Origin of the sequence: Mitsuokella apri, from assembly GCF_047974105.1 — a bacterium.
Classification (GTDB): Bacteria; Bacillota; Negativicutes; order Selenomonadales; family Selenomonadaceae; genus Mitsuokella.
The window spans coordinates 1-115,343 of sequence record NZ_JBHYRS010000007.1 but is presented as its reverse complement, the minus strand read 5'-3'; the positions used below and the strand labels follow the sequence as shown (position 1 = coordinate 115,343).

Below are 115,343 nucleotides of genomic sequence, written 5' to 3'. Positions count from 1 at the left end.
ACCTGCTGCACATTTATCCCGACATTTATCTAATGGACCTGGAACGCAACCGCATCGACATCATCGAAGCGACGGTTGGCCATTATAAAGCCGGTGAACACCTGCACGGCATTATGAAATCCTTTTTGGCCTATGCCTCCTATCACATCCATCCGTCCGACCGCCAGAGATTTCTGCACTTCATTCGCGATATTGGGCAGCAGATGCCAACCAGCCGGTTTCAGCCGCATACGGAGTCGGGGCTGTTCCGCGTCAAGCAGGCCAATAGCAGTTACCGCTGGCAAACCTTTGAAGTGGTGTTTTTCCAACAAAAAAATCATCCCTGCCGGCTCATCTGTCTGCACGACTTCATTTTTGAGAATCAACCGGAAAAAGAACAGCTGCTGCGCACGATCATGGCTTCTTACGGCTATACCAGTCTGCCGGAAAATACCGGCGAAAACAACATCAGCGATGAACAGCTCTGGCATTCCCTCATGCATTTTTCCCATCGGAAATTATTTTGGAAGGACATGCAGGGACGTTTTGTCGGCGCCAGTCCTGCTTTTCTGCGCTTTTACGGGCTCGAAAGCATCAACGACCTCATCGGCAAGACCGATGATGATATCGGCTGGCATATTTCCAATGCCCAAATGGACCGGCACGAGGAAACCGTATTGAAGCAGGGCCTTCCCATCCATGATGGGCACGGTCACTGTATCACACACGGACGCCAGCATACCATTTCCTTTTCCAAGTATCCGATTTACAGCGGTCTCAACATCGTCGGCCTGCTCGGCGAATTCCGCGACCTTGAAGAACAGGAAAAACAGCAGGCCCTGCAGCGCAGGCTTTACCTCGTCGATGAAGAGACAAATTTCTACAATTACCGCGGCATGATCCTTGCGAGCGTTGAATTCGCCGACAATCTGCGCCTGCACGGCGAAGATTATGTCGGCGCCATGCTCATCATCCCGGAATTCGACAGGATTGCCAAGACATACGGTCCGCACATTCAAAAACGCCTGCTTCTCTATCTCCGCGATACCATACGCCGCGAAATGAAAAAAAATCTCGTTGCAGCACATACGGGCAGCGGTATCTTTGTCCTGTTCCAAAAACATATGAGCATTGGCGAAATGCGCGAACGTTTAAAAGAAATCGAAAAGACCATGCATACAACGACGGAAATCGACGGTTACGCCTGCACGCTGTCATGTCATTATGCCTTAGAACAGGGCACTGAGGCGCGCACATCGGATGAGTTTCTGAAGATCCTCTCCGAACGCTGTCTCGGCAATCTGCCGGCCTTCGGCATCACGGGGCATCATGGGGATTCCATCTCCTTTGAGCTGGAAAAATTCGACCATCTCAACCGTCTAATCTATATCACGGATCCTCTTACCTATGAACTCGTCTATGTCAATCCTTATCTGCTCAGCCGTTTCCACCTGCCGGAAAGTTTCCAGTATGCCGGCAAGAAATGTTATGAACTCATTGCCGGCAGTCAAGAGCCCTGTCAGAACTGTCCGAGGAAACGTTTGACACATGACCGTTTTTCCTTCCGCAAACTGCATCTTCCCTGGACGGGCTCTGACTATTGGTGCTGGAACACCCTGATCACCTGGAATGGCGATGACTATATCTTTTCCGACAGCATTGATGTCAAGCATCTGACAAATGCCTTTTCGTCACCAGAGAATATCAATGTACTGGATGCGTCCATCCATGATATTGTCACACTTTCCATTCAGGAAGAAGATCCAGCAAGAGGCATCATGAAGATGCTTGACAAGATTGGCCGGTCGCTTGCAGCAGGTCATGTGCTCCTCATGGAGGAGGAACCCGATGGCTTCCATCTGAGCTGTTCCTACGAATGGCACAGCAAAGATGCAGCGCTTCTCCAGACTTCACTGCGCCATTTGCCAATTCTCGATGTCAAACCATTATACGATGCCTTCGCTCAGGACTCCATCCTGCTCGTCGAAGATATCTCTCATTATGAACAAAAACATCCCGATCTTCTTTTCCATGTCAGCGGTCTCAAGCGCTTTGCTGCCGGTCATGTCGTCATCGGCGACCACTCCGTCGGGTATATCGCTATCCTCAACCCGGAAAAAGAAAAATTCCCAGTCGTGGCACCTTTCCTCAAAGCTGCAATGCATGTCTGCTCCATATTGCTGCGCAACCGCAACAATATTTCGTATCTGCAGGAACTCAGCACCGTTGACCAGCTGACGGGCATTGGCAACCGCCGTGCGCTGAACGATTACCTGAAAAACAAGATTCAAAACGGCGTTTCCTATGCCATCATCTTCACCGATATCAACGGCCTCAAAAAGACAAACGATACCTACGGGCATGAACGCGGCGATCTGCTCATCCAGACCGTTTCCTTCGTCCTGACGGAAATCATGGGCCGTGACAAAGTATTCCGTCTCGGCGGCGATGAATTTCTGTCCATCACGCCCTGTGAAAATGCCATCGGTGCCGGCAATCTCCTGCAGCGCATTGAGGTAAACCTCAAGGGCCACAGGGCCAGCGCCGCCCTCGGCTATGTCATCGAGACAGCGCCTTTCGGCAACATCGATGACCTCATCCGCAAAGCCGATGCCAACATGTACCACGATAAACAGGCCAAACACCTGACACGGGAAGACCTCATGTGATACCGTGTACAAAAATCAGCCTTTCCCCCAAAAAGGAAAGGCTGATTTTTTAATCGTTATGCTGTTATTTTATTATTTTTTCAAGACAACGACTTCATACGGACGAAGATTTGCCCTGCATTCCGGGTAATTGCCCAAAAGTTTCTGCCAGCCATTTTTCTCATACGTCAGCGGCGATTCCTGCAAATCTGCTTCCTGCGGGCGGAAATTGCAGAAGACCAGCAGCCGCTCTTCGCCAAGCTGCCGCTCATAGGCGAGCACATCGTCGTTTTCACGCTCAAGGAAATGAATGGTGCCTTCGGCAATCAGCGGCATTTCTTTGCGCAGACGGATGAGCTCTTTATAGAAGGAAAGAATCGAGTTTCCATCTGCACTCTCCTGCTCAGCATTGATGGTTTCATGATTCTTGTTGAGACCCAGCCACGGCGTACCTGTCGTAAAACCGGCCTTTTCGCCGGCTGTCCACTGCATCGGTGTACGGCTGTTGTCGCGCGAGCACGCTGTGATGATTTTCATCGTTTCTTCTTCCGATTTGCCGTTCTTCCTCAGGATATCATGGTAGTTGATGCTTTCGACATCGCGGTATGCACGGATGTCAGTAAAATCCGCATTCGTCATGCCGATTTCCTCCCCCTGATAAATGTACGGCGTGCCGCGCATAAGATGAATGGCCGCTGCAAGCATTTTCGCAGACTCGCGCCAGTATTTCCCTGTATCGCCGAAGCGCGAGACAATGCGGGGCTGGTCGTGGTTGCACCAGAAAACGGCATTCCAGCCATTGCCCTCTTCCATGCCCTCCTGCCACTTGGCAAAGATTTCTTTCAAGGCATGCATATCAGGAGCCATCAAAGACCATTTATCCCCGTTCTTATAGTCGACCTTGAGATGATGGAAACTGAACGTCATGGAAAGTTCGTGTTCCTTCGGATTCGAATAACGGATGCAGTTGTCAATCGTCGTCGAGCTCATCTCACCGACCGTGATCATGCCGTCAATACCGCTGTCATGCACAATTTCCTTGAGGAATTCATGTACACGCGGACCATCCGTATAAAAACGGCGGCCATCGCCCTCAAAATCATCGCGGTATTCGCCTTTGGAAATCAGATTGACTACATCGAAGCGAAAGCCCTTGATGCCTTTTTCCTTCCAGAAGCGCAGGATGTCCTTGAGTTCCGCGCGGACTTCCGGATTTTCCCAGTTCAGGTCAGCCTGTGTGACATCAAAGAGATGCAGATACCATTTCTTGAGTTTTGGCACATACTCCCAGGCGGGGCCGCCAAATTTGGACTGCCAGTTCGTCGGCGGCGTCTCCGGCGCGCCGTCACGGAAGATATAATAGTTCATATATTTTTCGTCACCGGACAAGGCCTTCTGGAACCAGTCGTGTGCCGTCGAGGTATGGTTAAACACCATATCAAACATCAGGCCGATTCCTCTCTTGTCCGCTTCCGCAATGAGCGTATCGAGATCCGCCATCGTGCCAAAACGCGGGTCTACGGTGCGGTAATCCGCCACATCATAGCCGTTGTCACGCTGCGGTGAAGGAAAAATCGGCGTGAGCCAGAGATAATCGACACCGAGGTCTGCAAGATAATCGAGGCGTGCCGTAATTCCCTTTAAATCCCCCCAGCCATCGCCATTTGTGTCCTGAAACGACTTCGGATAAATCTGATAGACGACTTTATCGTGAAAGCTTGTCATAGCGCTGCCTCTTTCTTACAAAATAACATTTCTTATACTTCAGTTATAACATGCTTGTTTAAACAAGTCAACTGTGAAAATCAGCAATTCTTCCTTGTCCTGTCGAAATTTGCAGAAATACGTTCCACCTCGTTATAATAAGTATGTGAAAACTGATGATAGAATTGAAAACTGATGATGGAATAAGGAAGGATTTTTCATGCCGAAAGCAAAATTTGCTGATATTTATCAGGACCTCAGGCAGAAAGTGGAAACAGGTGTATATGCCTATCAAAAACTGCTGCCCTCAGAAAACGAACTGACTGCAGCCTACAATTGCTCGCGCAACACCGTGAGACGGGCCCTGCGCGAATTGATTGAGCTGGGATACGTACAGGCTATTCAGGGAAAAGGTGTGCGCGTGCTCTATCAGCCTGCCGCCCAGAGCGAATTTCGCATAGGCGGCATCGAGACATTTAGGGAAGCAGCCCAGCGCAATCATCTGCAGTCAAAGACAAGAGTCCTCCGCTTTGAGCGCTGTGTGTGCACGGCAGCCCTGGCCCGGAAAACCGGCTTTCCCGAAGGAGAAATCCTCTGGAAGATTTACCGCGTGCGGCTGCTTGACGGGCAGCCTCTGATCCTCGACAAAAATTTTTTCCGTGCAGATCTCGTTCCGGCTCTCACGAGTGAAATTGCCCAGCAGTCCATCTATGAATACCTTGAAGATGTTCTCGGCATCAAAATCGTCACGAGCAAACGGCGCATAACCGTCGAACGCGTTACCGAAGAAGACAGGCAGTGCCTGGAACTCGGCGATTACAACTGCGTGGCGGTCATTACCAGCCAAACCTTCAACGACAATGGCATACAGATTGAGTACACCATTTCCCGCCATCATCCGGAACGCTTTTCCTTTGAAGATACCGCTACGCGCTATCGCAATCAGCCATAAGACCAAAAGAAGGTGCAGCCGGGATGCAAAAGCATTCCAGCCACACCTTCTTTTTTATTTTACTTTTTATTTTACCAGGATAGAATCCGAAGCATCAGAGTTCCAAGCCCTGCTCTTTGCGGGCCTGATATTCACGGTCGAGAATTCCGAGAATGACAAGATTCTCATAGACGCCGTTTGTCAGGATGGTTTCGCGGATCAGCCCCTCGCGCTGCATGCCTTCCGATTCGTAGAGATGCAGGGCACGGGCATTGTAATCCTTGCAGTCGAGCCAGGCGCGATGGAATTTCAAATCATCAAAGCCCCAGGCTTTCAAAAGCTTCATTGCCTCATGGCCATAGCCTTTGCCCTTCTTGTCGATGATGACATGGGTCCACTCAAGTTCCTTGGCCGGCGTCGTCAGACCATTGATGAGCAGGTAGCCGACCGGCTCCTTCGTGTCGATTTCCTCGACAATGACATCCATGGCTGCCTTGCCCTCGGTAATGATTTTCGTATGGAAATCGCGGTCAAACGGTACGATGAATTTGAGATTTTCCGGGTCGTACTCCAGTCTCATGATAAAATCGAGGTCATCCATCGTTGCCTTGCGCAGCTCAAGACGATGACCGACATGCAGGATTTCTGCCATAAAAAACACTCCTTTATGTTCAGTTTTTAACCTTTTTGTTATTTTTGACTTTTCTTTTGTCCCATCTATAGTATAATGGATATACTTTAGTCTGCAAGTGATTTCTGCTAATCTCATAACAACGAAGGAGGTTTTTCTATGTTTCCCGAATGGCTCTCGTGGATTGACTGGACGCATCTGATGGAGATGCTCTTCATCCCCGTCTGCATCCTAGCCGCATCTCTGACCATCGGCATCATGCTCAACAAGCTCATCAACCGCCGTATCGAAAATCATCTGAACATCGACGAAAGTTCGTGGTTCTACATCTTCATCAATGCACTGCGCGGCGTGCCGGTCTCCCTGTGCCTTGTCGTCGGCCTCTACTGGATTGTCAATACCATCAACATCATCGAGCCGCTTACAAGGCTGTTTTCCTACATTCTCTTCACCGTCATCATCCTCTCGATTACGCGTGTGGCAGCCCGCACCATCAATGGTTTTATCTCGCTGCACATCGAACGTTCGCAGGAGAAACTGCCAAAAACGACTCTCCTCAATACCATCCTCAACGTCATCATCTACGCGATGGGCGTGCTCGTCATTCTGCAGTATTACGGCATCTCGATTGCCCCGATCCTCACCGCCATGGGTGTCGGCGGTATGGCCGTCGCCCTCGCCCTGCAGGAAACACTCGCTAACATTTTCTCGGGGCTCCATCTGATTCTTTCCAAGCAGCTGCGCATCGACGATTATATCAAGCTCAGCACGGGCGAGGAAGGACGCGTCACGGACATCACCTGGCGCTTTACGACCATCGTACCGGCAGGCGGCGGCAACATGATTGTCATCCCGAACCAGAAAATCGCTTCTTCGAATATCACGAATTACAGCATGCCGCGCAAGGATATCGTCATCAGCATCCCGGTCGGCGTTTCCTATGACAGCGACCTCGATCAGGTCGAACGCGTAACCCTCGAAGTCGCACACGACGTCATGGCCCGCATCGACAAAAATGTCAAATTTGAGCCTGCCGTACGCTTCCATACGTTTGGTGAATCGAGCATCGACTTCAACGTCGTCCTGCACTCAAGCTATTTTGAGCACCAATTCCTGCTCAAGCACGAATTCATCAAGGCCCTGACGCGCCGCTACCGAGAAGAAGGCATCGAAATCCCATATCCGACACGCACGGTTCTGCAGCCAGACGAATCCACCCCTAAATAAAGGGGCTGTGGATAACTCGGCCACAAGATCTAGTACTCTTTTATCCACAGAAAAGAGAGGACTTATCCCTCTTTTTCTGTGGATAAGTTTATTATGGAGAATCTTTATTCATTCGCTTTTTCTATTTTCACCATAACAGCCTGATAAATCATGACTGCATTCCCTCTCCTCATTTTGTCAATATGAATATAAAATTATATTATGCATTTTTATTCTTATCTTCTTGTGGATAAGTAGAACTGTCAGAAAACTATATGTAGTGGGTGCCTTGACGCATGGGCAATATATATTGTATAATTGACCCAAGCATTCGAGATACGCCATATATTTGAAGATGCTTAAACATACAGATTGCAAAAACATTTCAATTCAGATAAGGACGGGTGACCCCAGATGGTAGTAAACGGCATTGATGTACAGGTAAATGGACTCAACGATATCTCCGAGCAGGAAATCGTCAATTATATCGACTATGTTGAGCAGCAGACGAAAGAAAAAGTCAATACGCTGAAACTCTCCGCCACGAAGGACGGCCAGGTCGATATCCGCTACGAACTCCAGCCGCAGAAATTCGAACGCATCCGCCGCATTACAGGCTATCTGGTCGGCACGATCGACCGCTGGAACGACGCGAAGCGCGCAGAAGAGCATGACCGCGTCAAGCACGGCCTGCACTGAGCACTTTGATGAAATGCAAAAAGCCGCTGCCATCCCCCCGGCAGCGGCTTTTTATTGCCCGTATACGATAGATATAACAAAATGAATGAATCAGGAAGGACGATTTACTATGTCAGGACAGGATGATACGCTGCGCGTGGCCGGCATCGTGGAAGATTCCATTGTCGACGGCGACGGTTTCCGCTTTACGATTTTTGTACAGGGCTGCCTGCGCCGCTGCTTTAACTGCCAAAATCCCGAAACCCAGCCTATAGACGGCGGCCGCGAGGAGACGATTGCCGAAATCCTGCAGAAAATCAAAAACAACCCCCTGCTCACCGGCGTCACGTTCAGCGGCGGCGAACCCTTCCTGCAGTGCGCGCCGCTTGCCCGTCTGGCCAAAGAAATTCACAAGGCCGGTCTCGACATTTGGAGTTACTCCGGCTATACGCTTGAAGAGCTCCAGAACCGTCACGATGAAGCGACAGACGACCTTTTAAAGGAAATTGACGTTCTCGTCGACGGCGAATACATCGAGGAACTCCGCGACCTCACACTCCACTTCCGCGGCTCCTCGAATCAGCGCGTCATCGACATGAACGCGACGCGCAAAAAAGGAGAAATCGTGCTGCTCTACAAAGATTGAGCGGCTTTTCCTCTAAAAAAGGCGTCAAAAAAGAGGTGTCCAACGCTCCGCGCAGCAGGCTGAAGCTTCGCTTATGGACACCTCTTTTTTGACTCACAAATGCCGTGTTATTTTACCACGAGTACCGGGCATTTCGACTGTTCGACAATATACTGGCTGACGCTGCCGAGCAGTACGCCTTTGACGACGCCGAGGCCGCGGCTGCCCATGACGATGAGGTCCATGTCATTGCTCGTCGCAAAGTCAAGGATGACGACGGCAGGAGATCCTGTCTCTGAGAACGCTTCTTTTTCGATGCCAGACGGAACCATCTCCATGGCGCGGTCAAGTACCACATTGCCCGCTTTCGTAACAGCCTCAAGGATCGCATCGGACAGGCAGGCATTGATGGCAAGCTGATTGATGTTTGCGACATACAGGAAATTGAGCTTTGCATCACATGCTTCTGCCAGAGAAATCGCTTCCGTTACAGCGCGGTCCGAACCTTCCGAGCCATCGACCGGTACCAGGATATTCTTCATCATAGTATTACCCCCTTAACATGATATCCATTACGGATGAGGATTTTCTTTGACCACGGTCACAGGGCATTTCGCCTCGTACAGAACCTCTGTGCTGACACTCCCGAGCAGGGCGGCATGCAGGGCATCCATGCGGCGGCTGCCGACGACGATCATATCGCTGTGCCTTTCCTCGGCAAAGTCCAAAATCGTCTCAGCAGGACTGCCAATGCGGTGATGTGCTTCAAAGAGCACCGCCTTGGGAATGAGCCTTTTCGCCTGCTCCAGAATTTTCTCAGCCTCCGGTCCTATGGGACCCGCCACACTATCCGGCAGCCACGATACTTCGTCCGCATCCGTACTGCTGTCAAAATAAGATACATGCAGGATGTCAACAGAAGCCCCTGTTGCATCTGCCAGAATGGCGGCAAAACGCACGGCTTGGTCGGAAGCACCAGATCCGTCAACCGGAACCAGGATACGCGCCAACCTTTCCATACAAGAATCCCTCCCGTAGTATTCTTTCTTCATGTGGTATAATTCGCGAACACATGGGCAAATTCCTCTAAATTCTCCAAAAACTTCTTTTTCTTTTCCAATATTTTTTTCACAAGTCAAGTGTAAAGTTGTAATTGACTTTTATAAGCTCATGGTGATAAACTGGATAAAATACGGAAAGTATCGCGCTTCATAAAAGGAGGAACCTAAATATGTCTGAAGAAAAAAAAGTTTCTAATCCTTCCAGCCCTTCCAATGCTGAGATTGTTGAACATACGACGATTGCTGACGTCTATCGCGCTGCCAAACAGCTTGAGGGCGTAGCCCGCAAAACAAGACTCATTCACAGCGATTATTTTTCCGAGCTCTGTCATAACGACGTTTATCTCAAGCCGGAAAATCTTCAGCATACGGGTGCTTTCAAGCTGCGCGGTGCCTACAACAAAATCAGCCAGCTCACACCGGAAGAGCGCAAAAAAGGCGTCATCACGGCTTCTGCCGGCAACCATGCCCAGGGCGTCGCTTACGCTGCCCGGAAACTTGGCGTCAAAGCGGTCATCTGCATGCCTGCTACGACGCCAATCCTCAAGGTCGAGGGCACGCGTGCTCTCGGCGCCGAGGTCGTCCTCTTCGGCGATGGCTTTGACGATGCCTATGCACACAGCCTTGAACTCCAGAAAAAATACGGCTATGTCTACATCCATCCGTTCAACGACCTGCAGGTTCTCTTAGGCCAGGGCACGACGGCCCTTGAGATCATCGATGCCCTCAAGGACGTCGATGCCATCCTCTGCCCGATTGGCGGCGGCGGCTTTGCTTCCGGTGTCGCTCTCGCAACGAAACTCGTCAACCCGAATGTCAAAGTCATCGGCGTGGAACCGGAGAACGCAGCCTGCATGAAAGCAGCGCTCGAAGCGGGCAAAATCGTAACGCTGCCAACGGCCGATACGGTCGCCGACGGCTGTGCCGTCAAAACGGCCGGCACTTTGACATTTGAGTTCTGCAGGAAATACCTCGATGACATCATCACGGTCTCCGAAATCGATATCATGAACGCCCTGCTCTCGCTGATTGAGAAGCATAAACTCGTTGCCGAAGGTGCCGGCGTACTCTCGCTCGCCGCCCTTGCCAAGCTGCCATTCACGGATAAAAAAGTCGTCTGCATCATCTCGGGCGGCAATATCGATATTTCGACCATCTCGGCACTCATCGACAAGGCCCTGATTGCACGCGGCCGCGTCTTCTGCTTTGCCGTCCAGCTGCCGGACAAGCCTGGCCAGCTTCTCAATGTTTCGCGCATCCTCGCCGAAGAGAATGCCAATGTCATCAAGCTCGACCACGACCAGACAAAGGTCACGGACAGCTTCAAGAAGGTCGTGCTGACTGTCACGGTTGAGACGCACAACGAACAGCATATCCAGCATATCGTCGAAGCCCTGAACAAGAACGGCTACGAAATCCAGAAGATTTACTAAGGCTTAGATTCTTAGAAGTCCATAGAAAACAAAGCAAAGAAACCTCCAGCAATGGGGGTTTTTTCTTTGCTTTATTACAGGTGAAAATTCTGATTCTTAAAAAGATAAAACCTTTATTTTTTGCATTGACTTTCCCGGGAAGCTGTCTATATAATGAGTTATCCGTTCATCTTTTTTTCAGATGAAGTACATCAAATTAAACGATAAGCTTAGAAAGGAAGGACCCAATGTTTCTCATCGCGCTCTCCCCAATCCTCTGGCTCATCATCGCGCTGAGTGTGCTCAAGATGGCAGCTTACAAGGCCTGCCCGATTGCACTCGTCATCGCCCTGGCAGCCGGCATTTTTGTCAATGACATGACGATCCCGCATGCTGTGCAGGCCACCCTCGAAGGTGTGGCTCTTGCCTGCTGGCCAATCCTGCTCGTCATCATTGCGGCCATCTTTACGTACAATCTGACGCTCCAGACAAAGGCCATGGATACCATCAAAAAAATGCTGACTTCCGTGAGCAACGACCGCCGCGTCTTGATTCTCCTGATTGGCTGGGGTTTTGGCGGCTTCCTTGAGGGCATGGCCGGCTTTGGTACGGCCATCGCCATCCCTGCCGGCATGCTCGCCGGCATCGGCATCAATCCGGTCCTTTCTGCTATGGTCTGCCTCATTGCCAACTCCGTGCCGACGGCTTATGGCTCCATCGGCATTCCGCTCGTCACGCTCGGCAGTGTCACCGATACGGACCCTGTCCTGCTCGCCACTTACACAGCCCTGCAGCTTGCACCTCTCACCATCCTCTGCCCGTTTCTCATGGTCATCGTCGCAAGCCACAGCCTTAAGGGGCTCAAGGGCATGTTCCTGATGTGCCTGACGGCCGGCGTTGGCTTCTCGGCAGCTGAAATCGCCATTTCGATGTTCATGGGTCCGGAGCTTGCCGTCGTCGGCGGCGCGATTGTCGCCATGGCAGCCATCATCGGCTGTGCCAAACTTTTCCCGGTCAACGACCCCGAACACGCCATGCCGCCGCACGAAGATGAAGAGCCGTTCACGCTTGCGGGCGGCATCCGCGCCTGGATGCCATTCATCCTCATCTTCGTCTTCCTGCTCATGACCTCAAAACTCATTCCGGCCATCCATGACCCGCTGAACCTCATCAAGAGCAGCGTCCTCATCTACGACGGCCCCGGCGGCGAGCCCTATACGTTCACCTGGCTGGCAACGCCGGGCGTGCTGATTCTTCTTGCAGCCTTCATCGGCGGTGCCATCCAGGGCGCTTCGTTTGGCGGCATGACCTCGTGCCTGCGCCGCACGGCCTGGAACCTCCGCTTTACGATCGTCACGATCATCACCGTCATCGCTACGGCCAAAGTCATGGGCTACGCCGGCATGACGCATGAAATCGCCGAAACGGCTGTTGCCGCTACGGGTACGGCCTATCCGGCCATCGCCGCGTTCATCGGCTCCATCGGTACCTTCATCACGGGTTCGGCCACGTCTTCGTGCGTGCTCTTCGGCAAGCTGCAGACGGACTCCGCCATGGCCATTGGTGCCAGCAAAAGCGTACAGGCCTGGATTGCCGCCTCCAATGCCACGGGAGCCTGTGCCGGCAAGATGATTTCGCCGCAGAGCATTGCCATCGCCGTGGCGGCCATCGGCACGGTCGGCTGCGAGGGCAAACTCCTGCACTTTGCCGTTAAGTTCTACATCCCGTTCATCATCATCATGGGCTGTATCGTCTATTTTGGTCAATCCCTCGTTGGCTGATGCCAGCTTACACACATCCTTGGCTGCCGCCTTGCCGCGGCAGTCTTTTTCTTTGCGCAGACCTGCATTTCCGGCGTTTTCCCTCTTGTGGTATACTATACTATGTAATTTATGATTCCTACTATTATATATAGAAACGGAGCTTTCCCTTTATGACAACCATGGACTTAACAAAACTCACGACAGAGCGCCGCAATCCGGCTTCTGCCCATATCGATACCTGCACGACGCTGGAGATGGTCACGATCATGCAGCAGGAGGACAGCAAAATCTCGACTGCGATAAAGAAAATCCTGCCCGCCATCGCCAAAGCGATTGACGCGACGAGCCAGCGCCTCAAAGATGGCGGCCGCCTCTTCTACATCGGTGCCGGCACCTCAGGACGCCTCGGCATTCTCGATGCCTCGGAATGTCCGCCGACTTACGGCACGGACCCGGAGCTCGTGCAGGGACTCATCGCCGGCGGCATCCCCGCTATTTTTCGCGCACAGGAAGGCGCGGAGGACAATCCCGCTTTAGCGGTCAAGGACCTCAAGGAACACGATTTTTCGCCAAAAGACGTGCTCGTCGGCATCGCTGCCTCGGGACGCACGCCCTACGTCATCGGCGGCCTGCAGTATGCCCATGAGCTCGGTGCCCTGACGATTGCGCTCTCCTGCAGTGAGCATTCGAAGATTGCCGCCCTCGCCGACATTGCCCTGACCCCTGTCACCGGCCCCGAAATCGTCACGGGCTCGACGCGCATGAAGGCCGGCACGGCCCAGAAACTCGTACTCAATATGCTTTCAACGGGTACGATGATCAAACTTGGCAAAGTCTACGGCAACCTCATGGTCGATGTCAGGGCCAGCAACCAGAAACTCCGCGAACGCGCCGTGCGCATCGTCATGGAGGGCAGCGGCTGTGAGCGCGGCGAAGCGGAAAAAGCCCTTGCTGCAGCCGACGGCCGTGCCAAGCTCGCCATTCTTATGGTCGTGACGGGCATTTCCGCATCCGAAGGCCGAAATGCTCTCGAAAAAGCATATGGCCATCTCGCTGCGGCCATACGGCAAACACTCGGCAAAGCCTCAGCACAGGAGGAAACCACCCATGAATTATGAAGATATTGCCTGGCAGGTTTATCTCCTGACGGGACCTGCGGAAAATATCCAATCCGTCACACACTGCATGACGCGGCTGCGCCTTGTCCTCGTGCATAAGGATGAAGCGATGCTCGCCAAGCTCAAAAAAATAAACGGCGTGCTCGGCGTCCATGATGCCGGCGAAGAGCTCCAGATCATCTTCGGTCCCGGACGCGTGGACCGCGTGACCGAGGCATTTTCGGCCCTGCTCAGCAGCCCGTCTGCCTCAAATGAGCAGGACAGTACCGACAGCGGGGAAGAAAAAGCGGCTCCTTCTGCTCTTTCCGCTCCTTCGGAAGCAGAATCTTCGCCAACGCCGCCAAAGACCAGTACAAAAGCCGCTGCCGAAGCCGCCAAAGTCGGCGATGGCAGGGCCCTGCACGCAAAAATACGCGCGAAGAACGCCACGCCGCTAAAGCTTCTCTTTAAGCGCATCGCCAGCATCTTCATTCCGCTGATTCCAGCCTTCATTGCCTGCGGCCTCATAAGCGGCACCTTAAATGTTGTCAGCAAGGTTGACCCTGCTTTTGCACAGACGGCCGTCTATCAGCTCCTGGCCATTGGCGGCAGTACGGTCTTCTGGGGTATGAATCTCTTTGTCGGCTACAACGCGGCCAAGGAATTTGGCGGCACGCCGATTTTGGGCGGCATTTTAGGCGCCCTGCTCGCCCATCCGGGGCTCGCCTCGATCAATCTCACAGGCGAACCGCTCGTGCCGGGACGCGGCGGCGTCATTTCCGTGCTGCTCGTAGCCGCCCTCGCCGCCCTGATTGAAAAACAGCTGCGCCGCATCATCCCCGAGATGTTCAGCCTGTTCCTCACACCGCTTTTCACCTTTTTAATCTCTGGCACCATCGCCATCTGCGTCCTGCAGCCCTTAGGCGGCTTCCTGTCCGACTGCATCGGCACGGCTGCCACGAGCGCCATCGGCTCCGGCGGCGCCATCACGGGCTTTATCTTAGGCGGCACCTTTCTGCCGATGGTCATGCTCGGCATCCATCAGACGCTCACGCCGATTCACGCAGAACTTCTCGCGCGCTACGGCGTGACCATCCTGCTGCCCGTGCTCGCCATGGCCGGTGCCGGACAGGTCGGCGCCAGTTTTGCCGTTTACTGCAAGACGAAAAATCACTTCCTCAAAAAAACCATCGCCTCGGCTCTGCCCGTCGGCATCATGGGAGTCGGCGAACCCCTGATTTACGGCGTGACCCTACCCCTTGGCAAGCCCTTCATCGGTGCCTGCATCGGCGGGGCCTGCGGCGGCGCGGTGCAGGCCCAGTTCATGGTCGGCGCGGCGACACTCGGCATTTCGGGACTGCCGCTCGCGGCTGCCACGGACCAGATTCCCATTTATCTTCTCGGACTTGTCACGGCCTATATCGGCGGCTTCATTGCCACATGGCTCATCGGCTTCGATGACCCGCCGGAAGAAAGTTGAATACTGACTTTTGCATAAGCAAATGTCTGCAAAAGAAAGGAAGTTTTATATGGAAAACGGTATTTCCCTTTATCCGGGGCTCGACAACACGCCCGATGAAAACCTGCTGCTTCTCACCAGAGCCGCCCGCGCCGGCATTTCGCGCATTTTCACCTCCCTGCATATCCCGGAAACCAACGTCAATGCCTTAAAAAAAGAAATCGGCGTCCTCTTAAAGGCCGCCCGCCATCGTCATATGGAAGTCATTTCCGATGTTTCTCCCGCAACGCTGAAACTCCTCGGCCTGCCCGAGTTCAATCCCACGGCCTTCCGCATGCTCGGCATCACGACACTGCGGCTTGACTACGGTTTTTCTGCGGAGGAAATTGCCTCGCTTTCCCACCGCTTCCCGGAAATGCGCTTTCAGCTCAACGCTTCGACCATCACGCACCGCCTTCTGCAGGATTTGCAGGACGCCGGCACGGATTTTGCCCGCATCGATGCCCTGCATAATTTTTATCCGCGCCGCGGCACAGGGCTCAGTGAACAGGCCCTCGTGCACGCAAACATCCTGCTTCATCACTACGGCATCCGCGTCGGCGCCTTTGTCCCCAGTCAGGACGGACGCCGCCGCTCCCCGCTGAAAGACGGCCTGCCGACACTGGAGGAACACCGTGATGAAGCAGCGGAGGTCTCGGCCCGTCATCTCGTGGCTCTTGGCTGTGATTCTGTCTTTCTCGCCGATTCACTGCCGACGGATGAGGAAATCGCCGCCCTCGGAGCCCTGAAGGGGGACCAGATTACACTGCGTGCCCGGCTGCTGACAAAAGACCCCGTACAGCGAAAATTACTTTCTCATACGTTCACGTCACGACTCGATGAAGCGCGCGACGCCATCCGCGCACAGGAAAGCCGCCCTCTCTTAAAGAAAATGAACGCTGTCATCGAACAGGACAACGCAACCATGCGCCCCATTGGCGCCATCACGATTGACAATAAAGGCTACGGCCGCTACATGGGCGAACTCCAGATTATCCGCACGCCGCAGGAAGCCGACCCGCGCACGAATGTCGCCGCGATGATCGATGAAAGCGAGTGCAATATGCTGCAGTACATCACCCCCGGAAGAAAGTTTTCATTCCAGTTCGATGCAGAAACTGATATAATATAAGTATATGTAAGTAGTCGGAGGAATACGTTATACCAATGAACGATAATCTCAGAAAGAACGAGCTCTGTGACCTTTGCGAGATCAATCATCCCCATCCGGATAAGATACACGACGCACTGTCGCACAGACTCGATGACGAAACCAGCCTGCGTCTTGCCGACCTCTTCAAGATCTTAGGTGACAAGACCCGCATCAAACTGCTCTCGCTGCTTGTCGTAGAAAAAGAAATGTGCGTCTGCGATATCGCGGAATCCCTGCAGATGGGACAGTCGGCCATCTCCCACCAGCTGCGCGTGCTGCGCGCGGCCAGACTCGTGAAATACCGCAAGGACGGCAAGGAAGCGTTTTATTCCCTCGACGATGACCATGTCGTCAAACTCATGTGTCAGGGTCTCGACCACGTACGCGAATCCATGACCTGACACGGGTTTGCGCAGATTTCCAGCGACTTTTATAGACTTTTGGAACTTCTTTTGGAACTTTTGGAAAGGACCCGATTCATATGCACAGGAGTCATTTTATAAAAGCCGGTCTCATTGCCGGACTCTTTTCCCTGCTTTTTTCCGCGACAGGCCTTGCCGCGCCTGTGCTCAAACTCAATTCTTCAGGACGCGACGTCATGCTCCTGCAGCAGAAGCTCCAGAATGTCGGCTATACGATAAAGGACATCGATGGCATTTACGGTGAGGAGACGAAGCGCGTCGTCACACAGTTCCAGCGCGACAACAACATCCGTCCGACTGGCATCGTCAACAACGCGACCTGGCGGGCTCTGCGGGACACAAAGTCGATTTACCACGGTTCCATAAAGGACAAAGAAGCCCTGCTCGAACGCATCAAGAGCACGGCGCCAAACTACGGTCCGACCGTCCCGAACAACAAGCCCATCCTCGAACGCAGCAAGGTCAGCAGTATCATCTCAACGGCAAAATCCTACATTGGCGTGCCCTACAGCTTTGGCGGCGCCACGCCCAAGGCCTTTGACTGCTCGGGCTACCTGCAGTACGTCTTTGGCAAGAACGGCATCAGCATCCCGCGTCTCGCCGACGACCAGTACCGTCTCGGCCTGCGCACGACGAGTAAGAGCCAGCTTGAACCCGGCGACCTCGTCTTCTTCGAGACCTATGAGCCCGGCCCCTCGCACTGCGGCATCTACCTCGGCAACAACGAGTTCATCCATGCCTCCTCAAGCAAAGGCGTCCGCATCGACAGCCTCTCAAACAGCTACTGGCAGCCAAGATACATCGGCGGCAAACACATCGTCAAATAAAGAAACAAAAATCAGGAGATACGTTAAGATATCTCCTGATTTTTTATGCGGTCATATCGAGAAAAGCCTGATGCAGCCGCGCATCGTGCCCGACTTCCGGATGGAAGGACAGGGCCAGCTGATTCCTGTAATGCACGGCCGTCACATGGCCATTCGTCTTCGAGAGGACTTCGACTTCGGGGCCGACTTTTTCAATGTAGGGTGCGCGGATGAAATTTTGGCGCATCACACCGATGTGGCGGACGTCGGCTTCGGTGATGAAGCTGCCGAGCTGGCGGCCATAGGCATTGCGGCGGACCGTGACAGGCAGGGTCTTGAAGCAGGTCCGCGTGTCGTTGCTCAAATGCTCAGCGAGAAGAATCAGTCCTGCGCAGGTCGCAAGCACGGGCAGGCCCTCGTCGAGCCATGCTTTTATCGGTTCGTACATGCCCGTTTCCATAAGGATTTTGCGCTGTACCGTGCTTTCGCCGCCCGGCAGCACGAGACCGTCTGGCTTTTCCTTTAAATCCGCCGCATTGCGAAGTTCCACGCAGCGCGCGCCGAGTGACTCCAGCATCTTTTCATGCTCGATAAAGGCACCCTGCACGGCAAGTACTCCTATTGTAGCCATATCATTTCCCCCGTTCTGCCATAAGAAGTTCGATTTCTTCCTCGTTGATGCCGACCATGGCCTCGCCGAGGTCTTCGGAAAGCTTTGCAAGAATATCGGGCTTATCGTAATTCGTCACGGCCTGCACGATGGCACGCGCGCGCTTTGCAGGATTGCCCGACTTAAAGATGCCCGAGCCGACAAAGACACCTTCGGCGCCGAGCTGCATCATGAGCGCAGCGTCAGCCGGCGTCGCCACGCCGCCCGCGGCAAAATTGACGACGGGCAGCCTGCCGTTGTCATGGACATACTTGACGAGTGCGTACGGCACGGCTAAAGTCTTCGCCGCTTCAAAGAGTTCATCCCCGCGCTTGGCCGTGAGAGATGCGATTTCAGCGTTGATTTTCCGCATATGGCGCACGGCCTGCACGACATCGCCCGTGCCCGGTTCCCCCTTCGTGCGAATCATCGAGGCACCTTCCGCGATGCGGCGCAGGGCTTCGCCGAGGTCGCGGGCACCGCAGACAAACGGCACGCGGAATTTATGTTTGTCAATATGGTAGACATCATCGGCCGGCGACAGGACCTCGCTCTCATCGATATAGTCAATTTCGATGGCCTCAAGAATCTGCGCCTCGACAAAATGGCCAATGCGGCATTTGGCCATGACCGGAATGGAAACGGCATTCTGGATGCCCTTAATCATCTTCGGGTCGCTCATGCGCGAAACACCGCCCGCCGCCCGGATATCCGCAGGAATGCGCTCGAGTGCCATGACGGCACAGGCCCCAGCCTCCTCCGCAATCTTTGCCTGCTCCGGCGTCGTCACATCCATGATGACCCCGCCCTTGAGCATCTGCGCCAGCTGCTTGTTGAGCTCATAACGATTTTCTACCGATTCCTTCATCTAAAAAGACCTCCTCATCAGCAAGAGCTGAAAAATGATTACAGCCTTTAGTATACGCTTTTCTGACCATACGAAAAGTCTCAATCCACCACTTTATGATATGGTCAATTTTTGTTTAGAAGAAAAAATTCCTCATCTTTGAAGATAAAATCTGGCCTATTGCATAAAAAGGAACTGACCTTAGTGAACATTGTGACGAAAAATCGGAGATGACTAGTCAACGCTGCGCCGTTTTATTCCTCATTCGCGCCACGGCCATACCTTCAACGAGAAGGAGGAAAGGGCTGGCCATAAATGAAGCGTCTGTGCTGCGGCGTGAAGAACCAATTTTTTGCCGACCAGAACCCTTGCGAAAAAGCGTCGTTCAAGCAGCGCGCGTTTAGCTTTTTCGTAAGGATATATTATAAGGCAAAAAATCGGTTTAGCCGCAGCACACCGCGCAGTGTTGGCCAGCCCTTTCCGGATTTGCTAAAAAAACGCCAGTCACTACAACCAGCGTTTCTTGTATCTCATATTATTATTTGCGGCTCTCCGCCACATCTTTAAAGGCCTTGCCCGCAGCTTCAATGGTGCGTTCAATGTCTTCATCGCTGTGCGCTCCCGACATGAAGAGCGTTTCAAACTGCGACGGGGCAAGGTAAATGCCCTGCTCGAGCATGCTCTTGAACCAGACCTTGAAGGCCTCCTGATCCGAAGCACACGAATCGTCGTAATTGTAGACCTCGTGCTCGTTGAAGAAAATGCCGAACATCGAACCGGCCTGATGCGCCTGAATCGCGACACCGGCTTCCTTAGCCTTTTCGAGCCAGCCAAGCAGCAGTTTCTTCGTCTTGAGCGTCAGCATGCGGCTGTAGTCAGCCTCGCCCGGCTCCGGTTCTGCCGTGATGAGCTTCAAGGTCTCGATGCCGGCCGTCATGGCCAGAGGATTGCCCGAAAGCGTGCCTGCCTGATAGACAGGACCGGCCGGCGAGACCTTCATCATGATGTCGCGGCGTCCGCCATAAGCGGCAACCGGCAGGCCGCCGCCGATGATCTTGCCGAGGCACGTGAGGTCCGGCGTGATGCCGTAGGCAGCCTGTGCGCCGCCCAAAGAAGCGCGGAAGCCGCACATGACTTCATCAAAAATCAGAATGGTGCCGTGCTCTTCCGTCAAACGGCGAATCGTGCGCAAATAGCCCTGCTTCGGCGGCACACAGCCCATATTGCCGGCCACCGGCTCGATGATGACGGCCGCAATTTCGTCGCCCATTTCATCCATGACCTTCGTGATGGCCTCGACATCGTTGTACGGTACCGAAATCGTGTCAGCCGCCGTGCCCTTCGTGACGCCCGGCGAACTCGGCACACCAAACGTCGCCATGCCCGAGCCGGCATTGACGAGCAGACTGTCGCTGTGGCCATGGTAGCAGCCGATGAATTTGACAATTTTATCGCGTCCCGTATAGCCGCGCGCCAGGCGCAGCGCACTCATCGTCGCCTCGGTGCCCGAGTTGACCATGCGGATGACTTCAATCGACGGATACACCTTCATGACGAGCTTGGCAAGCTCGGACTCAAGAAGCGTCGGCGCGCCGTAGCTCGTGCCGCGCGTGACGGCTTCCTGCAGGGCCTTGACGACATTCGGATGCGCGTGGCCGACGACCATCGGGCCCCACGAACCGACGTAATCGATGTATTCATTGCCATCGATATCGAAGATGCGGTCGCCTTTCGCGCGTGCGATAAAAGGTGGGTTGCAGTCCACATTGGCATACGAACGCACAGGGCTGTTGACACCGCCCGGCATGAGATTCTTGGCTTCATTGAAAGCCGCGAGAGATTTTTCAAGATTCAGCACAGGAATATCCTCCCTTATTCTTCTTCCTTGAGCCACTTAGCGGCATCAATGGCATGGTACGTGATGATGATATCGGCACCGGCACGCTTCATGCCCGTCAAAGTCTCGAGGACAATGCGTTTTTCATCAATCCAGCCGTTCTGGGCAGCAGCCTTGACCATCGCGTACTCGCCGCTGACGTTGTAAACGGCAACAGGATGATGGATGTGGTCGCGGACCTGACGCACGACATCGAGATAGGCAAGAGCCGGCTTGACCATGATGATATCGGCACCTTCCATGATATCGAGGTCGACTTCTTTGAGTGCCTCACGGGCATTGGCAGGGTCCATCTGATACTGGCGGCGGTCGCCGAAGGCCGGTGCACTGTCTGCCGCATCGCGGAACGGGCCGTAATAGCCCGAAGCGTATTTGACGGCATAGCTCATGATGGAGACATTGATGAAGCCGTGTTCATCGAGGGCTTCGCGGATGGCAGCCACGCGGCCGTCCATCATGTCCGAAGGAGCGATGATGTCCGCACCAGCCTCGGCCTGCGAGACCGCGACTTTCTGCAGGAGCTTCAGCGTCTTGTCGTTGTCGACATAGTGGCCTTCGAGATGGCCGCAGTGGCCGTGCGTCGTGTACTGGCAGAGGCAGACATCGCCGACAATCATGAGATTCGGCACAGCCGCTTTGATGGCCTTGATGGCGCGCTGTACAGGGCTCGTCGGGTCCCAGGCAGAAGAGCCGTCTGCATCCTTGTATTCCGGCAGGCCGAAGACTTCAACGGCCGGAATGCCGAGTTCATAAATCTCTTTGGCCAGCTCTACGGCATTATCAACCGACAGATGATAGCAGTTCGGCATGCTCGGGATCTCTTCCTTGACATTTTCACCCGGCACGACGAAAATCGGATAAACAAAATCCTTAGCCGAAAGAGTCGTCTCCCGAACCATGGCACGCATGGCCGGCGAAATGCGCATACGGCGCGGACGAAGCTTCTGATTATACATGAAAAACATCTCCTAAAAAAATTCAGTAATGAATCACTGCATCAAATTATAGAATCGTCTCAAAACCTTACACAAAAGATACAACAGCAGCCTGCGTGGCATGGCTGACCATAAGCGGAGCTTTGGCCTTCTGCGTTAAGAACCAATTTTTTGCCGACCGGACCCCCGTCAAAAGAGCGTCGTTCAAACGAAGTGCGTTTAGCTCTTTTGATGGGATTCATTATAGAGCAAAAAATTGGTTTAGCAGCAGGCCACGCGGAGCGTTGGGCAGTCATGCCACGCTGCCCTCATGTGCAGAAACGTCCGGAAGGAGCAATGAGCCAACGCTTCGCGCAGCAGGCTGAAGCTTCGCTTATGGCTCACCGCTCCTTCCTCCCTGCCAGTTAGATATGCTGCTCGATTTCCTGAACCAGTCCCTCAATGGTATAAGTCTTGGCCACGATATCCAGCTCAAGGCCGGCTTTTCTTGCTGTCTCCGCTGTCACGGGGCCGATGCAGGCTTTTTTAACGTTCGCAAGAGGCTCTGTGCTGCCGAGCAGTTTGATGAGGTTGTGGACGGTCGAAGAGCTCGTGAAGGTCACGTAGTCGATGCTGCCATCCTCAAGTTCCTTGGTGAGCTCTGCGATTTCTTCCGGGGTGGCTGCTGCCGTCACGGTCTGATAGACCGGCACGACGTCGACTTCTGCGCCCTGTTCGCGCAGTTTTTCGGGCAGGATTTCGCGGGCGGCAGCGGCGCGCGGCAGCAGAATTTTGGCATGCGGCGGCAGTTTGCCCTTCAGGGCTTCGATGATGCCTTCGGCGCGGAATTCCTGCGGGACAACGTCGGCGATGATGCCGTATTCCCTGAGCTTATTCGCTGTCGTCTGGCCAATTGCGGCCACTTTGGCGTAGCCGAGGGCACGCACATCTTTGCCGGCAGTGTAAAGACGGTCGAAGAAATGTTCCACGCCATTCGTGCTCGTAAAAATCAGCCACTGATATTTGTCGAGCTCCGCAATAGCCCCATCGACAGCCGCATACGCATCATCCGGTGCGGCAATGGCAATGGCCGGTTTTTCGATGACGCGGGCACCGAGCTCTTCGAGTTTTGCCGTGAGTTTCGAAGCCTGACTGCGGGCGCGCGTGACGAGCACGGTCCTGCCAAACAGCGGCTTCTGCGCGAGTTTATCGAACCACTGAAGTTTTTCGCGCAGTTTGACGACATCCCCAACGATGAAGATGGCCGGCGGTCTGAGATTGGCTTTGGCCACATCCTCTGCCGCCTTGCCCACGGTCGTCATCAGGACGCGCTGCTCCGGCTTTGTGCCCCAGCGGATGACGGCTGCCGGCGTAGCGGCCGGACGGCCGTTTTTGATGAGCTCTTCTGTGATGTGCGGCAGATTGGCCACGCCCATAAGGAATACCAAGGTGTCAACACCGGTCGCAAGTTTATCCCAGCGGATGTTGCTCCTGCCCTTCGTCGGGTCTTCGTGCCCCGTGATGACGGCAAACGATGTCGCGATGCCGCGGTGCGTAACGGGGATACCCGCATAAGCCGGCACCGAGATGGCCGAGGTGATGCCCGGCACTACCTCAAACGGCAGATGATTTTCCTCGAGCAGCAGTCCTTCCTCGCCGCCGCGGCCAAAGACGAAGGGGTCGCCGCCCTTGAGGCGCACGACGGTCTTGCCTTCCTTGGCCTTATCGACGAGCAGCTGATTGATATCGGGCTGCTTCATCGTATGATGGCTCGAAGCCTTGCCCACATAGATGAATTCTGCATCTTTTGGCGCCCAGCCTAAAATGCGGTCATCTGCGAGCCGGTCATAGACGACGACATCGGCTTTCTTCAGGCAGTCGACTGCCTTAAGGCTGATTAAGCGATAGTCTCCGGGACCCGCTCCGACCAGATATACCATACCTGCCATGTTACTCTCCTTTATGATACACACGGCCAGACGGGAGTTCCCGTCCTGCCGTTCTTCTTACATTTCCTATAAAATCCTCAAGAACAGCTCTCAGCGGTCCAGCAGCAGGCCGATTTCATGCAGAATCGCCAGGCCGCCCATATTAAGCAGCTGATCGGCAAGCTCCGTCCCCATTTTTTCGGCCTCTGCCGCACTGCCCTCTATGGCATCGCGGTAAAGACGCTGACCGTCAAGCGATGCAATGACAGCTTCGACACGCAGGTCACTCTTTCCTTCTGTCTCTTCTGTCGGCACCGCGTAAACGCCGACCGGCACCTGACAGCCGCCTTCGACGCGCGCAAGAAAAGCACGCTCAGCCTTTGCACAGGCCCCGGTTTCCTCATCATTGAGAAAATCGATAAGGCCGCGGATTTCGTCATCATCCTGACGCGTCTCGATGGCAAGTGCCCCCTGCCCGACAGCCGGCAGAACCATGGATTTGGGCAGCACCTCCGTGATGCGGTCCGCAAAGCCCAGTCTTTTAAGGCCTGCCACGGCGAGAATGATGGCATCGAAATGCTCCTCTTCGAGTTTCTTAAGGCGTGTATTGACATTGCCGCGCAAATCGCAGATGTGAAGGTCCGGCCTGGCGTGCAGCAGCTGTGCCTTGCGCCGCAGGCTCGAGGTGCCGACTTTTGCGCCTTTTGGCAGATTTGCAAACGTCTTATACTTCGGGCTTACGACGGCGTCGCCTGCGTCAAAACGCTTGGTGATGGCCGAAATCACAAGGCCTTTGGGCACCTCAGTCGGCATGTCCTTCAGGCTGTGCACAGCAAGGTCGATGCCGCCCTCGAGCATATCCTGTTCGAGTTCCTTCGTGAAAAGCCCCTTGCCGCCAATTTTCGCCAGCGGCGCATCGAGGATTTTATCACCCTTTGTGGTCATGAGCTTCTTTTCCACTTTGAGCTCCGGATATTTTTTCTGCAGGCATCCTGCGACGTAGTCGGCCTGCCATAAGGCCAATTTACTGCTGCGCGTTCCGATAACGATTGTGCCGTTCTTCACTCGTTGCCGCCTCCCCTATCGTGTCGAGCTTGAATAAAGCCCGCATTGCTTCAATATAAAATGCTTCCTGCGGCGTGCCGGCCGAGGCATTGAGCTTCATCATCGGCATGCGCAGAATCTTGCGCACGATCATGCGCGTCATATGCTCAATCTGGCGCCGTTCTGCCTTCGTAAGGTCCGGCAATTTCGAAGAGGCACGCCGAATCTCACGCTGACGGATGCGTTCACAGCGCTCGGAAAGCAGGGCCATGAGCGGGCGAAACGAAAGATACTGGAATTTATCCTCGATGGACTTGACTTCCTCTTCGACAATCTTATGGGCGAGTTTCGCTTCCTGCTGACGTTCTTCTTTATGCTCATCGACCACTTCTTCGAGGGCATCGATGTTGTAGAGCGTCACGCCCTTGATTTGGCTGACATCCGGGTCAACATCGCGCGGCACGGCAATATCGATGAAAAAGAGCTGCCTGCCCTTGCGCTTCGTCATGAGCTGACGCGTTTCCCAAGGCTTGACGACGTAATGCGGCGCACCGGTCGAAGTCACGATGACATCGACATCCACGGCCCGCTTCAGGGCTCCTTCAAAAGGCACGGCCTCGCCGCCGAATTCTGCCGCGAGCTGCTCGGCTTTCTCGATATGGCGGTTCGCCACGTAAATCTCGCGCACACCATGCGAAACGAGGTGCTGAGCCGTGAGTTCCGCCATCTTGCCCGCGCCGAAAATCAAAGCGTTTGACTGTTCCAGTGTGCCGAGCTTTTCCTTTGCGAGCTCCACGGCCGCATAGCTGACCGAAACCGAACTGAAGGCAATGCGCGTTTCCGTGCGCACGCGCTTGCCCGTGGCAATGGCGCGATGAAAAAGCGTATTGAGCACGGTGCTCGTCGAACCCGCCTCGCGCGCAATCGCATAAGCCTCCTTGACCTGCGAAAGAATCTGACCTTCGCCGAGTACAAGCGAATCGAGGCTCGCGGCCACGTTGAAAAGATGCCGGATGCATTCTTCATCAACGAATGAATAAAGATATTCGTCAATATCATCATCATTGCCGGTCAAATCGAATAAGAACTGCTTGAGCGTGGCGAGGTCTTCCTTGGCATCGTCAACAACCGCGTACATCTCGCTGCGGTTGCAGGTCGAAAGGACCACGGCTTCCGAAAGGCCTTCATATTCATTGAGATTCTCAAGGCCATCGCGTATGGACGGCTTCGGGATGGAAAAGTTCTCACGCACCTCCACGGGTGCCGTTTTATGATTGAGACCTAAAACCAATAACTGCATGTCGAATCAATACCTCCGCCCGGTCCAGCTGGCCGGCCCTGACTAAATTAATCACTTCTCTTGAAAGCGCCAAGCGCCAGAACGTCTGACGCGCATCGCTCGTCGGCAGCTTTTCCTTCATTTCATTCCGTATCTCAGATAGACGCTCCACCCAGATGCCGAACGCCGGCGGGAAAGCCTGTTCGAGCTGACCGCGCAGGCAGCGCGAAAAAGCAGGACTCAAGCCGCCGGTGCCGATGGTCAGCAGGAATTTCCCGCGCCGAATGCTCGCCGGCACGAAAAAATCCGAAAGCTCCGGCTCATCGGCGACATTGACGAGAGCATCCGCTTCTCTCGCCTCAGCAGCAGCCAAGCGGTTAACCTCGTGATTATCTGCCGTACAGAATACCAAAAAGGGCCTGACCCGCCGCAAAAAACCATCTTCATACGGTCTCGCCAGCCAGAAAAAGCATCCCGTCGAAGCTTCCTGATAAAGCGCATTCGTAAGCGATGGTGCCATGATGGTCAGATGAGCCCCCGCCTGCAGCAGGACCTGTGCCTTGCGCTCCGCCACACGTCCGCCGCCTATGATCACGCAGACGCGTCCGGCAATTTCCATATTGATTGGATACTGCACGCTCATCCCTCACTTCAATCTGAATCATCATCAATTACGAATCTCGTTCATTTATTTCAACTACTTTCTTATTATAACTTATGCATCCGCAAAAGAAAAGAAGTCAGGAGCAAAAGTCGTTTTGACTTTTGCTCCTGACTTCCCTGTCTGTCCTTCCTCTGACGGATTTTAGACTTTTTCGTGCTCCGGAATGACATGTGCCGTGAGGAAAATCATGATTTCAGACTCTGAATGACTCCTGCGCACGCTGCGGAAGAACGAACCGAGGATTGGCAGATCTCCCAGAAATGGGATTTTCGAAAGCGTCCTCGATTCATCGCTGCCAATTAAACCGCCGATGACCATGGTCTCACCATCGCGCAGACTGACTGTCGTATCGGCACTGCGATTCTGAAAACGATAGGCTTTGATATCTTCGACATAAAGAGGCGAGCTGACTTCCGTATGAACAGAAGCCGTGATGCGCCCATCATCGTGAATGCGCGGCGTGCAGCGCAGGATGATGCCGGCCTGACGGTATGTATAAGTCGTTGTAGTCGTGCTGTCTGTCACGGACTGCGTCGGCACCGGCACTTCGCCGCCGATGTTGATGACGGCCTCGCGGCCCTGCACCGTCGTAATGTTCGGGCGCGCGAGCATCTTGGCCTTGCCCTGCGTCACAAGGGCCTGTATCGTTGCCCCGTAATAAAACTCAAACGGAATGCCCTCAGGGCCGCGCCCGAACTGGATGATGCCCGGAATGGTCCCGTCCTGCGTATGGCGCTTGATTTCCTTTTCCTGCACTTCATTGCTGCTGCCCTTATGACGGTACGTCGTTTCATAATCCGGATACTGTGGCAGGGAAGACCAATTCCATTCCACGCCGAGTTTTTTCGAAGCATCTTTCGAAAGCGCCACAACCTTGGCCTCAAGCGATACCTGCTGCGGCTGGCAGTCAAGCTTTTTTACGACCTGTTCGACATTTGCTGCCTCAGCTGCCGTACCATAGAACAAGAGCGAATTGGTCGCACTGTCCACCAGGACGCGCTGTCCTTCGGCCTGACCTTTTCCTGCAGGAGACTCTTTTCCCTTTTTGTCTGCAGAGTCACGGCTCTCAGACGCTGTCCCATGATGCTGCAGGGACAATTCTGCAGCCCGTGCCAGATCCGCAGGGTCAGCATAGCGGACCGGATACACATGGACCCTGCGAAGACTTTCTGCCTGTGCAGCCGTTGTCACCAGATAGGTCGACCCCTCTTTGACCACGACCAGCCCCTTGGCAGCTGTTACCATCTGCAGGAGCTTCTGCGGCTCTTCTGTGACATTAAGCGTTACGGTTCCTGTCACGCTGTCATCCAGAACGATATTTTCATGGCCAGCTCTGGCCAATGTCAGCAGAACAGAGCGAACATCGCCCTCTACCACCCGCATCGCAATGGGCGCAGCCTCAGCCCGGACCGGAAAAACCGGCATCAGGAATATTCCCGTTAAAAATCCCGCGAATATCATTTTCTTCCATTTGACTGTCGTCATCTCACAGCCTCCTCATTTAAAAAATTTTTCTCTGCCTTCTTTCCTGCTTTTCTGCTTTATTTTCATTTTCCATCCATTAGGTCTGATCCATATGCCTGATACGCCTGTCCTTCATTCCAGCGAAGTCAGATCCAGCCATTTCTCTCCTGCCGGTCCCTGCAGATGGACACTTTGTGAGCCGATTTCCAGCACTTCCCAGCCTGCAAAATGCTCTCCTACTGTCAAAGACGCACTCTGGCGTCCATCTGTCAAAATGACCAGTGGCATACCGCCCTGCACAATCCCGCTCAGCCTCAATGCAGCCGTTTTTTCCTGTGCTGCAGACTCCGGCTGCATCTCGGCAGCCTTCTGACCAGTCTGACTCTCATTACGATAGGGACTTCCTGCTCCAATAGGACCTGCCGATATTTTTTTCTGCATCCCCGCCGGCTCCTTCAAATCCCGACTTGCCGCTGCAGCTGCTTCCCCGCGCTTTTCATGAGCAGGCGAGAATGGATTGTGCAGCTCTGCTAAAGAAGTCTGGCTTTCCATGCCCCGTATCTTTTGGTAGCGTGCATTTTCCTTTTGCTGTGCTTTCCGGCCAGCATCCAGACTGCCTGATTTTTCTTTTGAGACTTGTTCCAATCCTGCAGCAGACTGCCCCGAAACAGCCGACTCCGACACAGTCAGCCCCGTATCCTCATCAGACTGCCAAAAGTACACTGACAGAAGCAGACAGCCGGCCAAAAAACAGCCAGCCTGTTTTTTTCTCTTTATTGTCCATTGTTCCAATACAGCCTCCCTCCTTATAATGTTTCATTATTCTGACTAAAGCAATTATGAAGAAAGGCTCTGCCAAATGACAGAGCCTTTCTGTGCCGTTGACTTTCCCTGTGGATTGGCACAGATGAGCCTCGGGATATTTTTATTTTGCTGCTTTAGCAGCTTTGAGAGCCTGAAGTTTCGGGCCCATGATGCGCTTGTAGGATTCAACGCCCGGCTGGTTGAAGGCATCGACATCTGCGAGTTCGCCTTCATAAGCAACGCTCATAGCGAGCATATAGAGGAGTTCGCCAAGATGGTAAGCGTTGAGTTCCGGCAGCGTGAAGCAGGCATTGTAACGCTTGTTCGAAGACAGAGCATCCGCATTCGACTGGCGAGCAACCTCAAGGGCCTCGCTCATCGTAACGCCCGAGATATCGGCAAGCTTTTTAGCCTCCGGGAATACATTCGGGATGACGAGATCATTTTTCCAGTTCTCGACTTTGACGAACTGGACAACCTTATTGAGCTTGCCTTCCTGATGCTGCTGCGTCTGGGAATGCATATCCGTCGTGCCGACAGCAACAACCGGCGTACGGCCGTAGCAAACTTCCTTGCCTTCCTTGTTGAACTGTTTGCCGAGGGATTCCGCGAGCAGCTGGATGTACCACTCCGAAACGGATTTGAGGTAATCGCCATACGGCATCATGACTTCGATATCACGGCCGTGTTTCTCCGAAGCGGCGAATTTCAGAGCTGCGTTTAGCATAGCCGGATTCTGCCAGATATCATCGTTCTGGCAGGCCTTATCCATGTCTTTTGCACCATTGAGGAAAGACTGGATATCGAAGCCAATGCAGGCAGCCAGCGTCAGGCCGACTTCCGTGAATACCGTGAAACGGCCGCCGACGCCGTCCGGAACAGCATACTGCGGCCAGCCCTTCTCGATGGCCAGCTTCTTGAGGAGCGTCTGTTTCTCCATGTTCGGGTCCGTGACAGCGACGACTTCCACGTCAATGCCTGGGAACTTCTGCAGAGCATCATAAACGACCATGAAGCCCGACATCGTATCGAGCGTGCCGCCGGATTTCGAGATGACGAGCAGCAGGACCTTCAGATTGCGTTTCTCATGATACTGAAGAATCTTCGACTCATTCTCGAGATGATGGATGAGGTCGCCCGTGCTGCGCGGATCGATATTGTTGCCGCTGAAATAAACTTTCGGGAAGCCATGGCGCTCCTCTTTTGGCAGTTCATTCCAATAAGCACCGCACTGTACATCAAAGAGAACCTTGTTGCCAAGGTAAGAACCGCCGATGCCCATCGAAACGACAACATCAACATTGCCTTTGACATGGTCTTGAAGCTCCTGCAGACGCTTCAAAGAGCTCGGGCTGTTGATATGGCCTTCTTCTACATACGGCGTCTGAGAAAAGAGAACTTTCTCCGGTTCGCCGTCTTTGGAAAGATGCGCACGGATGAAGCCCGTTTCACGCATGACTTTCATGGCCTCATGCGCTTTTTTGAGGTCTTCCTCGTAAGACTTGAGGTCTGCTTCCGTGACTTTACCTTCACCATAAAGATTGTCATAGTCGAACGTAAAACCGGATTTCAGTTTCAAACTCATGTTTTAACACTCCTCTGCTTATTCTGACTGCTTTTCTTTTTCCCATTTTCATTGCATGATGTCACGGGAAAAGGATACATGCAGCAGGTCTATGGTTCCATACGTACTTATTATATCATGTATCCCTTTTCCTGTGAATATTCCCTTATGTGCGAATGAGCTGCAAAAGCTCATCCGTCTTTTCCTGACAAAGCTTCTTATCACCGCGCGTTTCTACATTGAGGCGCAGGACGGGTTCCGTATTGGATTTCCGGAGATTAAAGCGCCACTTGTCAAAGGCAATGGACAGTCCGTCGATCTTCGTGACCTCGCCTTTACCTGCATAGGCCGCTTCAACCTTGGCCATGACGTCATCCGCATCTTCCACCCTGCTGTTGATTTCCCCTGATATCGGATAACGCTCCCGACACGCTTTGACAAAATCCGACAGGCTGCTGCCCTCGGTCTTCGACAGGAGTTCCATGACGAGAAGCCAGGGAATCATGCCGCTGTCGCAGTATGAAAAGTCGCGGAAATAATGATGTGAGCTCATTTCACCGCCATAAACGGCACCGCAGTCACGCATCTTATCCTTAATAAAGGCATGGCCGCTGCGTGAAATGACCGGCACACCGCCAAATTTGCGGCAGACTTCTTCCGTATTCCAGATGAGACGCGGATCGTAGACGATTTTCTCTCCCGACTGCTTTTTGAGAAAAGCCTCTGCGAGCAGTCCCACGAGATAATACCCATCGATGCAGTTCCCGTCTTTATCAAACAGAAAACAGCGGTCAAAGTCACCGTCCCAGGCCACGCCGAGGTCAGCCTCTTCTTCCCGCACAATTTTTGCGGTCGCTTCGCGGTTTTCAGGCAGCAGCGGGTTCGGTACACCGTTCGGGAAATCGCCATCGGGGATATTATGAATCTTGACGATGTCAAACGGCAGCTTCTTTTCTATGGCATTGATGACAGGACCGGCAGAACCGTTGCCCGTATTCGCCACGACCTTAAAGGGCTTTAGAGCGGAAAGGTCAACATAAGAAAGAAGATAGTCGATATAATCGTCCATGACATCCATCTTTTCGACGTGTCCGGCTTTTTCGTCAGCTGTGGCAAAATTTCCTGCCATGACGGCCGCGGCGAGCTCTTTGAGCCCCGTATCTTCCGAAATCGGCTGTGCCCCGCGGCGTACCAGCTGAAAACCGTTGTATTTCTTCGTGTTGTGGCTGCCTGTAACCATGATGCCGCCATCCAGTTCATGATGCAGCACAGCAAAATAAATCATCTCTGTGCCGCAGAGCTCTAAATCCATGACGTCACAGCCGGCTTCCGTCAGCCCCTTTACAAGCGCTTCCTGAAGAGCCGGGCTCGACAGGCGGATATCGCGGCCGACCGCGATTTTCCTAGCGTCAAACAGAGCCGGAAAAGCACGGCCGATGCGATAGGCCAGTTCTTCATTGATTACTTCCGGATAAAGGCCGCGGATGTCAAAAGCACCAAAGCCCTTTGCCGATAAATTCATCCAATACACCTCTGACTTTTATCAGGCAGCAGCTCAGGCCAAAAGCGGCTTGACGGCTTCTGCCAGTTTATCTTTCTCTGCTTTTGCTTCCGCAAGATCCTTGCCCAGCGTCGTGAAGTACGTCTTGATCTTCGGTTCCGTACCGGATGGACGAACGACGACCGTAGAACCGTCATCGAGTTTATAGATGAGGACATTGGCCTTCGGCAGCCCCGTCTTCTCAGGCTCCGCATAGTCAATCGTCGCCACGACCTTCTTGCCGGCAAATTCCGTCGGCGGATTTTTGCGCAGGTTCACCATGATGCCTTTCATCTTGTCCATACCCGAAAGGCCCGGGAACGAGAAGGCATCGACCTTATTGTAATAACGGCCATACTGCTGATAAATTTCTTCAAGGCGCTGCTTGATGGAAGACCCGATGGAGCGGTAATAAGCGGCCATCTCGCAGATCAGCATGGACGAAACGACAGCATCCTTATCGCGGACATACGGGCCGGCGAGGTAGCCGTAGCTTTCCTCAAAACCAAAGATGAAGCGGTCCGTCTCGCCTGCTGCTTCGAGCTGGGCAATCTGATCGCCAATCCACTTGAAGCCCGTCAATACGTGGCGAAGTTCTACGCCGTAATGCTCTGCGACCTTATCGGCCAGCGGCGTCGAAACGATGGACATGACAGCGACCGGATTCTTCGGCATCGTGCCCTTCTCAATGCGGCCCTGGCAGATGTAGTCGAGCAGCAGTACGCCCATCTCGTTGCCCGAGACGAGCTCGTACGTGCCATCGGCACATTTCATTGCAATGCCCACGCGGTCTGCATCCGGGTCCGTCGCGAGCATGAGGTCAGCCTGTTCTTTCTTGGCAAGCTCAAGGCCTTTGGCGAGAGCATCGAAGATTTCCGGATTCGGATAACTGCAGGTCGTGAAGTAGCCGTTCGGATATTCCTGCTCCGGCACAATCGTGATATCCGTGATGCCGATATCCTTGAGGACACGCGTAACCGGCACAAGGCCCGTGCCGTTCAGAGGCGAATAAACGAGCTTAAGGCCTGCCGTCTTGGCGAGGCCCGGACGGACCTGACGTGCTTCGATGGCCTGGTAGAAGGCATCTTTGCAGTCCTCGCCGACAAACTGAATCAGGCCTTTTTCGACGCCTTCGGCAAAGCTGATATGCTTAGCCCCCGTCAGGACATCGGTCTTCTGGATGGAATCGTAAACCACGGCAGCAGCGTCATCCGTCATCTGGCAGCCATCGGGACCATAGGCCTTGTAGCCGTTGTACTGAGCCGGATTATGCGAAGCCGTGATCATGATGCCGGCATTGCATTTATAGTAGCGCGTCGCAAAGCTCAGGGCCGGCACCGGCATGAGTTCCTCATAAAGGCGTACATGAATGCCATTGGCCGCCAGAACGCCGGCGGCTTCACGAGCAAAATTCCAGCCCTTGAGACGGCTGTCATAGCTTATGGCCACGGTCTGCGTGCCGCCCTGCGTTTTAACCCAGTCGGCTACGCCCTGCGTCGCCTGACGAACGACCCAGATATTCATGCGGTTCGTGCCGGCGCCCAGCACACCGCGCAGGCCAGCCGTGCCAAACTCCAGAGCTACAGCAAAGCGGTCCTTGATGGCCTCATCATCACCTGCAATATCATTGAGTTCCTTATTGAGGTCAAAATCAATGAGGTCTGCAGCGGCCCAGCGTTTGTACTCGTCTTGATACATAGATATCCATCCCTTCCTGAATCCATTGTCAGCAATCGTATTTTGACTTTTGTCGGTCAGCAACAGCTGTCCACTATTGTTATAGTTCTTTTTCGACAGAAAACGCCTTTATCCTGCCATCAGTCCGTTCAATTGAGATGATATTTTTTCTGGAAGCTTCTGTGCGTCCAATAGAACGCGATGGTCAGCGGCACACAGGAGCCAATCCAGGCCATGGGATTTGCAAGGCAGGCCCCGAGATAGCCGAGCCAGCTGCAGAGGAAAAGGGCAGCCGCCGTACGCATGAGCAGTTCCATGATGCCGGCAATCGTCGGCACGATGCTTTGTCCGAGCCCCTGCAGCGTATAGCGGAAAATGAATAGGAACGAAAGAATCCAATAGCACGAGCCATTGACAATCAGATACTCATGACCAAAGTCAATGACCTCTGGGGCACCATCCCCGACAAAGAGATGCATGATGGATGGGCCAAAGAAAATCAGCCCCGCGCCGGCCAGCACGGCAAAGGTCACGGACATATAGCAGCATTTGCGCACGCCTTCGCCGATGCGCTCAAATTTCCGTGCACCGTAGTTCTGAGCCGTGTACGCCGACATAGCGATGCCAAACGACATCATCGGCATCATGGCAATGGATTCAATTTTCTGCGCAGCCGCATAAGCCGCCACGGCCAGAGGTCCAAGGTCATTCAGAGCGACCTGCAGGATGACCGCGCCGATGGCGATGATGCTCGACTGAAAGCCCATGGGCAGGGCAATGCGCAGATGCTCCCAATAAAATTTGAGATTGGGCCGCCAGTCGCTTTTATGCGTGTGCAGGGCCGGCACTTTCTTCATGATGAAGAGCAGGCACAAGAGATTGCCGCAGACCTGCGAAGCCAAGGTGGCGAGGGCTGCGCCCGGAATCCCCCAGCCAAAGCAAAGGATGGCAATTGGCTCAAAGATGATATTGAGCGTCAGGCCGCAGGCCAGAAGAATCGTCGGGGTCTTGCTGTCGCCAAGCGCGCGGATGAGATTCGTCTGCGTCTGATAGAAGACGAACAGGCCGATGCCGGCGTAAACAATGCTGATAAAGGAATAAGCACCATCGAGAATTTCAACAGGCGTCTGCATCCAGATGAGCAGCTGGCGGCATAAAAGGACACCGACTGCCGTCAATATAATAGAAGCAAACAGGGAAAGCACGGCACAGGCAGCCGCACTCTGACGTACCCCCTCTTCATCACGCGCGCCAAAGCGCTGCCCCGTATAAATAGAGAGCCCCGTCGAAAAGCCGATGACAAAGCCGAGCATCAAAAACATCAAAGAGCCTGTACAGCCAACAGCAGCCAACGCGTTGACCCCTAAAAAGCGGCCGACAATCAGCGTATCGACAAAGGCATAGAGCTGCTGAAAAATATTGCCGGCAATCAGCGGCATCGTAAAGAAAAAAATCAATTTGGCCGGCGAGCCTTCGGTAAGATTCTTCGTCATTCCAGATACCTCGTCACAAACGTGCGCAGCGTTTCCTGCAGGACCGTCACGTTGTCAAGCAGGGCCTCCGTCTGCGGCCGCAGCTTCGTATAGTGAAAAACAGGATGATGCGCCACCATATAATCCGTAGGAAACGGCTCCACATCTATGCCCTGCTTCGCAAAATTCAGCACCGAACGCTTCATATGGAAGGCACTCGTCACAAGGATTGGCCGGGAAAGTCCGTTTTCCCTCAAAATTTCCGCTGAATATTTGGCATTCTGGCTCGTATTGATGCTCTTGGTCTCCGTCAGAATTTTATCTTCCGGCACGCCAAGGCTCATGAGCACGCGCTTGGCAATCTTTGCTTCCGCGCCTGTATCTTCATAAACCTGCCCGCCGGAAAGCAAGATGGGCACATCGAGCTTGCGCTGCAGTCGCACGGCCGTCAGCAGGCGGCTGGCAGGACTCGAACAGAGCGTCCCCGTGCCGTCAACATCGGGCGTATCATTATACGCACCGCCGCCCAGCATGATGATGACATCGCCGGAGGAATTCTCCGGCGGGGCATAGACAGATTCGAGACTGCCCATCGTCTTTTCAGCCACAAAGCCCGTGCAGAGCAGATAAAAGACGAAAGTCAGTCCAAATAGTATGGCTGCAGCCTTTTTTTCGCCGCGTTTTTTCCAGAGCCAGACGGCTAAAGCAAAAAACAGCAGGATGAAGATACCGGGCGGCAGAATCCAGCTCGCTCCGAACTTCAAGAGATAAACCATTTCATATCCTCCAAATATCATCCAAAAAAATAAAGCGCAAATTCCATCTGCATAGAGGAATCCCCGCATTTATCTAGAAACTATAAATTGTATATCCATTGTATCAGACTTGCCGCCCTGCGGCAAGGCATTCACTCGTTAAAAAGGAGAGTTTATCATGGCATTCATTGAACCAGCACCCATGCAGGCAAATAAAGGCATCGGCACGATCACGCTCGTCAAGCTCCTGACGCCGGCAGAGCTCGACGGCAAATGCGACATGTACGCAAAAGTCATCGTCCCGCCCCTCTGCGGCATTGATGTGCACAAGCACGAAGGCAACACCGAGACGTATCACATTCTCTCGGGCGAGGCCCTCTACAACGACAACGGCACCGAGTCCGTAATCGGCGCCGGCACGACCACGTTCTGCCCGGACGGAGAAAAACATGGCATCCGCAATATCTCAAAAACCGAAGACCTCGTCTTCATGGCCCTGATCATCCGCAAGTAACGGATGCTTCCTGTCATCTGCAAAATAAAAATGCTGTCCGAAACCGGGCAGCATTTTTTATGCTCTTATCTTGGTTTGTTTCAATCAGTTGTTATGTGGGACAAGGTCTTCATCGCGCAGTTTGCCTTCCTTGGCACGCTGGGCAAATTCCGCCGTTGCCGTAAACAGGACATCCGTCGAGCTGTTGAGGGCCGTCTCACAGGCATCCTGAATGACACCGATGATGAAGCCGACACCGACGACCTGCATGGCGATATCATTGCCGATGCCGAAGGATGCGCAGGCAACCGGAATCAACAACAGCGAACCGCCGGCAACACCCGACGCGCCGCAGGCGCCGATGGTCGAAACAATGCAGAGGAGCAGGGCCGTCGGCAGGTCAATGCTGATGCCGAGCGTATGCGCTGCGGCGAGCGAAAGCACGGCAATCGTAATGGCTGCACCGCTCATGTTGATGGTCGCACCAAGCGGAATGGAAATCGAGTACGTATCCTCATCAAGGCCGAGGCGCTTGCAGAGGGAAAGATTAACCGGGATATTTGCTGCCGAACTGCGCGTAAAGAATGCATAGAGGCCGCTTTCCTTGAGCGTCGTCCAGACGAGCGGATACGGATTGCGATGAATATGAAGGTACACGATAAGCGGATTCATAATCAAAGCGACCGAGAAGAACGCGGCAAGCAGCACACCGAGGACCTGGATGTAGCCAAGCAGTGCACCGAGACCGCTCGTGCCGATGGCATTGGCAACGAGGCCCATGATACCGAACGGAGCAAAGCGGATAATCCACTGCACGATTTTCGTAACAGTCTTGGCAAAATCGTTCAGCATGGTCTTTGTCGTATCGTTGGCAGCGTGCAGCGCAATGCCCGCCAGGCAGGCCCATGCGAGGATGCCGATGTAATTTGCATTTGCCAGGGCATGAATCGGGTTATCGACAACTGACAGAATGAGGTTGTGCAGAACTTCGATGATGCCGGACGGCGGTGCCAGCTGCGCGTCAGGAGCGACCTGCAGGTGCAGGACCGTCGGAAATGCAAAAGAATATGCCACGGCGACGAGCGATGCACAGAACGTAGCCACGATGTAGAGCCGCACAATCGGTTTCATCGAGGCACTGGCATCCGAATTCTTCTGTGCCAGTGCATTCATGACGAGTACAAAGACGAGAATCGGAGCCACGCCCTTGAGGGCACGGACAAAGAGATCGCCGAGAACTGCCACAGCCGGTACGGCCTGCGGTGCAGCCAGGGCAATGATGATACCGAGCACCAGACCGACCGCAATGAGCTTGATGAGAGCGGTCTCCTGATACTTCTTGCCAATCTTATGTAACATATGAATCCTCCTTGAACGCCAAGCGTTTCTCTCAAAAATACATATGTTAGTATATACTAAACAGTGTAAGGATGCAAGACTTTTTACGTTTTTTGTGTATTATACGCGTACTCTGTATCCAGCCCATGGAAAAAGCGTGCACATATCATAAATATGTGCACGCTTGGAATACAGTTCTTGTAAATCAGACTTGTGCCATTTCTTCTTCCCGCGCTTCCTGCTCCTTCAGGCTCTCCAATTCGATGAAGTACCGCCCTATGGCATCCTGCCAGCGCGGCAAAAGAGAAAATCCTGCTTTCGTCAGACTAGCCTTGCTGAGTCTTGAATTATGCGGACGCACAGCGCGCGTCGGATAAGCAGAAGAAGGCACCGGCACCACCTTGACATCCATGCCTGCCTGACGGAAAATCTCGGCTGCAAATTCCGCCCACGAACAGAAGCCTTCATTCGTCGCCTGATAAATGCCGTAGCGCTCTGTCTGAATCATATCTGCCAGCAGCACCGCAAGGTCACGCGTGTAAGTCGGCGAGCCGACCTGGTCATCGACGACCGTGAGTTCCTTATGCGTTCTGCCAAGTCTCAGCATCGTGCGAACAAAATTTCCCCCGTTGATGCCAAATACCCATGAGATCCGCACGATGAAGAAACGCCTGAGTATCTGCTGTACGGCTTCTTCCCCCTCCAGTTTCGATTTGCCATAGACGTTTTTCGGCCCCTTTGGATCATCAATCTCATAAGGCTCTGTTCCATCTCCGGGAAAGACATAGTCCGTGCTGATGTAAACCATTTTCGCATGAAAGTCACGGCAAAGGCGTGCCAGGGCCGCTGTTCCCTGAGCATTTACAGCCATGCAGCGCGCCTCGTCATCCTCTGCACGGTCTACAGCCGTATAAGCTGCACAATGAATGACCACGCTGGGCTTATATGCTTCCATATAACGGCGCATTGCCTCCGCATCCGTCAGGGGAAAGTCCCTGCTTGATACCCCCTGTACTTCTATATCTCTGTCCTTCAGTTCCAGGACACAATCGTGGCCAAGCTGCCCCGTAACACCCGTAACCAGTACCCTCATGCTCATAAACTCCCTTCTCTTTCTCTCACTCCGCATCGATGTGTTTCACATATTCGCATTTTAAATCTTTTTATCTATTCTTCCATAAAGTACAAACTTCCTGCTTCTATTCTAGAAAAGTATAGAATGAAAGATTTTCCCTGTTTCTTATTTGCGTATCTATGTTATACTGAGTGAGTCGCACAGAGCTTTACTTTCTTTTTGTATCATTAATATTGGATATTGGAGATTTTATGGAATACTTAAAAACCCTGATTCTTTCCATCATCGGCGGCATCGTCATGAGCTTTCTCGATGCACCGCTGCCCTGGACACTGGGTCCGATTGTCTTCGTCGCCCTGGGGTCCCTCATCCGCAAACGGCCTTTCTGCTGGTCCCTGCGCATCCGCAATACAGCGCTCATCCTGCTCGGCTATGCCATGGGGCGTCCTTTTACCATCGAGACGGGCCGTGCCATCCTCTCGCAGTTCCCATTGATGATTTCGGCCACCCTCATCACGGTATCAGCCGGCGTGTTCACGGCCTGGCTGATGTTCCGCCATACAAAGATCAATTTCACGAGCTGCCTTTTAGGCTGCGTGCCGGGCGGCCTTTCCCAGATGGTTATCCTCGCCGATGAAATACGCGATGCCGACCTCACCGCTGTCACCATCATGCAGACGCTGCGCATGCTCTCCGTTGTTTTCGTCATCCCTTTCCTGACCATCCATGTGCTGCCGCCTGCTTCTCATACAGGAACAGCGCAGGCTGTGCATCAGGCAGGTTCCCTGACAGAAATCCTGATGTTTGCCGCTGTCGCTATTCTCGGCGCCATCATCGCCAAAAAAATTCATCTGCCGACCGCGCCAATGCTCGGTCCTATCCTCAGCACGGCAGCTTTTGTCGTCCTCACGGATTCTTCCGCGCCAGCTGTTCCGGTTCATTACATCAATGCCGCACAGATTCTCGTTGGTGCTTATATCGGTTCCAGCGTCGACCTCACACGCCTGCATCAATATCACGGCATGGGCAAGCTCCTCTTAGGCGGCGTGCTGCTCGTGCTCTGCATCAGCATGGTCCTTGGCTATACGATTTCAAATCTAACGGGCATCGACCTCGCCACGGCTTTTCTCTCAACCGCGCCCGGCGGATTGACTGAAATGGGCATCACCGCGCTCGTTGTCGGTGCTGACAGCTCAACGATGGTTGCATATCAGCTCACGCGGCTGCTTTTCATCATGCTGGTCTTCCCTTACATCGCCCGCGGCATCGTCTATCTTTATCGAAAAAAACAGTTCCCTGCTGCCACGGAAACAAAAAAATAAAATACGCTTCACGCTTCTTCCCATAAAATTTTTAAACCAACAAGGAAAAAATACAAAAAGCGCCGAATAAATAAAGCAAATAAGATTGTTTATTTGTTTTATTTTTTTAAGGGGGCCTGATGTATGGATCCAGCAGTACTGACCCTGATTGTCCTCGGGGTTGCCGCTTTCTTCTTCGTAACCGAGCTCATTCCCTTGGCCGTTACCGCCATGGGAGCGTCTATCGCGCTCGGTCTGCTCGGCGTCCTGACGCCAAAGCAGGTATTTTCCGGTCTTTCGAATTCCACGGTCGTCCTGTTCGCGGGCATGTTCGTCATCGGTGCGGCCATGTTCCAGACAGGCCTTGCCCAACGCATCGGCATCACTGTCGTCCATGCTGCCGGCACAGGCGAAAAACGATTGATGGCCGCCATCATGATTGTCACGATCGCCCTGTCATCCGTCTCCTCGAATACGGCTACGGTCGCCTGCCTTATGCCCGTCGTCATCCAGATCTGCGCGGTTGCACGCCTTGCCGTTTCGCCGCAGCTCATGGCCCTTGCTGTAGCTGCCAACGTCGGCGGTACCATCACGATGATCGGCACGCCGCCAAACATCCTCATGAGTGCAACGCTTTCCGCCAGCGGCCTGCAGCCTTTCGGATTCTTCGAATTCGCCTGGATCGGCATTCCGCTGTCCCTGGCCGGCCTCATTTACATGCTGACAATCGGACGCCGCCTCTGCCCGCATGGCCATATCGACAGTGCCCTGAGCGATCTCACTTCGGACCTGCCAAAAGATACGCGCAAAATGGCCATCTGCGCAGCCATCCTGATTCTCGTGGTCGTCGCCATGGCCCTCTCCAAGACCATCAACGTCCCGATGCAGGTATCTGCCATCATCGGTGCACTGGCCTGCGTCATTACGGGCTGCCTCAGTGAAAAACAGGCCTACGGCGGCATTGACTGGACGACAATTTTCCTGTTTGCAGGCATGCTGCCGCTGGCAGAGGCCATGGATAAGACTGGTGCCGGCGCCATGATTGCAGCCTTCGTTGTCAACATCATCGGCTCCAATGCATCCCCGATGATCATCGTCGTAGCACTGTTCCTGCTTTCCTGCGGTCTCACGCAGTTCATGTCGAACACGGCAGCAGCGGCCCTGCTGGCGCCAATTGGCATCTCGATTGCCCAGTCCATCGGCGTTTCGCCGTTCCCAGTACTCATGGCCATCGGCATCGCCGCTTCCTGCGCATTCACGACGCCAGTTGCTACGCCGCCGAATACGCTCGTCCTGAGCCCGGGCAAATTCCATTTCATGGATTATGTCAAAGTCGGTCTGCCGCTCGTCTTCATTTCTTTGATTGTATGTGCGGTCATCATCCCGCTCGTATGGCCGTTCTAAGGACAGCTGCCAATAGATACAGACGATGATTTTGTGATATTTTTACGAATCTTTTAGAATACGAGGTAATCATATGGATAGAGAAGAATTATTGGGCACACTGAAAAAACTCGATGAAGAAGTTTTTGCGGAGTTCCAGGATGAAATCGAAGAACAGCGTTTTACCCTGTCGCTCATCCCGACCATCAATGCCGAGTCCCCACTCGCTGCTTATCTTGAGGGCAGCATCCTTGCCAACGTCAGCACGGACTATCACGGCATCAGCCGCACGGGCCGTTTCGAGCACATCGCAGCTGAACGCGCAAAAAGGCGTTTTGGTGCAGAGCACGCCATCGTCCGTCTCAGCAGCATCCGCTCGGCTTCCCGTGTTGTCTTTCTGGCCTTACTGAAACCCGGCGACCCCGTTCTTTCCTTCAATGGACGCAAGCAGGAGCTTTGCCGCGGTCTCTCTTACAAATTTTCCTCTTTCGGTGCCGACTGGGAGCACCGCGATATCGACTGGGAGGAGCTCAGGGAACAGATTGAACGCCATCATCCAAAAATCGTGATTTTCTCGCCAACGAGTTTCCCCTTCAACATCGATACGAAACGCCTGGCAAAAACAGCACATGATGCAGGCGCCCTGCTCTGGGTCGATATTGGGCAGAATGTCGGACTTGTCGCCGCAGGGCTGCTCCCCTCTCCGGTTGCCGATGCCGACATCGTGACGTTCCCGACGAACGACTCTCTGCAGGGGCCTGAGGGCGCCATCATCCTCTGCAAAAAAGAATTTGCCGAAACGCTTGACCGCGCTGTTGTCAACACAGGCCACGCTGCCCTGCATAAAAACCGCCTGGCCGCACTTGCTGTCGCCCTGCTCGAGGCCGGCAGCGAAAATTTCCGGCTGTACGGAAAACAGGTCATTGACAACGCCAAGACCCTCAGCATCGTCTTACAGGATGCCGGTGTCACCGTCTGGGGCGGAGATACAGACTGCCATCTCGTCGTCGCTTCCCTGCCAGATGGCACGGACCCGCAGCAGATTGAACAGCATATGCACCGTGCGGGTTTCCATGTCAAGTCAGCACGCCTGTCCTCAAAGGATAATGCCCCTGCCCATCCTGTCCTGCGCCTTTCGAGTCTCAATCCGACGACGCGCTCACTGAAAGAAAAGGAAATGGTCATGGTCGGACAGCTTTTGGCCCAGGCCATGCACACAACCGATGCAGCAGAACTTGAGGTCATCCGCAAAAAAATCAGCTCCATGCTCATTGATAAGCCGATTTACTCCGAAGAATGGCTGGCTGAAATTGCAGACCCGGACACTTTCTTTAACGGTGCAGATGAACTCAGCATCCGCCATATCGCTTCCAGCGAGAAAAAGAATCTGTTCGGCCGTTTGTTCCACTGATTAACCTGCAAAATCACAAAATATAGTCATAACAAAAAAGCCCGCCGCGAAAATATCGCGGCGGACTTTTTGCCGTATTGATGTATCAATTGTTCTCTTTTTTCTGCTCAGCGGCCAGCGGAATGGTCAGAATAAATTTCGTCCCCTCGCCGAGCTGGCTTTCCACCTCGATTTTGATATCGTGCTGCTCTGCAATCCAGCTGGCAATAGAAAGCCCCAGGCCCGTGCCGCCGACGCTGCCCGCTGCCTTGGTGCGGGAACTGTCTGCGCGGTAGAACCGCTCAAAAATCTTTTTCTGGTCATCTTCCGCAATGCCGATGCCGTCATCGGCAAAGACCAGTTTCATCGCCTTTTCCCCTGGCATACGTCTGGAAGATATTGTGATATGACCGCCTTCCGGCGTATACTTGACAGCATTTTCAAGGAAAATGCGCATCATCTGACGCATCGTCACGGGGTCTGCATAAATCGTGCCCGCTTCATTGGCAGTCAGTGTTACAGTATGGTTTTTGGTGACCAGTTTCATCTTGCGCACGGCATCGTCGACAATCTCCGCCAGATTCACATAATCCTTATGCAGGATTTGGCGCTTTTGGTCTGCGCGTGCAAGGAACAGCAGCTTCTCAATGAGGTCCTGCATGTCTTCGGCCTCCGAGCGAATTGCCGTGATGCCTTCATCGAGGACTTTCGTGTCCTTACGGCCCCAGCGTGACAAGAGATCCGAATACCCCAAAATGACTGTCACCGGCGTCCGCAGTTCATGGGAAGCATCGGAAACGAAGCGCTGCTGCTGCTTAAAGCCGCGTTCCAGCCGGTCAAGCATGTGGTTGAAAGTCAACGCAAGTTCTGCCAGTTCATTCTTGGCCGGCAGCACTTCGATGCGTCTGTCCATGCGTTCGACCTCAATCTTGCGCGCGGTCTGTGTCAAATCGCGGATTGGCTGCAGGATACGCCTGCTGAGAAAATAGCCCGCTGCCAGCGCGATGATGAAACCTGCAATCGTAATGATGAAGAGCAGAATCTGCAGATCTTCCAAAAATACATTCTCTGCCGTAATGGTCCTAAAAAAATGAAGCTGGTAAAACTGACCGTGATCCACTACATCCATTTTGGCATGGTAAAAGACAAATCGGTCCAGCTTCACAACATCCATATCTTTATTGGCCCAAAAAGGCGGATTCTTGACACGATTCGCATCCAGAACATCAAGCGATGGATAATGCGAGTCCGTTTCGTAGACAATGCGTCCCGTAATGTCCGTCACACGCAGCACAATTCCCGGCGGAACAAGATCCTTCTCATTCAAGTAAGCCTGCAGACTGCTGGATTCTTCGATTCCCTCCTGCATGCGCTCCATGGCGATCTTGATTTCGGTTTCCGCCTCATGATAAAAGGTGTAATAGGTGCCGAGCCCCATGATGACACTCGTGAGCACCAGTACCAAAAGCAGGATAGCTGCGTAAAGGCAGGTGATTTTTGTAGAAATCTTCATGCGCCACAGAGGACTTTCAAGATACAGTCTGCGCAAAGCGGCCTTACTCTTTGACAGCATAGCCTACGCCCCGCACCGTATAGATGTATTTTTCATGGAAATGGTCGTCAAGTTTGGCGCGCAGATAGCGGATATAGACATCGACGACATTCGTGTCGCCGCTGTAATCATAGCCCCAGACCTTTTCAAGAATCTGGTCGCGCGTCAGCACCGTGCGCTTATTGCGCATCATGTACTCGAGCAGAGAATATTCTTTTTTTGTCAGATGGACCGGCTCGCCATCGACCTCAACTTCATAACGCTTCGGATACATGACGAGATTCTTGACCTGCAGGCGTTCTTCGAGGGGCACACCATCCTGATCCGGTATATGCTTGCGCAGGGCATTGCGGATGCGCGCCATGAGTTCCTCGATGGCAAACGGTTTCGTCATATAATCATCGGCACCGATATCAAGGCCCGCAACTTTATCTTCCACATCATCTTTGGCCGTCAGCATGATGATGGGCAGCGAGGAAACCTCACGCACGCGCTTGCAGATGGTCAGGCCATCCATACCCGGCAGCATGACATCGAGAAGCACCAAGTCAAAATTTCCCTGCATGATGCGCTCATACGCGCGCGTGCCGTTCTCTTCCGTCTCCGTCTCAAAGCCTTCATGTTCAAGCTCAATCTGCAGGAAACGCGCAATGCGGCGTTCATCCTCTACAATAAAGATACGAACTGGTTTATCCATGTCTGTCCCTCCATTATGCATGTATGCACGAACAAAAGATAAGAAAAAAAGAGATATATTTTTTAATATATCTCTACTATATCGCAGTTGCAGGAAAAAAGGAAGGCCTTTCTTCTGATTTAATTCGAATTTAATTGCTTTCAAACAACGATCTTATATTAACGGTCCTGCTCCCCGAGGAACATCTCACGGAACAATTTGATGAGATGCTTGCTCGAAGAAGACAGCGTACGGTTCTTGAGCCAGGCAATGACCGTATGTGTGCTCATCTCCGGCTCCACAAGTTTCTTATAATAAAGGTTGCCGTCCGTCAGCAGTGTCCTTGAAGAAACCGGCAGAATAGCTGCCCCCATGTCCATCTTAGCAAGCAGAAGGTCCTGTACAATACTGTCCGAAACACAGACAATATGAGGCTCAAAACCGAGTTTGCGGCAGTTGGCCACAAACATGCTCTGCCAGCGCAGGGGTATAATGATGGGCACATCGCGCAGTTCTTCCATGCGGATTTCCTGCCGCGAACCGCCGAGGATTTTTTCCTTATTCATGACAACGACGAGCGGTTCATTCGGCAGGACGATGGACTCATAGACTTTGGAGTCGACCTGTGTGCGCGTGATGCCGATCTCAATGACGCGGTTGTCGAGAAGCTCGAGAATGCGCGCCCCCTCTGCTTCCCAGATCTGATACGTCACCTGCGGATAACGGCGATGAAATTCCGAGATGAGTTCCGGCAGCAAAAGAGCCCCGGAGGTCGTGATGGTGCCGAGCTGAATGGAACCAGCCACGCCAGAGCCGATTTCGGTAATTTCGCGCACGGTACCATCGACCATGCCGAGAATGTGTTCCACGCGGGAATACAGCACGCGTCCTGCATCCGTCAGACGGATGCGGCGGCTGCCGCGCTCAAAGAGCTGCACGCCGAGCGATGTCTCCAGTCTCTTCATCTGCCTGGAAAGTGCCGGCTGGGCGATGTCGAGCCTCTGCGCCGCGTGACTGATATTGCCTTCTTCCACAATGGCATAAAATGCCCGCATATCCTTGATTTCCATAATACTCTCTCTTTCCGGACCAAGCCGTCGTCTATAGCAAATATTCATACGTCCTATATCTCTTTATGCTATTATACTTTTTCCTTCAAAAATAGGCAAATCTTTTTCCATAAAATTATAGATTGGAAGAGTTATTCTTCTCCTATATTTCTGTCAATTCACACTTGTGATTTTTAGAGCTCATGCTATAATATAATTTGTATTATCGGGATAATTGCGATTGATGACATCGTTATGTTATAAAAAGGAGTTTTTCATATGACAAGAATCAAAGACGCACTCGACGCAGTGGCTGCCGCGATCATTGCCCAGAAAGATTATTTGACAGACCTTGACCGGCAGATTGCGGATGGCGACCACGGCATCAATATGGCCCGCGGCTTCCGCGCTGCCGTCGATGCGGTAGAAGAAATGGACGATACGACAAAACCAGGACCTGTCCTCTACACCATCGGCAAAGCGTTCATTCACAATGTAGGCGGAGCCGCCGGTCCTCTCTACGGCACGGGTTTTGTCAAAGCTTCCGAAGTCTGCGATGACGAGACCAAGCTCAATATCGCTTCTTTTGAAAAGCTGCTCGGTGCCGCTATTGAAGGCATTGAAAAACGCGGCCATGCCCAAAAAGGCGATAAGACCATGCTCGATGCCCTGATTCCGATTCACGACTGCTTCCTGCCTGAGAATGCCGAAGGCAAAACGCTGTTTGAAGTCCTGCAGGAAGCTTCACACGCCGCAAAGGAAGGCGTTGATTTCACGAAGACGGTCGCTGCCCGCCGCGGACGCGCCAGTCTCGTCGGAGAACGCAGCATCGGCCATGAGGACCCCGGCGCCGTGAGCTCGATGCTCATGTACCGCGCTCTCTATAATTTCCTCAAGAAATAAAAACAGCAGATACACAAAAAGGCAAGGCGGCCTGAGCCCCTTGTCTTTTCTTGTCTCCAAACAGTTTCTGTAGTATACTTTTAAAAGATATTTCGAAGACAATGCTTCTATATATAAGAGGAGGAATTCCATTGACACAGCAGATTGTTCGCACGCGTTTCGCGCCGAGCCCGACAGGTTACATGCATATCGGCAACCTGCGCACCGCCCTTTACGGCTATCTTTATGCAAAATCCCAGAAAGGCCAGTTCATCCTGCGCATTGAGGATACCGACCGCACGCGCTACGTCGCCGATGCCGTCGACTTCATCAACCGCACGCTTGAGATGGCCCATATCATCCCGGACGAAAGCCCGGCGCTTGGCGGCCCTTATGCCCCATACGTCCAGAGCGAACGCCTTGACCTCTACAAGAAATACGCAGAAGAACTCGTCAAGACGGGCCATGCCTACTACTGCTTCTGCGATCCGGAAGAAGACCATTCGGCCGGCAAATTCGGCGGCTATGACCGCACCTGCCGCAATCTTTCCCCGGAAGTCATTGAAGAACACCTCAAAAACGGCGATCCGTACGTCATCCGTCAGAAGATGCCGCTGACGGGCGAAACGACCTTCTTCGATGTGCTGCACGGCAACATCACCATCAAGAACGAAGAACTCGAGGACCAGGTCCTTTTGAAGCGCGACGGCATGCCGACTTATAACTTTGCCAACGTCATCGATGACCACCTCATGCATATCACGCACATCATGCGCGGTGCCGAATTCATCACGTCTACGCCGAAATACATCCTGCTCTATGAATCCTTTGGCTGGGAAGTTCCGACGTTTATCCACCTCGCTCCGGTCATGGGCAAGAACGCCGACGGTTCCACGTCGAAACTCTCGAAGCGCCATGGTGCCACGAGCTTCGACGACCTTGTCAAGGCAGGTTATCTGCCCGATGCCATTGTCAACTACGTTGCCCTGCTCGGCTGGAATCCGAAAACGACGAATCAGGAAATCTTCTCGATGGATGAACTCATTGAACACTTCAGCCTCGAGGGCCTTTCCAAATCGCCGGCCGTCTTCGACTACGACAAGCTCGGCTGGATCAACGGCGAATACCTCAAGGCCATGAGCGACGAAGACTTTGCCAAGATGGCGCGCCCGTTCGCAGGCGAGCTGCCGGATTACCTCGAAAAGAACTGGGGCCGTCTCTCATCACTCCTCAAAACCCGCATCCAGCGCCTTGGCGACCTGCCGCAGGAAATCGCCTTCCTCATCGAGCAACCGGCTTTTGACGCGGAGCTCTATGTCAACAAGCGCAACAAAGTCACGCCGGAAAAAGCCGCTGAACTCCTGCCGGGCATGATGGCCCTGCTCGAGGCCGTTCCAGAAGAAAATTGGAACAACGATGCTCTTTACGAAAAACTCAATGCGTATATTGAAGAACAGGGCATCAAAAAAGGCCTTGCCATGTGGGTTCTGCGCATTGCTGCTGCCGGTCAGAAAGTCACGCCGGGCGGTGCTACGGAGATTCTCTCGCTGCTTGGCAAAAAAATTTCTATGGAGCGCCTCAAAAAAAGTCTTGCCAAACTGCAGGAGTTGTAATATAATTATTTAAGTCAGTTACGTGGCACCTTCGTCAAGCGGTTAAGACACCGGCCTCTCACGCCGGGTTCATGGGTTCGAATCCCATAGGTGTCACCACGGCGCCTTCGTCAAGCGGTTAAGACACCGGCCTCTCACGCCGGGTTCATGGGTTCGAATCCCATAGGCGTCACCATCGGCACCTTCGTCAAGCGGTTAAGACACCGGCCTCTCACGCCGGGTTCATGGGTTCGAATCCCATAGGTGTCACCATTTGAAATTACAGCCAGGACGCGCAAGCTCCTGGCTTTTTATTTTTCTCTTTCTTCTTATACGACTTATAAAAGTTAGAAAGGACGATTCCCATGCTCTTTGCCTCTATGCTTGCCCTCGGCGCCCTGATTGGCTTCGTCGGTGCAGGCGGTGCCGGCGTTACCATCACCCTTTTGACCGTCGGCTTTCATGTACCGATTCACACCGCCCTTGCCGTGGCTTTGGCTTCCATGGTCTTTACCATGCTCTCCGGCACCATCAGTCATTTCCGCCAGCACGAAGTCATCATCAAGACGGGTGCCGTACTCGGCCTTGGCGGCATTGTCGGTGCCATCTTCGGCGCGAATTTCTCCAATATGATGCCTTCTAATTTATTGAGCTCCATCACGGGCTTTGTGCTCTTTTCGAGCGCCGTCACGCTTTACATCAAGCTCTATCAAGCCAAGTGGCTTGACCGCCACCTTCACGTCCGCCATGAACTCCTGACCGGCCGCAAACTATGGACACACGGCATTGCCATCGGCGTTTTCATGGGCTTTATCTCCGGTGCCTTCGGCATCGGTGCCGCTGCCTATATTCAGCTCGCCCTCATGGTCGTCTTTGGCGTACCGCTTTTGCAGACCATCGGTACCTGCATGATGGTCATCCTGCCGATCTCGGCAGCCGGCGGCCTCAGCTATCTCTTCAACGGCCGTCTCGATTTTCCGATCTTCATCCAGACACTTGCAGGGCTCATGGTCGGCGCCTGGTTCGGCGCCAAAGGCACGCATCTCGCCCCCCTGCCCCTCCTGAAAGTTGCCATTGTCGGCATGCCGGCAGTCGGCGGCATCATCATGATTTTATTCCACTGATGCCTTCAGGGCAATAAAAAACAGGCCATCCCAAAAGGATGACCTGTTTTTTCATGCATGAAGCAGTGCATACAATGCGCCGAGCATGCCCGCATCATTGCCAAGTACGGCAAATTCCAAACGCGTATGTTCCCGCATGGCCGGCATAACGAGCGTTTCCAGTCTTCTTTGCAGCATGGGCCCCATGATTTTCTTCTGAGCCATGATGCCGCCCCCGAGTACGATGACTTCAGGATTTAAGAGGCAGCAGACGGCCGCAATGCCTTCGCCGAGATTATCCGCCAAGGTGGAAATTGCCGTCAGCGCATCTTCATCGCCCTCCTGCGCCCACTCAAAGACCATCTCACCCGTAATTTCCGAGGGGCTCATATTGTTGGCAAAAGCGGCGTCGCGAATCAGAGCGCGGGTTGAAGCGACATCTTCTAAAATGCGCTTCTCTCCGTGCAGGCGCAGATATCCGAGCTCGCCGGCACTGAAGCTTGCACCATGCCAGATTCTGCCTTGCTGCACAAAACAGCCGCCAAGATTCGTGCCAACGGTCATCATAAAAGCGGATTCTGCGTTCTTTGCCGCCCCCAGCCAGACCTCGCCGAGAGCCGCTGCATTGACATCGTTTTCGACGAGAACAGGCAGACCGACTGCCTCGCGGACAATTTTGCCAAGCTTTGTACCGCTGTACCCGGGAAAAGTCGCCTCGCCAGCAAAGACAATCTCACCATCTGTGCCCGGCCGCACAATACCGGCCGTATCAATGGCCACGCCGGCAAGTTCGTGACGTTTTGCCAGGTCCCCGACAATTGCGATGACTTTTTGCGGGATGGCGGCACCGCCGTCAACGCGTGCCCGTGTCGGCTGTGAAGATTTTTCCAGGAAGGACCCTTCTTCCGTAGCACAGCCATATTTGATGGAAGTACCGCCTATATCGATGACAGCATATTTTTTCATAAAGTCCCTTCCCTTCTATATTCTATCGGCCTGATATCAGGAACGCTCCTGCACCTGCCGGTGATGACGAAAGCCCTTGTCTGATGCAACAAAGCGCCCCATCGCCTTGATGCGTCCGCCCATACAGCTGCGGCACTGTGCCGGCGTATCGGCCACACAGATTTTGCCGGGATAAAGTGCGTATTTCCGGCGCGAATCCCCTTCCGTGACATTCGGCATGACGACATTGGCCCCCGAAGCCAGAATGAGTTCCCGTCCCCGCGGCACCATCGTTTCCATTGCCGTCGTCGCAGGGATATTCGCTTCCGGAAGAAGCAGGCGCAAAAGCGACACCATGCGCCGCGTCAGATGAAAATCGCCCTTAGCCGCCTTCCCCAAAGGCGTGTCCGGATTGGGAATCAGCGGGCCAATGCCGACCATATCGGCATCGAGCTGCTGATAAAAGAGAATATCCTCTGCAATGGAAGTTACACTCTGCCCCGGCAGACCTACAAGCGTCCCTGTTCCGACTTCATAGCCGAGAGCGCGCAGATCCATGAGACAGCGCACGCGGTTATCATAGCTCATGCCTGGGTCCAGAGATTCATAAAGAGACTTATCCGTCGTTTCAATACGCAGCAGATAGCGGTCAGCCCCAGCTTCACGCCAGAGTTTGTATTCGTCAAAACTGCGTTCCCCCACGGATAACGTGACAGCAAGGTCCATGCTCTTGATGCGCCGAATAATCTCCGCCAGTCGCTCTGCCGTAAAATACAGGTCCTCACCGGACTGCAGTACGACAGTTTGATAGCCATACCCCTTTGCCTTTTGGGCAAGACGGACGATTTCATCAGCCGTCAGCCTGTAGCGCTCAATCTTATGATTGTCACGGCGCAGTCCGCAGTACATGCAGTCCTGCCGGCAAATATTCGAGAACTCAATAAGCCCGCGCAGATGCACGCCATCTCCCACAAAAATCTGCCTGACCCTGTCTGCTGCCTTCGCCAAATCATCTTCTGCTCCGACAGCCTGCAGCAAATGTACAATTTCCATTTTTGTCAGTTGATGCGCCGTCTCCGCCTTTGCTATGAGTTTTTGTTCAAGAGTTTGGCCAGTCATCATTTTTTCGCTGCAGTCTTCGTCACCGTGTCGTTCTGCAAAGGATTCACAGCCGGCTGGAAGAGCGGATCTTTCTTCGTCTTGAGGATTTTGGCGTCCGCTGCACTGAGTTTGCCCTTTGTACGCGCTAAGAGTTCATCCTGATGTTTGGCCGCATACTGCAAAATGGCATTGCAGAACTTGGATTCCACATCTTTGCCGGACATCTTGTTCATATCGATCGTCGGACCATCTGTATTGGAACTCAGTGCCGACCAGGTACTGTCGAGGTCATCATGTTTCGTGACTTTGACCGTGCGGCTGCGCAAATCAATGGCGAGATAATCGGCCGAGCCGACGAGATCATCGTAGCCCTTGACCGATTCCATCTTCCAGCGGCGCTTGTCGATGACATCCTGCTTCTGCACATCGTCAAACGTGCGCAGCGTCGGCACAATCAGGGTACCGATATCAATATCACCATTTGGCTTAACGCCGTAGCACATCTGCTCTTTATTGAAGTAATAATTTTGGCGCGAAGTCGACTGCACCCACTGAAAGACCGTTTCCGGCACTTCAATCCGTGCACTCGCCTGACAAACCGGTACCGCCGAAAAAAGGACAGCTGCTGTCATAACGCCGAAACATGCATTTTTGATGATTCTCATAGCTCTCATGAAGAATTTTCCCCCTATATTCTGGAATGAGATTATTATAGAACAGGCGGCTGAAAGTTAAGTGAAGTCTCAGGACGCTTTAATCATCATTCTCTTTGTAAAGCTCATCAAGAACATACGGCGTCTCCTGATAGACGTAATAGTTGAGCCAGTTGGCAAAAAGGAGATGCGCTACACTGCGCCAGCGCACAATCGGTTTTTTCGTAGGATCATCATCCGGATAATAATTCTGCGGGATTTTCGGATGCATGCCAGCCTTTTCATCGCGGTCGTATTCCTGTTTGAGTGTCAGAGGATCGTATTCTGCGTGGCCCGTGATGAAGAACTGGCGCTTCTTGAGATTGGCAATGGCATAAACGCCGGCATCGCCCTCTGCCTCGGCCAGAATCGTGAGTTCCGGAACTTTCTCGATATCCTCGCGGTGATTTTCCGTATGGCGCGAATGCGGCACATAGAATTCATCATCAAAGCCGCGGAAGAGCTTCTCATGCTCGACACAGAGATGGTGCTTATAAACGCCAAAGATTTTCTGCGGCACCTGATACTTGGGAACGCCGTAGTGATAGTAAAGACCAGCCTGAGCGCCCCAGCAGATATGGAACGTCGAATAGACATGTGTTTTACTCCATTCCATAATCTCGGAGATTTCGTCCCAATAAGCGACTTCCTCAAACGGCATCATCTCGACCGGAGCGCCCGTGATGATCATGCCATCGTATTTTTTGTGGCGAACTTCGGCGAATGTACCATAAAATTCCGTCAAATACTCCTGCGGCGTATGGCTCGGCGTATACGACTCCGTATAAATAAAATCCACTTCAACCTGCAGCGGCGTGTTGCCGAGCAGACGCAAAAGCTGCGTTTCCGTGATGTATTTAATCGGCATGAGGTTCAGAATGAGAATCTTAAGAGGTCGTATATCCTGGCTATAGGCGCGGTCTGCATCCATGACGAAGATATTCTCCCCCTCGAGAATATGGGCAGCCGGCAGATTGTTCGGTATTTTAATTGGCATGAAAACACTTCCTTCCACATGCCACAAACATGTCTCAGACATGTTCTACATGATAATTGCGGCAAATAAAACGTGCAAAAGGTATAATCTTTTTTATTATACCACAGACGCTGTAAAAAAAGTCAGCCAAGCCGGACAAAAGACATCTGCTTCGGTATAAAGGACAGCCCGCGTCTGTAAAATTGTAAGTCATTTCGCATCATTGGACGCCCGGAATCCTGACATCGTCGAGAATGCCCAGCAGTGCCGCAATGGCCATGCCGTAATTCGTCATGGGTACATTCTGCCTGCGGCAGGCAGCTGCACGGCTCATGACATAAGCGCGGTTGAACATGCAGGCCCCGCAGTGAATGACCATATCAAAAGAAGACAGGTCCTCCGGAAAATCATGTCCGGAACACACGGTAATTTCAATGCTTTTGCCTAAATTTCTGCGAAGCAGGCGCGGCAGTTTGACACGGCCGATATCTTCCTGCAGAGGCTTGTGCGTGCAGGCCTCTGCAATCAGAATATGTGCATCTGCCGAAAGTTTCAGCAGCTGGCGCGCCGAAGCCGCAAAAAAGGCAGCATCGCCCTTATAAGCAGCAAACAAAACCGAAAAAGAAGTCAGCTGACTGCCCTTTGGCAGCAGTGCATGGACCTCACGAAAAGCCTGTGAATCCGTAATGACAAGCTCCGGCGGCCTGACAAATGATGCCAGCATACCCGGCAGACAGTCCGTCGTACAGCACGAAACCAGGCATTTGCGGTCTAAAAGTTCGCGCAGGGTCTGCACCTGCGGCAAAATCAGACGCCCCTTAGGGGCCTGAATATCCTGCGGCATGACCAAAAGCACATGGCTGCCGCTCTGGCAGACTTTGCCCGTGATGGAGCGGGCCTGATAATCTTCCGGCAGCTGTCTTGCGATTTCGGCGCGCAGTTTCTCGATGCCAGCTCCCGTCTTCGAGCTGATGCAGACCGGCGAAATCTTTGTCCCCTCAAAAATACATTTTGCCAGCGCGCGGCCGCCATCTTCCATTTCATCCGTACGGCTGACAACCGGAATGACTGGAATCTGGCGTTTCTGCAGAGACTGCAGCCAGCAAAATTCCTCGGCAAAATCGTCTTCCGCAGCGCGCTTTTCGCAAATTTCATCCTGATGAAACAGCACCAGTGCAATATCGGTCTCCTTCGCTGCGTCCTTCGTGCGGGAGACGCGCAGCCCGCCAAGACTGCCCACATCATCAAAACCAGCCGTGTCGATAAAGACAACCGGCCCAATGCCGTGTATTTCCATGGCTTTATAGACAGGATCCGTAGTCGTTCCCGGCACCGGCGAGACCGTGGCGACATTTTGCCCTGTCAAAGCGTTGACAAGAGATGATTTGCCGCTGTTGCGGCGGCCAAACAGGCCGATATGCAGGCGCATGGCCCTCGGCGTATCATTAAGACTCATCACACATTCCCTCCATTCTCATGCTTTCAGTATATCATAGCAGAAAATACCTTCCCATGATAAAATAGAATTATTCCAGTAAAGAAAACGAGGTTTTACCATGAGCGATTACACAAATTTTGAAGTCGGCCAGAAATTTCCACTGCCGATTGCCACGCAGGCCGATGGTGCTATGTTCCAGGTCGACGCCAACGGCGCCATGTTCATCCTGCAGCTTTCACACACAGATGTCATTGCACGCGAAGCCTTCCGCACGGGCAAAATGGAATTTGCCTTCTACGAGCAGGATGGACTTCTCTTTCTGCTTTACCAGATTGACGGCATCTTCAAAGAAGGCTGGGGCGATGCGCCGCTTTCCCTGCATACCCTGAAACCGAAATTCCTGCCCAACGAAAAGAGCCTGCAGGATAAGACGCTTCATCTCTATTTAGTCGATACGACCCTGCAGATTCTGCTGGCTCAGCGTGACATTGAACTGAATGATAAATGCCGGGCCATCATCCAAAAACACGTTGAGACACAAAAAAAGAAGCCGTTCTCCGACGAAGGCTTCCGCAAAAAGGTCCAAAAAATCTGGCAGACAAAAACACCGGCCATGATGCGTAAAGAAGCAGCTGCCGTACAGGAAGTCCCTCTTGACATTCCACTCGCCCCTTCTGAAGCTGCTAAGAAAAAGCTTCATTAATATATAGCAATATACAGCCTATCTGCCAATACCTGCATTAGATAGAAAAAAGACCCGTCTCTTGTGACGAGTCTTTTTTTATTGAACAAAATTTAAGCAGCTGTTTAGGCAACACCCTCTGCAGCAACAGCCGTGCGCTTATTGAGCCATTTCTCTACGAGCTCATGCTCATCGGCTTCCTTTGCCTTGACATCCGAGCCGGCTGCGTATTCTGCAAAGCTCTTGCCCATGAGTTTGGCAGCTTTGCCAAACTGTCTGACTCTTACCGGCACGTATACTTCTTCCATCCACTGCGAATAAATCTGTACTTTCATGATAATCTCTCCTTGAACTGCATGATCGCAAAATCAGTAATGGTAACAAACACCCACGACTCACTTCTGTCAATCGTCCAGATCACAAGACAAACTTTCCTTCATGTGCTGGTTCTCAAGGAGAACATCCACGCTGCTAAAAGTCTGTGCCACCATCTTGTTAATCAGATGACTTTCTTTCAAGCTGAGTTGTATCCCGGTTCGATGATTATTATACCGTGACCGGTTCCAATCGTCAAGAGGCAATCAATAAAAAACATGATACAATATACGAAATTTATTTCAAATCGAATGAAGTAAAGGTGCGTTTGCGTTTATCAAAGCGGACTGTTCCCGTATAACCAAAGCGTTTCGCATAGTCCACAGCCATCTGGTTGTAGTTGCCGCAGTCCTCCGGCTTGTGCGCATCCGATGTCGTGATGATGGGCAGGTCATACTGCGCCGCGAGCTTCATGAAGTCCGGATACGGCGAGATTTCATGAATGGGATAGCGGTAATACGTCCCTGTATTGACATCGACGACCATATTGGCCTTCTTGAGCGCTTTAACAACGCGCGTGAGATACGGCGTGACATCAAAATCCGGCAGATAGCGGAACAGACGGATGTTGAACGGATGGCCAAGTACATCGTAAAGGCCCGAGTCAGCAAGCTTCTCGACTTCCTCCGTATACCATTCATAAATATCCTCAAGGGGATGCTTGTCCCATTCTGCCTTGATTTCCGATGAATCGTAGGCCCAGCCATGCAGAAAATGGACGGAGCCAATCAGATAGTCAAAGTCGTAGTCCTTGAGGATATCCCGCACTTTCCCCTGATCCTGAAAATTGCAGACTTCCATGCCAATCTTGACATTGTGCTTCTGCTGCAGCTTGTGCATGAAGGCAAAGTATTCGTCAATCGTATACTTGAACTTATTGCTCTTGAGCCATTGCTGCTGAAACCTGCCGATGAACGAATCATCGAGCACGAGGTCCTCATAGTAAAGGGATTTGAACTCAGGGAACGTATGCGAATGCTCCGAGATGCCGATTTCTTTGAGGCCGCGCTTCTTCGCTGCCGTAAAGAACCCTTCGACCCAATTCTCATCGTAAGAGCCCTTTTCAAAATGCATGTGATAATCCGTACGCATTTACATCAGTCCTTCTTTCATCATACGTTTGATGCCAAGCAGCACGCCCTTATTTTCATTGGTATCCGTCTCAAAGTTGGCAATCTTCTTGATTTCCGGATAGGCGTTTTTCATCGCAAAGCTGTATTTTACCGAAGCGAGCATTTCCGCATCGTTCATGAAATCGCCAAACGCTGCGCATTCATCGGGACGGATGCCAAAGCGCCGCTGCACTTCCTGCACGGCAATGCCCTTATTGATATGCGGATGCATGAGGTCCACCCAATAGTCGCTTGACAAAACGACCTGCAGCTGCGGCTCAAACTGCTTCATAACGGGATAAATCGTCTCCGCTGCGTGACCGGAAGGGTCAAAAAATGACGTCTTGATTGGCGTATCCGGCACATCAATAAACGACGGAATCGGCTCAGAATGCGTATAGTATTTATGAAGCTCCTTAAGAAATTCCTCCGTATACTGTCTCGTGAGCACATAGCCGTTCTTCATGCCGCAGAAAACGCCGTAAATATTCGGCAGGCTTTCTGCTGTTTTTAAAACCTGCTGGGCCAGCTGCTTGTCCATCGGGCAGGAAAAAATCAATTCATCGCGATACATGACCATCGTGCCATTTTCCGCGAGAAAGAGGAAGTCGTCCTTGTAGTTCTGGAAGCTGTCTTCCAAAGAATAGTATTGACGGCCGGAAGCCGGCGCGAACATCACGCCGCGCTTCTTGAGCTCTGTCACGATTTCGTCAAAGCCTGCCGGCACATTGCCCCGGTCATCGAGCAGCGTCCCGTCCATATCCGAGAAAATAATCTTTATCATACATTCCCTCACAATCTAAACTTCTAACCCGCCCAAAGCGGTCCTTACAGCATCAAAAGACATTCTCATTATAACAGGAATGGCCGGCTGGTTTCAATGCAGAAAAAACTGCTGCATCGAGGAGATGCAGCAGTCTGAGCGTAAGAAAAGGGAATAAAAATGGACGGTTTCAGGATATTTAAAATCAGCTGGCAATGCCCGGCGTCGTCATGTGTTCCGGGGAAAGGATGCTGTGCAGGCGGCTGACAGGCAGCAGGCCCTCTTCCTCCACGATTTCTTCGATGGGGCGGCCGGTCTGATAGGCCTTGCGCGCGAGGCGTGCCGAATTTTCATAGCCGATATGCGGCAGCAGGGCCGTGACAACGCCCACACTGTGACGGACCCATTCCGTGCACTGTTTGCGGTTGGCCTCAAGCCCCTCAAGCAGTTTTTCGCGGAACGTATTGACGGCTTCCGTCATGTAATTCATCGAATTGAACAGATTGAAGGCCATGACCGGCTCCATGACATTGAGCTCGAACTGTCCGTTTTCCACGGCCATGCTCAGCGCAAGGTCGTTGCCGATGACCTGATAGCAGACCTGGTCAAGGACTTCCGCAATGACCGGATTGACCTTGCCCGGCATGATGGAGCTGCCCGGCTGGCGCGCCGGCAGTTTGAGCTCGTTGAGTCCGCAGCGAGGACCTGAGGCCATCAGGCGGATATCATTGGCCATCTTGATGAGGACGAGGGCCGTGACTTTCATGGCTGCGGAAACGTCGGCGAAACCATCCGTATTATTCGTGGCATCCACGAGATTGTCGGCCGTATGGAAGTCTTCCTTCGTAATCGCGGAAAGGTGCTCGGCGACAAGGCGGATGTACTTCGGCTCGGCGTTAAGGCCCGTCCCCACAGCCGTTGCGCCCATATTGATGGTATGGATGCCCGCAATGGCAGTCTGCAGGCGGCGGCTGGCACGGCGCACAGCTGAAGCATATGCCGCCATCTCCTGCCCTAACGTGATAGGCACGGCATCCTGCAGATGCGTACGGCCCATCTTGATGACATCATGGAATTCATTGGCTTTGGCGTCAAGGCCGTCTGCCAGTTTATCAAGCGCTGCAGTCAGGCGCTGACTCTTGCTGCAGAGGCATACCTTGATGCCAGTTGGAAAGGAATCATTCGTGGACTGGGCCATGTTGACATGATTGTTCGGCGAAACAATGTCATAAGAGCCGCGCGGCTTTCCGAGAAGATCAAGGGCACGGTTGGCGAGTACTTCATTCATATTCATATTGATGGAAGTACCTGCACCGCCCTGAATCGGGTCCACTGGAAACTGGTCATCCCAGCGGCCATTGATGACTTCATTAGCCGCTGTGATAATGGCCTGCCCGATGCGCGGCGTCAGACGGCTCGTCTCCATATTGGCAATAGCAGCAGCTTTCTTGACCTTCGCCAGCGAAGCGATGAATTCAGGGTCCAGATGCTGATGTGTAATCTTGAAATTCTCCATGGCACGCATCGTCTGTACGCCATACAGCACTTCATCCGGCACTTCCATCTCACCGAGGAAATCATGTTCCACTCTCATTTTTTCTGCTCCTCTCCAAAATTAATGAAATGCATCCATATCTAAAAACAAATAGCTGAAAGGCTGACTTCAGGCACCGACATTTGCATGGACCTGTTCTTTATAACCAATGCTTTTGCGGATGGACTGTTCAAAAATACGCAGGCCCGCCTCAAGCTGCACATTCGTCATGACCAGCGGTGCCAGGAAGCGGATGACATTGCCGTAAATACCGGCACCTTCGACGAGCAGGCCATGACGGGCATTTTCCTCGATGATGGCCTTCGTGAGTTCGGGGGCAGGCTCTTTCGTCGAAAGATCTTTGACAAATTCGATGCCGACCATGCCGCCAAGGCCTCGTACATCGCCGATCACACCGTATTTCTGCTTCCATTCCTCATAGCGGGCCATGACCTTCCGGCCCATGGATACGGAACGCTCTGCCAAATGATCGCGCTCCATGATCTCGATGGTCTTGAGGGCTGCAGCACAGGCCAGCGCGTTGCCCCCAAACGTGCCGCCGATGACGCCTTTTGGCACCGACTGCATGATTTCTTCCCGCGCGATGATGGCGCTCAGCGGCACGCCGGCGGCAATGGACTTGGCCGTGGCGATGATGTCAGGCTGTACGCCGGCATCCTGCCAATAATCCGAGGCAAACATGCGTCCCGTACGGCAGAACCCCGACTGCACTTCATCGGCAATCAGCAGAATGCCGTGCTCATCACAGATTTTCCGCACGGCCTTGACCCATTCAATCGGGGCCGGAATAAAGCCGCCTTCGCCCTGCAGCGGTTCCACCACGATGGCGGCAACGTATTCGGCCGGTGAAGCATTCTCAAAGACTTCCTTCAATTTCCCGATGTAATACGGCAGAGCCGCTTCTTTCGGCATGCCGGCCGGACGTCGGTAAAGATAAGGAAACTCCGCGCGATAGACCCCGTCGGGGAACGGCCCCATGCCTTTCGCGTAAGCTTTTTTCGCCGTCATGGACATCGTCAGCAGCGTGCGGCCGTGAAAGGCACCGGAAAAGACGATGATATTCGGTCGTTTCGTGAAAGCCTTGGCCACCTTGACCGCATTTTCATCGGCCTCCGCGCCGCTGTTGGCAAAATACGTGCGTTTTTTCGCGCCGCGCACCGGTGCCATGCTGTTGAGTTTCTCAGCGAGCTTGACATACCCTTCATGCGTGACCACGTTAAACATGCCGTGGAAATATTTGTCAGCCTGTTCTTTGACGGCTGCCACGACTTCCGGATGGCAGTGACCGATGTTTAAGACACCGACACCGCCAATCCAATCGAGGAAGCGGTTGCCATCGAGGTCTTCGATGATGGCACCGGCCGCCCGCTTCATTGCGACTGGGTAGCCGCAGGAAATGGCATCAGGAACGGCCTGTTCACGGCGGGCAATCAAAGCCGCCGACTTAGGCCCCGGCAGTGTATCAGTAATGATTTCAGGCAAAGCATCGCTTAACATGATGAATCCCTCCAATTGCATTTTTGGCAAAAGAAAAGCGATACGGCAGGCTGCCTGTACCAGCGCCATTGCCGTATCGCTTTTGTCTCTTTTGTTTTATGCATTTAGTTTAACGCAGGGCCGACCGCGCGGCAAGGGGCCGCAAACATGATTTTCTCCTAAAGAATTGTACTTACAGCACAAATTTTATATAATACCAACAGAAGAGAAAGGAGGATTCCGCATGTCCATTCCCATTCAGGCCATTTACGAAACAACAGGAGCCCACTACGGTCTGCGCCTGCTGACCGGTGAAAACGGCCTCACAAAAGAATTTACCTGGGTACAGCTCTGCGAAGACATCGGCAATGCGAGTTTTTTCCGCGGCAATGAACTCGTCATCACGACGGGACTCTCGTCCAATCACGCAAACTGGCTGCAGGATTTCATCAAAGAACTCATCCGCCATCGCGCCTGCGGCCTCATTATCTACATCGGCAAATACATTCAGGAAAAAGATATCACGCCGGATATCATTGCCTTCTGTCAGGAGCAGCATTTCCCCTTATTTTCCCTGCCATGGCAAGTCCATCTGGCCGACATCATGCAGGATTACTGCGAGCGCCTGCTGCGCGCCCGTCAAAAGGAAATGGACCTGGAGCGGCTGCTGCGCAGTCTGCTGCTTCCCTGCAGCCGTCCGGAAAAATCTGAAAAATACCTGCAGGAACTTCGGGAACGCGGTCTCGAGGAAATGCCCTTTTCCCTTTTCGTTTTCCCTCTCAGGGCAGCACATCTCACCGATGAACAGCAGCAGTCCATCCGCCTTGCCTGGAAACGCCGTCTCAATCATCTTTCCCGCCGTTACAGCCTTTTCTTCTATAAAAAACAGCTCATTCTGATTCTTGCCAAACCTCAGGAAATCCAGTCAGGCCTTTTGCAGGAACTTAAAACAGAGCTGCCCAAGGGCGCACTTCCCGCCGCCAGCGGCGAGAGCAGGGTGCACGCAGATTGGCAGGAGCTCCCTGTCTCCTACGCCGAGGCCTGTGCAGCGGCCGCAGCAGCCGGTTTCCAGCAGAAAAGTCACCTCTGTTTTGACGAACTCGGCATTTACCGCCTTTTCTTTACCGTCTCCGACCGGAAACTGCTTCAAACGATGCGCAATGAACAGCTTTTTCCCCTGCAGGAATATGACAAAGCGCATCACACACATCTCTTAGACACTCTGCGCGCTTATCTCTTCCACGGCAACAGCCTGCAGCAGACGGCTGCCCTGACCTTCACGCACCGCAATACCGTCAATTACCGCATGAACAAAATTCGCGAGCTCACCGGCAGCGATTTTGCGGATGCCATCGTCTGCTTCCATTATATACTGGCTTTTTATCTCGACGATTACCTAAGGCTGCACGATACCCCTGACAAAACAACGTAAAATCCGCCATACCGCAGATTTGTTGATTCTTTCAGCATGTCTTATAATAGGGCTTAGACATACACCAACAAATAAATAAAATGCGAGGTTACATACAATAATGAAAGCAATCATCAACGGCAAATGCATTCTTCCTGATGAAACGGGAGACTTTAAGGTACGGGAAGGGCTTGTCCTTCTCTATGACCAGAAAATCCGCCATATCCTAGAAAAAGAGGAATTCACTTCCGGCAGCTATGCGGTCGATAAAACTATCGATGCAGCAGGCTGCTATGTCTCTCCGGGCTTCCTCAACGTCCACATCCACGGCTGCGTCGGCGCCGATACGATGGATGATGACCCGGAGGCCATTCATAAAATGCAGCTGTTTCAGGCTGAGACAGGTGTGACATCTTTTCTGCCGACGACCATGACCTATGATTTTAAGACACTCGACCGCGCTTTCTCCCATGTGCGCGAGGCCATGAAACGGCAGGACGGCGCGCGCGTGCTCGGCTGTCATATGGAAGGGCCTTTTATCAGCCCCGCCAAAAAGGGAGCACAGGCCGAGAAAAACATTGTGCCCGCAGATTTCACGAAAATTGCCCCGTATCAGGACATCGTCAAAATCATCACGATTGCCCCTGAAGAACTTCACGATAACGGACATTTCATTGCGCAGTGCCACAAGCATCAGATCGTCGTCTCACTCGGCCATACGGCAGCCGACTATGACACGGCCCGTAAGGCCATTGAAACATACGGTGCCAAGCACATCACGCATCTCTTTAACGCGATGACCGGTCTCCATCAGCGCCGTCCGGGTGTCGTTGGCGCCGCGCTCGATACCGATGCAAACTGCGAGCTCATCGTCGACAACGTTCACATTCATCCTGCTGTCCAGCGCCTTGTCTATAAGCTCAAGAAAAATCATCTGATTCTCATCACCGACTCCCTGCGCGCCTGCGGCCTCGGCGACGGCCCGTCGGAACTCGGCGGGCAGAAGGTTTTCGTCAAAGGCACGCTCGCCACACTTGCAGACGGCACCATCGCCGGCAGCGTGCTCTGCATGAATGACGGCCTGCGCATCTTCCACGAAAATACAAATGCTCCCATTGAAGAAGTCATCACCACGGTCACGAAGACACCCGCCATGGAACTTCACCTTTATGATGACCTCGGCTCCCTCAGTGTCGGCAAAAAAGCAGATATCACGATTTTTGACGATGCGTTCCACATTCAGCGCACCATCGTAGAAGGACGCGACGCCTACCTGAAAAAATAACCCTTCAGCTATCTGTTCATCAAAAAACGTCTCTCTGACATCCGTTCAAAGAGACGTTTTTTCATTTTTATTTCGCTTTCTTCTGCTCCCTGCGGGCAGCCGAAGGCACGATGCCAATAGCGCAGAGAATCGTAAAGACGATAAAGGAAATCTCGATATTGCGCAGGAGCTCATCATTTGAGGTCAAAAAATCCCAGTCCAATGACATAATCATCGTCACAATGGCCACCGAAGTGACCTGACCGACAAGGCGCACCGTACCGAGCATCGATGTCGCCAGACTGTAATACTTCTTCGGCACCGAGCCCATGATGGCATTGTTGTTCGGCGCGGCGAACAGGGCAAAGCCCACGCCGATGATCATGACGACAGGCACGACGAGCCAGAGGGATTCAAGATGCACCGCGAGGACAAGCCCCAAAATACCAAGGGCTGTAACGCCCATGCCCAGAGAGGCAATCTTTCCCGGAGGATATTTGTCGGAAAGTTTCCCCGCCATTGGTGAAAGCATCGCCATGACGATGGGCTGAATCAGCATCATGAAACCAGCCTCGCGTGACGAAAGCCCGAGAACCGACTGCAGATAAATGGACAGCAGGAAACTGATGCCAAACGTCGCGCTGTAATTGATCATGGCAGCAAGATTCGACAACGAGAATTCACGATTGCCGGCAAGGATATAAAGCGGCAGGATGGGGTCCTTTTCCTGAAGTTCATGACGTACGAAAAAAGCAAATACGAAAAGGCCGCCCAAAAGCACTGCAAAGGCCCACGAAAGATTCGCGAGCTCCGACAGGCCAAACATCGCCAGCACCATGGCAAAACCATAAAGGACAGCACCTTTGCCATCTACTCCCGTGACCTTCTGTGCCAGCCATTCCTCATGCAGATAACGCTGCGTCGCGAGCACGCAGGCAAGACAGGCCAGCGTGATAAAGATGAAAATGCTCTGCCAGCCCGCGTAATAATTGAGGAGGCCGCCGAGGACCGGCCCGCAAGCCAGTCCGACATAGACCATCGAGACCATCCAGCCAAGGGCCTGTCCCCGCTTTTCCGGCGGAAAGACCAAAGCGACAATGGACATATTCGTCGCGTAGAGCATCGCGGCCGCCACGCCCTGCAGCCCCCGCGCTGCGAGTAAGAACGTCATGTTGGGGGTAAAAATACATAGACATGAGGAAATTGTAAAGAGAAGTGTCCCCCAGAAGAAAATCCGCCGTTTGCCCAACCGGTCGGCCAGCTTGCCCATGGGCAGCAAAAAAACGATGGAGACGAGCAGAAAAATTTCCAGAACCCAGCCGAGCTCGTTGGCAGCAGCGCCATAAGCCCTGCCGATGTCTGGAAGTGAAAGCGTCAAAGCGCTGCTTGTAAACGGCGTCACGAAAGACGACATCATCATGATGAGAAGAATCTTATTTCTGTTTGTAACGGTCATATGCTTCACCACGGATTCATACACAAAAATACGGAACATCTTCAACCGGTCGCCAAAATGACCAGTCAATTGAGAATATCTCTATTTTAACGCAGGGCAGGCGCGAAAATCAATTCCTATCTTTTTTGATACTGCCTGCTAAAAATGACGGCAGCTTTGCAGCACAAACAAATAGAACCTTACTCAGAAAAATAATATAAGAAAATTTTATTTTATTTTCATATATTCTACACCAAAATTTCAGTTAAACTCGCTAAACTAAATGTAATTGAAATACCTCCGACTGAAAGAAGGGATTCTCATGAAAAAGAATTTTTATCTTGACCTGCTGCTATTCCTCAGCGGCCTCGTCTGCATCGTCACGGGCATCGTGCTCGACTTCCATCTTTTCGCCGGCTTCGGCAATGGACGTGCCGTCAAGGGGATTATCACCAACGTCCATACCTACAGCGGCTACATCATGATGATTGGCCTGCTCTTCCATCTCGTCTGGCATTGGCAGTGGGTCAAGGCCGTGGCCAAAAAGCAGCTCGGCAAATAAAACAGGCAAAGAAAAACGCGTTCCCAATGGGTTCGCGTTTTTCTTTGCCTGTTTGCTTCTATAATATAGAGAGATTATTCGCCGCGGCGGCCATGGTAGAGGCACCAGGGCTCTTCGCTCATGTAGTCGCCATTATGATAGTACGCAGCGCGCGCACGGCAGCCGCCGCAGGCACCCTTGTACTGACAGGAGCCGCAGCCGCCGCTGTAATCGAGCGTGCGGAGTTTCTGCAGGACCTCATTCTTGGCCCAGATTTCATCAAACGGCGTCTCGCGCACATCGCCGAGTTCCATATTGAGGTAGGCACAGGGCTGGACCTTGCCGCGCGGGCTGATGATGCAGTAAGAAAGACCAGCGAGGCACCCTCTGTGGAAGCGCGTCTTATAGCCGAGCTGATCCGCGATGCGCAAAAACTGCGGCGCACACGTCGGCTTGAGCTCGATATCGACTTCCTGCTGCTTTTTCATGATGCGCGTGAGCACATCTTCATACTGTTCCGCACGCAGCGATTCTTCTTCAATCGTCTTCGCACGGCCCGTCGGCACGAGGAAGAAGAAATGATGGGCCTTCGCGCCAATCTCAACGGCAAAATCCGTCATGGCCTCAAGTTCGCCCTGATTCCAGTCCATGACAGTCGTATGAATCTGGAACAGCAGACCGACAGCACGGCAGTTTTTCATGCCCTGTACGGCGCCTTCCCAGCCTCCCGGGAAACTGCGGAACTTATCGTGCTTGGCCGGGTCGAGCGAATCGAGCGAAATGCCCATGGCGCGGGCACCGGCTTCCTTGAGCTTTTTCGCCATGTCGAGCGTAATCAGCGTGCCGTTCGTGCCGAATACCGGAATCATATGCAAATCCGCAGCGTATTTGACAAGTTCGAGGATGTCCGGACGCATCAAGGGCTCGCCGCCCGAGAAAATCATGATTTTGAAACCGGCTTTGGCAATTTCACGCAGGAGTTTCTTGCCTTCTTCGGTGTTTAATTCCTCTTCGGCCCTGCAGCCGGCATCGCGGTAGCAATGGGCGCAGTACATATTGCAGGCGTTCGTCGTATTCCACGAGATGATTTTCATTTCTGTTCCTCCGTCAGTCCGATTTCCTCATCCGTCAGATAGCAGCTCGGGTCCGATTCCCAGAAATCGCCCGTGCGCGCCTCGGCACGCGTGCGGAAATTGCCGTTGCAGTTATTGAGCCACTTGCATTTTGCGCAGCGTCCTTTCAGCAGATGCTTGCGGTCCTTGAGACCTGCCATGATGGGATTCGACGTGTCCTGCCAGATATCGCCGAATTTGCGCTCACGTACGTTGCCAAACGTATGATGCTGCGTGAACTGGTCCGGATGAACATAGCCTAAAGGGTCCACTTCACCAAACGCAATGCCCGAGCGGTTGCCGCCGTTCATCGAAATGTACTTTTTGATCTGCGCAGCCGTCTCCACATCTCCGGCTTCCAGAGCCTTGAGATACATGTACGGACCGTCGCAGTGGTTGTCGACCGTGAGGATTTCCTTCTGCAGGCCGCGTTCCTCGAAATCCTTCGTGCGGCGGATAATTGTGTCCATCGCGCGGCGCGATTCCTCCGGCGTGACATCCTGATCCATCATCTGCTCGCCGCGGCCCGAATAGACGAGATGGTAGAAACAGACACGGTTGATATTCTCTTCTTCAATGAAATCGAAAATGCGGTCGAGCTCCTGAATATTGTGATGGTTGATGGTGAAACGCAGGCCGACGCGCTGTCCTACGGCCACGCAGTTCTCGATGCCCTGCATGGCTTTTTCGTAGGCGCCTTCCACACCGCGAAACTTATCATTGATATCTTTAAGGCCGTCGAGCGAAATGCCGACGTAGCCTACGCCGATATCCTTGATGCGCTGAGCGACTTCGCGCGTAATCAGCGTGCCGTTTGTCGAAAGCGTCGGACGAACGCCCTTTGCCTGTGCATAAGCTGCCAGCTCGAAGAAATCCGGGCGAATCAGCGGTTCGCCGCCGGAAAACAGCAGCACCGGTACATGGAAGTCCGCGAGGTCATCGATGAACTTCTTTGCTTCTTCCGTCGTCAGCTCGTCTTTGTATTTTTTCGCATCGGACTTCATATAACAATGCATGCATTTGAGGTTGCAGGTCTTCGTCGAGTTCCAGACCACGACAGGCCCTACGCCCTCTGCTGCACCGTTGCGCATCGTGTGGGCATTTTTCGTATAACGCAGGCGGTCGCCAAAATATTCCCGCGCAAATAAAAGTTTTGTAACACTGATCATAAATTTTCTCCTAAGACGTTAAAACGTTGAAAAGTAAAAGGGGAACGAAGCTGTCTGCCCCGTGCCTTTTACTGTTTGCGGATTCCTGCCAGCAGCAGCCGCGTTTTGAGCGCTACATTCTGCTGAAAGCTGATGGGCAGCTTGCTGAAAGCTGCTGCCTGATAGATGGAATGAAACATCTCGGCGATGAGGTCCGCCGGCACATCGTCGCGAATCTCCCCTGCCTGCTGCCCCTGATGCAGGATTTCCTCAAAAATGGACTTGAATCCCGGTGTGGCCATGCCTCTGCGTGCCTTCTCCTGCGGTTTTGCCGAATGCTCGGCCGCCGAAAGAAAGAGCGGCAGAAGGAAACGATTTTCATCGAGGAATCTTGCCGTAATGGCGCTGCCTGCCTCTAAAAGCTCATAGGAAGGCCGTTTTGCCTCACGCATGTTTTGCAGCTCCGCATTGACCTCCTGCACAAAACGCCCGAGCAGGCACATGAGGATTTCTTCCTTCGACTCGAAGTAATTATAAAATGTGCCAATACCGAGGTCCGCCGCATTCATGATGTCGGCAATGGAGGTTTCCTTGAAGCCCTGGCGGGAAAACTCGCGGACAGCGGCATCGAGGATGGCCTTGCGGGACTGCAATTTTTTTCTCTCTCTGCGCCCCATCTTCTCTTCCATTTGTATCGCTCCAGTCTATTTGCTATAACTGACTTCTGTTGACTATTCCATTATATCGGAAAATACACTTTTTATAAAGAGAAAAATGAACATAGTTCATCTTTTTATTTTATGAGTCTCATATTTCAAAAAATCATGCCTAAAAAATTTATTTCATCAAAAGTGTTGACAGGACCGCCATAAGGTGATACTATAATATGTGTTGACAGCGATAAGCACCAACAAGAACATGACTCAGTAGCTCAGCTGGATTAGAGTATTTGACTACGAATCAAAGGGTCGGGGGTTCGAGTCCCTCCTGGGTCACCATTTGAAAGTACAAGCACTTGCCTCGGCAAGTGCTTTTTTCGTATCATCCATGTACAGCCTATTATATAGAAAGGAACGATTGATTCTATGCTCTACATCGTCACCAAACTCGTCACCGAAGGCCAGCAGAAAGAATTTTCCCTGATTGGCGCCAGTGAGGACAAAAAGCGCGCCGCTGCCATCGCCGCCGATGTCTACAAGGACTACAATAAAAACGCTTCCTTCCAGAACATCGAGATGATCACGGAATGGCTGGCCACGCGCCACACCTACTCCTTCCGCAAGGACAAGGACCACCGCCTGCAGCTGGCCATCACCGCACTTGAGGGCGAGGTACAGCCCAAAGACAAGCAGCTCATTTTCAGCGCCGCAGCTGAGGAAGAAGAACTCATGCGCCGCGTGAGTCAGGCCCTTTTCGAAGGAAAGCACGCGGCAGAGCGCAGAGACGGGACAGTCCATTCCTGCCCGATTGAAAAATAAGAAATAACGGCCCTAACATAAAAATCCGCCCCGTCATGGAGCGGATTTTTTTATCCCCTATATTTTATTTCTGTCATTCATCCAGCGCAGCGCCATTCGAAGCGATGACCTTCTGATACCAATAGAAGGATTTTTTCGGGTAACGGGCAAGCGTCCCTGTGCCGTCATCGTTGCGGTCGACGTAGATAAAGCCGTAGCGTTTGCTCATCTGGGCAGTCGAGGCCGAGACGAGGTCAATGCAGCCCCAGGTCGTATAGCCCAGGACTGGCACACCATCCTTTATGGCCTCGCCGAGCTGTACGAGATGGTCGTGCAAAAACTCGATGCGGTAATCGTCTTCGACCGTCTTGCCGCCTTTGCCATCATCGACCAGTACATCTTTGGCACCAAGGCCGTTTTCAACGATGAACAGCGGCTTCTGCCAGCGGTCATAGTAGCGGTTCAGCACATAGCGCAGGCCCTGCGGGTCAATGGTCCAGCCCCATTCACTTTTCTTGAGATACGGATTGTCCTTGCCGCCCATGAGATTGGCACTTTCGCTCTCCTTGCCCTTTCTGCCCTCGCAGAGGCTCGAATAATAACTGAACGAAACAAAATCCACCGTATTTTCTGCGAGCAGTTCTTCTTCCTCTGCCGTCACGTTTACCGTGATGCCCTGTTCCCGGAAATAACGCTTCATGTAGCCCGGATAGCGGCCGCGCACGTGCATATCCCCGAAGAAATCATTGAAGTGATTGGCTTCCATGACGGCAAGGACATCATCCGGAGCAGGAGTCAGCGGGTAGATGGGCAGGGCGAGGATCATGCAGCCGACTTTGGCGTCCGGCATGATCTCATGGGCCAGCTTCGTCGCAAGGGCCGAAGCCACGAACTCATGATGGCAGGCCTGATAGAGGTCTGACAGACTGAGCTCCTCGCGCGGCGTCAGGATGCCGCCGGACAGCAGCGGCTGGCGCAGCACCGAATTGATTTCGTTAAAAGTCAGCCAGTATTTGACTTTTCCCTTATAGCGGTTGAAAATCGTGCGCACATAACGCTCGTAAAAGCCGATGAGGTCATGATTGACCCAGCCGTTGTACTGTTCTGCAAGATGCAGCGGCGTCTCGTAATGCGAAATCGTCACGAGCGGCTCAATACCGTATTTATGGCATTCGTCAAAAAGGTCATCGTAGAACTGCAGTCCCTTCTCATTCGGCTCTGCGTCATCGCCATTGGGGAAAATGCGGCTCCAAGCAATCGAGGTGCGAAATACCTTAAAGCCCATCTCGGCAAAAAGCTTAAGATCCTCTTTGTAGCGATGATAAAAGTCGATGCCCGCAAGCTTCAGATTATCCGGCGTCGGCTCTTTCGTCGGTCCCGTCAGCACGCCTTTCGGCATGACATCCTGAATATCAAGGCCCTTGCCATCCTCGTTATACGCACCTTCACACTGATTGGCTGCCACTGCGCCGCCCCAAAGGAATCCTTCTGGAAATTTCATGATATGCCTCTTCCTTTTCGCTAATAACTTCTTCATATTATCATTATAGTAGCATCTTCCCCTAAGGGCGGCAAGATTGCACGCACGAAAAAAGCGCCGCTTGCGCGACGCTATGCATTCAAGGTGGTGGGCAGGGATGGATTCGAACCATCGTAATCCGAAGATGACAGATTTACAGTCTGTTCCCTTTAACCACTCGGGCACCTACCCACAATGGTGACCCAGGAGGGACTCGAACCCCCGACCCTTTGATTCGTAGTCAAATACTCTAATCCAGCTGAGCTACTGAGTCATGTGTTGGTTATGAAATTTTATTTTGGTGGGCCCACTTGGACTCGAACCAAGGACCGACCGGTTATGAGCCGGTTGCTCTAACCAACTGAGCTATAGGCCCATTGATTTATATGATCCGCAAGGCGGAATCAAGCAGATGGAGCGGAAAACGAGGCTCGAACTCGCGACCCCCACCTTGGCAAGGTGGTGCTCTACCACTGAGCTATTTCCGCAAATGGAGCGGAAAACGAGGCTCGAACTCGCGACCCCCACCTTGGCAAGGTGGTGCTCTACCACTGAGCTATTTCCGCATCTCATCTTGTTGTCATCCTTCAGAAGACATTCAGAAGAACTTATGTCTCGCTGACTGACAAAAACTATTTTACTCATTTATGCCGCGTTTGTCAACACCTTTTTGAAAAAAATTTAAAAAGAACGCCATCTGCCTCAAAAAAACAAGGCAGATGGCCATGTTATAACCATTGCAAATGCAGGCAGCCTCAGGGCTTCCGGCGAAAAATGCGGCCGCCGGGGCGCGGATGATAGAGCTGCCAGCCAAACTTTAGGGCGCAGCCGCGCAGGACCAGCACAATGACAAAGCAAAGCCACGAAGACACGTCTGCTCCCCAGATCGGCCAGCTCCAGCACATGAACCAGGCACCGACGAGCGAGGCCACGGCATAGACATCCATGCGCAGGACGACGGGCACACGCTGTGCCATGAGGTCACGCAGCATGCCGCCGCCCACGGCCGTGATGACACCGAGCATCATCGGGAAAACATAGGGATTCCCCGTGCCCAGCGTCAGCCCCGTCAAGGTTCCGGTTACCGTAAAAGATGCGAGCCCGATGGTATCGGAAATATCGTAGAGCCGCGTCATCGTTTTGCGGCGCCTGCGGTCAAGCTGAAACGTTTCATAACCATAGGAAACGATGACGGCCGTCACGACCGACAGCAGCAGGTCCGTAGGCTGACGCAGAGCCACGGGCGGCGTCACGCCGGCTAAGACATCGCGGACCATGCCGCCGCCCACGGCCGTCAACAGGGCAAGAACCGTGACACCGAAGATATCCATGCGGCGCGACAGTCCGACCATGGCCCCCGAAACGGCAAAAGCCAGTGTACCGGCCCAGTCAAATAAAATCCAGGTCATATTTTTCTCCTGCCCCTCTGCCGCCGAAGCCGCTTCTCTTACTCCGCTTATTTTGTCTCTTTAGCAGCTTCGCAGACAATGGCCAGAGCCCATCTGGCCGCATCATAGAGGTCTTTTTCTTCAATATATTCTTCTTTCGTATGGCAGTTCGTCATGCCCACGCCGAGCACGACCGTCGGCACACCATAGGTATTAAAATGATTCGCATCCGAGCCGCCACCCGATTCTTCAAGCTCGATGGGGAAATGGAGCTTCTCAGCCGCACACGCAGCAATGACAATGGCTGGCGAATCTTTCGGAATCTCATATGGGCCATAGTCGGGGCTGACTTCTGCCGTAATCTTACAGCGGGTTAATTCTTCACCCAGTTTGAAATGGTCGACAATGCGGCGCGTGATTTCGTCGAGCTTCTTTTTATCACGGCTGCGCGACTCGTAATAAATATCGCAGCTGTCTGCCACGACATTTGTCGCACTGCCGCCTGCAATGCGGCCAATGTTGCAGGTCGTCTCGGCATCGATGCGTCCCTGCGGAGCATCGGCGAGCAGCACACCGGCTGCCTGTATCGCATTGATGCCATTTTCCGGCTCAACGCCGGCATGAGCAGCCTTGCCGGCAATATGAATATGAATCTGATTCTTGCCCGGCGCCTTATAGCTCATGACACCCGGATGACCGTGCGTATCGAGCGTAAAGCCCATATCCGCATGCAGCAGGCTGCTGTCGAGGTTCTGTGAGCCATGCACGCCGTTTTCTTCCGAAATCGTAAAGACAACCTGCAGAGGGCCATGCGGCAGCTTCTGTTCCTGCAGCTGGCGCAGCGTTTCCAGAATAGCCGTAACGCCTGCCTTATCATCCGAACCAAGAATCGTCGTGCCATCGGAGCGGATAATGCCATTTTCAATAACGGGATGAATATCCGCACAGGGCTCTACGCAGTCCATATGAGCTGTAAGCATGACGGTCGGCACATATTCTCTCCCTGCAGTTGCCGGAAAATCGGCCACGAGATTGCCGCAGTTGCCGCCGAGCTTCTCGCCGGCATGATCCTCTTTGACCTTACCGCCGAGTTCCTGCAAGCGTTTTGTCAAAAGGTCGCCAATTTCCCGTTCGTCATGCGTCGAACAGCGAATATGGATAAGCTCCAGAAATTCCTTAAGCACACGTGCCTCATTAATCATGTTATGACTTCCTTCCTACATTATAACAAAAGCATCAAGACAATGGCAGAGGCGATGCATGGCAGTGCATTGCGCTTGGATACTTCAATCGGGTTGACTTTGGCAAGGCCGGCACAGATGATAGCAGCGCCGGCAATCGGCGACATTGAACGGCCCATGGCACCGGCAATCTGCGCCAGAGAACCAAGGTCCATGATAGAAAGTCCGAACTGCTCCGCAAACGGCGTGATGGCACCGTTGAAGGCAAACGCCGCCGCATCGCCTGAACCGGAAATGACGGCGATGAAGAAAGGACCAAACGTGCCCGCAGCGGCCGCGGCTGCCTGCGAACCTTCCATGAGGTCCGTCAGCGCACCCGTAAGGCCGATAGCCGTCATGCCTGTCGTGAAGACACTCGCGCAGACGATAAGACCGATGACATCGGCATAGGCATTGCCCATGCCCTCAAAGAATTTGCGGCAGATGGCCTGTGCATCCTGCAGCGTGACGAGGAAGCCAAGAGCCACGCCAATGAGCATCGACAGCGGTACGCTGACAGGCGGCAGTACGCCGACCTGCTTCGAGCCAAGAATCAAAAGAATGAGCGGCACGAGCGGCACAACGGCCAATAATGGTTTCACATGAAATTCTTCTGTCTTGGCAGCATCTTCGCCAAGAGCAGCCAGATACGCCTGACGGCGTTCGTCTGTCGCTCCTTCTTTGCGAATGACTGCATAAGCCGTCATGACAATAACACAGGCAATCGAAGCAATGACAGAAGCCGGCGTCTCATTGATGATGACCGTCATCATGTCCGTACCGGCCAAATCCGCCACGAAGGGATTGTGGGCATTGCCCGGGCTTATCGCACTGCCCCAGGTGCCCGCCAGCACCGTCGCTGCCGCCATGGCCGGATGGACACCGGCCGCGATGAGCGTTGGAATCAGAATACTGCCGACTGCAGCAGAGCAGCCTGACGCCGAGGGAATGGCCAGACTGATCCACCAGGTCAGAAAGAACGAAATCGGCACTAAAATGGCACGTCCCTTTTTCAAAAGACCTGAAATTGACTGTACGAGATGCTGGTCGCAGGTCGTCAAACGCATGACGTACGAAAAACCCATGACGGTACAGATTGTCGGCACCAAAGAATTATTGACCATTGCCTTGGTAAATGCCTTCATGACATCACCGGGCAGGCCGCCAATCAAACACATGCAAAGACCAGCCAAAAAAAGGACAAGCCTTGCCTCGTATTTCTTGACAATCAGCACGAACGTCAGGACGACGATGAGACCTCCTGCAAGTAACATAAGAAAACCTCCATTCAATTTATAAGATTTTTCTGTTGATTCCTTACATATATTTTATATATTTTTCGTTTATCTTTCAATAACTTATAATAATTTTATTGTCTACTGTAAATGAACATCATCGCTGTTCTATTTGTAATCCTGTCACAATCTTCTTTTTTTAACTGAATAAATCGTGTTATAATGGATAAGACAAAATAACGAAAGGATTTCTTCCATGAAAAAATATAAACTTCTATTTGTCTGCCACGGCAATATCTGCCGTTCAACAATGGCCGAATTTGTCATGAAAGACCTCGTACGCAAGGCAGGCCTTGCCGATCAGTTCCAAATTGACTCGGCAGCCTGCCGGCGCGATGAAATCGGCTCGGATACACACTGGGGCACCAAAGAAAAACTGCGAGAGATGAACATCCCCTTTACGCCGCGCCATGCCCGTCAGATTACAGCAGAAGATTATCAAGCCTATGACAAGATTATTGGCATGGATCAGGAAAACATGCGCGACCTGAGGCGCCTGACCCACGGGGACCCACTGCATAAAACCTGCCTGCTGCTCGATTTTGCCGGCGAACACCGCGAAGTCGCGGACCCGTGGTATACCGGCAATTTCGATGCTACCTATAACGATGTTCTCAAGGGCTGTCAGGCCCTTTTGCGCACCTTAAGCCCTGCTGACGATAAATAAATACGCAAAAAACAAAAAGCCTTTGGGAAGCAAACGCATTTCCAAAGGCTTTTATTCTGTCAATCTTAAATTTTGGCTTCAGTCACGAGACACGAAACGTCTGGATGACATTTCTCCATCTCAATAATTTTCGGCATGAACCTCGAAGTAGCTCTGCGGATGTGCGCAGACCGGGCAAATCTCCGGTGCTTTCGTACCGACGATGATATGGCCGCAGTTGCGGCACTCCCAAACCTTGACTTCGCTCTTCTCAAAGACCTGTGCCGTCTCGACATTTTTCAAGAGAGCGCGATAGCGTTCCTCATGATGCTTTTCGATTTCGGCGACCATACGGAATTTCGCAGCCAATGCCTTGAAGCCCTCTTTTTCAGCCGTCTCAGCAAAGCCTTTGTACATATCCGTCCACTCGTAGTTCTCGCCGTCAGCTGCGTTGCCGAGATTTTCTGCCGTATCGCCAATACCGAAGAGTTCTTTAAACCACATCTTCGCATGCTCGCGCTCATTGCTGGCGGTCTTCAGGAACAAGGCGGAAATCTGCTCAAAACCGTCTTTCTTTGCCCGCGAAGCAAAATAGGTATACTTATTCGTTGCCTCGCTCTCGCCTGCAAACGCCGCTAAAAGATTCTTCTCAGTCTGCGTACCTGCATACGGATTTTTCTTTTCTTCTGCCATTTTTGCTCCTCCTAACAAATAATACTTATTAATTAATTTATATTCATTATAGCATAAACTCTTCTGAAAAGCCAGTTAAGAATCAAAAAAATCTGCTCATTCCTCACCAATGACGGATTGTACAGACGGAATCGAACAAAGCTTTTCAGAGCCAGGGTCATGATGATGGTATTTTGCCAGATACTGGCTTTCAATGCGGTAGACATCAATATCGAGATACGTGGCGGCCATTGCTGCTGCCGATGCAATCGTTGCGGAACCTCCCGTGATATCGATGGCGCTGCGGCCCACGGAGTCCCAGATGTCATGCTGCTTCTTCATGACGCGGTAAAGCGAGGAAACATCCTCTCCCTGAATATACGTGCAGCAGAGGCTGCCCTCGTCAAGTCCGAGATTTTTCTGCAGGAGCTTGACCTGCAGGGCCTGTTCCTTACGGCAGAATATATGCACGTTCTGCGGTTCAAAAAGGGACACGGTAAAGGTCGAAAGTTCCCATGCAGAGCCCATGAGCAGGAAGATGCCGTAATAATCCTTTTTTTCAGCAGCATAATGATTCCTGAAATGTGCCTGTGCCATCGGCATGAGCTCGGCGTCGTAATAATTATCTGCCCAAAGCTGCTGCTCCGGCGTATCTTCAGGCATATTGCGCCAGATTTCCTTTTTGTCAGTCAAACTGATCATCACAATCCCCCCTGACTAAAAACAGAAAAAGGCTTCTATAGAAGTATTAACTGACCTCAATAATCTACTTTAATATTCGCCCTCCCATGCAAACATCCCTTCTTTTTTCAGAAGCTTCTTTTCAAAATCCGGCTGCTTCGCGAAGTTCCTGACAAAAGGCAGCATATTTCTCCGTGTAGATGCTGCCCTTCTCCCAGATAAAATCAAAATCATGTTTCATCGAGAAATCTGCCAGGGGAATTTCCTGCAGGATGCCCTGCTGCAGCTCCTTTGTCACAGCGATTTTATAAAGGAACGAGATCCCGGCATCGCGTTCCAGCAGGCCAATGATGGTATGCATATTGCCGACTTCCGTGAAATGGATAAAATCACGGACCTTCATGCCGTACAGAGCGAGATTGCGTTCAAGGATATTGCGCGTGCCCGAGCCAGGTTCGCGAATAAGCAGGCGCTCCTGCAAAAGGTCATGGAAATAACGGGGCTTACCTGCGGCAAAAATATGCTCAGATGCGCAGACGCCGATATACGCCTCCGTGCTGTAATGGCAATGTTCATATTCTTCCTGAGGATAATATCCCTCGACGAGCGCCAGCTGTATACGCCCTTCCGCGAGCATCTGCAGCAGCTGCTGCGTATTGCCAAAGACCAGTTTGATATTGAGCTCCGGATGTTTTTTCAGGATTTTGGCCAACGGCTCAATAACAGCATATTCCCCAACTGTCATGGTCACGCCAAGAGAAAGCTCTTCAATTCCCTGTATCTGACTGTGCAGCTCGGCCATAAGCTCCGCCTCATCGTTCTTCATCGCTAAAAAGCGCTTGCGCAGGATTTCGCCAGATGGCGTCAGATAAAGTTTTTTATTCTCATAACGAAACAGCGTTACACCATAAGCATCCTCCAGAAAATGAATATGCTGCGAAACAGCCGGCTGCGTAATATTCAGCAGCCTGGCAGCCTGTGTAAAATTCATCGTCTGGCAGACGCAGAGAAAGGTCTCCACCCGAAAATCCAACATATCATGCCCTCCTGTTAATAATATTATCTTATCGATATATTATAATACATAATTTTACATTTTTATCCCTGCCATTTATAATCAACTTGACTTTTGCGCAGGTCAAAATATCAGAATAAGGAGATTTTCTTTTATGAGCATTCGTAATATCAATCTCATCTGGCATCGCGCAAGCATTGGCTTTCTTGTCACGCTGATCTGCTCGTTTGCCGGACAATACCTCGCCAAACTGCCGGGCTTTTCCCTCGTCGGACACCTCGTGCTCGCTTTACTGCTCGGCATGTGCCTGCAGCTTTTGCGGCCGGTAACGCTGGCCGCACAGGTCAGTACGCCGTTCATCGCCAATAAATTTTTACGTGCCGGCATCATCCTCTTAGGCTTCAAGCTCAACCTCGTCATCCTCATGAGTGCCGGACTCAAGAGTCTCGAAGCTGCCGTCGTGGTCGTTGCCATCATGATTCCCCTGAATTTTGCCGTTGCCCGCTTCTTCAAGGTAGAACACACCCTTGCCCTGCTCACGGCCTGCGGCTGCAGCATCTGCGGTGCGGCCGCCGTCATGGGCGTTTCCAGTGCGGTCAGGGCCAAGGCCAATCAATCCGTGCTGGCTGTGGCAATCGTCGCCATTCTCGGTACCGTCTTTACCCTGATTGAAGTCGGCCTGCAGCCTTTCTTAGGCTTCACGGACAGTCAGTTTGGCGTTATGGCCGGCCTCAGCCTGCATGAGATTGCCCATGCCGTAGCGGCTGGCGGCGCAGCCGGTCCTGTCGGCACAGACAGTGCCATTATCGCGAAGCTCTCGCGCGTCCTGCTGCTCGCGCCTGTCGCAATCATTGTCGGCATCCTCGAAGCACGCCGCTTCCGCAAACAAAATGGCGAGAGCGAAGGCAAAATGTCTGTACCAATCCCTTGGTTCATGGGCGGCTTCATTATCGCCAGTGCCGTTGGCTCTTATGTGCCGGGCATTGAGCAGTATGTTCCTTCCTTTGTCCAGCTCGCCTATCTGCTGCTCGGCATGGCCATGGCTGCACTCGGCCTCAACGTCAATTTCGGCGTCATCCTCAAACAAGGCATCCGCCCTCTGATTGGCGCCATTCTCTGCTCGTTCGTCATCATGGGACTTGCCATTGGCATCGTACATACTTTCTTCTAAAAATAAATAACCACTTCTGAAAATAGGTACAGAAAAATCTGCATCCCTCTGGTATAATAAAGGTAGTATTTAGAGTATTCTTCTTTCAAAGCGGCAAATGCCAAGGAGGGATTTTTATGAAGAAAGTCATAGCTGCTGTTTTGGCAGCACTGCTCATCTCAATTGCTGTGCCGGTACTGGCTGCTTCTTCAGCGGACGATAACAACACGTGCCCGGTAAGAAGCTGCTACGAAAATAACGCGGCCTGCAATAATGGTGCATACTGCAGTGGCAATCGCGCTTACTGCCGTGACGATAACGCCTATTGCAGCGGGCCTCAGCGCGGTCATTACCGCGGCGGCTGCGGAGCCGGTTATCCCTGCGGCCGTTAATTTTGCTCAAACAGTAAAAAAAGCCTTTCTCTGTCAGAGTTCCCAATCTGACAGAGAAAGGCTTTTTTCGAACTGTTTATTTTTTTCTGTTCTGCTGATCCTTTTCTGTTTTGGCAGAGGCTTCTGTTTTTTCCGTTTTCGCGGTCTGTGCCGTTTTTTCCTTCTGCTTCTTTTTCCAGGCCTCCAGTCTTGCCTTTTCCTTCTCCGCCTGTTCTTTTTGCCACGTCTTATAATCCTTCTCTGAAATCTTTTGCAGATATTCCGAAGGAATGCGGCGAAAGGCAGCGGGGCGCAGTTTGTAGAATTTCTGATAACTCTCCAGCGCCTCATCCTTGCGGTTCATCTCATCTTCGATTTCCGCACTCATAAGATAGCTGTATGGGTTTTCCGCATCGACCTTCATGGCACTCTGACAGTCCGCAAGAGCTGCCTCGCGATTGCCGAGCATGCGGTAAATATCAGCGCGGTTGAGGAAATTATAGGCATTCTTATCATCCAGGGCAAGGCCCTGATCTGCATCAGCCAGGCCGCCTGTATAATCACCATCCACGGCTTTGGCCCGGCCACGGATCACGTAGCTCTCCGCCTCATTATCCATATGCTTGGCCGCGAAAACGCGCCCCAGTTCCCACAGAGCCTGCTTTCCCATGCCATAATCACTGTAGGCATCGCCGTTCTCGCGCATCTTTTTGACTGTTTTTTCATCGGCAGCAGCCACTTCAGCCTTAGCTGCTGACAGTTCCTGCTGACGCGCTGCCTCGGCCTCTTTCATTTTCGTGCGGGCACCTGTTGCTGCTTCTCCTGCATATGCATTCTGCACCAGTTCCTGCAGGCGGCTGCCAAGGTGCTGGACGGACACAAAATCCTGCAGGGGCTTATAGACACGGTCGGATGTCAAAAAGTTCAGGCCGCCCTCGCCATCATCGCGAAAATTCCATGCCGCTAACGAATCGCAATCGTGGAAAGCCTTCGCGAGTCCGCCTGCGACATAATAGGCATTTTCCACCGTATTATCGTAATCATCCCGTGTCAAATCCACGGTCAGCAAATCCTGACCATCGATGCAGACGGTTTTGCGGTCTTTGACGGTCACATGGCCGCAGCCATAATCCGTCATCATCTGCGCGAGTCTCTTTTCACGCAGTTCTGTTTCCGGATGGTCGGAAAAATTCTCCTGATTCTTTTTCTTATCGTCAGGGTCCTGATACTCAAGCACGTTGCGCGTCTCATACGTCAGATAATAAGCCATGCGGTACATGGCAGCAGCAGGGCCGCCCGGATTGAAGCCAGCACTCGTCATAATATAAAATCCGCCTGCATCGGCATCATACTCCGTCGGCAGCGTGACATTTTTCGCAATGGAATAATTGGCCAGGGCATTGAGTTTATTCCAATCCATGAGCCCTGCATCCATATTGAGAAAACTCATGCCGTAATACTGCGCGACAGCCTTGGCATAGTTTTTTGCACTGTGCTGTTCAATACCATGCGTCATCTCATGACCGAGGACGGCTGCGAGTTCATCCTCATCGCACTCAAGGCCGCGTACCAGAGCGCGGTTGATGCTGACATAATCCGTCGGGAAACACGAGGCATTGAAATCGCTGCTGTTATTCACGCCCCATATGAAGGGCAGGGAATTTGTCCTGAGGACATACTGACCTTTATTGACCAGCTGCCTCATAACGCGATTGACGACGTCCCAGTCGTGATGATTCCCATCTTCGCCATTTTCCTTTAAATCCTGACGGGCACTCTGCACCTGTGCACTGACATCATTGCCCAGAGCAAGGATACTCGACAGACTCGATTTATAAGCGGCATAAACACCCAAAGACTGCGCGGCAACAGCCCAGGCATCAACGGCTTCCGCCCTGCCTGCCGGCAAAAAAGCCGCACCGAGCCCAATGGTGCCGCTTAGACACACAGCCAACATTTTTCTTCGCCAATTTCTTTGCCAAGGATACAAATAGGACACCTCCCGCCTCACTTCTGACCTGATTATAGCAAAAAATACAAGCACTGAAAATACTTTGTTTAGTCAATTATCAACTCGCTTGAAAGCCATCTCCAAGCATTGTATAATTTCAATATACCATAGTCTTTCTTCATGAAAAACAGCAAAAAGGGGGCAAAATCATGGAGACAAAGGACGAGAAGTCACTTGAAGAACTCAAGGAACCTTTCGCCGAAATCGGTCCTAAGATGCATCTTCTCCTGCACACCGGACAGCTTCTGATGGAAAATGGCGCCGACAGTGACCGTACGGTACGCGATATGATGCGTGCAGCAGCCTACATGGGCATCCCGAAAGACCGCATTCATCAGCATGTCATGTACACGACCTTGATGCTCAATGTCAACGATGAGACTCATTCTTATACGGAATTCCGCAAATGCAAAACACATGGCATCAATATGACCACGCTTACGGCTGTCAGCAAACTGACCTGGCGTGCGCTGCAAAAAAATTATTCTCTGCACGAGTTCGAACGCCATCTGCTGCGCATCAAGAACAGGCCGCGCAATTATCCTGTCTGGCTTACAGCACTCGGCGCCGGCGCTGCCTGCGGCGGCTTCTGCAAGCTTTTTGGCGGCACATGGCTGGATTTTTTGCTTACGGCCATCTGTGCTTTTCTCGGGTTCTATACCAGAAGACTCTGCAATCATTATGCCTTCAACACCTATGCTGTCATCGCTATCACGTCCTTTGCGACCACGATGTATGCCTGGGCAACGCAGTTCCTGACAGGAAGCATGAACTGGTATCCGCTCATTTCCTGTACACTGTTCCTCGTCCCCGGTATCCCGCTCATCAATGCCGTCGATGATCTCCTGAATAATTTCATCGTTTCTGGCATGACCAGAGCGACTCACACACTGCTGATTGTCGGGGCCATGACGTTTGGCATTGTCATAGCGATTCGTCTCGGCAATGTCTCAGACTTCACAACGGTCAGTCTGCAGCCGGACAATATTTACTTCTCGCAGGCCATAGCAGCCGCGATATCGGCCATGGGCTTCTCCATCATCTTTAATATCCCGCGGCGCCTGCTGCCCGTCGTCGCAGTCGGCGGCATCATCACCGTGCTGCTGCGCAATGTCATGGTCCTGCAGTTCGGCTTCTCCCAGACGGCTGGCTCCTTCCTCGGGGCTGCTGCGGTCGGTCTCATTGCGCTCAAGGCCATTCACTGGTTCCACGCACCAAATATCATCCTGACCATCCCCTCGGCCATCCCGATGATTCCAGGTGTCCTGCTCTACCGCGTCCTCTTTGCCCTATTAAACATTCAGGATATCACGCCTGCGGCCCTGCTCACCATGATGCGCGACGGCGTGGCTGCCGTTACCATTATCATCGGCATTGCCATCGGCGTGGCCATTCCGAACATCTTCATTCACCGCTATATCGAAAATAACAAGCAGCGCACCGTCAAAGATCTTCTCGACCGCCGCTACTTAAAAGAAGATGAATAACATATCGTGTTCCATTATAAATAATGGAATTTAATTGCATGGCATTCAATCATTCCTAAAAAGAATCGTTTGAATGCCATTTTTCTATTGATAAAGTTCTGATATTTCTGTATCATAAGACGTATAACACAGTTCTGACTTGCGCAGTCAATTCCACTACTACGTCGAAGGAGGAATATCCATGAACCAGATCAACCAAGAGGCGCTGGCCGTGAAACGCGCGGAGCAGCTCTTTGACCGCCGCCGCCGCACCATCGGACTTTTTGGCGCGCCCATCCTTGCCCTGCTCGTATTCTTTACCCCGATTGACGGGTTGACACTTGAAGCCCATAAACTCTTATCCATTATGGTACTCGTTGCATTATGGTGGATTACTGAGCCTGTTCCCATTCCTGTAACATCTCTGATTGGCCCGACTCTGGCCGTCATCACGGGCGTCGTGCCGGTCAGCATGGCTTTTTCCGCCTTTGCCAACCCCATGATTTTTCTCTTCATGGGCGGCTTCATCCTCGCCAAAGCCATGATGACACATGGCATCGATAAACGCTTTGCCTACTGGCTGCTCTCAAGATCCTGGGTTGGCTCCAACCCACGCCGTATTTTCCTCGCTACCGGCCTTGCCGCAGCCCTCTGCTCCGGCTGGGTCAGCAACACGGCGACCGCGGCCATGATGTTCCCGATTTGCCTGGGCCTGCTCGCTTCCATCAAAGAGATGTTTGCCGTCAACGGCCGCAAGATTGACCTTTACGATTATAAATATGCAACCGGCCTCATGCTCATGACCGCTTATGCCTGCTCTATCGGCGGCGTCCTGACGCCAATTGGCACCCCGCCTAACCTCATCATGCTCGGCTTTCTCGACCAGATGACGGATATTCAGGTCTCCTTCTTTGAATGGATGACCTGGGGTATCATTGCTATGATCGCTTATTTCATCATTGCCTACGTTGTCCTGATTCGCATGTTCCCCGCCGATGTTGAAAAAATCGACGGTGCTGAGAATTTCATCCAGAATAAGCTCAAAGAACTCGGCAGCTGGACGCGCGCGCAGAAAAATACGGTTTTCTGCTTTGTCGTGGCCGTCGTACTCTGGGTTCTGCCGGGCATCCTCTCCATCGTCCTCGGCAGCGGCTCGCCCGTCCTCAAGATGTATAATAAACTCTTCCCAGAAGCAGTCGCCGCTATGATTGGCGCCCTGCTGCTTTTCTTAATCCCCGTCAATTTCAAGAAACGCGAGTTTACGCTGAGCTGGAAAGATGCAAAAGACGGCATCGAATGGGGTACGCTGATTCTCTTCGGCGGCGGCCTTGCCATGGGCGGCATGATGTATAAGACCGGCCTTTCCAAATGGGTCGGCGATGCCATCATCGCGATGATGGGCGGCGAGCCATCCCCGATTGCCATGGTTGCCATCTTCTCCGTCATGGCCCTGCTGCTCTCCGAGCTCACGAGCCATACGGCTGCGACAAACATGATTGGCCCCCTGGCCATCACCGCAGCCGTTTCCGCCGGCATGAGCCCCATCCCGGTCTCGGTTGCGATTGCCCTTTCGGCTTCGCTCGGCTTCATGCTGCCGGTTTCGACACCGCCCAACGCCATTGTCTACGCATCCGGATACATCCCCATCACCAAGATGATCCGCACGGGTGTTTATATCGACATCATCGGCATTGCCTGCGTGACCATTCCACTCTGCATTTACTTCGTCTCCTGGGTAACGGGCTGACAGGTCTGCCATATAAAAATACCGCATCAACACGATGCGGTATTTTTATGCTCTTTTTTAATTCCCGTCAGTTATTAATCCGATAATCCTCGAACGAGGCAATCATACCGGAATCAAGCCCTGCTATCAGTTCATGCAGGGCCGCCGGTGACGTGTAATCAAGCGGCAGAAAACAATTTTTTGCTTCATTATAATGGGCTCGTATCTCATTCTCGATTCTGCGGATGGCACATTCATTCTGGAATTTATACGATTCGAATTTTTTTAAGGAATTCGCATAACCAAAATACGAAATCAACCCCCACAATACGACAAAAATAAAGACAGATGCAGCCGGCAGATGAACGCCGATTAAAAGATAGAGCAGCAGCGCCAAAAGGAAACCGCCAATGCCCCAGCGCTGTTTCGACGGCGGCTGCCAGCAGACGGCCTTGAGCCAGAGGTCCGAAAGTGTCGCATATTTATCCTCAAGCTCCAAAAAATACGGTTCTAAACGGCGCAGTTCTGCGATGGTCTCCTGCCGTGTCGCCGGCACGGGTGCCAAATTCTTCAATAATATGAGTTCCGGCATGCCCTGTTTTAAAGGACTGGCTGCCAGCGTTGCCGGCTCGCCGCAGAAGGGACAGATCCGCGTCCCCGACTCCAGCATACGGCCACATTTCCTGCAGATCATGATGATCCCTTCTTCCTTGTTGCAAAACAAAATGAATATATCCTGGTTCGTTTTTTCAGGTTTCCTATACGATGCAATCTATGCTATGAACAACTATATATTCTTTTTCGCCGAAGAGTAAAAAAATCCTGCCATGAAAACCATGACAGGATTTTTATTTTATGTTAGGTCAATATTACAGCTGATTTTCCAACTCATTTAATCTCACGCTCAAGGCGGCCTTCTGTTTCCAGCTGGTCCGTCCATTTCGCATGATGATGCTTCGCATAGCTCTCCTTGACCGTGCCGTCGCGCATGCCGTGGAAGGAATCGGGATTGACGCCGATAGCCAGATAAATATGGCCGATGGCAGCGGCAAAGCCGAGGCCTGCACAAATGCTGTGCAGCGGAATCATCCAAGTGCGGATAGAGGGAGAGATATGGCCGGCACCGAGCCAGAGCGTCAGGCCGGAGACCACAAAGCCGAGCCAGAGCAGGGCCTGCAGCAGAATGTTCAAACGCTCGCCGCCGTTATAAAATCCCTGTTTCGGCATATCCTTCGGCTCTCTGCCGATGAGTTCTGCAGGGAATTTGACGAGGAATTTAATATCATCCTTGTCAAAGCGCAGGACCTCGCGAAGGAGTGTCAGAATGCCGCTGCGGGCCGTGAAGAGTAAGGCCACAATCGGATTCAGCAGGAAAATGACGCCGAGGATGTGATGACAGGTCTGCAGCGTCTCAGCACCAAACGTCTCATAAAGGAACAGGAACTTATTCGTATAAAGCGGCATCGCCGTCAGGAATAAGAGGAAAAATGTAATCGCATTGACCCAGTGAAAGTAGATAAACCCTTTCTTATGGCGTTTGATGTAAGTCGTGTTTTTTGACATCATTTCTCCCCCTTTCCGTTATCATCCTTGTTCTTGCCCGTCAGGCCCTTGACTGCAGCAAGGCCGAGTACACCGACCAAGGCACCCGCACCAGCGATCTTGCCCAGCGGACGCACGACGTCTTTCCAGATATCAATGGAAACCGGCGTCACAGCCTGCGGCTTGAAGCCATATGTCTCCGGTTTTTCCGGCAGTACATAAATCATATGCACGCCGCCGACGCCCTGCGGATTGAAGACGTTGGCATCGGGATAGCCTTCATTCTTGAGTTCCTGCACGCGCTGGCGGGCAATTTCCTCAATCTCTTCATACGGTGCAAACTGCAGGGCATCGGCCGTGCAGGTCTTCGCGCACGAAGGCGTCATGCCTTCCTCGATGCGATCAAAACAGAGATCGCATTTCGTTGACTTATGCGTCTCCTTGTTGATTTTCGGAATGCCAAACGGGCAGTTGGCCACGCAGTAGCCGCAGCCGACACATTTATCCTGATTGATGACCACGGCGCCCGTCGGCAGTTTGTCGATAGCCTCTTCCGGACAGCCTTTCGCACAGGCAGGATCTCCGCAGTGCATGCACTGCGTCTTGACGAAATCCCAATGGAACTTTTTCTTCTCATCGACGCGTTCCGTCATGCGAATGAGCGTCCATGTCATCGGTGTCAGATCCTTATGAGACTGATACTGTCCCTCAAACGGCGTTGACATATCCGCCGGCAGGTCATGCCACTGCTTGCAGGCGACCATGCAGGCCCTGCAGGCGCTGCAGCGTGCGATATCGTGCAGCATTGCCATTTCTTGTGCCATTTTACTCTTCCTCCCCTTCTGCAGAGGCCAGCAAAACGCTGCCCTTCTTCACAAGGCCTCTCTCCGACCCCAGAATATCGAGGTGGAGCGTTGCCCAGTCGTGACGATAAATCTCTTCTTCCCCATTTTCATCCTTGCCCTGATACGTCTTCAGGTAAGCATGGCATTTGTCACAGACATCGAGACGCATCGCTTCTTCGCCTTCCGGCTCCAGTACGTGCATCTTTTTTAAGTCTTCATTGCCGCAGTAAACGCAGCCTACGCGTGCATACGGCCAGACCGTATGGCAGCCGTCGCAGACGAGGAAGCGCGCGCGGCCTTCCTGCTCTTTGCGCAGAACGGCAAGAACCGGCTGACGGCCGCAGACCGGACAGTAATTTCTCTTCCAGCCAATCGTTTCCCAGACAGCAGCGTCTTTTGCTTCTGCCGGCACGAGAGCGTCGAGAAGAGCCCAGCCCAAGAGACGCAGGCTGGTTTCCTCAAGCTGCTGCACTTTGACAAACTCGCCAAAGGCTTTGTCTTCCTGCTTTAATAATAGAAGGAAAAGCTGCTGCCGCAAAGGAAGTTCTGTCTGCCCAGCCCACGCGGCAAGCGCGTTCAGGGAATTTTCCATTGCTTCTGGCAAAACAATATCGGAACCTTTTAAAAGGCTCTGCAGTACATCCTGCAGCTTAGCTGCAGCAGCCGCCGTAATTTCCTGCTGCAGCTCTTCATGCTGCAAAAGCGGCAGACCATCCTTTACGAGAGACTGCCAGGTATCCTGCGGCGGCAGGGAGATGGGAGAAACCGTCTCGAGCAGAACCTTTTCAAAAGATTTCCGCCAGCCGGCCGTCTCCTTGAGATACGCATGCTGCTCAAGATACGCATCCCACTTCGTTTCGTTAGCAGATTTCATAAAACGCTCCCTCATGCTTTCTGTACATTGACGAGGCAGGCCTTGAATTCCTGCTCCTCTGAATTCGGGTCAAGGGCATCATTCGTCAGGTAGTTCGTGCTCGGTCCCGTCGAAAGTCCCTTGAAACCGAAGGAATACGGCATCCAGACCATGTGCGTCTCCTCGCCGTTGACCATAAGCGGCTGTGCGCGCTTCGTGACCATGGCCTTGACTGTAATTTCGCTGCGTGCCGAGCTGACTTTGACTTTATCGCCGGCCTTGACGCCGATTTTCTTAGCCAGCTGTTCGCTGATTTCCACGAAATTCTCCTTGACGAGTTCGTTAAGCCACGGGATATTGCGCGTAACCGTACCGGAGCACCAATGCTCGGCAATGCCCGAGCTGCAGAGCACGTACGGGAATTTGTCCTTCGTGCCGATCGGCTGTTTTTCCGGCAGGCGCGGGTATTTGATGCACGGATTGTGCTGAGCCTTGTCATTTGTATGCATGGCATTGTGCGTCGGACTCTCAAACGGCTCGTAATGCTCCGGAATCGGACCATCGACAGGCGTCGAGGATGCATCGCGCGTCGTGCCGTCCGGATTTTTATCCTTGTACGGCGCGGCGTAGATGCGCGCAATGCCTTCGCCATTCATGCGGAACGGCTTCTGGCCTGCCGGTGTATCCGGCCCCTGCTGGCGGTTGCCGACATCCGGCACGTCATAACCCGTCCATTTGCCGGCAGCGGCATCCCACCAGACGAGCGGATGCTCTTTGTCAGCCGGTGAACCGTCGGCCAGACACGAAGCGCGGTTGTAGAGAATATGGATGTTATCCGGCCAGGCCCAGCCGAATTTCGGGAAAATGCCGACATTGCCCGGGTCTTCCTGACCGCGGCGCGCCGTCATATTGCCCTCGCGGCCGTAATAACCTGCGTAAATCCACATGCCGGAAGCCGTCTCACCGTTGTCCTTGAGCTCGCCGATGCCGTTGACCACCGTACCCGTCGCAACGTCATAGCCGCTAATTTCTTTCATGACGTCCTCAAGGTAATGATCCTTGCTGTAATTCCAAGTCATGAATTTAATCGGGTCATCCTTGGGATCCGTAGAATCCTTGTAGAGCTCACGGATGCGCTTCCAAAGCATATCGTTGATTTCGTAATCCGGCTTCGAATCGCCAAGTACATCCGGACCCTTCATGCGCCACTGAATGAGGCGCATCGAGTTCGTAATGGAACCTTCGCGCTCAAGATATGAGCAGGCCGGCAGGAAAATAACCTCCGTCTGGATATCCGCAGGATTGTCGCCCGGACGGTTCCAGAACTCGGCCGTCTCATTGACAAAGATATCCTGTGCAATGAGAGAATCCATCTTGCAGAGTCCGTCATGAACCATGCCGGCGTTGGCATTCGTGACATGCGGGTTCTGGCCGCAGAGATACAGGGCATGCATCGTGCCGCGGTAGGCATCCTCGAAAATCGCGTAAATGGAGTCCGGGTGATTGGCATTGCGGATGGCACCGTAATTGAAGCCATAGTCATTTTCAGCCGTCGCATGCTCGCCAAACCACGCTTTCGTCATATTGACATACCACTTGCGGCGGAACGTACCGTATGCATCCGTCCACTTCGCAAGGGTGTTCGTCTTATGCGTCGGCGCGACGAGATAGCCCGGCTGCATGTTGAACTCAATGCCAAAGTCCGTCGAAGCCTGCACGTTTGGCTGTCCGCGCATGGCGATGATGCCGCCGCCCGGGATGCCGATGTTGCCCTTGAGGAGCTGCATGATCGTAAAGCAGCGGATATTCTGCACGCCGATGGTGTGCTGCGTCATACCGAGAGCGTACATGATGATGGCAGGACCCTCATGATTGACCCAGATGCCGGCTGCCCGCTCAATGTCTTCAGCCGGCATACCCGTGACATTCGAGACCATCTCGACCGTATAGCGGCTGTAGAATTCCTTGAGGCGCGAAAGCACCGTATTCGGGGCAAAAAGGTCATTTGCCTTCTGCGGTTTGCCGTCGGCACCGAGGGCATAGCCCCAAGTCTCCGTATTCGTATACGATTTCTTCGCTTCATCGAAGCCGGAGAACAGGCCATCGTCAAATTTGAAATCATCGCGCAGCAGGCAGGCACCGTTCGTATTGCGCAGGACATAATCCTTGTCGAACTTGCCCGTCTCGAGCATCTGCGAAATGATGTAGCCCATGAACGCGATATCCGTGCCCGGACGCAGCTGGAAAAAGTCATCGGCAATCTTCGAGGTACGCGTGTAACGCACATCGACATGGACGATTTTCGTGCCGTTCTGCTCACGTGCCTTCATGACATTCTTAAGCCCCATCGGGTGACATTCCGCAAGGTTCGAGCCCTCAATCCAGACGAGCTTCGTATTCTTGAGGTCGCCCCATGGATTCGTCATGGCACCACGGCCAAAAGCGGCGCCCATGGCCGGCGGCGTATTGGCATGGCAGACGCGCGTCTGATTGTCAATGTAGACAACGCCGAGAGCACGGGCCATCTTGATGTTCTGATAGCATTCTTCGTTGTTAATCTGCGAGCCGCCAATAAAGGAGAGACCGTCTGTGCGGCGTACCTCATACGTCTGGCCGTCAATTTCTTCGGTCTGCTTCCAACCCTTTTCGCGGGCATTCTTCATGGCCTTGGCTGCGCGGTCAATGGCCTCATCCCAGCTGATTTCCTCCCAATGGTCGCTGCCCGGCGCGCGGTACAAAGGTTTTGTCGCACGCTCTTTGGAATTTGGAATCGTGGCATAGCCGAGGCCTTTGCTGCAGAGGGCACCGCGGTTTATCGGGCTGTCTACAGCACCTTCGAGCTGGATGAGTTTGCCATCCTTGACATAACCGACAACGCCGCAGCCGCAGGCGCAGAAATGGCAGATTGAGGTGAATTCGCGCGCTCCCTTGAGCTTAAACGTGTGTGCCGCCGCTTTGGCCTCCTGCAGGTCAAAACCGAGACTGGAAAATGCCAGACTGATGCCGCCAATGCCAGCAGCCTTGAGAAAATCGCGTCTGCTCAAATCCATCTTATCTCTCTCCTTTATATAAGATATAATTTATGTAAATATAATTTACGCTATATTATAATAAAAATTTATATATCATGGTAAAATTTTTTGCTTAGCAAACGATGCGTTCCGGATTCGTATAAACACAGAAACTGCCCGGTGCCATGCGTGCCACTAAGGTGATACCAAGCTTTTTGGCCAAAGCCAGCGAAAGCGTCGTCGGCACGGACTTCGCTGCGACCGTAGAGATGCCCATGCGGCCAAGTTTCATCATCATCTCTGAAGAGCAGCGGCCGCTAAAGATGATGATTTTATCCGTGATGTCGATATGATGGCGCAGCGTCCAGCCGTACAGTTTGTCAAAGACGTTATGACGGCCGATGTCCTCGCGGAACACCAAAATCTTTCTTTGCTGCTGATCCCAGATGATGCCGCTGTGCACGCCGTTTGTCTTTTCATGCGTCGCGGCGAGCTCCGCCAAAAGCTTATCGGCACAGGCCAAAATATCGCTGGCCTTGAAACGCACATCGCGCGGACGTTCAAAAATTTTCTCCGGCTCACAGCCGAGAATCTGGCGGGCGCGGAAATAGCGCGGGTCACTGGCGTTATTGGCTGCCCATGCCTGAGCATCTTTTGTCGTCATGACATCTGCCTGCAGCTGTTCCTCGTCGATATCAAGGCTGACAATATCGTCGTAATTGCGAATCTGTCCCATTTGCGCCAAGATTCCAATAACGAGATCGATATGGTCCCCCGGTGAGCAGAATGACGTCGTGAAGCGTTTGCCGTTCAGATTGATATCCAGATAACATTCCATCGACGTGTATTTATGGTCGTCAATGAAAGAATCCTGCTGACTCACGTAACGGATGACCGGATAATCAATGAGTTCTTCCTCTCTCGCTTTCATCATAGTCTCCCCCTATGTACTATTAACTAAGATTATTGTTTAATCTTATTTCATATTGCAAATTTATTATCTCACGTTTTCCTGCATTCGTAAACAACTTTTTTTCACATTTTCATGACAGCTTTTTCCGTTATGTTCTTCCTATCTCAGCCAAAATGGGGCTTTTCACTGCCTAAAGGTATCGCCAAAAGCTTATTGTTATATTTATATGCCCGAAATTGTGATGTTTATCATGAATTATTGATAAATATCATAACGTTTTGCTGTGCTCTTATCTTTATAAATAAAAAAGGCATTAGCCTTGCTGTAAGCAAAAAACTAATGCCTTTTCCGTATATCTTCACCTTATTCTTTTTCAAAAAAATTTTCCGTCGTTTAGCTCCCCATCAGAAAAAGAATGATCCGTGCTGCTGTTTCCATATCATCGATTGAGCATTCGTATACACCCTCGATGAATTGTTTCCGCTTGCTGAAAAGCACTGCCGTATCGTCACTGAGCAGCAATTCCCCTTTATCACGATATAAGGTGATGATGGGCGCCGTGCCGTGGCGGCGGCTCTCGATGAGCACGAGGTCCACGTCCTGCAGTCTGCCGGCAATTTCCACGAGATTTGCCCGCTTTTCCGTTTTCTGCTCGATGAAATAACCATTGGGAGAAACCACTGCGACGCCGCTGGCCCCGGCTTCCTTGAAACGCCAGCTGTCCTTGCCTTTTTCATCGACATCGTAGCCATGACAGTCACCCTTGACCACGCCGACACGGGTGCCTCTCTGCCGGAGCCTCGGGATGAGCCGTTCGATGAATGTCGTCTTGCCCGTGTTTGACACCGGCGCGGAAATCGTTACGAGCGGCACCCTGCGGCCCTCATTGGCCATGCGGCCGCAGGCCAGACGCCAGTCGGCCATGGTATTGACATTGAAAAAGTCAATTTCAGAAGAAAAATCGACGCAGGCATGCGGCATGTCCGCAATGACCAGACCAAGCTTGTTATCGCCCTGCTGCAGAGCTTCCGCAAAGGCTTTCGCCATATCGCGGTGATACAGCGCCGCCAGTGGCTGCCAGCGTTTTGTCTTAGGCAGAACAGCCTGAAAGGCGTCATCGTCTGCCGCTCTTGTCAAAAGGACGGACAATTTTTCAAGAGACAGAAACGGCATATCACAGGAAACGGCCAGTGCATATTTTTCCCTCATAGCAGCAAGGCCGCGGCTGATGCCCTCCATCGGCCCCCTGCCCTGACGCGAGTCCGTCACAACAGTCAGCTGAAATTTTTTTGCCAAAGCCATGAGTTCCGGCGTTTCCTGTTCCACGCAGAGGAAACGTTCCGCAAAAGGCAGCTTGGCGGCTTTTACGCATAGGCGCTCCAACAGTCCCGTGCCGGCAAATGACAAAAAGCGCTTGTCCCTGCCCATACGCGAACTTTTGCCGCCCGCGATGATGAGCAGGGCAATATCCGAAAAATTCACGCTGTCACCCTCTTATTTGCGCGCACATTCGCTCGCATCGCCGCGCAGGATATCAAGGCCGTGCTGCAGTTCCGGCAGGATAAAGCCCAGACATTCCTCGACGGCCTTGCGGCTGCCCGGCAGATTGACGATGAGCGTACGCTTGTAAATGCCGGCCTGCGCGCGACTCAGCATCGCACGGTGCGTGACCTGCATAGAGAGTGCACGCATGGCCTCGGGAATGCCGGGAGCTAAACGCTCACAGACAGCCAGTGTCGCCTCCGGCGTCACATCGCGCACGGAAAAGCCCGTGCCGCCCGTCGTCACGACGAGACCGATGCCGAGGTCGCCAAACGAACGCATTTTGTGCTCGATGTCCTGCTGCTCGTCCGGCAGAATAATTTTCTCTGCCACGGTGTAGCCGGCCGCTTCGAGCATTTCCTGTACTTTTGCTCCGCTCGTGTCTTCGCGCAGTCCCTTGCTGCCCTTGTCGCTGGCCGTGATGATGGCCGCATCGAGAGGCAGTTTGCCCGTAAAGAGCTCGAGCTCGTCGCCTTCTTCAAGCCAGCCGCCATGCAGCACGCGCGCAAAAACACCCTCGCGCGGCATGATGCAGTCGCCGACCTGACTCCTTATGGCACAGCTCTTATGACACTGCTTGCCAATCTGCGTGATTTCCAGATAAACATCGCCGGCGCGCAGGCGCGTACCGATTGGCAGCTCCTTGAAACGAAAACCATCCGCAACAATATTCTCGCCAAAGGCGCCGAATTTGACATCGACGCCGCGTTTGCGGAATTCTTCAATCTCCGCCAAGCCCAAGAGACTGACCTGACGATGCCAGCGGCCCGCATGAGCATCCCCGACCATGCCCCATTCCGTATGAAAGAGGGCCTTGTGAATCGGCGTCTTGAGTGTGCCTTTTTTTTCGCTGATGCAGAGTGCCTTGATTGTTCCCATGAGAAATCCTCCATTATACTATACTCGATACTCACTATTTATGAAATCAGCCGCCGACCTGATACATGGCGCGGCTGTCCTTTTCCTGATACGCAGCGGTCTTAAAAAAATGCTCTTCCGGCTTATGATAAATCGCCTGCTGCAGGGCCAGCCGCAGATTTTCATCACTGATACCGGAACGCAGCAGTGACCTTAAATCAAGGCCGGTCTTTGCGTTGAGGCAGAGTTTCAAAAATCCTTCCGCTGTCAGGCGCACGCGATTGCACGATGAGCAGAATTTATGCTCCATCGCGTCGATGAAGCCAACCTGTCCGCGAAAACCGGCAGCCTGATAATACGCAGCAGGTCCGCATACACCGGAAGCTGCCGGCACAGGACGAAGCCTGCCAAACGCATTTTCCAGGGTTTGACGAACTTCTGCCATAGGAATGCCCTTGAGTCCGGCTTCATACGCACAGCCAATCGGCATGAGCTCAATGAAGCGGAATTTCCAAGGACGAAGATGCGTGAAGTGCTCGACGAGAGCTGGCAGTTCCGCCTCATTGACGCCCTGTATCGGCACACAGTTGAACTTGACATCTCGAAGCCCCGCCTCGTGCACAGCCTCAATGCCCGCTTCCACACGCGCAAAAACAGGGCGCCGCGTGATATCCGCAAAGGTGGCAGCCTTCAGGGTGTCGATGCTGATATTGACTCCCGTAAGCCCCGCCTTGACGAGTTCATCTGCCAGATCGGCCAGCAAAACGCCGTTCGTTGTCAGGGCAATCTGCCGAATGCCCTCAATTTTATGAATTTCGCGCACAAGTTCGACGATATTGCGGCGCACGAGAGGCTCGCCGCCCGTCAGCCGCACCTTGCGCACGCCAAGCGCGGCAAGGCCCCGCACGATGCGGATGATTTCGTCAAACGTCAGGATGTCCTCATGGCGCATTTTTTCGATGCCCTCTTCGGGCATGCAGTAGCGGCAGCGAAGATTGCAGCGGTCCGTCAGCGAGATGCGCACGTATTCTATTTTCCGTTTATACTGATCGTACATGAGCGTTTCCTCACAAAAGAACACCTTTGACACGCGAACCAGCCGGCAACGGCCCTGTGCCAGCAGGAATATCGATGAGCGCATTGCAGCCGGCAGCCGAAAACAGCGAACCCGAATCGTGCTGCGATGGAATCTTGAAAACGCCATCTGCATAGTGCGCGCGGATAAAGCGGCGGCCATAACTCGGCTTCGGGAATTTGTCGGCCAAATAGCCTTCCACAGGCGTATAGCAGACATCTGTACGTCCCGAGAATTTCGAGAGTACCTGTCTTACCAAAAGCTCAAACGTCGCATAGGAAGCAAACGGATTGCCCGAAAGCGCGATGCCGAGCATATCGCCCGCCGTATACGCGATGACAGGTGCTCCCGGCTTGATGCAGACGCGCCAGAACAGGCGTGTGCCGATTTTCTTGACGACACCGTGCATAATGTCCTTCTTGCCGACCGAAACACCGCCCGTCGTCAGGAACAGGTCGACCTTGCCGCGCCAGCTGTCGATAAATGCGGCAGCCTCATTGACGTCATCAGGCAGAATACCGAGAACTTCCGGCCGAAAGCCCATTTCCTGCAAACGTCCCGCTAAGACGTAAAGATTGCTGTTGTAGATTTTTCCGGGCTGCAAAGGCTCGCCCGGCAGTACGAGCTCATCGCCCGTGCTCGCGATTGCAATGCGCGGGCGCGCCAGGACTTTGACTTTGCCGAAGCCGAGGCTCGCGAGTACGCCGAGGTGCGCAGCCGTAAGCTCCGTGCCTTTTTTTACAAGCAGCGTCCCCTTTTTGACGTCTTCGCCGGCAAAGCAGTAATTCTCGTGATGATGGAGTTCATACGGCACGAGCAGTCGGCCATTTTCTATCGTCACATCCTCCTGACGCACGACGCAGTCACAGCCACGAGGAATGGCCGCGCCCGTCATCAGGCGCAGGGCCGAGCCCGCAGGAACCGCTTCTGCAAAGAAGTCGCCTGCACATTCTTCGCCAATAATAGCAAACGAAGCAGGATTCTCCTTTGTTGCACCTTTTGTCCGGCCGGACGCAAATGTATAGCCATCCAGCGGCGAACGGTCAAACGGCGGATTGTCAAACGAGGCAACGGCATCTTCGGCCAGCACGCGCCCCAAGGCCTCCAAAATGGGCACTTCTTCCGTCCGTTCGATTTTTTTCGTATGCTCGAGCAGCACTTCGATGGCCTGCTCTAATGAAATGTCCTGCATAAATACCTCGCTTATTTCTGGAACGGGCAAATCGGATAATGGCAGACCTTGCAGCGCATGCAGAGGCCGCCAATGCCGAAATGGCGGATTTCGCGGCGCGTTACCTTGTCACCGGCAATGGCGCGCGGCAGAATCATGTCAAAAACCGTCGCGTTATCGTACATGACACAGCCCGGCAGGCCCATGACCGTGACCGTGCGGCCTTCGCGTTCCGCATACCCCAAGAGATACATCGCGCCCGGCAGCACCGGTGCCCCGTACGTCACGATCTTGACGCCGGCATCGCGGATGGCTGCAGGCGTGCGGTCGTCAGGGTCGACGCTCATGCCGCCCGTGCAGAGGATGATGTCCATGCCGAGGTCAAGGAGTTCCGTGATGGCCGCTTTTGTATGCTCTGTCACATCGTCAGAAAGTCTGTGTTCACTTATAGTCAGGCCAAATTTATTGAGCTTGGCTTCAATGACCGGTGTGAACGTGTCCTTAATGCGGCCGAGAAAAACTTCCGTCCCCGTCGTGACCACGCCGACTTTGAGGTCTTTGCGATACGGCAGCAGACGGAGAAGCGGCTTATCGCCTGCCACGCGGCGCACCTCTTCCATTTTTTCCCGTGCGATAAACAATGGCGTCACGCGCATGCCTGCAAGCTTCGTGCCTTTCTTTACGGGCATATTCTGCGCAAGCGTCGCAATCGTGATGTCATCGAGGTCATTGACCGCATCAAAACGGTCCTCATCAATCTGAAAGACACCGTCACATTCTGCGACAAGCTCAATCTTGCCTTCCTTTGGCTCTGTCGCTCTCATATGCTCATTCTGGCAGAGCTGACGCAGGACATCGGCCGCTTCGTTCTCATGCATCTCTGTATCATCTTCATCCCAGATGTAGATGTGATCCTTGCCGAGCGACAGCAGCACAGGAATATCTTCTTCCGCAATCACATGGCCCTTGCGAAAACGCGCATCCTTCGTCACGCCGCGGATAATCTGCGTGATATCCTGACAGAGTACCTGTCCCACCGCATCGACCGTTTTCATTTCTTTCATTGCGCCATTCTCCTAACTATATAAAAAGACCACCCCTCCGCAATTGCAAAAGGATGGTCTTCGCCCCTTACATTCGCCCCTTTTCAATCACGGAAGGCCCCGGCGTTTCCACCGAAACCCTGGCTCGTCCGCATAGCCATCCCCATGAAGACGGCCGTAGCGGATTTCGCTCGGAGTCGTATGATATCTTTATCTATTGTAACAAATTCAGACTTGCTTTCCTATAACTTTTTTCACACTTCATCATGTTTGAGAAGATGCGCCTTCGTGATGCCCTGTTCACCAAAGCGCTGCTTGATTTTATCGATGGCAGCATAAAGATTCTCTTTGCGCGCTTCATCGTGAAAGAGCGACATGCTGCCGGAGTCATCAAACCCCGAAACCGAAATCCCGAGCAGACGAATGCCCTGCTGCACGTGCATCCCCCGATAAAGTTCCCGCGCCGTCTGATAAATTTCCTCATCGTAACAGGTCGCCTCATAAAGTGTCCGGCTCCTCGTATACGTCTGGAAATTGCCGAGCCTGAGCTTCAGCTGTATGGTACGTCCTTTAAGTGCCTGCTTTCGCAGGCGGTAGCCGACTTTTTCCGCCAGGGCCAGCAAAACTTTTTCTACATCCGCATCGCCATGGATATCCCTCGGAAAAGTCACTTCCTTGCCAATGGATTTGGCAGGCTCGCGCGGAGCAACTTCGCGGTTATCGATGCCCTGTGCCAGCTGCAGCAGATGGTCGGCCATATGCGCGCCGAGTTTTGCCGCTAAATTTTCCCGCGGCACTCGGCGCAGCTGCCCAATCGTGCGGATGTACATGCCCTGTAAAACAGCTGCTGTCTTTTTGCCCACGCCCCAGATGCGGCTGACGGGCAGCGGGTCGAGTACTTTTTGTTTGTTTTCTTCCGTGATGATGACAAGCCCATCCGGCTTGTCGAGGTCGGAAGCGAGTTTGGCGAGGAATTTATTCGGGGCGAGGCCGACTGAGGCGACAAGCCCCGTCTTTTTTTTGATTTCCCGCTTGAGCTTTTCTGCATAGGCACGCGGCGACTTCATCAGAAGTTCCATGCCCGTGAGGTCAAGGAAGGCTTCATCGATGGACAAAGGCTCAACGACCGGCGCATAGCGCGCAAAAATCGCGAAAATCTCCGCCGAAACCTCACGGTAATGCCTGTAATTTCCTTCTATATAAATTCCCTGCGGACAGAGTCTCTTTGCTCTGACAATCGGCATGGCGGAATGCACGCCATATTTTCTCGCTTCATACGAACAGGTCGAAACGACGCCGCGCCCCGAAAGACCGCCGACAATCAGCGGTTTGCCGCGGTACTCCGCATGGTCGTGCTGTTCAATCGAAGCAAAGAATGCATCCATATCGACATGCATGACGAGTTTCTTTCCTGCCATCTCACAATCCCCCTGACTTTTCTTTCTATGCACTTCTATTTTACGGATGTATCCGGTTTCAGGCAAGAAAAAGAGCTGCCTCGTACACGGAATGTACAAGACAGCTCTTCTGCTTGTGTGGGTATCCTGCTTTGCAGGCTGTTTGTGGGGAACCGCCTGCGGAGGGTATGCAAAAAATGAAATTAACGGTCTGCGGCCGGCTGCTCGAGCATGAGGTCAGCGGACATCGTGTTGCCAGCATAACTGGAAGCTTCTGTATAAATAGCTGGAGCTTCTTTTACACCATAGGCATTTGCTTCTGTACCAGCAGCAGCCAAGTTTGCACAGGCTGGCATGATGAGCAGAGCCGCTGCAATAACACCATAGACAATATTTTTCGTTTTCATGATGGTTCACTCCAATCTCTTTTGCAGATTCTCTCTATTATTATGGAAGGCCTTACTTGAGAACCTCTTTCTTTCGACATCTTTATTATGCCATATTCAAAGCTGCTTGAAAAACGGTTAAATTTGATATTATAATCGGTTTTACCGATTGATTTTTCCATGGGACTACGTTACGATAACGGTATATAAATTATGTTACAGGGGATTGAACAGAAAAGAAAGGAGATTTCTCACATGACACTCTTGCAGATGCGCTATTTTTTGACGGTCTGCCGCCTGCAGAATATCACCCACGCAGCATCCGAGCTCCACATCGCGCAGTCGACGCTGAGTCAGGCCATCCAGACCATTGAGGAAGAAACGGGGCTGAATCTCTTTGTTCGCAGCGGCCGCAACATCATGATCAGTCAGGACGGACAGAAGCTCGCCCAAAAAGTCACGGCACTTTTGCGCGAAGTCGATGTCTTTGAAGATGATGTGCGGGAAATGGCGCGCCGCCATGGCAAACTGAAAATGGCCATTCCCCAGCAGCAGGCTTCTTTTATCATCCCGCGACTTTTAAATGACTTCTGTCCGCGATATCCGGAGATCCAGCTCGACATTGTCGAACCATCCGGCCTTGAGTCGGCCCGACTTGTACGCGAAGAAAAAGTCGATCTCGCCATCGTCAATTACGACGGCGAAACCCTGCCGGACCTCCATTACCGCCGCGTCAATTCGCGTCCAATTAAATTCGTTGTCTGGAAGGGGCATCCTTTGGCAGGACTCCAGAGCATCAGTCTGGCCGAAGCCACAAAAGGTCCTTTAGTCCTGCTCTCCGAAGAATTTTTTGTCACACGCCTTTTGACGCGCACCATGGCCGACCGGCATTTAGAGCTCAATGCCCTCTATTATTCCCCGCATCTTTCCACACTCTACAGCCTGCTGCGTGCCCATACGGCACCGAGTATCCTTTTTGAACAGGCCGTCGTCTCCCTTGAAAATGTCGTGACCATCCCTTTCGACGAGCCGCTTTCCCTGACGAGCTGTCTCATTACGAAGAAAAACCGGCAGCTTTCCAAGGATTTGCGTCTCGTCATGAAATTTATCCGCGAAGAGCTGCTGAAAGATTACCCTGTGCCCTCTGCATAAAAAAGACACGCCCGCATGAAAAGTCATGCAGGCGTGTCTTTTTTTAGTTTTCGCTCTTCCCCGCTGTCCGTAACAAGAACGCAGTATTTTCCTCACTGTATTCGATCTGCTCCGACCAGCGGCGCACCGCTTCAGGGAGATTTCCTGTCACAGCTGCCTCGAGAAAGATATACATGGTATTCTTACGGGCATATCGGCAAATGGCATTTATCCCATAATCTTCTGCCTGACCAAGCTGACGGTAAGCAATATACTGAAAAATGCGTTCAAAAGCGGCAGCATCATAAAGCTCGGCATATTTCCGCCAGCATTTTTCTGCCCGCTCTTTTTCCTGAAGCAGAAAATGGATGTGCTCCGTCCAAACTTCGTCGATGGGTTCTGTCTTCTGCATGAGCAGGAGCAGCTGACGGATTTTTTCCGCATCAAACTTTGGCTGAAAGGAAAAAGATGGCACAGACTCATCTTCCTCATTTCTCTCCCGAAGTCCGAGCTGCGAAACAAGTTCCGCAAAGGTGATTTTTTCCTGTTCATTTCCTTCACGGTAAAATGTCAGCGGCTCTTTTTCCGCCAGCAGCAGCTCCACCGTCTTTTCGCAGGCAAGGCCAAAGCCCGCGAGCTCCACATCACCGCAAAGGACAAAAAAGCGCGGATGCATCGTGCAGATTTCGCAGAGGGCATCTTCGCCAAGTTCCAGAATCAGGCGGCAGAGACCGTCTCTTCGCAAAAATGGACAGCGTTCGTCTTTTGTCAGACGGAATGAATACGTCCCATCCTCCGCCTGCACGATATTTTTCCGGAGTTCTGCCCCGATTTTGCCGTCCAGGAGCTGATACCACTCAGCCGCAGCGGCGTCGATATCGATTTCCCAGCCGCGGCAGCAGCTGTGCTGACAGAGATTGGCCTTGCAAAAAAAGTCAGGGGCAAAGTCGGGCCAGATGGTCGTAAGCTCATTCATAACGCGTATCAATCACGCGCTTCGTCTTCTTTTCGGAGCGCGGCAGAACGCCGATTTCGACGACTTTGACGAGCGGCGTAAAGCCGATGCGGCTCTTGACGCGCTCAGCAATGCGCTTGGCCAGCTCGAGGAAGTCGACGCTGCCGTTCGTCTCAACATAAAGGCGCATCGTATCCTTGCCATCGAGATGCGAAATATGAATCTGATATTCACTCGAAACCTCGGGGAAAGTCTTGAGAATTTCTTCAATCTGCGCAGGGAAGAGATTGACGCCCTTAATCTTGACCATATCATCCGTGCGGCCCTGAATTGTGTCGATGCGCGGAAACTTGCTGCCGCAGGGGCAGTCGCCCGGAATGATGCGCGAAAGGTCGTGCGTGCGGAAACGGATGAGCGGCGCGCCTTCTTTCTTCAGCGTCGTGATGACGATTTCGCCCCATTCGCCGTCCGGCAGGTTTTCGCCCGTATGCGGGTCAATGATTTCGAGATAAATGAAGTCATCCCAATAATGGATGCCATCGTGCGCATCGCAGCTGATGCCGATGCCCGGGCCGTAGACCTCGGTTAGGCCGTAGATGTCATAGGCATCGATGCCGAGCTTGTCGCAGATGGATTTGCGCATTTTCTCGCTCCAGCGCTCCGAGCCGATGACGCCTTTGCGCAGATGAATCTTATCGCGAATGCCGCGTTTCTCGATTTCTTCGGCAAGCAGCAGGGCATACGAGCTCGTCGCGCAGAGGACCGTACTCTTCATGTCCATCATCATCTGCAGTTGTTTTTCCGTATTGCCCGGTCCCATCGGCACAGCCATGGCCCCGAGCTTCTCGCAGCCTGCCTGAAAGCCGATACCGGCCGTCCAGAGGCCGTAGCCCGGCGTAATCTGTACGCGGTCGCGGTTCGTGACGCCCGCCATCGCATAGCAGCGGGCAAACTGCGTGGCCCAGTCGTCAACGTCTTTCTGCGTATAAGGGATGATGACGGGTTTGCCGGTCGTGCCCGAAGACGAATGCATGCGCACGATTTTTTCTTCCGGCACGCTCATAAGGCCAAGGGGGTAGGCGTCTCTTAAGTCTTTTTTCTCGGAGAACGGCAGTTTCTTAAAATCCTCTGCCGAATCCACATGGTCGATGCCGTATTCGCGCAGGCGCTTGCCGTAGAAGCTGTCGGCCTTTAAAAGCTGTTTGATGCGTTCGTTGACATAAGCGAGCTGTTCATTTGATATTTCCATAATATAATACCTGCCTTATTAAAGATTTATGCTTTGGCCAGCTCAAAGGCATAGCGCAGTGCTTTTTCATTGAGCTTTACATAGGCCGGCTTGACCTTTTCGCGGATGGCCTGCAGGACATCCTCTTCCGTCAGAAAGTCCAGCGCCCCGCTCTCGAGGGCCGCGCCGAGCATGATGACGTTGAGCGTCTTCGGATTGCCGATGACGGCTGCCGCAGCCTGACCGTCGATGACTAACACGTGCTCGGCATGTTCCTGAAGATACGCGACCATCTCTTTGCCCGTATAAGCCGTGCCCTTAAGGGCTGCCGTCACCGGCATGATGGGATGCGAATTGACGACGACCATGCCGCCTTTTTTAAGGTAGGGCAGCATGCGTACGGCCTCGGCCGGCTCAAAGGCCAGCAGAAGGTCAGCCGTGCCGCGGCGAATCATCGGACTCTTTATCCCCTCACCGATGCGCAGATGGCTGAAAACGGAGCCGCCCTTCTGCGCCATGCCGATGGTCTCGGCACTCATGACAGGCAGGCCCTTTTTCATAGATGCCGCCGCGATGAGCTTGGACGCGAGGACTGTGCCCTGACCGCCCACGCCCGTCAGGATGATATTTTTCTGCATCACTTTTGCCCTCCTTTATGTGTATGTGCAAACGGCGTGACCTCGATGGCATCGAACGGACAGATATCGGCGCAGATGCCGCAGCCCGTGCACTGTGAATCATCAATCATGATTTTGCTATCTTCGACGACAATGCCCGGACAGCCGATTTCGCGGATGCACTTCCTGCATTTGCGGCAGGCATCCTGCAGAACCTCGGCTTTGCCCAAAGGCTTGACGAGGGCGATGCACGGCGATTTGAAGATAATGGCCTTGACGCCTTTTTCAGCAGCGACTTCTTTTACTGCCGCAATCGCCGCTTTGAGGTCAAGCGGGTCCACGGTGCGGACTGTCTTGACGCCGATGCCGTGCAGCGTATCTTCTATCGAAACTTTGTCGACAATCTGGCCCATCATCGTATGGCCCGTGCCCGGATGCGGCTGGTGGCCCGTCATGGCCGTAGTTGAATTGTCGAGAATGCAGACCGTCAAATCGGCCTGATTGTAGACGCCGTTGATGATGCCCGTAATCGACGAGGCAAAGAAGGTCGAATCGCCGACAAAGGCAAAGCACTTCATGTCCGGTGTCACCGCCCCGATGCCCTGCGCGATGTTGATGCCCGCACCCATGCAGAGACAGGTATCGACCATGTCAAGAGGCATGGCATTGCCGAGCGTATAACAGCCGATATCGCCGCAGAAAACGCTCTTCTGCCCTTTCATCGCGCGTTTGACCGCATAAAAAGAAGCGCGGTGCGGACAGCCGGCACAGAGGACAGGCGGACGCACGACAGAAACCGGGGGCTCCGGCAGCTCTGCGTTTTCTGCCTGCGGCCAGCTCATAAACCTCGCGATATCATCATAAATCGTATCGCGTGTATTCTCGCCGGCCGTCTTGACATCGCCCGTGAGTTTGCCGCGAATCTTTACAGGCAGCTGATATTTGCCGCAGAGGAAGATGAGTTCGCGCTCAATGACGGGGTCAAGCTCCTCAAGACAGAGAACTTCATCAAGCCCCTGCAGGAATTCAACAGCGAGTTTTTCAGGAAACGGGAATGGCGTTGCGACCTTCAGGACGCGCGGTGCCGCTTCTTCGCGCTCATTCAGCGCTTCCACCGCATACGCGTAGCTGACACCCTGCGCGGCAATGCCGCGGCGGCAGTTTTTTTCCGCGGCCGGCTCGATATGATTGCGTTTGTAATTAGAGAGGACCATCCCGAGCTCTGCATTGCGCCGTTCAATTTCCTGATGTGCCCGGTACGAGAGGCGCGGGAAGATGACCCAGCGCGCAGGGTCCCGCACGAAGCCCTCAGGCTCCGTCTTTTTATATTCATCCTCATCTTTGACTTCAATCGAGGCGTAGCCATGGTCAATGCGCGTAGTCGGACGCAAAAACACCGGTGTGTGATATCGCTCCGAAAAGTCGAAGGCCTCCTGAATCATGTCATAGGCTTCCTGCACACTCGACGGGTCAAAGCACGGTACTTTCGCAAATGAAGCAAAATGACGCGTATCCTGCTCGGTCTGCGAAGAAATCGGGCCCGGGTCATCGGCAACCAGCACGACCATGCCGCCCTTAACACCGAGGTACTCAAGGCTCATCAGAGGATCCGACGCCACATTGAGTCCGACCTGTTTCATCGTGACCAACGCTCTCGCGCCGGAATACGCCGCTCCGGCTGCGACTTCCATGCCGGCTTTCTCATTCGTCGACCATTCCACATGAATCTGTCCATCTGGATTGTGTTTGGCAATTGTCTCGAGAACCTCGGTCGAAGGTGTGCCCGGATAGCCCGCGACCACGCGGACGCCGGCTGCCACAGCCCCCATGCCGATGGCCTCATTGCCCATCAGATATTCTGCATGCATAACGTTTCTCTCCCAAAATTTTTAGCGAATACTTCTCTATTATACAACCAAAATGCCATTTCCTGTAGATACATTTTACAAGAAATGGCATTTTAATGATATATTTCTCTTTTTTTATAAAGTACAGCTCACTCATCGTGCTGCGCAAGGTAGCTGTCCTCTTCATCCCAATCGTCGGGCATGCCCTTGACGATGAGCACAGGACACGGCGACTGCTGCAGGACATAATGCGAGACGGAGCCAACGAGCATGCTGCGGAACGTGCCGAAGCCGCGCGACCCCATGATGATGAGGTCGCTCTGCTCCTCTTCCGCCACTTCGCAGATTTTTTCGCCGGGATTGCCGACCTCAACGCGCGTTCTCGCCTTGATTTCCGGCGGTACGATGTGCATGAGGTCAGCCAGGAACTGATACGCCGAAACCTTGAGCTCGGCCGGCACATAGCCGCTGAGGCTGACCTGCTCAAAGGCCGATACCTGCTTGTTGAGGTCGACGACCATCAAAATGGTTAGATGCGCGCCCGTGACCGCCGCCATATGAATGGCCTCATTGACGGCCTTGAAGGCCTGACCCGAGCCATCCGTCGGCACGAGGATGCGTTCACACGCAATGGCCTGTTTCGGCCTTGACTGTATTTCCTCGATAAGCTTTTCCCTTGCCGTCATGATAAATCCTTCCCCTCTCTTTTCTATCCTTTTCCTGCCTTACGATTCCTGTGCCGCCCGCTCGGCCGCGACGATTTCCTTGATTTTTTCCTGATGTTTCGTTTCCTGTGCCTGATGCTTCAGGAGTGAACGCCTTGCAGCAAAGAATTTTGCACAGAACAAAATCGCCACGACAGCCATGTAGAGCAGGAAAGCGCCGAACTCCTTCGAGATATCCATGAAGCCCGCACCGCGCGCGATAATATCACGCACAAAATGGAATTCCCAAGTCAAAGGGAAAAGATGCGCAAGATACAGGACCCAGTCCGGATAAAACGACATCGGCCCCGTCGGACCGCCGAAGATAAAGCCGCCCGGAATAAAGAGAATCATACGCGAGGACGCAATGCCGGGGTTTGCTGCCGTCCAGCCAAACAGCACGCTGAGCATGCCGACAGTCAGTACATAAAAAATCTGCAAAAAAAGAAATGTCAGCAGGCTGCCGGAAAACGTCATATCACCTGTTATTCTCAGGATAGCCATGCCGAAAACAAAGGAAACAGCAAGACAGGCACCATACGGTACGAGCCGCACGATGATATCCCACGGCGTTCCCTCCAGAAGGATTTTATCGAGCTGATGTGTGAGACGGAGCCGCGGCACCATGCCGATGGTCGCAAATGTGAAAAACATTGAGCCGAAGAAGAACAGGAAGCCCTGCACTTCGACATTGTAATTGGAACCATTCGGATTGAAAAGATTGCGGTCTGCGAGGCTTATGGTGCCGCTCAAGGTATCATTCGTACTGCCGGGGTCGCCTGCTTCGGCCGCATTATCGAGACCGATGATTTCATTGAGCGCCGCTTTGACATCGGCCGTCTGAGCCGTATTCGTGTTGTCGTAAAAAACGCCTACATGATTCTCCGTGCCCGTATAACGGTCTTTTTCGAGCCCGCGCGGAAAATAAATGACGGCGATGGCCTGATCGCGGTAAAAAAGTTCTGTCGGATTCATGGGCGTATTCAAAACAGCCGTGACCTTCATGTATTCAGAAGCATCGATGCGGCTTGTGAGTTCATGGCTGTACGCCGAATTATCGAGGTCGATGACCGCCACTTTGGCATCGTGGGAAAAATTGCTGCTGAGCATGAGCCCGAGGACGATGCTGACAACAGCCGCTACCGTCAGGCAGACTTTTTCATAAGGCATCCCCTGTCCGGAAAACAGGAAATGAAGTTCATCTCTTAGTGAATTCACGTTCGTTCACCCCAATCGTCATGCCCGGCACGACGCCATCCTGCGGGTCTACATAGATGCGGACCTGAAAAGCCGTGAGGTCGGCCTGACCTTTTTCACGCGACTGCTTAAGGTCAGCAAATCCCGGGGCTTTGGTCAAAAGCTTGATCGTTCCCGGCACTGCCTTATCGCCGGCAACGGTACGTCCTGTGATGGTATCGCCCTCCGAGAGGCCCTGCGCCTGCTTCTCGCTGATATAGATGTCATAATAGCTGCGGTCGCTCTCAAGCAGCAGGACAGGCGTGCCGGCCGCGACCATCTCGCCTTCTTTCGCGAGCACCTTGATGATGCGTCCGTCTTCCGGTGCACGCAGCGTCAGGCGTTCCTTCTGCACCTCAAGCTGTTTGAGCTGCACTTCAAGGGCTTGTTTCTGCTGCTGCAGCGCGTCGATATCATTGCTCATATTGCTGGCCGACTGACGCTGCTGCGCGATAGTCGGCAGATTCAAAGAATCCGTATCGCCCGTGTCCTGTGCACCCGACAATAGCTTGCTTAAAAGTTCCTGCTGCTGCGCGACATTGGCTTCGGCGACATTTAAAGCCATCTCAGCATCATCGAGCTGGGATTTGGCGATGGCACCGGCCGCGAGGAGTTCCGACTTGCGGTTATAGTCAATGCGGCTGTTCTTGAGTGTCGCCTGCGCCGAGGCCACAGCTGCCCGCTGCTGGTCAATCTGGCGGAAGCTCTGCTGTTCATCATTATCGGCTTTCATGAAATTGACCGACTGCGAGCCGCCCGTCGAACGAATCTGTGCGTCGAGCTGCGCAATCTGGGCTTTTGTCTTGGCAATGGAAAGGTCCGTATCCGTCGAATCGAGCTCCATGACGACATCACCGGCCTTGACTGTATCGCCTTCCTTGACGGCTTCATTGACAAGGCGGCCGCTCACGCTGTCGAACGACATCTTGACCTGTTCCGCCGTCAAAATCCCCTCTTTTTTCTCCATGCCAAGTGCCACGGCATCATTTCCCTTGTACAGTAAAAGCACCCCGGCAATGACGAGCAGAGCGATGAAAACAGCTCCTGTACGCAGGGCTTTCTGTCTTGTATTCATTCTGGTTCCCTCCTAATCAGGATTTTCTCAGCCTGACATTTTCTTGAGCAGACGGATGAGTTCTTTTTGTTCCTCTTCGGTGAGCTTTTCCATGAGCTTCGTAACGCGCAGATAATGCTCCGGCAGAATTTTATCCATAAAAGTCCGCCCCTTGTCCGTCAGGCAGATGAGCTTTTTGCGCGCATCCTCCGCTGCCTGCTTCACGCAGATATCACCGTCACGTTCCATGCGCATGAGCATATTGCTGATGGTCGCCTTGGTGACACCGACTTTTTGGGCAATCTCAGAAGGGGCAATGCCCTGCGGATTCTGATGCAGGACAATCAGACAGCAGAATTTGCCCTCGGACAAGTGATATTCCTGCTGCAGCACATCAAGGATGGCACGCTGTACGTCCTCACCTGCCTGTTTGACTTCCAGCATGGCAATGACGGCTGCCGGCTTGATTTCCGGCACAATCTTTTTATGATGCTCGAGTTCTTCCCAGCTCGGGATGAGTTCCCGTTTCATATTGTTTCCTCCACTTCATTAACAGTAATTTAGTTAGGTTGCTAACTAATAGTATAATCATTTTTCGAAACGTTGTCAAAAAAAAGGAAGAGCCTCTGCTAAAAAGCAAAAGCTCTTCCTGATGTCAATATTGTATTCAATGACGATGTTTACCGCCGAGCACCGCATCGAGGATGTCCCGATGAAAAGATGCGGAATCCTCTGGATAAACCGTACGCGTTTCCACAAACAGCGTGCAGCTGCGCTGTCCAAAGTGGTGGATGCCCTCAATGGCCTGACGAAGTGCAGTGTTCAATTTCTCCACATCTTCTTCCGCGTGGTATTGATAAAAAATAAGGAACTGATCCTCGGCAAAGCGGCCAGCCGTGCCCGTCTGCTCCAGAACACGCTTCATCTCTTCCGCAATGCAGGCAAGAAGTTCCGCGACGGCTGTTTCTCCGTACCGGCGCTCTAAACGCGCAATTGCACGAACCCGAAGGAAAATCGCGGCAAAGGCCCTTTTCTTAAAACGATATTCATCCATATACTGTGCCAGCAGAGAAAGGATGCCCTTGATATTGGCCAGTCCCGTTACACCATCCGTAAACAAGAGCTTCTGGGACTTCTCCTCATTGCGTATAAATACGTCAGTCGGCAGAAAATATCCCATAAGTCCTCTGATACTGCCTTCTTCATCATAGAGCGGCCATTTGGAAGCCAGGATATCATACTGACGGCCGCGGGCAATGCATTTCCCCGGAACGTCATGCAGGGCGACGCCTTTTTCAATGACATCAAGCTCGTCGTTCTTAAAAGAATTGGGCTGTACATGCCAGTTCATATCCTCATCCGTATGAGCTGCCACTTTTTCCACAGAATCAAAGTCATAGAAATCTAAGAATTTCTGGTTGACACCGAGGAAGCGGCGTTCCCTGTCCTTCCAGAAAACCGGCAGCGGAAAGCTCATGATGAAATTATCCCAAAGCCTCCTGATTGACATAACGGACGTCTCTTCTTTTGCCTCTGCCTCCCCTGACTGCTCTGTCAGGGTGTACTGCGATCCGGTCAGATCCTTTTCATAGCGGGCAACATCCTGTGCATCGGAAACGCGGATCACATAGAAAAAGATATCCTGTTTCGTACTCGTGATGCGCGAAATGCGATGCGTTTTCCAAACCAGGGTGCCATCCGGTCCCTTTGAACGGAATGCCTCCGCAATACTGCTGAGCGGAGAGCCGTCAACGCGCTCTTTTAGCGTATTGAGATCCAGAAATTCTGCAAAGCGCCTGCGGTCTGCCGAATAAATCATCTGTTCCTGATAATTCTGCAGGGCCTCATCCAAAGAGTATTTATGCAGGCCAGATTTGAGACGCGGCTGCGTCAAAACGACAACTTCCCGTTTCGTCAAATTGACAGCCGCCAGACTGTCGTACAAATAGAAGAGATTGCGCAAAAAATAGGCTGGTTTAAAGACAGGTCCTTCATGGTCAATCTTATGCAGATGGCAGTCAATCGAAATCAGACAGTGTCCATTGTAGGAAATGACGCGATGACAGTTCATCATGACAAAATTGCCATTGAGAGGATACGCTAATTCCTCAGCCTCTCCCGACAGCATGACGCGCCGCAAACCGCGCTGAAGATAACGGATGGCCGGCTGTTTTAAGACATTCAGCCGTTTTTCCCAGACACTGCGCCCATCTTCGAGCTCCGGCCAGAGCACCTCATCACATTTATGATTCGCAAAGAGGATATGATAGCCATGGTCCCGGTATTCGACGAGCAGCAATGGCCGCCCTGTCAAAAAGTCGACGTCCATGATGGCATCGTAATAGGCCTTCCAGCAGCTCAGCTCAATTTCAATGCCTTTTTTCCTGCAGTTCTCAATGGTTTCATCGTATGGACGCGGCTTGCCGAGGTAATATCCCTGAATTTTTTCACAGCCGACCTCGCGCAGGAAGTCAAACTGCTCCTGCGTCTCCACGCCTTCTGCCAAAGTCCGGTTGCCGATGCGCTTGTCCATGGAGATAATCGAGATGATGATATCGCGGGCCCTTTTCGTATCGCTCTTTAAAAAAGCCATGTCCATCTTCAGAAGGTCAAAGCGCTGGTCCTTGAGGAATTTCAAGCTCGAATAGCCGCTGCCGAAATCATCCATCCAGATTTCGTAGCCGGCCTCGCGGAAACGGTTCAGGGTTTCGCCAATCCTCTTATTGCGGTTTGTCAGGACATTCTCGACAATTTCCAGATGAAGAAGATCACGCGGCACATTGTATTTGCGTACGGCATTTTCTACAATCGTAAAGATATCGAAATCGTCCTGGATGAAATCAAGACGGGAAAGATTCAGCGAAACAGCTACAGCCGGCTGCCCCGCTTTCCTCACACGCGCCTGATTTCTGCATACCTCCTCCACGAGGAATGCATCCAATTTGTGAATTAAATTGTGCTGTTCGAGTATCCCAATAAAAAAGGGCGGCGTTAAAAAACCCCAAGTAGGGTCATCCCAGCGGGCCAGCGCCTCCATGGCGCAGAGCCTGCCGGTGATGGTCCGTACGATGGGCTGATAATAAACGCGGCACCATTTTTTTTCAATTGCTTCATCCAGATGCTCAATGACATAGGATGGCGGCATGTCAATCTGCCTGCGCTTTTTCCTCATTTAAGTTTCACCAGTTCATACGCTCTCGTGCCCATGCCGATCTTTTCAGCATGTTCGAGCGTCTCTTTCCAATGGATATTCGGATTGTTGTCGAGGAAGTGGTCATGATGGTGATGCCAATCCGGTTTGGCGAGATTGTCCGCGAGCTGGCTGTTCGGCAGCGGCGTCGCTTTAAGGCACGCATCTGCGCAGGCCTGGTCAAGAGCCACAGGGTCAAACGAGGCGAACATGCCCTGATCCGGCAGAATCGGCGCATCATTCTCGCCATGGCAGTCGCAGTTCGGCGAAATATCGCGGACGATATTGATATGGAAGCACGGACGGTCCTGCACGACAGCCTGAGCATATTCGGCCATCTTGCGGTCGAGAAGGTCGCCGGCATCCCACTGCTCATTGCGGATGGCATCGTACGAGCAGGCACCGATGCAGCGGCCGCAGCCCTTGCAGAGGTCCTCATGGATATGGGCTTTATTATTCTCATACGTAATGGCATCGGAGCCGCATTCTTTCGCGCACTTGCGGCAGCCGCGGCAAAGCTCCTCATTTACTACGCATTTGCCCGACGAATGCTGCTCCATCTTGCCGGCACGGCTGCCGCAGCCCATGCCGATATTCTTGATGGCACCGCCAAAGCCCGTAGCTTCATGGCCTTTGAAATGAGCCAGGCTGATGAAAACATCGGCATCCATGATGGCACGGCCAATTTTAGCCTTCTTGATATACTCGCCATTCTTGACCGGCACTTCGACGTCATCCGTGCCGCGCAGACCGTCACCGATGATAATCTGGCAGCCCGTAGTCGTCGTATTGAAGCCGTTGAAATTGGCGCAGTCCATATGCTCCAAAGCATGTTTGCGGCTGCCCGGATAAAGCGTATTGCAGTCCGTCAAAAACGGCATGCCGCCCTGTTCCTTGACAAGATCTGCCACGACTTTTGCATACTGCGGACGCAGATAAGCCATATTGCCGAGCTCACCAAAATGCATCTTGATGGCCACGAATTTGCCATCCATATCGATATTCTTAATGCCCGCTGCAATGCAGAGTGTCTTGAGCTTCTGCATGATATTGCGTCCTACCGGCACACGAAAATCCGTAAAATAAACTTTCGCCTTTTCCATAATAATCCCCCTAAAATAGAATTCTCTTTCTTAATTTTACACAAAAACAAAACGAGTCTCAACCATCAAATCCATACACATACAAAATGCCCCATTCTGAATGTCAACAGATTCGACATGACTCGCCCATTTTCCTTTATGATAAAGCAGCAGACATAAAATAACCATCAGCAGCTTTCTCGTCACCGCTGATGGTTATCTGTGAGATAGAAACCTTCCAATCATGTAATTCATGTGATACGACTTGTTCCACTTGGACTCGTTAACTAGCCCATTGGACTCTCCTCCATCCTGAGTAAGTAAATCGGCTGTCTGGAAAGGGTGAACCTTTTACCTTTCCTTGGCTTATCTTTATGATACCGGATAACGGGAAAAAAGTCAAGATTATTTTTAGAAAATTTCATGTATTCTGTACACCAAATACAAGATCAAGATCCTGCATGCTCAGAAACTCCAGATAAAGCACGGCTTCGAGCGGCGTCATGCGGCTGGCTGTTGTACTTTTCGACTCAGCTGCGAGCAGATTGCCCTTCGTGTCATAGATCGTCGTTTCAAGCACGATGCGAAAATTATATGTTTCCTCACGGATGCGTTTAGTCGTCAGAACCTGCTGAATAACATACTTGCAGCCCGACCTCTTGGCAGCCTGACACAAAGCCGGCAATGCCTGCCCCATTTCTTCATCTTCTTCATCATCCAGCACACAGGGCGTATAACGTTTCTGCCAGCTGCCGCGCAAGACTGTCCTGATATCATCAGTATCCTCTGTCAGCAAAGGATCTGCCTGTATCATCGGCATGGTCACAAAAATACCGCCATTTGCCTGCTTGGGATGACTTTCAATCATACGGCTTTGCAGGTCTCCCTGACTTTGTACGACATGAAAATAACTGCGCAGGGCATCGTCGAGATAAACGACCATCTCATGCTCAAAACGCGCTGAACTGCGATTCTGCTGCCAGCGTTCCTTCCTGCCAAACTGCACATAACGCGTGCCGAGAGACTGCAGGGCCGCAGCTATGGGGTCTCCGTCCATGACTACACGCGTCAAATCCATCTTCGTTTCATAACGGCGTGCAAAGCGTTCATCCCCGACAGCCGGTGCCCCAAACGTAATGACGCGGAGCTGCTGCGGCCTGACCCCCATATCGCTGAGCCGTGCTGCTGTCAGCGTCGCTGCCGCGCCGCCAAGACTGTGACCCGTCAGGAGCAAAATTTCGTCTGGATTATCCTTAAGCTCCGCTGCCAACTGTTCTCCCAGGGTTCCTTTTCTGCCAAATAAAGCCGTATCAGCCGGAGCCTGAAAAACAGCTGCCATAGTATAATCATCGAAGCCCTTATGGACAAGAGGCAGCGCCGTACTTTTCCGATTTTCCTGTGCGGCCTTTATAAATTCCGGCACGGACGCACCGCCAAACGGCACCGCCTTCATGCGCAAATCCACTTTGGCATCCCGCACATTCTCAGTCCCCGGAAAAGCCAGCAGCAAGGCACGATGGCCATCTCCCAAATCCTTTGTCAGCAAATGACAGCGGCCCTGTGCCAGTGACGTCGATATCTCCTGACTCGAAAAATGCCAGCCCGTCTGCTGCAGCCATTCTCTTGCCAGCAGGCTCAATTCATCGGAATAAGAAGCCAGCGACACAATGGATGTGGTGAGCTCCAATTCTTCTTCCCGACCTGCCATTTGTTCTTCTGCCTGCACGAACTGCGGCTGCCAGAAAGATAGTGCAGGCATACAAACGGCAGTCAGTACCAAAAAGAATAATACCTGGACAAAAAGGCTTCGCGGCCGGCACTGCATAAAATCGCCTCATTTCTTTTGAATACAGAAAAAGCTCAGATATAAATCTGAGCTTACTATTTACAAATGGTGCGGTCGATGGGACTTGAACCCATACGTCTTGTGAACACTACCCCCTCAAAGTAGCGCGTCTGCCAATTCCGCCACGACCGCGTAAATGGTGCGGTCAAGAGGACTTGAACCTCCAAGGTGTTGCCACCACTAGCGCCTGAAGCTAGCGCGTCTGCCAATTCCGCCATAACCGCATGATATGAAGTTTTATGAAAACAGCACCAAGTACTGTTTAAAGCAAATGGTGCGGTCGATGGGACTTGAACCCATACGTCTTGTGAACACTACCCCCTCAAAGTAGCGCGTCTGCCAATTCCGCCACGACCGCATGATAAATATGAATTTGTTGATGGTGCGGTCGAGAGGACTTGAACCTCCATGATGTTGCCATCACTAGCGCCTGAAGCTAGCGCGTCTGCCATTCCGCCACGACCGCGTGATATAAAATTGAGAGATAGATACAAATGGTGGTGCCGAGGACCGGAATCGAACCGGTACGGTTGTTTCCAACCGACGGATTTTAAGTCCGTTGCGTCTGCCAGTTCCGCCACCCCGGCAGTATCATAAAAATTAGTGGAGCGGGTGATGGGAATCGAACCCACGTGATCAGCTTGGAAGGCTGGAGCTCTACCATTGAGCTACACCCGCATAATGCAAAGTGGAGCTGGCGAGAGGAATTGAACCCCCAACCTGCTGATTACAAGTCAGCTGCTCTACCAATTGAGCTACACCAGCTTGAAAAATGGTGCCTCAGAGCGGAATCGAACCACTGACACGGGGATTTTCAGTCCCCTGCTCTACCGACTGAGCTACCGAGGCATTTAACAAGTTAATATATTATAACACATTTCTGTGCAATAAACAAATGGCGACCCGAATGGGACTTGAACCCATGACCTCCGCCGTGACAGGGCGGCATTCTAACCAACTAAACTACCGGGCCATATGATTTAAAAAATGGTGGGCGATAACAGGATCGAACTGCTGACATCTTGCTTGTAAGGCAAGCGCTCTCCCAGCTGAGCTAATCGCCCATAAAATGGTGACCCACCACGGAATCGAACCGTGAACCTACTGATTAAGAGTCAGTTGCTCTGCCAGTTGAGCTAGTGAGTCATAATAATGGTGACGCCAATGGGATTCGAACCCATGAACCCGCCGTGAAAGGGCGGTGTCTTAACCGCTTGACGATGGCGCC

General features: G+C 52.7%; 100 protein-coding genes, 21 tRNA genes and 1 riboswitch (1 of these 122 running past the window's edge). Of the genes, 34 read left to right on the top strand and 87 right to left on the bottom strand.

Going from position 1 to position 115,343, the window contains the following annotated elements:
- A protein-coding gene (locus tag ACE419_RS09785; protein ID WP_435721867.1) for a bifunctional diguanylate cyclase/phosphodiesterase crosses the window boundary here: on the top strand, window positions 1–2,648 show its 3' portion. Its footprint begins 1,198 nt before the window's first position; 2,648 of the gene's 3,846 nt are visible here — the last part of the coding sequence; its start codon lies beyond the left edge, outside the window; its stop codon occupies window positions 2,646–2,648.
- Window positions 2,649–2,720: 72 nt separating this feature from the next.
- Here ACE419_RS09785 and treC read toward each other — a convergent pair whose 3' ends face one another.
- Window positions 2,721–4,352, bottom strand: coding sequence for an alpha,alpha-phosphotrehalase (gene treC / locus ACE419_RS09780; RefSeq protein ID WP_435721866.1), 1,632 nt, complete (start codon window positions 4,350–4,352; stop codon window positions 2,721–2,723).
- Between the two features lie 199 nt (window positions 4,353–4,551).
- Here treC and treR point away from each other — a divergent pair, with 199 nt between their 5' ends.
- Window positions 4,552–5,283, top strand: a complete 732-nt coding sequence (treR, locus tag ACE419_RS09775) for a trehalose operon repressor (RefSeq protein WP_435721865.1) — start codon at window positions 4,552–4,554, stop codon at window positions 5,281–5,283.
- Window positions 5,284–5,377: 94 nt separating this feature from the next.
- Here the strand turns inward: treR and ACE419_RS09770 are convergent, their stop codons facing one another.
- The gene (locus tag ACE419_RS09770) at window positions 5,378–5,914 is read right to left on the bottom strand and encodes a GNAT family N-acetyltransferase (RefSeq protein WP_432648559.1); all 537 of its coding nucleotides are present in this window, start codon (window positions 5,912–5,914) and stop codon (window positions 5,378–5,380) included.
- Between the two features lie 138 nt (window positions 5,915–6,052).
- On the opposite strand from ACE419_RS09770, the gene ACE419_RS09765 reads away from it, so the two are divergent.
- The 3 genes from ACE419_RS09765 to nrdG all read left to right on the top strand — a co-directional run bounded on the left by ACE419_RS09765 (window position 6,053) and on the right by nrdG (window position 8,423).
- Complete coding sequence (locus ACE419_RS09765; RefSeq protein ID WP_435721864.1) at window positions 6,053–7,120, top strand: mechanosensitive ion channel family protein; 1,068 nt, start codon at window positions 6,053–6,055, stop codon at window positions 7,118–7,120.
- Between the two features lie 393 nt (window positions 7,121–7,513).
- Complete coding sequence (gene nrdD, locus ACE419_RS09760) at window positions 7,514–7,798, top strand: anaerobic ribonucleoside-triphosphate reductase (RefSeq protein ID WP_432648024.1); 285 nt, start codon at window positions 7,514–7,516, stop codon at window positions 7,796–7,798.
- Window positions 7,799–7,907: 109 nt separating this feature from the next.
- Entirely contained in the window at window positions 7,908–8,423 is a 516-nt protein-coding gene (gene nrdG, locus ACE419_RS09755; protein ID WP_432648023.1) for an anaerobic ribonucleoside-triphosphate reductase activating protein, read from the top strand.
- A gap of 107 nt (window positions 8,424–8,530) precedes the next feature.
- On the opposite strand, the gene ACE419_RS09750 is transcribed toward nrdG, so the two are convergent.
- Both ACE419_RS09750 and ACE419_RS09745 read right to left on the bottom strand, forming a co-directional pair.
- On the bottom strand, window positions 8,531–8,947 hold the full coding sequence (locus ACE419_RS09750) for a universal stress protein (protein WP_295630651.1): 417 nt from the start codon (window positions 8,945–8,947) through the stop codon (window positions 8,531–8,533).
- A 27-nt stretch (window positions 8,948–8,974) separates the two neighbouring features.
- Complete coding sequence (locus ACE419_RS09745; protein WP_432648022.1) at window positions 8,975–9,421, bottom strand: universal stress protein; 447 nt, start codon at window positions 9,419–9,421, stop codon at window positions 8,975–8,977.
- A 212-nt stretch (window positions 9,422–9,633) separates the two neighbouring features.
- Between ACE419_RS09745 and ilvA the strand changes: the two genes are divergently transcribed.
- The 7 genes from ilvA to ACE419_RS09710 all read left to right on the top strand — a co-directional run bounded on the left by ilvA (window position 9,634) and on the right by ACE419_RS09710 (window position 17,635).
- A complete protein-coding gene (gene ilvA, locus ACE419_RS09740; protein ID WP_432648021.1) occupies window positions 9,634–10,896 on the top strand; it encodes a threonine ammonia-lyase in 1,263 nt (420 codons plus the stop codon).
- 227 nt (window positions 10,897–11,123) lie between these two features.
- A complete protein-coding gene (locus tag ACE419_RS09735; RefSeq protein WP_435721863.1) occupies window positions 11,124–12,656 on the top strand; it encodes an L-lactate permease in 1,533 nt (510 codons plus the stop codon).
- Between the two features lie 161 nt (window positions 12,657–12,817).
- On the top strand, window positions 12,818–13,756 hold the full coding sequence (murQ, locus tag ACE419_RS09730) for an N-acetylmuramic acid 6-phosphate etherase (RefSeq protein ID WP_435721875.1): 939 nt from the start codon (window positions 12,818–12,820) through the stop codon (window positions 13,754–13,756).
- Complete coding sequence (locus ACE419_RS09725; protein ID WP_435721862.1) at window positions 13,746–15,215, top strand: PTS transporter subunit EIIC; 1,470 nt, start codon at window positions 13,746–13,748, stop codon at window positions 15,213–15,215. Before murQ ends, ACE419_RS09725 begins: the two co-directional genes overlap by 11 nt.
- Before the next feature lie 49 nt (window positions 15,216–15,264).
- A complete protein-coding gene (locus ACE419_RS09720) occupies window positions 15,265–16,365 on the top strand; it encodes a DUF871 domain-containing protein (RefSeq protein WP_435721861.1) in 1,101 nt (366 codons plus the stop codon).
- A gap of 35 nt (window positions 16,366–16,400) precedes the next feature.
- On the top strand, window positions 16,401–16,787 hold the full coding sequence (locus ACE419_RS09715) for an ArsR/SmtB family transcription factor (RefSeq protein ID WP_432647858.1): 387 nt from the start codon (window positions 16,401–16,403) through the stop codon (window positions 16,785–16,787).
- Window positions 16,788–16,867: 80 nt separating this feature from the next.
- Window positions 16,868–17,635, top strand: a complete 768-nt coding sequence (locus tag ACE419_RS09710; protein ID WP_432647857.1) for a C40 family peptidase — start codon at window positions 16,868–16,870, stop codon at window positions 17,633–17,635.
- Window positions 17,636–17,678: 43 nt separating this feature from the next.
- On the opposite strand, the gene pdxT is transcribed toward ACE419_RS09710, so the two are convergent.
- From pdxT to ACE419_RS09635, 15 genes are all read right to left on the bottom strand, one after another.
- A complete protein-coding gene (pdxT, locus tag ACE419_RS09705; RefSeq protein WP_432647856.1) occupies window positions 17,679–18,245 on the bottom strand; it encodes a pyridoxal 5'-phosphate synthase glutaminase subunit PdxT in 567 nt (188 codons plus the stop codon).
- A gap of 1 nt (window position 18,246) precedes the next feature.
- On the bottom strand, window positions 18,247–19,131 hold the full coding sequence (gene pdxS, locus ACE419_RS09700) for a pyridoxal 5'-phosphate synthase lyase subunit PdxS (RefSeq protein WP_435721860.1): 885 nt from the start codon (window positions 19,129–19,131) through the stop codon (window positions 18,247–18,249).
- A gap of 517 nt (window positions 19,132–19,648) precedes the next feature.
- Window positions 19,649–20,968 (bottom strand): glutamate-1-semialdehyde 2,1-aminomutase, encoded by a 1,320-nt coding sequence (gene hemL, locus ACE419_RS09695; RefSeq protein ID WP_435721859.1) that lies wholly within the window; start codon window positions 20,966–20,968, stop codon window positions 19,649–19,651.
- A 14-nt stretch (window positions 20,969–20,982) separates the two neighbouring features.
- Complete coding sequence (hemB, locus tag ACE419_RS09690; RefSeq protein WP_432646379.1) at window positions 20,983–21,963, bottom strand: porphobilinogen synthase; 981 nt, start codon at window positions 21,961–21,963, stop codon at window positions 20,983–20,985.
- A gap of 383 nt (window positions 21,964–22,346) precedes the next feature.
- Window positions 22,347–23,870, bottom strand: a complete 1,524-nt coding sequence (gene cobA, locus ACE419_RS09685) for a uroporphyrinogen-III C-methyltransferase (protein ID WP_435721858.1) — start codon at window positions 23,868–23,870, stop codon at window positions 22,347–22,349.
- Between the two features lie 90 nt (window positions 23,871–23,960).
- Window positions 23,961–24,914 (bottom strand): hydroxymethylbilane synthase, encoded by a 954-nt coding sequence (gene hemC / locus ACE419_RS09680; RefSeq protein ID WP_435721857.1) that lies wholly within the window; start codon window positions 24,912–24,914, stop codon window positions 23,961–23,963.
- Window positions 24,874–26,193 carry a glutamyl-tRNA reductase gene (hemA, locus tag ACE419_RS09675; protein ID WP_435721856.1) on the bottom strand — a complete coding sequence of 440 codons (1,320 nt, stop codon included), beginning with the start codon at window positions 26,191–26,193 and terminating at the stop codon, window positions 24,874–24,876. Before hemA ends, hemC begins: the two co-directional genes overlap by 41 nt.
- Entirely contained in the window at window positions 26,162–26,809 is a 648-nt protein-coding gene (locus ACE419_RS09670; RefSeq protein WP_432646374.1) for a precorrin-2 dehydrogenase/sirohydrochlorin ferrochelatase family protein, read from the bottom strand. The genes hemA and ACE419_RS09670 overlap by 32 nt, the downstream gene beginning before the upstream one ends.
- Before the next feature lie 168 nt (window positions 26,810–26,977).
- Window positions 26,978–28,297, bottom strand: a complete 1,320-nt coding sequence (locus tag ACE419_RS09665) for a secretin GspD/PilQ domain-containing protein (protein ID WP_435721874.1) — start codon at window positions 28,295–28,297, stop codon at window positions 26,978–26,980.
- Between the two features lie 135 nt (window positions 28,298–28,432).
- On the bottom strand, window positions 28,433–29,092 hold the full coding sequence (locus ACE419_RS09660; RefSeq protein WP_435721855.1) for a hypothetical protein: 660 nt from the start codon (window positions 29,090–29,092) through the stop codon (window positions 28,433–28,435).
- 133 nt (window positions 29,093–29,225) lie between these two features.
- Complete coding sequence (locus tag ACE419_RS09655) at window positions 29,226–30,689, bottom strand: phosphoglucose isomerase-related protein (RefSeq protein WP_435721854.1); 1,464 nt, start codon at window positions 30,687–30,689, stop codon at window positions 29,226–29,228.
- Window positions 30,690–30,834: 145 nt separating this feature from the next.
- Window positions 30,835–32,190: a phosphohexomutase domain-containing protein gene (locus tag ACE419_RS09650; protein ID WP_435721853.1), complete on the bottom strand. Its 1,356-nt coding sequence runs from the start codon at window positions 32,188–32,190 to the stop codon at window positions 30,835–30,837.
- Between the two features lie 33 nt (window positions 32,191–32,223).
- On the bottom strand, window positions 32,224–33,906 hold the full coding sequence (locus tag ACE419_RS09645; RefSeq protein WP_435721852.1) for a phospho-sugar mutase: 1,683 nt from the start codon (window positions 33,904–33,906) through the stop codon (window positions 32,224–32,226).
- A 128-nt stretch (window positions 33,907–34,034) separates the two neighbouring features.
- Window positions 34,035–35,378 carry an MATE family efflux transporter gene (locus ACE419_RS09640; RefSeq protein ID WP_435721851.1) on the bottom strand — a complete coding sequence of 448 codons (1,344 nt, stop codon included), beginning with the start codon at window positions 35,376–35,378 and terminating at the stop codon, window positions 34,035–34,037.
- Window positions 35,375–36,133, bottom strand: a complete 759-nt coding sequence (locus ACE419_RS09635) for a YdcF family protein (RefSeq protein ID WP_432646368.1) — start codon at window positions 36,131–36,133, stop codon at window positions 35,375–35,377. Before ACE419_RS09635 ends, ACE419_RS09640 begins: the two co-directional genes overlap by 4 nt.
- 157 nt (window positions 36,134–36,290) lie before the next feature.
- Here ACE419_RS09635 and ACE419_RS09630 point away from each other — a divergent pair, with 157 nt between their 5' ends.
- Complete coding sequence (locus ACE419_RS09630) at window positions 36,291–36,626, top strand: cupin domain-containing protein (RefSeq protein WP_432646367.1); 336 nt, start codon at window positions 36,291–36,293, stop codon at window positions 36,624–36,626.
- A gap of 84 nt (window positions 36,627–36,710) precedes the next feature.
- Here ACE419_RS09630 and sstT read toward each other — a convergent pair whose 3' ends face one another.
- Entirely contained in the window at window positions 36,711–37,964 is a 1,254-nt protein-coding gene (gene sstT, locus ACE419_RS09625; protein ID WP_432646366.1) for a serine/threonine transporter SstT, read from the bottom strand.
- Window positions 37,965–38,148: 184 nt separating this feature from the next.
- On the bottom strand, window positions 38,149–39,036 hold the full coding sequence (gene rfbD / locus ACE419_RS09620; RefSeq protein ID WP_432646382.1) for a dTDP-4-dehydrorhamnose reductase: 888 nt from the start codon (window positions 39,034–39,036) through the stop codon (window positions 38,149–38,151).
- Between the two features lie 233 nt (window positions 39,037–39,269).
- On the opposite strand from rfbD, the gene ACE419_RS09615 reads away from it, so the two are divergent.
- The 3 genes from ACE419_RS09615 (at window position 39,270) to ACE419_RS09605 (ending at window position 43,113) form a co-directional block, all read left to right on the top strand.
- On the top strand, window positions 39,270–40,340 hold the full coding sequence (locus tag ACE419_RS09615) for an AbrB family transcriptional regulator (RefSeq protein WP_435721850.1): 1,071 nt from the start codon (window positions 39,270–39,272) through the stop codon (window positions 40,338–40,340).
- 123 nt (window positions 40,341–40,463) lie between these two features.
- The gene (locus ACE419_RS09610; protein WP_432646364.1) at window positions 40,464–41,723 is read left to right on the top strand and encodes an SLC13 family permease; all 1,260 of its coding nucleotides are present in this window, start codon (window positions 40,464–40,466) and stop codon (window positions 41,721–41,723) included.
- 73 nt (window positions 41,724–41,796) lie between these two features.
- Window positions 41,797–43,113, top strand: coding sequence for a serine hydroxymethyltransferase (locus tag ACE419_RS09605; RefSeq protein WP_432646363.1), 1,317 nt, complete (start codon window positions 41,797–41,799; stop codon window positions 43,111–43,113).
- A gap of 85 nt (window positions 43,114–43,198) precedes the next feature.
- Here the strand turns inward: ACE419_RS09605 and ACE419_RS09600 are convergent, their stop codons facing one another.
- From ACE419_RS09600 to ACE419_RS09590, 3 genes are all read right to left on the bottom strand, one after another.
- Window positions 43,199–44,665, bottom strand: a complete 1,467-nt coding sequence (locus tag ACE419_RS09600; RefSeq protein ID WP_503128872.1) for a sensor histidine kinase — start codon at window positions 44,663–44,665, stop codon at window positions 43,199–43,201.
- A complete protein-coding gene (locus ACE419_RS09595) occupies window positions 44,649–45,341 on the bottom strand; it encodes a response regulator transcription factor (protein WP_432646361.1) in 693 nt (230 codons plus the stop codon). Before ACE419_RS09595 ends, ACE419_RS09600 begins: the two co-directional genes overlap by 17 nt.
- Window positions 45,342–45,499: 158 nt before the next feature.
- A complete protein-coding gene (locus ACE419_RS09590; protein ID WP_432646360.1) occupies window positions 45,500–46,390 on the bottom strand; it encodes a LysR family transcriptional regulator in 891 nt (296 codons plus the stop codon).
- A 258-nt stretch (window positions 46,391–46,648) separates the two neighbouring features.
- On the opposite strand from ACE419_RS09590, the gene dhaL reads away from it, so the two are divergent.
- From dhaL to ACE419_RS09560, 6 genes are all read left to right on the top strand, one after another.
- Complete coding sequence (dhaL, locus tag ACE419_RS09585) at window positions 46,649–47,272, top strand: dihydroxyacetone kinase subunit DhaL (protein WP_435721849.1); 624 nt, start codon at window positions 46,649–46,651, stop codon at window positions 47,270–47,272.
- A 101-nt stretch (window positions 47,273–47,373) separates the two neighbouring features.
- Complete coding sequence (gltX, locus tag ACE419_RS09580; protein WP_432646358.1) at window positions 47,374–48,864, top strand: glutamate--tRNA ligase; 1,491 nt, start codon at window positions 47,374–47,376, stop codon at window positions 48,862–48,864.
- A gap of 24 nt (window positions 48,865–48,888) precedes the next feature.
- Window positions 48,889–48,963: transfer RNA gene (locus tag ACE419_RS09575), tRNA-Glu, on the top strand.
- Window position 48,964: 1 nt separating this feature from the next.
- Window positions 48,965–49,039, top strand: a tRNA-Glu gene (locus ACE419_RS09570).
- Between the two features lie 2 nt (window positions 49,040–49,041).
- Window positions 49,042–49,116: transfer RNA gene (locus ACE419_RS09565), tRNA-Glu, on the top strand.
- A gap of 92 nt (window positions 49,117–49,208) precedes the next feature.
- Window positions 49,209–49,967 (top strand): sulfite exporter TauE/SafE family protein, encoded by a 759-nt coding sequence (locus ACE419_RS09560; protein WP_435721848.1) that lies wholly within the window; start codon window positions 49,209–49,211, stop codon window positions 49,965–49,967.
- Between the two features lie 51 nt (window positions 49,968–50,018).
- On the opposite strand, the gene ACE419_RS09555 is transcribed toward ACE419_RS09560, so the two are convergent.
- The 5 genes from ACE419_RS09555 to hydF form a co-directional block, all read right to left on the bottom strand.
- Entirely contained in the window at window positions 50,019–50,912 is an 894-nt protein-coding gene (locus ACE419_RS09555) for an ROK family protein (protein WP_435721847.1), read from the bottom strand.
- Between the two features lie 36 nt (window positions 50,913–50,948).
- Window positions 50,949–52,013: a [FeFe] hydrogenase H-cluster radical SAM maturase HydE gene (gene hydE / locus ACE419_RS09550; RefSeq protein WP_435721846.1), complete on the bottom strand. Its 1,065-nt coding sequence runs from the start codon at window positions 52,011–52,013 to the stop codon at window positions 50,949–50,951.
- Window positions 52,010–52,666 carry a hypothetical protein gene (locus ACE419_RS09545; protein WP_435721845.1) on the bottom strand — a complete coding sequence of 219 codons (657 nt, stop codon included), beginning with the start codon at window positions 52,664–52,666 and terminating at the stop codon, window positions 52,010–52,012. The genes hydE and ACE419_RS09545 overlap by 4 nt, the downstream gene beginning before the upstream one ends.
- A 79-nt stretch (window positions 52,667–52,745) precedes the next feature.
- Entirely contained in the window at window positions 52,746–53,681 is a 936-nt protein-coding gene (gene metA / locus ACE419_RS09540) for a homoserine O-acetyltransferase MetA (RefSeq protein ID WP_435721844.1), read from the bottom strand.
- A gap of 199 nt (window positions 53,682–53,880) precedes the next feature.
- Window positions 53,881–55,116: a [FeFe] hydrogenase H-cluster maturation GTPase HydF gene (hydF, locus tag ACE419_RS09535; RefSeq protein ID WP_435721843.1), complete on the bottom strand. Its 1,236-nt coding sequence runs from the start codon at window positions 55,114–55,116 to the stop codon at window positions 53,881–53,883.
- Window positions 55,117–55,216: 100 nt separating this feature from the next.
- Here hydF and ACE419_RS09530 point away from each other — a divergent pair, with 100 nt between their 5' ends.
- On the top strand, window positions 55,217–55,801 hold the full coding sequence (locus ACE419_RS09530) for a hypothetical protein (RefSeq protein ID WP_435721842.1): 585 nt from the start codon (window positions 55,217–55,219) through the stop codon (window positions 55,799–55,801).
- A gap of 104 nt (window positions 55,802–55,905) precedes the next feature.
- Here ACE419_RS09530 and ACE419_RS09525 read toward each other — a convergent pair whose 3' ends face one another.
- From ACE419_RS09525 to ACE419_RS09505, 5 genes are all read right to left on the bottom strand, one after another.
- Window positions 55,906–56,115 (bottom strand): hypothetical protein, encoded by a 210-nt coding sequence (locus tag ACE419_RS09525; RefSeq protein WP_435721841.1) that lies wholly within the window; start codon window positions 56,113–56,115, stop codon window positions 55,906–55,908.
- Between the two features lie 277 nt (window positions 56,116–56,392).
- Window positions 56,393–57,247, bottom strand: coding sequence for a PHP domain-containing protein (locus tag ACE419_RS09520; RefSeq protein WP_435721840.1), 855 nt, complete (start codon window positions 57,245–57,247; stop codon window positions 56,393–56,395).
- Complete coding sequence (locus ACE419_RS09515; protein ID WP_435721839.1) at window positions 57,248–58,051, bottom strand: HAD family hydrolase; 804 nt, start codon at window positions 58,049–58,051, stop codon at window positions 57,248–57,250.
- Between the two features lie 184 nt (window positions 58,052–58,235).
- On the bottom strand, window positions 58,236–59,624 hold the full coding sequence (locus ACE419_RS09510; protein ID WP_435721838.1) for an aspartate ammonia-lyase: 1,389 nt from the start codon (window positions 59,622–59,624) through the stop codon (window positions 58,236–58,238).
- A gap of 69 nt (window positions 59,625–59,693) precedes the next feature.
- A complete protein-coding gene (locus ACE419_RS09505; RefSeq protein ID WP_435721837.1) occupies window positions 59,694–61,082 on the bottom strand; it encodes an aspartate aminotransferase family protein in 1,389 nt (462 codons plus the stop codon).
- 223 nt (window positions 61,083–61,305) lie between these two features.
- On the opposite strand from ACE419_RS09505, the gene ACE419_RS09500 reads away from it, so the two are divergent.
- A complete protein-coding gene (locus ACE419_RS09500; RefSeq protein ID WP_435721836.1) occupies window positions 61,306–62,493 on the top strand; it encodes a PucR family transcriptional regulator in 1,188 nt (395 codons plus the stop codon).
- Window positions 62,494–62,593: 100 nt separating this feature from the next.
- Window positions 62,594–63,757, top strand: coding sequence for an N-acetylglucosamine-6-phosphate deacetylase (gene nagA / locus ACE419_RS09495; RefSeq protein ID WP_435721835.1), 1,164 nt, complete (start codon window positions 62,594–62,596; stop codon window positions 63,755–63,757).
- Window positions 63,758–63,824: 67 nt separating this feature from the next.
- Here nagA and ACE419_RS09490 read toward each other — a convergent pair whose 3' ends face one another.
- Entirely contained in the window at window positions 63,825–65,192 is a 1,368-nt protein-coding gene (locus tag ACE419_RS09490) for an MFS transporter (protein ID WP_435721834.1), read from the bottom strand.
- A 301-nt stretch (window positions 65,193–65,493) separates the two neighbouring features.
- Between ACE419_RS09490 and ACE419_RS09485 the strand changes: the two genes are divergently transcribed.
- Window positions 65,494–65,733, top strand: coding sequence for a DUF4405 domain-containing protein (locus tag ACE419_RS09485; RefSeq protein WP_432646343.1), 240 nt, complete (start codon window positions 65,494–65,496; stop codon window positions 65,731–65,733).
- 74 nt (window positions 65,734–65,807) lie between these two features.
- Here ACE419_RS09485 and nirJ2 read toward each other — a convergent pair whose 3' ends face one another.
- From nirJ2 to ACE419_RS09470, 3 genes are all read right to left on the bottom strand, one after another.
- Entirely contained in the window at window positions 65,808–66,806 is a 999-nt protein-coding gene (gene nirJ2 / locus ACE419_RS09480) for a putative heme d1 biosynthesis radical SAM protein NirJ2 (protein WP_435721833.1), read from the bottom strand.
- Complete coding sequence (gene nirJ1 / locus ACE419_RS09475) at window positions 66,803–67,993, bottom strand: putative heme d1 biosynthesis radical SAM protein NirJ1 (protein WP_435721832.1); 1,191 nt, start codon at window positions 67,991–67,993, stop codon at window positions 66,803–66,805. Before nirJ1 ends, nirJ2 begins: the two co-directional genes overlap by 4 nt.
- Window positions 67,994–68,061: 68 nt before the next feature.
- Window positions 68,062–68,661, bottom strand: a complete 600-nt coding sequence (locus tag ACE419_RS09470) for a TetR/AcrR family transcriptional regulator (RefSeq protein WP_435721831.1) — start codon at window positions 68,659–68,661, stop codon at window positions 68,062–68,064.
- Window positions 68,662–68,892: 231 nt separating this feature from the next.
- Between ACE419_RS09470 and ACE419_RS09465 the strand changes: the two genes are divergently transcribed.
- Both ACE419_RS09465 and ACE419_RS09460 read left to right on the top strand, forming a co-directional pair.
- Window positions 68,893–68,970 (top strand) — tRNA-Arg (locus ACE419_RS09465).
- Window positions 68,971–69,057: 87 nt separating this feature from the next.
- Entirely contained in the window at window positions 69,058–69,450 is a 393-nt protein-coding gene (locus ACE419_RS09460; RefSeq protein ID WP_435721830.1) for a hypothetical protein, read from the top strand.
- Window positions 69,451–69,523: 73 nt separating this feature from the next.
- On the opposite strand, the gene ACE419_RS09455 is transcribed toward ACE419_RS09460, so the two are convergent.
- From ACE419_RS09455 to dcuC, 9 genes are all read right to left on the bottom strand, one after another.
- The gene (locus tag ACE419_RS09455; RefSeq protein ID WP_435721829.1) at window positions 69,524–70,930 is read right to left on the bottom strand and encodes a glycoside hydrolase family 1 protein; all 1,407 of its coding nucleotides are present in this window, start codon (window positions 70,928–70,930) and stop codon (window positions 69,524–69,526) included.
- Between the two features lie 124 nt (window positions 70,931–71,054).
- Window positions 71,055–71,140 (bottom strand) — tRNA-Tyr (locus ACE419_RS09450).
- A 4-nt stretch (window positions 71,141–71,144) separates the two neighbouring features.
- Window positions 71,145–71,222 (bottom strand) — tRNA-Arg (locus ACE419_RS09445).
- Between the two features lie 25 nt (window positions 71,223–71,247).
- Window positions 71,248–71,324 (bottom strand) — tRNA-Ile (locus tag ACE419_RS09440).
- Between the two features lie 37 nt (window positions 71,325–71,361).
- A tRNA-Gly gene (locus ACE419_RS09435) sits at window positions 71,362–71,436 on the bottom strand.
- A gap of 3 nt (window positions 71,437–71,439) precedes the next feature.
- Window positions 71,440–71,514 (bottom strand) — tRNA-Gly (locus ACE419_RS09430).
- A 189-nt stretch (window positions 71,515–71,703) separates the two neighbouring features.
- Window positions 71,704–72,357, bottom strand: a complete 654-nt coding sequence (locus tag ACE419_RS09425; RefSeq protein WP_432646533.1) for a trimeric intracellular cation channel family protein — start codon at window positions 72,355–72,357, stop codon at window positions 71,704–71,706.
- 47 nt (window positions 72,358–72,404) lie between these two features.
- Window positions 72,405–73,538 (bottom strand): M20/M25/M40 family metallo-hydrolase, encoded by a 1,134-nt coding sequence (locus tag ACE419_RS09420; RefSeq protein WP_435721828.1) that lies wholly within the window; start codon window positions 73,536–73,538, stop codon window positions 72,405–72,407.
- Between the two features lie 20 nt (window positions 73,539–73,558).
- Window positions 73,559–74,830 (bottom strand): C4-dicarboxylate transporter DcuC, encoded by a 1,272-nt coding sequence (dcuC, locus tag ACE419_RS09415; protein ID WP_432646535.1) that lies wholly within the window; start codon window positions 74,828–74,830, stop codon window positions 73,559–73,561.
- A 217-nt stretch (window positions 74,831–75,047) separates the two neighbouring features.
- Here dcuC and ACE419_RS09410 point away from each other — a divergent pair, with 217 nt between their 5' ends.
- Window positions 75,048–75,518, top strand: a complete 471-nt coding sequence (locus ACE419_RS09410) for a low molecular weight protein-tyrosine-phosphatase (protein ID WP_432646536.1) — start codon at window positions 75,048–75,050, stop codon at window positions 75,516–75,518.
- Window positions 75,519–75,638: 120 nt separating this feature from the next.
- On the opposite strand, the gene rbr is transcribed toward ACE419_RS09410, so the two are convergent.
- From rbr to ACE419_RS09395, 3 genes are all read right to left on the bottom strand, one after another.
- A complete protein-coding gene (gene rbr, locus ACE419_RS09405; protein WP_432646537.1) occupies window positions 75,639–76,190 on the bottom strand; it encodes a rubrerythrin in 552 nt (183 codons plus the stop codon).
- 96 nt (window positions 76,191–76,286) lie between these two features.
- Window positions 76,287–76,871, bottom strand: a complete 585-nt coding sequence (locus ACE419_RS09400) for a hypothetical protein (protein ID WP_432646538.1) — start codon at window positions 76,869–76,871, stop codon at window positions 76,287–76,289.
- 121 nt (window positions 76,872–76,992) lie between these two features.
- Window positions 76,993–77,886 (bottom strand): LysR family transcriptional regulator, encoded by an 894-nt coding sequence (locus ACE419_RS09395; protein ID WP_432646539.1) that lies wholly within the window; start codon window positions 77,884–77,886, stop codon window positions 76,993–76,995.
- Window positions 77,887–78,019: 133 nt separating this feature from the next.
- Between ACE419_RS09395 and ACE419_RS09390 the strand changes: the two genes are divergently transcribed.
- Window positions 78,020–79,036 carry a YeiH family protein gene (locus ACE419_RS09390; protein WP_432646540.1) on the top strand — a complete coding sequence of 339 codons (1,017 nt, stop codon included), beginning with the start codon at window positions 78,020–78,022 and terminating at the stop codon, window positions 79,034–79,036.
- A gap of 116 nt (window positions 79,037–79,152) precedes the next feature.
- The gene (locus ACE419_RS09385) at window positions 79,153–79,407 is read left to right on the top strand and encodes a hypothetical protein (protein ID WP_432646541.1); all 255 of its coding nucleotides are present in this window, start codon (window positions 79,153–79,155) and stop codon (window positions 79,405–79,407) included.
- A 76-nt stretch (window positions 79,408–79,483) separates the two neighbouring features.
- Here the strand turns inward: ACE419_RS09385 and ACE419_RS09380 are convergent, their stop codons facing one another.
- Window positions 79,484–81,343 carry a M48 family metalloprotease gene (locus ACE419_RS09380; RefSeq protein ID WP_435721827.1) on the bottom strand — a complete coding sequence of 620 codons (1,860 nt, stop codon included), beginning with the start codon at window positions 81,341–81,343 and terminating at the stop codon, window positions 79,484–79,486.
- A gap of 203 nt (window positions 81,344–81,546) precedes the next feature.
- On the opposite strand from ACE419_RS09380, the gene ACE419_RS09375 reads away from it, so the two are divergent.
- Complete coding sequence (locus ACE419_RS09375) at window positions 81,547–82,884, top strand: threonine/serine exporter family protein (RefSeq protein WP_432646543.1); 1,338 nt, start codon at window positions 81,547–81,549, stop codon at window positions 82,882–82,884.
- Between the two features lie 181 nt (window positions 82,885–83,065).
- Entirely contained in the window at window positions 83,066–84,610 is a 1,545-nt protein-coding gene (locus tag ACE419_RS09370) for an SLC13 family permease (RefSeq protein ID WP_435721826.1), read from the top strand.
- 67 nt (window positions 84,611–84,677) lie between these two features.
- On the opposite strand, the gene ACE419_RS09365 is transcribed toward ACE419_RS09370, so the two are convergent.
- The 13 genes from ACE419_RS09365 to ACE419_RS09305 form a co-directional block, all read right to left on the bottom strand.
- Window positions 84,678–85,283 (bottom strand): hypothetical protein, encoded by a 606-nt coding sequence (locus ACE419_RS09365; protein ID WP_432646545.1) that lies wholly within the window; start codon window positions 85,281–85,283, stop codon window positions 84,678–84,680.
- Between the two features lie 194 nt (window positions 85,284–85,477).
- Entirely contained in the window at window positions 85,478–86,152 is a 675-nt protein-coding gene (locus ACE419_RS09360; RefSeq protein ID WP_435721825.1) for a formate dehydrogenase subunit gamma, read from the bottom strand.
- Window positions 86,152–86,955, bottom strand: coding sequence for a 4Fe-4S dicluster domain-containing protein (locus ACE419_RS09355; RefSeq protein ID WP_435721824.1), 804 nt, complete (start codon window positions 86,953–86,955; stop codon window positions 86,152–86,154). Before ACE419_RS09355 ends, ACE419_RS09360 begins: the two co-directional genes overlap by 1 nt.
- Window position 86,956: 1 nt before the next feature.
- Window positions 86,957–87,850, bottom strand: a complete 894-nt coding sequence (locus ACE419_RS09350) for a formate dehydrogenase accessory protein FdhE (RefSeq protein WP_432646547.1) — start codon at window positions 87,848–87,850, stop codon at window positions 86,957–86,959.
- A gap of 11 nt (window positions 87,851–87,861) precedes the next feature.
- Window positions 87,862–90,879 (bottom strand): formate dehydrogenase-N subunit alpha, encoded by a 3,018-nt coding sequence (gene fdnG / locus ACE419_RS09345; protein WP_435721823.1) that lies wholly within the window; start codon window positions 90,877–90,879, stop codon window positions 87,862–87,864.
- Between the two features lie 94 nt (window positions 90,880–90,973).
- Complete coding sequence (locus tag ACE419_RS09340; protein ID WP_435721822.1) at window positions 90,974–91,774, bottom strand: formate dehydrogenase accessory sulfurtransferase FdhD; 801 nt, start codon at window positions 91,772–91,774, stop codon at window positions 90,974–90,976.
- Window positions 91,775–92,146: 372 nt separating this feature from the next.
- Complete coding sequence (gene mobB, locus ACE419_RS09335) at window positions 92,147–93,235, bottom strand: molybdopterin-guanine dinucleotide biosynthesis protein B (RefSeq protein ID WP_435721821.1); 1,089 nt, start codon at window positions 93,233–93,235, stop codon at window positions 92,147–92,149.
- 12 nt (window positions 93,236–93,247) lie between these two features.
- Window positions 93,248–94,174 (bottom strand): molybdenum cofactor synthesis domain-containing protein, encoded by a 927-nt coding sequence (locus ACE419_RS09330; protein ID WP_432646551.1) that lies wholly within the window; start codon window positions 94,172–94,174, stop codon window positions 93,248–93,250.
- 46 nt (window positions 94,175–94,220) lie between these two features.
- On the bottom strand, window positions 94,221–95,210 hold the full coding sequence (gene moaA / locus ACE419_RS09325; RefSeq protein ID WP_435721820.1) for a GTP 3',8-cyclase MoaA: 990 nt from the start codon (window positions 95,208–95,210) through the stop codon (window positions 94,221–94,223).
- A gap of 10 nt (window positions 95,211–95,220) precedes the next feature.
- Window positions 95,221–96,420, bottom strand: a complete 1,200-nt coding sequence (locus ACE419_RS09320) for a molybdopterin molybdotransferase MoeA (protein ID WP_435721819.1) — start codon at window positions 96,418–96,420, stop codon at window positions 95,221–95,223.
- A gap of 11 nt (window positions 96,421–96,431) precedes the next feature.
- On the bottom strand, window positions 96,432–97,463 hold the full coding sequence (locus tag ACE419_RS09315) for a molybdopterin-binding protein (protein WP_435721818.1): 1,032 nt from the start codon (window positions 97,461–97,463) through the stop codon (window positions 96,432–96,434).
- A gap of 60 nt (window positions 97,464–97,523) precedes the next feature.
- A riboswitch (molybdenum cofactor riboswitch) is annotated at window positions 97,524–97,651 on the bottom strand.
- 45 nt (window positions 97,652–97,696) lie between these two features.
- A complete protein-coding gene (locus tag ACE419_RS09310; RefSeq protein ID WP_435721817.1) occupies window positions 97,697–98,860 on the bottom strand; it encodes a DNA polymerase IV in 1,164 nt (387 codons plus the stop codon).
- 182 nt (window positions 98,861–99,042) lie between these two features.
- Window positions 99,043–99,246: a hypothetical protein gene (locus tag ACE419_RS09305; RefSeq protein WP_435721816.1), complete on the bottom strand. Its 204-nt coding sequence runs from the start codon at window positions 99,244–99,246 to the stop codon at window positions 99,043–99,045.
- A 234-nt stretch (window positions 99,247–99,480) separates the two neighbouring features.
- Between ACE419_RS09305 and ACE419_RS09300 the strand changes: the two genes are divergently transcribed.
- Window positions 99,481–100,377 carry a LysR family transcriptional regulator gene (locus ACE419_RS09300; protein ID WP_435721815.1) on the top strand — a complete coding sequence of 299 codons (897 nt, stop codon included), beginning with the start codon at window positions 99,481–99,483 and terminating at the stop codon, window positions 100,375–100,377.
- A 43-nt stretch (window positions 100,378–100,420) separates the two neighbouring features.
- Here the strand turns inward: ACE419_RS09300 and fliB are convergent, their stop codons facing one another.
- The 23 genes from fliB to ACE419_RS09185 form a co-directional block, all read right to left on the bottom strand.
- Window positions 100,421–101,344, bottom strand: a complete 924-nt coding sequence (gene fliB, locus ACE419_RS09295) for a flagellin lysine-N-methylase (protein WP_435721814.1) — start codon at window positions 101,342–101,344, stop codon at window positions 100,421–100,423.
- On the bottom strand, window positions 101,325–102,560 hold the full coding sequence (locus ACE419_RS09290; protein ID WP_432646558.1) for a phenylacetate--CoA ligase family protein: 1,236 nt from the start codon (window positions 102,558–102,560) through the stop codon (window positions 101,325–101,327). The genes fliB and ACE419_RS09290 overlap by 20 nt, the downstream gene beginning before the upstream one ends.
- Window positions 102,561–102,586: 26 nt before the next feature.
- Window positions 102,587–103,177 carry a 2-oxoacid:acceptor oxidoreductase family protein gene (locus ACE419_RS09285; protein ID WP_432646559.1) on the bottom strand — a complete coding sequence of 197 codons (591 nt, stop codon included), beginning with the start codon at window positions 103,175–103,177 and terminating at the stop codon, window positions 102,587–102,589.
- A complete protein-coding gene (gene iorA / locus ACE419_RS09280; protein WP_435721813.1) occupies window positions 103,177–105,024 on the bottom strand; it encodes an indolepyruvate ferredoxin oxidoreductase subunit alpha in 1,848 nt (615 codons plus the stop codon). Before iorA ends, ACE419_RS09285 begins: the two co-directional genes overlap by 1 nt.
- Before the next feature lie 128 nt (window positions 105,025–105,152).
- Complete coding sequence (locus ACE419_RS09275; RefSeq protein ID WP_432646561.1) at window positions 105,153–105,689, bottom strand: universal stress protein; 537 nt, start codon at window positions 105,687–105,689, stop codon at window positions 105,153–105,155.
- A gap of 39 nt (window positions 105,690–105,728) precedes the next feature.
- A complete protein-coding gene (locus ACE419_RS09270) occupies window positions 105,729–106,925 on the bottom strand; it encodes an ABC transporter permease (protein ID WP_435721812.1) in 1,197 nt (398 codons plus the stop codon).
- Window positions 106,906–108,018, bottom strand: coding sequence for an HlyD family secretion protein (locus ACE419_RS09265; RefSeq protein ID WP_435721811.1), 1,113 nt, complete (start codon window positions 108,016–108,018; stop codon window positions 106,906–106,908). Before ACE419_RS09265 ends, ACE419_RS09270 begins: the two co-directional genes overlap by 20 nt.
- A gap of 27 nt (window positions 108,019–108,045) precedes the next feature.
- Complete coding sequence (locus ACE419_RS09260; protein ID WP_432646564.1) at window positions 108,046–108,528, bottom strand: MarR family winged helix-turn-helix transcriptional regulator; 483 nt, start codon at window positions 108,526–108,528, stop codon at window positions 108,046–108,048.
- Window positions 108,529–108,664: 136 nt separating this feature from the next.
- Window positions 108,665–111,169, bottom strand: a complete 2,505-nt coding sequence (locus ACE419_RS09255) for an EAL domain-containing protein (RefSeq protein ID WP_435721810.1) — start codon at window positions 111,167–111,169, stop codon at window positions 108,665–108,667.
- Window positions 111,166–112,290 (bottom strand): DUF362 domain-containing protein, encoded by a 1,125-nt coding sequence (locus ACE419_RS09250; protein WP_432647907.1) that lies wholly within the window; start codon window positions 112,288–112,290, stop codon window positions 111,166–111,168. Before ACE419_RS09250 ends, ACE419_RS09255 begins: the two co-directional genes overlap by 4 nt.
- Window positions 112,291–112,690: 400 nt before the next feature.
- Window positions 112,691–113,977 carry a lipase family protein gene (locus tag ACE419_RS09245; protein ID WP_435721809.1) on the bottom strand — a complete coding sequence of 429 codons (1,287 nt, stop codon included), beginning with the start codon at window positions 113,975–113,977 and terminating at the stop codon, window positions 112,691–112,693.
- 184 nt (window positions 113,978–114,161) lie between these two features.
- Window positions 114,162–114,247, bottom strand: a tRNA-Leu gene (locus ACE419_RS09240).
- Between the two features lie 5 nt (window positions 114,248–114,252).
- A tRNA-Leu gene (locus ACE419_RS09235) sits at window positions 114,253–114,339 on the bottom strand.
- 48 nt (window positions 114,340–114,387) lie between these two features.
- Window positions 114,388–114,473 (bottom strand) — tRNA-Leu (locus tag ACE419_RS09230).
- Window positions 114,474–114,495: 22 nt separating this feature from the next.
- Window positions 114,496–114,581, bottom strand: a tRNA-Leu gene (locus tag ACE419_RS09225).
- A 32-nt stretch (window positions 114,582–114,613) separates the two neighbouring features.
- Window positions 114,614–114,702 (bottom strand) — tRNA-Leu (locus ACE419_RS09220).
- Between the two features lie 17 nt (window positions 114,703–114,719).
- A tRNA-Gly gene (locus ACE419_RS09215) sits at window positions 114,720–114,793 on the bottom strand.
- An 11-nt stretch (window positions 114,794–114,804) separates the two neighbouring features.
- Window positions 114,805–114,880 (bottom strand) — tRNA-Thr (locus ACE419_RS09210).
- Window positions 114,881–114,888: 8 nt separating this feature from the next.
- Window positions 114,889–114,964 (bottom strand) — tRNA-Phe (locus ACE419_RS09205).
- A 47-nt stretch (window positions 114,965–115,011) separates the two neighbouring features.
- Window positions 115,012–115,088 (bottom strand) — tRNA-Asp (locus tag ACE419_RS09200).
- Window positions 115,089–115,103: 15 nt separating this feature from the next.
- Window positions 115,104–115,179, bottom strand: a tRNA-Val gene (locus tag ACE419_RS09195).
- A 6-nt stretch (window positions 115,180–115,185) separates the two neighbouring features.
- Window positions 115,186–115,261 (bottom strand) — tRNA-Lys (locus ACE419_RS09190).
- A 7-nt stretch (window positions 115,262–115,268) separates the two neighbouring features.
- Window positions 115,269–115,343 (bottom strand) — tRNA-Glu (locus ACE419_RS09185).

Bases quoted from the DNA above. Each gene is read 5' to 3' on its own strand.
- ACE419_RS09490 (WP_435721834.1), bottom strand. From the start codon at position 65,192: ATGACCGTTACAAACAGAAATAAGATTCTTCTCATCATGATGATGTCG.
- ACE419_RS09735 (WP_435721863.1), top strand. From the start codon at position 11,124: ATGTTTCTCATCGCGCTCTCCCCAATCCTCTGGCTCATCATCGCGCTG.
- ACE419_RS09460 (WP_435721830.1), top strand. From the start codon at position 69,058: ATGCTCTACATCGTCACCAAACTCGTCACCGAAGGCCAGCAGAAAGAA.
- ACE419_RS09255 (WP_435721810.1), bottom strand. From the start codon at position 111,169: ATGAGGAAAAAGCGCAGGCAGATTGACATGCCGCCATCCTATGTCATT.
- ACE419_RS09555 (WP_435721847.1), bottom strand. From the start codon at position 50,912: ATGAAAAAATATGCTGTCATCGATATAGGCGGTACTTCCATCAAATAT.
- ACE419_RS09285 (WP_432646559.1), bottom strand. From the start codon at position 103,177: ATGCAGAAAAATATCATCCTGACGGGCGTGGGCGGTCAGGGCACAGTC.
- ACE419_RS09260 (WP_432646564.1), bottom strand. From the start codon at position 108,528: ATGAAACGGGAACTCATCCCGAGCTGGGAAGAACTCGAGCATCATAAA.
- hemA (WP_435721856.1), bottom strand. From the start codon at position 26,193: ATGCAGTTATTGGTTTTAGGTCTCAATCATAAAACGGCACCCGTGGAG.
- ACE419_RS09720 (WP_435721861.1), top strand. From the start codon at position 15,265: ATGGAAAACGGTATTTCCCTTTATCCGGGGCTCGACAACACGCCCGAT.
- moaA (WP_435721820.1), bottom strand. From the start codon at position 95,210: ATGTACGATCAGTATAAACGGAAAATAGAATACGTGCGCATCTCGCTG.
- rfbD (WP_432646382.1), bottom strand. From the start codon at position 39,036: ATGAGGGTACTGGTTACGGGTGTTACGGGGCAGCTTGGCCACGATTGT.
- ACE419_RS09350 (WP_432646547.1), bottom strand. From the start codon at position 87,850: ATGAAATCTGCTAACGAAACGAAGTGGGATGCGTATCTTGAGCAGCAT.
- ACE419_RS09395 (WP_432646539.1), bottom strand. From the start codon at position 77,886: ATGTTGGATTTTCGGGTGGAGACCTTTCTCTGCGTCTGCCAGACGATG.
- ACE419_RS09545 (WP_435721845.1), bottom strand. From the start codon at position 52,666: ATGAGAGCTATGAGAATCATCAAAAATGCATGTTTCGGCGTTATGACA.
- ACE419_RS09380 (WP_435721827.1), bottom strand. From the start codon at position 81,343: ATGTTGGCTGTGTGTCTAAGCGGCACCATTGGGCTCGGTGCGGCTTTT.
- ACE419_RS09245 (WP_435721809.1), bottom strand. From the start codon at position 113,977: ATGGCAGGTCGGGAAGAAGAATTGGAGCTCACCACATCCATTGTGTCG.
- gltX (WP_432646358.1), top strand. From the start codon at position 47,374: ATGCTTCTATATATAAGAGGAGGAATTCCATTGACACAGCAGATTGTT.
- ACE419_RS09615 (WP_435721850.1), top strand. From the start codon at position 39,270: ATGGAATACTTAAAAACCCTGATTCTTTCCATCATCGGCGGCATCGTC.
- pdxS (WP_435721860.1), bottom strand. From the start codon at position 19,131: ATGAAGGAATCGGTAGAAAATCGTTATGAGCTCAACAAGCAGCTGGCG.
- nirJ1 (WP_435721832.1), bottom strand. From the start codon at position 67,993: ATGATCAGTGTTACAAAACTTTTATTTGCGCGGGAATATTTTGGCGAC.
- ACE419_RS09590 (WP_432646360.1), bottom strand. From the start codon at position 46,390: ATGGAAATCAAGGATATGCGGGCATTTTATGCCATTGTGGAAGAAGGC.
- nrdD (WP_432648024.1), top strand. From the start codon at position 7,514: ATGGTAGTAAACGGCATTGATGTACAGGTAAATGGACTCAACGATATC.
- treR (WP_435721865.1), top strand. From the start codon at position 4,552: ATGCCGAAAGCAAAATTTGCTGATATTTATCAGGACCTCAGGCAGAAA.
- ACE419_RS09725 (WP_435721862.1), top strand. From the start codon at position 13,746: ATGAATTATGAAGATATTGCCTGGCAGGTTTATCTCCTGACGGGACCT.
- ACE419_RS09360 (WP_435721825.1), bottom strand. From the start codon at position 86,152: ATGTCAAAAAACACGACTTACATCAAACGCCATAAGAAAGGGTTTATC.
- ACE419_RS09290 (WP_432646558.1), bottom strand. From the start codon at position 102,560: ATGGAAATATCAAATGAACAGCTCGCTTATGTCAACGAACGCATCAAA.
- ACE419_RS09300 (WP_435721815.1), top strand. From the start codon at position 99,481: ATGACACTCTTGCAGATGCGCTATTTTTTGACGGTCTGCCGCCTGCAG.
- cobA (WP_435721858.1), bottom strand. From the start codon at position 23,870: ATGGCAGGTATGGTATATCTGGTCGGAGCGGGTCCCGGAGACTATCGC.
- dhaL (WP_435721849.1), top strand. From the start codon at position 46,649: ATGACAAGAATCAAAGACGCACTCGACGCAGTGGCTGCCGCGATCATT.
- ACE419_RS09265 (WP_435721811.1), bottom strand. From the start codon at position 108,018: ATGAATACAAGACAGAAAGCCCTGCGTACAGGAGCTGTTTTCATCGCT.
- ACE419_RS09375 (WP_432646543.1), top strand. From the start codon at position 81,547: ATGGAGACAAAGGACGAGAAGTCACTTGAAGAACTCAAGGAACCTTTC.
- iorA (WP_435721813.1), bottom strand. From the start codon at position 105,024: ATGCATGCAGAATATCTGATGGGCAATGAGGCCATCGGCATGGGGGCT.
- ACE419_RS09315 (WP_435721818.1), bottom strand. From the start codon at position 97,463: ATGAAAGAAATGAAAACGGTCGATGCGGTGGGACAGGTACTCTGTCAG.
- ACE419_RS09650 (WP_435721853.1), bottom strand. From the start codon at position 32,190: ATGAATTTATCGGCAAAGGGCTTTGGTGCTTTTGACATCCGCGGCCTT.
- ACE419_RS09400 (WP_432646538.1), bottom strand. From the start codon at position 76,871: ATGATCAGTTTGACTGACAAAAAGGAAATCTGGCGCAATATGCCTGAA.
- ACE419_RS09455 (WP_435721829.1), bottom strand. From the start codon at position 70,930: ATGAAATTTCCAGAAGGATTCCTTTGGGGCGGCGCAGTGGCAGCCAAT.
- ACE419_RS09530 (WP_435721842.1), top strand. From the start codon at position 55,217: ATGAGCGATTACACAAATTTTGAAGTCGGCCAGAAATTTCCACTGCCG.
- dcuC (WP_432646535.1), bottom strand. From the start codon at position 74,830: ATGTTACTTGCAGGAGGTCTCATCGTCGTCCTGACGTTCGTGCTGATT.
- ACE419_RS09470 (WP_435721831.1), bottom strand. From the start codon at position 68,661: ATGGAAGAGAAGATGGGGCGCAGAGAGAGAAAAAAATTGCAGTCCCGC.
- ACE419_RS09560 (WP_435721848.1), top strand. From the start codon at position 49,209: ATGCTCTTTGCCTCTATGCTTGCCCTCGGCGCCCTGATTGGCTTCGTC.
- ACE419_RS09655 (WP_435721854.1), bottom strand. From the start codon at position 30,689: ATGAGTTTGAAACTGAAATCCGGTTTTACGTTCGACTATGACAATCTT.
- ACE419_RS09510 (WP_435721838.1), bottom strand. From the start codon at position 59,624: ATGAGAGTGGAACATGATTTCCTCGGTGAGATGGAAGTGCCGGATGAA.
- ACE419_RS09505 (WP_435721837.1), bottom strand. From the start codon at position 61,082: ATGTTAAGCGATGCTTTGCCTGAAATCATTACTGATACACTGCCGGGG.
- ilvA (WP_432648021.1), top strand. From the start codon at position 9,634: ATGTCTGAAGAAAAAAAAGTTTCTAATCCTTCCAGCCCTTCCAATGCT.
- ACE419_RS09330 (WP_432646551.1), bottom strand. From the start codon at position 94,174: ATGGGAACAATCAAGGCACTCTGCATCAGCGAAAAAAAAGGCACACTC.
- ACE419_RS09765 (WP_435721864.1), top strand. From the start codon at position 6,053: ATGTTTCCCGAATGGCTCTCGTGGATTGACTGGACGCATCTGATGGAG.
- ACE419_RS09525 (WP_435721841.1), bottom strand. From the start codon at position 56,115: ATGAAAGTACAGATTTATTCGCAGTGGATGGAAGAAGTATACGTGCCG.
- ACE419_RS09520 (WP_435721840.1), bottom strand. From the start codon at position 57,247: ATGCGTACGGATTATCACATGCATTTTGAAAAGGGCTCTTACGATGAG.
- ACE419_RS09500 (WP_435721836.1), top strand. From the start codon at position 61,306: ATGTCCATTCCCATTCAGGCCATTTACGAAACAACAGGAGCCCACTAC.
- hydE (WP_435721846.1), bottom strand. From the start codon at position 52,013: ATGATGACTGGCCAAACTCTTGAACAAAAACTCATAGCAAAGGCGGAG.
- ACE419_RS09645 (WP_435721852.1), bottom strand. From the start codon at position 33,906: ATGTATCAAGACGAGTACAAACGCTGGGCCGCTGCAGACCTCATTGAT.
- nagA (WP_435721835.1), top strand. From the start codon at position 62,594: ATGAAAGCAATCATCAACGGCAAATGCATTCTTCCTGATGAAACGGGA.
- murQ (WP_435721875.1), top strand. From the start codon at position 12,818: ATGGACTTAACAAAACTCACGACAGAGCGCCGCAATCCGGCTTCTGCC.
- ACE419_RS09390 (WP_432646540.1), top strand. From the start codon at position 78,020: ATGAGCATTCGTAATATCAATCTCATCTGGCATCGCGCAAGCATTGGC.
- metA (WP_435721844.1), bottom strand. From the start codon at position 53,681: ATGCCAATTAAAATACCGAACAATCTGCCGGCTGCCCATATTCTCGAG.
- ACE419_RS09410 (WP_432646536.1), top strand. From the start codon at position 75,048: ATGAAAAAATATAAACTTCTATTTGTCTGCCACGGCAATATCTGCCGT.
- ACE419_RS09425 (WP_432646533.1), bottom strand. From the start codon at position 72,357: ATGACCTGGATTTTATTTGACTGGGCCGGTACACTGGCTTTTGCCGTT.
- ACE419_RS09305 (WP_435721816.1), bottom strand. From the start codon at position 99,246: ATGAAAACGAAAAATATTGTCTATGGTGTTATTGCAGCGGCTCTGCTC.
- pdxT (WP_432647856.1), bottom strand. From the start codon at position 18,245: ATGGCTACAATAGGAGTACTTGCCGTGCAGGGTGCCTTTATCGAGCAT.
- ACE419_RS09710 (WP_432647857.1), top strand. From the start codon at position 16,868: ATGCACAGGAGTCATTTTATAAAAGCCGGTCTCATTGCCGGACTCTTT.
- nirJ2 (WP_435721833.1), bottom strand. From the start codon at position 66,806: ATGAAAATCATCTCGTGGAATACGACGAACGCCTGCAATATGTACTGC.
- sstT (WP_432646366.1), bottom strand. From the start codon at position 37,964: ATGTTACATAAGATTGGCAAGAAGTATCAGGAGACCGCTCTCATCAAG.
- ACE419_RS09355 (WP_435721824.1), bottom strand. From the start codon at position 86,955: ATGGCACAAGAAATGGCAATGCTGCACGATATCGCACGCTGCAGCGCC.
- ACE419_RS09420 (WP_435721828.1), bottom strand. From the start codon at position 73,538: ATGATTAATGAGGCACGTGTGCTTAAGGAATTTCTGGAGCTTATCCAT.
- ACE419_RS09515 (WP_435721839.1), bottom strand. From the start codon at position 58,051: ATGATAAAGATTATTTTCTCGGATATGGACGGGACGCTGCTCGATGAC.
- ACE419_RS09770 (WP_432648559.1), bottom strand. From the start codon at position 5,914: ATGGCAGAAATCCTGCATGTCGGTCATCGTCTTGAGCTGCGCAAGGCA.
- fdnG (WP_435721823.1), bottom strand. From the start codon at position 90,879: ATGGATTTGAGCAGACGCGATTTTCTCAAGGCTGCTGGCATTGGCGGC.
- ACE419_RS09595 (WP_432646361.1), bottom strand. From the start codon at position 45,341: ATGGATAAACCAGTTCGTATCTTTATTGTAGAGGATGAACGCCGCATT.
- ACE419_RS09635 (WP_432646368.1), bottom strand. From the start codon at position 36,133: ATGGTTTATCTCTTGAAGTTCGGAGCGAGCTGGATTCTGCCGCCCGGT.
- ACE419_RS09640 (WP_435721851.1), bottom strand. From the start codon at position 35,378: ATGACGAAGAATCTTACCGAAGGCTCGCCGGCCAAATTGATTTTTTTC.
- ACE419_RS09370 (WP_435721826.1), top strand. From the start codon at position 83,066: ATGAACCAGATCAACCAAGAGGCGCTGGCCGTGAAACGCGCGGAGCAG.
- hemB (WP_432646379.1), bottom strand. From the start codon at position 21,963: ATGTATAATCAGAAGCTTCGTCCGCGCCGTATGCGCATTTCGCCGGCC.
- hydF (WP_435721843.1), bottom strand. From the start codon at position 55,116: ATGAGTCTTAATGATACGCCGAGGGCCATGCGCCTGCATATCGGCCTG.
- ACE419_RS09630 (WP_432646367.1), top strand. From the start codon at position 36,291: ATGGCATTCATTGAACCAGCACCCATGCAGGCAAATAAAGGCATCGGC.
- nrdG (WP_432648023.1), top strand. From the start codon at position 7,908: ATGTCAGGACAGGATGATACGCTGCGCGTGGCCGGCATCGTGGAAGAT.
- ACE419_RS09485 (WP_432646343.1), top strand. From the start codon at position 65,494: ATGAAAAAGAATTTTTATCTTGACCTGCTGCTATTCCTCAGCGGCCTC.
- ACE419_RS09310 (WP_435721817.1), bottom strand. From the start codon at position 98,860: ATGGCAGGAAAGAAACTCGTCATGCATGTCGATATGGATGCATTCTTT.
- treC (WP_435721866.1), bottom strand. From the start codon at position 4,352: ATGACAAGCTTTCACGATAAAGTCGTCTATCAGATTTATCCGAAGTCG.
- ACE419_RS09745 (WP_432648022.1), bottom strand. From the start codon at position 9,421: ATGGAAAGGTTGGCGCGTATCCTGGTTCCGGTTGACGGATCTGGTGCT.
- rbr (WP_432646537.1), bottom strand. From the start codon at position 76,190: ATGGCAGAAGAAAAGAAAAATCCGTATGCAGGTACGCAGACTGAGAAG.
- ACE419_RS09365 (WP_432646545.1), bottom strand. From the start codon at position 85,283: ATGATCTGCAGGAAATGTGGCCGTATGCTGGAGTCGGGGACGCGGATC.
- ACE419_RS09340 (WP_435721822.1), bottom strand. From the start codon at position 91,774: ATGATGAAAGCGAGAGAGGAAGAACTCATTGATTATCCGGTCATCCGT.
- ACE419_RS09320 (WP_435721819.1), bottom strand. From the start codon at position 96,420: ATGCAGGACATTTCATTAGAGCAGGCCATCGAAGTGCTGCTCGAGCAT.
- ACE419_RS09610 (WP_432646364.1), top strand. From the start codon at position 40,464: ATGGATCCAGCAGTACTGACCCTGATTGTCCTCGGGGTTGCCGCTTTC.
- ACE419_RS09275 (WP_432646561.1), bottom strand. From the start codon at position 105,689: ATGACGGCAAGGGAAAAGCTTATCGAGGAAATACAGTCAAGGCCGAAA.
- ACE419_RS09385 (WP_432646541.1), top strand. From the start codon at position 79,153: ATGAAGAAAGTCATAGCTGCTGTTTTGGCAGCACTGCTCATCTCAATT.
- ACE419_RS09750 (WP_295630651.1), bottom strand. From the start codon at position 8,947: ATGATGAAGAATATCCTGGTACCGGTCGATGGCTCGGAAGGTTCGGAC.
- ACE419_RS09665 (WP_435721874.1), bottom strand. From the start codon at position 28,297: ATGATATTCGCGGGATTTTTAACGGGAATATTCCTGATGCCGGTTTTT.
- ACE419_RS09605 (WP_432646363.1), top strand. From the start codon at position 41,797: ATGGATAGAGAAGAATTATTGGGCACACTGAAAAAACTCGATGAAGAA.
- ACE419_RS09600 (WP_503128872.1), bottom strand. From the start codon at position 44,665: ATGCTGTCAAAGAGTAAGGCCGCTTTGCGCAGACTGTATCTTGAAAGT.
- ACE419_RS09715 (WP_432647858.1), top strand. From the start codon at position 16,401: ATGAACGATAATCTCAGAAAGAACGAGCTCTGTGACCTTTGCGAGATC.
- ACE419_RS09250 (WP_432647907.1), bottom strand. From the start codon at position 112,290: ATGGAAAAGGCGAAAGTTTATTTTACGGATTTTCGTGTGCCGGTAGGA.